This window comes from Promicromonospora sp. NPDC090134, from assembly GCF_044746965.1.
In the GTDB taxonomy this organism is placed as follows: domain Bacteria; phylum Actinomycetota; class Actinomycetes; order Actinomycetales; family Cellulomonadaceae; genus Promicromonospora.
Map to the genome: position 1 here is coordinate 56,822 of NZ_JBIVCZ010000009.1, position 110,884 is coordinate 167,705.

Below are 110,884 nucleotides of genomic sequence, written 5' to 3' on the forward strand. Positions count from 1 at the left end.
CGCATGTAGTCGATGTGCTCCGTGATCTCCTCGGGCGTCCACTGGTCCATCGGGACGTCGGTGCCCGGCACCCACTCCGGACCGCCGCGCCGGTAGTGCTTCAGCAGCAGGTACTTCGCCATGGTTCTCTCCCTGGGTCGCGGGCCCCGTGGGGCCCGTCCGAACTCGGTACGGACGCGGTCTCGCGCCCTCGACCCTAGGACGGAGCCCTCCTCGCGTTCTCGACATCAGGATCGTCGATCCGCCAGAAAAAAGTTCAGGACATTCGGACGTGCAGGTCAGCCCGCCCGGCCCCGCACGGTCCGGAGAGGTGTGACCGCCGCCGGCCCGTGCGGTCCGCGCCCGTCAGCCCCCGGCACGACGGCGGTCGCCTGGAACGCCGCGCTCATCGTCTCGCCCAGGGCGTCGAGGTCGTCCTCGAACAGCCCGGCGTAGGTGGACAGCGTCAGGACCGGCGACTCGTGCCCCAGCATCCGCTGCACCGCCTTGACCGTCGCGCCGCCCGAGATGGCCAGCGACGCCGCGGTGTGGCGCAGGTCGTGCAGGGTGAGCGTGTCGAAGTCCTCGGCGCCGGGCCCCAGCGTGGTGCGCGACAGCGCCGTCAGCAGGCGGGTGCGGCTCACCTTCTCGCCCCGCGTCATCGTCTCGCGCGCCCGGTCCGCGGCGGCCACCAGGGTCCACGTCGCGGGGTCGCAGATCCCGGTCGCCTCCCGGCCGCCGTCCGACTGGAGCCGGCGCACCGCGGTGACCACACCGTCGTCGTACAGCCCGGTGACGCGCGGCCCGGTGACGCGCAGGCCGGCGTCGTCCAGGCCCACGTCGTCCAGGCCCAAGGCCTCGCGCAGGGTGCGGACGGCGCGGCCGGCCGCCAGGACGGCGGGCCGGAACGCCGACCGGTCGAAGCTCTCGCGCCGCAGCGCCGTGCCCCGCGCCCCGGTGAACAGCAGGTCGCCGCGCGCCCGGCCCGCCGCCTGCTCGGCCACGGCCGGGACCAGGGACGCCGGCAGGGGCACCTCGCGACGCGCGTGCGTCTTGGTGTCGCCGAGCAGGAGCGTTCCGTCGTCCAGGCGGGTGTACGCCTTGGTGACGTGCACCCGGCGGCGCAGCGGGTCGACGTCGGCCACCGTCAGCGCGCTGACCTCGCCCCAGCGCAGGCCGGTCAGGGCGGTGAGCAGCACGAGGGTGCGCGTCTGGGCGGAGGTGGTCGCGTCCGCGACGCGCCGGAGCTGCTCGTGCGACAGGTAGCGGTGCGGCTTGGTCTTCGGGGCGCGGGGCAGGGCGGGCACCTTGCCCGACGGCGTCCGCGCGGGGTTGGTGCGCAGGCGGCGCGCGTCGACGGCGGCGTCGAGCAGGGCCACCAGGAGGCGGGCCGCGTCCCGGCGGCGGGCGGGCGAGGCGGTCTGCCCGGTGGTGGGGGAGGCCATGGTGGCAGCCCAGCGGGCGACGTCCTCGTGGGTGACCTGCCGCAGCGGCCGGTCGCCGAAGGTCGGGGCGACCAGCGAGCGGAAGCGTTCGCGCTCGGCCTCGATGGTGCGGGGCGCGCGGTCGACGCGGGCCTCCTGCCAGGTCGCGAACCACTCGGCGACGGTGACGCGGCCCGCGGACGGGTCGATCCACTCGGCGTGCTTGCCCGCTTCCTCCTGCCGCCGGGCCTCCGCGAGCGCCTCGCGCCGCACGGTGAAGCGGCGGGTGCTGCGCAGGCGGCCGTCGACGCGGAATCGCCCGATGTAGCCGGTGCGGCCGTCGGAGTCGGTGCGCTGCTCGGTGTACGCCACGGGGGCAGCGTAGTCGGGGCGTTCCGCCTGGTCGTGGTCGTGCTGGGTGTGTCGGGTCGGTGTGTTGGGTCGGTGTGTCGGGGAGCGGCGTGTCGAGCACGGCTCACGCCGCGGCGTGCTGCGGCTCGCTCGCGTAGTCCTCCAGGTTCCGCAGGCGCCGCACCGGGCTCGCCGCGAGGATCGCGGGGCCGGCGAGCATCACGAAGGCGGACCCGAGCAGCACCGCTCGGGTGCCGGCCGTCTCGGCGACCGCCCCGGCGATCAGGCCGCCCAGGGGGATGCAGCCCCAGGACACGAAGCGCACGGTGCCCATGACGCGGGACAGGAGCTCCGGCGGGCTCGCGACCTGCCGGTAGGTGCGCGTGACGACACTGCCGGGGACCACGCTGGCCGCGAAGGCGAGGTTGCCGACGGCGAAGCAGAGCCAGCCCCAGTGTCCGGTTCCGGCGGGGATCAGCAGCGCCGCGGCGAACCCGACGAGCCCGTCGAACAGCACGACGCGCGCCGAGCCGAACCGCCGCACGAGCCAGGGTGTCGCCCAGGCGGCGAGCAGCGCCCCGACGCCCTCGGTCGCCAGCAGCAGGCCGACCACGGCGGCCGGCGCGTGCAGCTCCCGGACCAGGTAGATCGCGAACAGGGCGAGCTGGGCGCCGCAGACCGTGTTGACCACGCACGCCCACCAGGTGCAGGGCGCCAGGACGGGGTGGCTGGTGACGAACCGCCAGCCCTCGGCGATCCGGCGGCGCAGCGGGGTCGGGTCGTCGTCGCCCGGCTGGCGGCGTTCGGGCAGGGTGCGCAGCAGCACGGCGGAGGCGACGTAGGACACCGCGTCGAGGAGCAGGGCGGGCGCGGCGCCGACGAGCTGGACGAGCAGCCCGCCCAGCGAGGGTCCGCCGAGCTCGGTCACCGCATGCGTCCCGGACATGAGCGAGTTGCGGCTGGTGAGCTGGTCGCGGGGCACCACGGAGGTGATGAACGTCGTGCTCGCGCTGAAGAAGAGCACCTCGGCGAGGTTGAGCGCGAGTGCCACGACGAAGAGCTGGGCCAGGGTCAGGTGGCCGGCCCACCAGGCAAGGGGGACCGATGCGATGGCGACGGCGCGGACGAGGTCGGTGCCGATCTGTGTGGCGCGCAGCGGCCAGCGCTGCACGATCGCGCCGGCGGGCAGCCCGATGACGATCCAGGCCAGGTAGGACGCCGCGGCGAGCAACCCGGTCTCGAACGGTCCGGCGTCGAGCACGAGGACGGCGGTCAGAGGGAGGGCGATCTTCGTGACCGCCGAGCCCATGTTGCTGGTCGTCGTGGCCGCCCAGAAGGTCCAGAAGGAGCGTGCGGCGGTCGGGGCCGTCGTCGTCATGGTGTGCCTCCGTCATGGTGGGTCGGGTGGTGGGTCGGGTGGTGGTGGGTTGGTGGGTCGGGTGGTGGTGGGTTGGTAGTGGGTTCCATTTTGGAACTCACTGCGCGTACAGTGGCAGAAGGACGACGGCCGGCGCAACGCGTGTTGGTGGCTGAGCCCGGCGACGCGGCCCGGGCGAGGACGTGCGAGAGGATGGCGCGCATGCGCAAGGAGGACCTGGCCGACGCCGACTGCGGGATCGCGCAGTCGCTCGGTGTCATAGGCGACTGGCAGAGCCTGCTGATCGTGCGCGAGGCCGCGGCCGGCGTCTCACGCTTCGACGCGCTCGCCCACGAGCTCGGGTTCAGCCGGCGCGCCCTGACCGAGCGGCTCGGCCGGCTCGTGGACGACGGCGTCCTGGAGCGGGTCCCGTACTCGGCGCACCCGCCCCGGTTCGACTACCGGCTCACCCGCCGCGGCGAGGGGCTCGTGCCCGTGCTGGTCGCCCTGCAGGAGTGGGGGACGCGCCACGTGATGGGCGACGGCACCGTCTCGGGCGCCGTCGGCGACGCCGAGGCCCGGCGCGTGCACGCCCTCGTCGGGACGCGGGTGCCGGACGTGACGCTCACGGCCCAGGACGGGAGCGCCGTCACCCTGGTGGATCCCGACCGCTGGACCGTGCTGTTCTTCTTCCCGGGCGCCTACGCCCCTGATACGGACGGGTACCCCGCCGGCTGGAGCGACATCCCCGGCACCCGCGGCTGCACGCTGGAGTGCGTCACGTACGCCGGGCGCACCGCGGCGCTCGCCGACGCCGGCGCGCGCGTGCTCGGCGTGTCCACCCAGCGGCCCGACCAGCTCGCGGCCTTCGCGGCGCACGCGGAGCTGCCCTACCCGCTGGCCTCGGACCAGGACGGCCTGGCGGCGTCCGCCCTGCGCCTTCCCGTGTTCCGCGCAGCCGGGACGGACCGCCTCAAGCGGACCACGCTCCTGGTCGCGCCCGACGGCACCGTGCACCGGGTCCAGGCACCGGTGATCGACCCGGCGGGTTCCGTGGACGACATGCTCGCCGCCGTGCGCGCTGAAGCCGTCCGAGCGGAGACCGGGCGCGCGTAGGCCGAGCAGACCGCGCGCGGGTAGGTCCGTGCGGGGCCGTCAGATCGCCCGCGCCTGTCCCGTCAACGCGTTCCAGCCGATGCGCCCGCCGAGGGTCAGCAGCACGACGCCGGTCACCCGGTCCGTCACCCGCGCGATCGCGCGCCCGGACAGCCACCGCTTCGCCAGGCCCGCGGCGTTGATCAGCAGCGCGAGCCAGGCCAGCCCGAGCACGTCGTGCTCGACCGCCAGGAGCAGGCCCATCAGGAGGTGCGGCACGCCGTCGGGCAGGAACTGCGGGATGGTGGCCAGGTAGAAGACGCCGACCTTGGGGTTCAGCAGGTTCGTCGTGGCGCCGAGGACGAAGGAGCGCCAGGGCGAACGCTCGACGCCCGGCACAGCGCCAGGCACAGCGTCGGGCAGGGCGCCGTCGGGCAGCGCGTCGTACCGCCCGGCGCGGAAGCTGGACCACAGCATCCGGCCGCCGAGCCACGCGAGGTAGGCCGCGCCCGCCAGGGTGAGCGCCCGGTAGGCCGTCTCGGAGGCGGCAAGCACCGCCGTCGCACCGACGGCGGCCGCGACGCCCCAGGCCAGGACGCCCACGTTGATGCCGAGCGCCGTGGCGTAGGCGTGCCTGCGGCCGCTGACGACGGCGGTCCGCAGCACCAGCGCGCTGTCCAGACCCGGCATGATCGTCAGCGGGATCGCGACCAGCGCGAACAGGAGCATCGCCTCAAGAACCGTCACGCGCGCGAACGTACCAGCGCCCGTCCCGCCAGCGCCCGTCCCGCCAGCGCCCGTCCCGCCAGCGCCCGTCCCGCCAGCGCCCGTCCCGCCAGTGTCTGTCCCGCCAGTGTCTGTCCTGCCCCTGCCTGTCTCACCGATGACCGGCACGCACGGACGAGCCGGTATTTTGGAGACATGCGCGTTCTCGTCTCCGGTGGAGCCGGCTACATCGGCTCACACACCGTCCTTGCCCTGGTAGCCGCCGGTCACGACGTCATCGTGGTCGACGACTTCTCGAACTCGAAGCCCTCGGTGCAGGGCCGCCTGGAGGCGCTCGCGGGTCGCGCGATCCCCTTCCACGGCTTCGACCTGACCGACGCCGACAAGACCGAGCGGCTGTTCGCGCACGAGCGGATCGACGCCGTGATCCACTTCGCGGGCTTCAAGGCGGTGGGGGAGTCGGTGACGAAGCCGCTGGAGTACTACCGCAACAACCTCGACTCGACCTTCGCCCTGGCGGCCTCGATGGCGAAGTACGGGGTGACCAAGCTGGTGTTCTCGTCGTCGGCCACGGTGTACGGCGAGAAGGCCCCCGTGCCCTACCAGGAGGACTACGAGCACCTGTCCTCCTCGTCGCCGTACGGGCAGACCAAGGTGATGATCGAGCGCGTCCTTACGGACATCGCGCAGATCTCCGAGGGCTGGAAGGTCGCGCTGCTGCGCTACTTCAACCCGGTCGGGGCGCACGCGAGCGGCGACATCGGCGAGGACCCGCAGGGTATCCCGAACAACCTGATGCCGTTCATCGCGCAGGTCGCGGTGGGCCGGCGCGAGCGGCTGACCGTCTTCGGGGACGACTACCCGACGGCGGACGGCACTGCCGAGCGCGACTACCTGCACGTCACCGACCTCGCCGCCGGGCACGTCGCGGCCCTGGAGCACCTGGACGACATGGTGGAGCCCGCGCGGGCGTTCAACCTCGGCACCGGCACCGGGACGTCGGTGCTGGAGCTGCTGAAGGCCTTCGAGCGCGCGGTCGGCCGCGAGCTGCCCTACGAGATCGGCCCGCGCCGCGCCGGCGACCTGCCTGCCTTCTGGGCCGACCCGACACGCGCCAACACCGAGCTGGGCTGGCACGCGACCAAGACCATCGACGACATGTGCGCCGACACCTGGCGCTGGCAGTCCCAGAACCCCAAGGGGTTCCCGGGCAGCTGAGCCTGCCTGTGCCGGACTGAGCAAGACTGACGCCGGCCGGCACGGGTCCGGCCCCCGGCTACCTCGCCGGGGGCCGGACCGGTCAGACCAGCGGGTTGCCGATCGGCGGCGTCTCCAGCCGGTCGAAGTCGAGCTGGGGCACGCCCTCGTCCGGGTCGGGGCCGACCGGCGGCCGGGAGTCGGTCCGGGGAGCCGGCATCAGGATCGGCCGCAGCTCCTGGCCGAGCGCGGGCCGCGAGTCTTGGCGGGAGTCGTGGCGGGAGGCGCGCTCGTTCACCGGCGGCTCCTCGCGCACCGTCCGGCGCACCGTGCGGTCCACCGGCTCGGCGTGCGCCTCCTCGAAGGCCCGCACGATCGACCAGGGCAGGCGGATGTAGCCCTCGACGTCGAACCCGTTGGCGATGGCCCAGGCGCGCATCTGCGCGGGGGTCGCCCGGCCGCGGCCGTCGGTGGGCTTCTTCGACCCCGACTCGTCCACCAGCTTGGGGAAGTCCACCGGCGTCGCCTCGACGATCGGCTCGATCACCGAGTCCCGGGCGCAGCCGATCGTGTCGGCGACCCGCCACAGCTCCTGACGGGCCTCCAGGTGGTAGCGGTCGGCCTCGATCGCCTGACGCACCAGCGCGTCGAAGAACGCCTTGCGGGCGGCGGCGGCGGCCTCGGGCGTCAGCCGGTACAGCGGCTCGGCCTCGGCCAGCCCCGCGGCGGTCTCCGCCGTCAGCCGCCCGTCCTGGAGGGTCTCCGCGAGGAGCGACAGGTAACCGTTGGTCCGCACGTCGGCGACGGCGGCGATCGCGTCGGCCAGCGGCTGGCCGCCGAGCGTCGTCAGCACGCCCGGACCGCGCCGGCCGGGCCACGGCCGCGGGGCGTCGGCGGTGCGTGTGGGCCCCTCCGGCCACGGGTAGACCCACGCGCGCAGAGTGACCTGCAGCAGCTCGGGCAGGTCCGGCAGGCCGGTCGCGCTCTGCACGAACCGGGCCAGGAGCCCGGCCACGGCCCGCGCCTCGCTGAGCGGGCTGGAGTTCGGCAGACCGCCCTCGTACGGGACCCCTGCGGCGGTGCAGCAGTCCGACAGCCGGCGGTGCACCAGGCCGGGCAGGTAGTGGTAGCTCGCGTCGATGATGGTGAGCTGGGCGAGCGTGGGCAGCTCCCAGCCCAGGTGGGACAGCTCGTTGCGCAGGACCTCGACGCCGAGCCGGCCGTTGTGCGTGACGATCGCCATCTGCGACAGGCGCTCGCGCAGGGTGGCGGCGACGTCGGCCAGCGCGATCCAGGCGCCGTCGGGGTGCAGCACCGCGGACCACTCGTCGACCACCCCGCCGCGCTCGTCGACGCGCACGACCGCTATCTCTCGCAGGCGTGCCCCAGCAAGCTGGATCCCGGTGATCCGGGTCGACACCGCTGCGTACGCGGGCTTGCCCACGCGTTCGTCCCTCGCCATGCGCGTCCTTTCTCGACAGCCGTGCCGCCGTTGGCGCTACGACGCGCCACAGGGTGCCATCTGCGCGAGAGTCCTGAAAGTGGAGATCGTACGAATATGTCGGATTCTGTGAAAATCACTACCAAAGATAGCGGACCGCCCCCCGATTATTAACACTTGCGGTGGGTGTTTGGCCACCGTCTGGGGCAGGGCAAAAGGGGAGGTCATGATGCTGGCGAAGTTATCGGTCATGGACTGGCGCGCCATCGCGGCGCTCGCGTTCGCACTTCCGTACGTCGCGCTGACACTGCTGGGTGATCGGTTCGGGTGGCTGCAGCTCTCGACTTCCGACGCTCTGACCAGCCCAGTCACCATTGTGGCACTGGGTTGCCTGCTTGCCGGAGCAGGCCTCGCGCTGACCCCGGCGATCCAGGGCGGGGCCTACCCGGTGCTGAACATCCTGGTGGGCGGAGCGATGCTGGCGGGCTTCGGCTGGGCGGTGCTGGTGCTGGCCCAGGCGCGCTACGGCTGCGACCCGATGAACGTCTTGCCCGGCTGCGGGTGATCTTTAGAAAGTTAAGAACCTAGTCGTTATCGGGAGATTTTCCCGTGCCGAGGGCTGCGCTCCGGGACACAATGCGAGCGTGTTCCAGCGTCCAGCCCACCATCGTGTCTCGAGCCGCGAGCTCGTCGCGCTCGGCACCGCGAGCCAGGTGCCCACCAGGACCCGCAACCACAACGGCTACGTGCTGTTCTGGGACGACGAGGTCATCCTGTTCGACCCGGGCGAGGGGTCCCAGCGCCAGATGCTGCACGCGGGGATCTCCGCGACGGCACTGACCCGCATCGCGATCACGCACCTGCACGGCGATCACAGCCTGGGCCTGGCCGGCGTGGTCCAGCGCATCAGCCTGGACGCGGTGCCGCAGACGGTGCCGGTGATGTTCCCGGCGTCGGGCCGCCGCTGGGTCGAGAACCTGTGCGACGCGACCGCCTACTACCACCAGGAGCGGCTCGCGCTGCAGGGGCTGAGCCGGGACGGCGTCGTGCCGCGCGTGCCGGGGGAGCTGCACGGCCCCGCGGTGCTGCGGGCGGCCCGGCTGGACCACTCGCTGGAGGCGTACGGGTACCGGCTCGACGAGCCCGACGGCCGCCGTATGGTCCCCGAACGCCTGGCGGCCGCGGGCATCTCGGGGCCCGACGTCGGACGCCTCGCCCAGGAGGGCACGCTGCGGGCCGAGCAGGGCGTGGTCCGGCTGGAGGACGTCAGCGAACCACGGCCCGGGCAGTCGTTCGCGTTCGTCATGGACACCCGGATGTGCGACGCCGTCGAAGACCTGGCCGACGGCGTGGACCTGCTCGTCATCGAGTCGACCTACCTGGACCGCGACCGGAACCTCGCGCGCGACCACGGGCACCTGACGGCGCTGGAGGCGGCGACGGTGGCCGCGCGGTGCGGGGTCCGCAGCCTGGTGCTGACCCACTTCTCGCAGCGGTACACCGATCCGGCCGAGTTCGAGAACGAGGCCCGCACGGTGTTCGACGGCGAGCTCACGGTCGCGTCCGACCTGGACCGGGTGGCGGTGCCGCGGCGGCGGTGAAGCGCAGCAGCTGGTCCAGGTCGGTTGCGGAGCCGGGCCGTCAGCGCTGGCGCCGGTCGTGTGAGCGGTCTAGCCTTGTCACGAAAGCCAGGGCAGGTCTCCTGGTTAATAGTTCGGCCGCGGCCCTTTCAGTTCTCGCTGAGGGGGCCGTCAGGCATTTCTGGGACAAGCGCGGGCTGCTGGGCGGCGACACCCGAGACCTGCTGATGGGACACCAGCCACATCTCCGCGGACGGCTCGATCTCTCGCAGGACCCGGCGGGCGGCCTTCAGCTGCAGGATGACGACGGCGACGACGAGCAGTGGTTCGAGGTGTGCGACGCGGTTGCGCAGGCGGTGCAGACGGTCGACGTCGCGGACGAGCTCCCGTACGGGCCGGCCCAGGCCGGGAAAGGCCTGGCGGATCGCCTCCTGCCACAACAGCTGCCGCCCGGGGTCGCGGCCGGGGAGCAGAAAGCGCCATGTGCCGAACGTCAGCTGGGCGAGGACGTCGTCATGCGTCACCGCGCGCTGGCTCGCGGCCGAGTCGTTGACGGCGAGCCTGGCCCGCCGTGTCGCCTTGTCGATCTCGTCGCGACGCACGATCCGCTCGATCAGGCGTGAAGGATCGAGCAACCACTCCTGGCCGTGGGCCCGACCCGATCTCGGATCGACCTGGGTCGCGTTCCACACGCGCAACCTCGCATCGATCGCGTTGCGGAGAAAGACCTCGACCAGGTGCAACATCTTGTAGACCGCCGAGGACATCTCGACGTTCCACTGGTACAGCGTGAGCGCCGCGCGCACGTTGCCGCCGCAGGCCCGCAGGTACGGGGCGAGCCGGGGCGCGCTGAGCAGCGTGGCGACCGCGCGATGGTGGGTCGCGGTCAGGGTGGGGACGGCCATCGATGACTCCTTGGAGCTGGAACTGAACGCCCCCAGGTTCGCAGAGATCGCGACGCTTGGCATGCTTTGACGCATCTTGTTGCTTATACGCAACGGCGCCTCGGCCCCCTTGACCTTCACCCTGGGGGAAGCACCAGTCTCCTGAGCACCGGCGACCCGCGCCGGGGACGAGGATGGCGACGTGGAGCACCTGAGCATCGGCGAGTTCGCCCGGACGTCCGGCCTGACGCCCAAGGCGTTGCGCCTGTACGACGAGCTCGACCTGCTGCGGCCGGCCCGGGTGGACCCGCTGACCGGGTACCGCTGGTACGCGCCGGACCAGCTCGACCGGGCCCGCCTGGTCGCTCGGCTGCGCCTGATCGGCATGCCCCTGGCCCGCATCCGCGAGGTCGCCTCCGCGCCGGTGGGCGTCGCGGCCGACCAGGTGCGGGCGTACTGGCGCCAGGTCGAGGCCGACACGGCCTCACGCCGCGACATCGTCGCCTCCGTCGTCGAACACCTGCGCACGAAGGAGACCACCATGCAGATCTCAGGCCCCACGCTCACGGCCCGCAGCGCCTGGCGGCTCGGCCAGGGCGCACGCGCCGCCCAGCAGGACGCGCTCCACGCGGGCGAGTCCTTGTTCGTCGTCGCCGACGGGTTCGGGCCGCACGGCAGCCCCGTCCCGGCCGGCCTGGCCGTCGACGCGTTCGCCACGATGGACCACCCCTGGAACGCGGCCGACGGCGACCCGGCGGCCGCGCTGGGCGCCGCGTTCGCGGAGGCTCAGCGCACGATCACCGCCGAGGCGGCCGCGCTCGCCGATCCCAGGCACTTCGGCACCACGGTCACCGCCGCGCTCCTGGTCGGCTCGACGCTGTTCAGCGCCCACGTCGGCGACTCCCGGCTGTGGCTCGTGCGGGACGGCCGGGCCGAGCAGCTCACCCGGGACCACACCGTGGTCGCAGCGCTGATCGAGGAGGGCCGGCTCACCGAGGACGAGGCGCGCTCCCACGAGGACCGCAGCCTCCTGAACCGGGCGCTCGTCCCGGCGGGGACCGGAGGGCACTCCGACGCCGGACCCGACCTGGCCACGACCGAGGTCCGGCCCGGGGACCGGCTCGTCCTGACCGGCGACGGCGGGCTCGCCAGACAACTACGCCCTCGTCGTCGTCGACCTCGGCGCCTGAGGTGGACGTCTGACCAGGTCGCGCTGTCCACGGGCAGTTCTACCCGTTGACCTGCCCGTGGACCCCCAACCACGATGCCGCACATGAGCAACCCGGTGAACCTCCAGGTCTGGGACGGTGCCGTCAACCTCCGCGATCTCGGTGGTCTCCCGCTGGAGGACGGCGGGACCACCGCCGCGGGGCGCGTCTGGCGCTCGGGTGCTCCCGAACCCATGACGCAGACGGGGTGGGCGGAGGCCGTCGACGCCGGGCTCACGACCGTCGTCGACCTGCGCAACCCCGCCGAGGTCAAGCAGGCGCACGACCTCATGCCCGACGCCGTGCGGCCCCGGGGGCTCGTCACGCTCAACACCCCGACCGAGGACCCGGGCGACCCGCACTTCCTGGAGACCTGCGGTCCCTGGCTCGACCATCCACGCTCCTACGCGCCCAACATCGCGATGTACCCGCACCTGTTCGGCGGCGTCTTCCGGGTGGTCGCGGACGCCCCCGGGCCCGTGCTGGTGCACTGCGCCGCCGGCCGCGACCGCACCGGGATGATCACCGCCCTGCTCCTGTCACTGACCGGCGTGGAGCACGAGGCGATCGCGCAGGACTACGAGCGCGCGTTCCGCGGCACCACGCACCGTGGCGGCGGCGTGGCCTACGACGTCGAACGCGGCGCCTGGGTACAGCACCGCGGCGAGACCTGGACCGCGCGCCAGCTCGACGAACGCGTCGGCGAGCGCCGTGCGGCCCTGCTGGAGTGGCTGGCGGAGCTGGACCCGGTCGCCTACCTGCGGTACGCCGGGCTGGACGAGGTGCGCATCACGAACCTGCGGGGGCTCCTGCGGTAGCCGAGCCGCCCGGGTCGGCTACCGGCAGCCCGCCGGCCTGCAGCTCCCCGGCCTGCAGCTCCCCGGCCTGCAGCTCCAGGGTCATGAACACGCTGTGCGGGTCCAGGGCGTAGCTCCCGAACGGCCCGCATCCGACGAACCCGTGCCGGGCGTAGAGGCGGCGAGCGGGCGCGAAGTAGTCCTGCGCCCCGGTCTCCAGGCTCACGCGCGCGTACCCGCGCCGCGCTGCCTCGGCCAGGACGGCGTCGAGCAGCGCCGAGGCGACGCCGCGGCCGCGCGCGTGGGCGGCGGTGCGCATCGACTTGATCTCGCCCTCCGGCCGCGCGCCGTGCCCACCGATCTCGCCGGCCCCACCGATCTCGCCGTGCCCACTGATCTCGCTGAGCGCACCGCACCCCAGCAGGACGCCGTCCTCGTCCCGGGCGGTCCAGAAGGTGATCGTCGGGGCGAGCAGCGCCGTATGGTCCAGGGCGTGCACGCTCTCCGCCGGGGAGGTGGCGAACATGTCGGTGAGGTGCTCGTCGAGCAGGCGCAGCACGTCGTCGCGGGCGGGGGAGTCCGGGGAGATCTTCACGCCACCATCCTGCGGGGCGCTCGCGGGTGCGCCGTCCGCATGCCGGGCTCGTGTGGCGCACGTCACGTCCTGGGGGTAGGAATCTCCAGGTGCGCGCACGCCCGTGCGCCTGTGCCGGCCGACGAGGGCCGGAGGACCGAGGAGAAACGACGATGTCGCTGCCGAGCCCGAGCTACACGATCACCCTGCGCGTGGAGGTGGCCGCCTCACAGCGCGCCACGAGCACGGTGGTAGCGGCGGTAGCCGACGCCGGGGCGGCGGTCATGGGCGTGGACATCGCGCACTCGACGTCGCACGGCCTGGTCGTGGACGTCACGTGCGACACGATCGACGCCGAGCACGGTGAGCGGGTCGTGGCGGCCGTGAACGCCGTCGAGGGCGCGGAGGTGCTCAAGTCGAGCGACTCGACGTTCCTGATGCACCTGGGCGGCAAGATCGAGGTCACCAACAAGGTGCCGCTCAAGACGCGCCGCGACCTGTCGCGCGCGTACACGCCGGGGGTGGCGCGGGTGTGCCTGGCGATCGCGGACAAGCCCGAGGACGCGCGCCGGCTGACGATCAAGCGCAACACGGTCGCCGTGGTCACGGACGGCACGGCGGTGCTGGGCCTGGGCGACATCGGCCCGGCCGCGGCGCTGCCCGTGATGGAGGGCAAGGCGGCGCTGTTCAAGGAGTTCGGCGGGGTGGACGCCTGGCCGGTGTGCCTGGACACCACGGACACGGACGAGATCGTGCGGATCGTCAAGGCGATCGCGCCCGTCTACGGCGGCGTGAACCTGGAGGACATCGCCGCGCCGCGCTGCTTCGAGATCGAGGCGCGGCTGCGCGAGGAGCTGGACATCCCGGTGTTCCACGACGACCAGCACGGCACGGCGATCGTGGTGCTGGCGGCGCTGGTCAACGCCCTGAAGGTGGTGGGCAAGGACTTGGCGGACGTGCGGATCGTGGTGTCCGGCGTCGGCGCGGCGGGCAACGCGATCATCCGGCTGCTCAAGGCGCAGGGGGCGCGGCACATCGTGGCGTTCGGCCGGGACGGCGCGCTGCACCCGGGCGTGGTCACGGACGACCCGCACCGGCGCTGGCTGGTGGACAACACCAACGTCGACGGCTTCTCGGGCACGCTGCAGGAGGGCCTCAAGGGCGCCGACGTGTTCGTCGGGGTCTCGGCGGGCGGGATCCTGTCGGGTGCGGACGTGGCGCAGATGGCGCAGGACGCGATCGTGTTCGCGCTGGCCAACCCGACCCCGGAGGTGGACCCGCTGGAGGCGGCCGAGTCCGCGGCGGTCGTGGCGACGGGGCGCAGCGACTACCCGAACCAGATCAACAACGTGCTGGCCTTCCCGGGCCTGTTCCGGGGGCTGCTCGACACGGGCGCCACGGACATCACCACGGAGCTGCTGCGCGTGGCCGCCGTGGCGATCGCCGAGGTGGTCGCGCCCGACGAGCTGAACAGCGCGTACATCATCCCGGGCGTGTTCGACCACCGGGTCGCGGACGCCGTGGCGGACGCGGTGCGCAAGCAGGTGTGAGCGCCCGCGCGCCTTGCGCGAAGGACCCTGCCGGGCGGCGGTGGCCGCCGTCCGGCAGGGTCCTTCGGTCTCCTTCGGGCCTTGCCGTCGGGCAGGGCCTGTCGGGAGTGTCAGCCGCCGATGCTGCCGATCGTCGAGTTCACGATGCCGCTGACGACGGCAGCGGTGCCCAGGACGAGAACGAGCAGCGCGCCGGTGGAGGCCACCAGGGGGATCCACCAGCGCACGGTCTCCGGCTGGGTGCGACCGTAGAAGTGGTCGGGCTGCGCGGAGGTGGTGCGGTCGAGGAAGGCGTCGTTGTTGCTCACACTGATAGAGACGTCCGACGGGCTCGAAACGATGCCCGCATGCCGATAACGGTTCGGGAACGGTCGTACCGTCCCGGGACGGGACGAGCACCCCGGGGGAGTTGAGGTCAGCGTGAAGAACATCGGGTTCCTGTCCTTCGGTCACTGGACACCGCATCCGCAGTCGGGCACCCGCTCGGCGTCGGACGCGCTGCTCCAGTCGATCGACCTGGCCGTGGCCGCCGAGGAGCTGGGGGCCGACGGCGCCTACTTCCGCGTGCACCACTTCGCGCGACAGCTCGCCTCACCGTTCCCGCTGCTGGCAGCGATCGGGGCGCGCACCAGCCGCATCGAGATCGGCACGGGCGTGATCGACATGCGCTACGAGAACCCGCTGTACATGGCGGAGGACGCCGGTTCGGCGGACCTGATCTCCGGCGGCCGGCTGCAGCTCGGCATCAGCCGAGGGTCACCCGAGCAGGTGATCGAGGGCTACCGGCACTTCGGGTACGAGCCGGCGCCGAAGGACGCCGGCGGCGCGGACCTGGCCCGCGAGCACACCGCCCGGTTCCTGGAGCTGCTCGACGGCGAGGGCTTCGCCGAGCCCAACCCGCGCCCCATGTTCCCCAACCCGCCGGGCCTGCTGCGGGTCGAGCCGCACTCCGACGGGCTGCGCCGGCGCATCTGGTGGGGCGCCGGCTCCCGTGCGACGGCCGAGTGGACGGCGGCCCAGGGCATGAACCTCATGTCGTCCACGCTGCTCACCGAGGACACCGGCGTACCGTTCCACCGGCTGCAGGCCGAGCAGATCCAGCGGTTCCGGGACGCGTGGGCGGAGGCGGGGCACGAGCACGAGCCGCGGGTGTCCGTCAGCCGCAGCATCTTCCCGATCACCGACCAGCGCGACCGGCAGTACTTCGGCATGGAGGTCTACAGCGAGGACCAGGTGGGCCACCTCGACACCGGGCCCGCCCGGTTCGGCAAGACGTACGCGGGCGAACCCGACGCGCTGGTCGAGGACCTGCGCGAGGACGAGGCAGTCGCGGCCGCCGACACGCTCCTGCTGACCGTGCCCAACCAGCTCGGCGTCGACTACAACGCGCACGTCATCGAGAACATCGTCAAGCACGTGGCGCCGCCGCTCGGCTGGCGCGCCGGCTGACGTCCGGCGAGGGTGCGAACGCGATGACCGCGGCCACCGGCGGGTGAGATCCGCGGGCGCCGATCTCACCCGCCGGCCGGCTGTCGGGCCGACGACGGCGGTGGGACGCTGCGAACATGACCATCATCAGGACGCCCGAGCCCGCCGAGGCCACCGGCGCCTGGGCCGAAGGGTACGCCGGAGACCTCGGCGAGCTCGGTTACGTGCCCAGCCACACCCGGGTCATGGCCGCCAACCCGCAGGCGCAGCGCGCGTTCGAGGACCTGACCGGCGCGATCGTGCCCAGCATCGGCCTGCGCCTGTACGAGCTGGTCACCCTCGCCGCCGCGGGCGCCCTGCGGTCGCAGGCCTGCCGCCTGGCCCACGGGCGCAAGTCCCGCACCGTGTTCGACGACACCCAGCTCGAACGCATCGCCCTCGACTACCACGCCGCCGGGCTCAGCGAGCTCGAGGTCACCGCCATGGAGCTCGCCGAGCGCATCAGCCGCGACTCGACCGCGCTGACCGAGCAGGACACCCGGCGGCTGCGTGACCTCGGGCTCACCGACCGGCAGATCGTCGACGTCGTGCTGGCCGCCGCCGCCCGGAACTACTTCAGCCGGGCCCTGCACGCCCTCGCCGTGCCGCCCGACGTCCCGCCCGACCTGCCGGACAGCCTCCGGGAGGCGCTGCTGACCGGGATGTGAGCGTCGGCTGGTCGGCTACGCCGCGCAGGGGTTGGCGGCCCGGCCGCCGCCGTCCAGAGCCGGCTCCGGGCGGCTCGCCGCCACCACGACCGAACGACGCCGCACCAGGTCACGCACCTGCCCGAACGCGTCGCACCGCTCCATCAGGTGCACCGCGGACCATGGGCCCCGCGGCCCGCCGGCCGCCGCCGCGAGCAGCGAACGCTGCGCCGTCCACCGCTCCCAGTGCCGCACGAACTCGTCCGGCTGCACCACACGGCCCCGGTCGAGCTGCCCGTCCAGCGCCTCCGCCAGCGACACGTCCACCGCCACCAGCACCGGGTCCCACCCGCACAGCCGCGCCAGCAGGCCCAGGAGCTCCCGACGGTGCTCGCGGGTGGCGGTGTCGTGCACCAGCAGGGGCCGGCCGGAACGGGGCCCCGCCAGCAGGTTCAGCACGGTCGCGACGGCGTGCAGGGTGTGCGCCACCCAGCGGTACGCGCCGTACGGCGCCCAGGACGGCAGGCGGGCGGCGATCCGACGCCGGTAGCGGTCGGGGTCGAGCACCACCGCGCGCGGAACGTCCGCGGCGACGTTGGCCAGCAGCGTGCTCTTGCCGGCGCCCGGGACACCGCCCACGACGATCATCAGCGGGCCGGCGGGGTGGTTGGCCGGTTGGACGGCACGGTGGTCGGCACGGTGGTCGGCGACACGGTCAGGTACGGGTTCCGGGGCGCGGCCGCGAGCGCCGTCGGAGGAGTCAGGGGAGTCGGGAACGGGACGCAGGAGTGGGGCGGGTGTTGTCACGTGGTCCTCCATACGTAGGGGGCCGGGTGAGCAGCATCGCGCGAGCCGATCCAGGATCACCGGGAGCGCCCTGAGAGGGTGCTGGACCGGGTTCGCGGACCGGGATGTCGAGCCAGGGAGATTCGGGTGCGCCGACGCACGTCAGGGGTTGGGGAGAGCCCTGGGCCACAGACATCGGACAGTTGCTCATTGCTGCTTCCATAACGTGCGACGAGGCCCGATTTGTTCCCGAGCGGGGGCTCCGACCTGCGGCGTTCCTACGGAGCTGGTGTGGTGTTCCTGCGGTGGACCCCGCCGAGTTCACCCGGTCCCACGGGTCCGCACGGGAGCGGCCCGGGCTAACCTCGGCGGGGAACAGCACCAAGAACACCACCACGAACACCACCACGAACACCGCCGAGAAGACCGCCGACAGGACGACGAAGCCCCGAGGAAGGCGAGCCCGGATGCGACGACGAATCGTGGGCGCCCTGGCAGGAGCACTGGTGCTGGCGGCGGCACCCCTGCCCGCACACGCCGCGCCCGGCGATCCCGCCCCCGGCTGGCCCACGCAGCGTAGCGGCGGCACGTGGTCGGCGGCGGTCTCCCAGTCCGGCCGGGTGCACACGGTCGCGCACCCCGTGCCGGGCGAGGGTCTCGAGACCATCAGCCTGGGCTCGACGTACAACGGGACCTGGCCCGCCCCGACCGAGATCCCCGGGTACGGCGGCAGCGTGAACGCCGGGCCCGGCGCGTACGGGATCGCCGTCTCCTCCGGGCCCGACCCGCTCCTGGTGTCCCGCGAGTTCGTCGGCGGACGGTGGACCGCGCCCGAGACGATCGGCGAGCTCGACCACGCCACCAGCTTCGTCACCAACGCCGACGGCGACGCCGTCGTCGTCTGGCGTGCTCCCGACGGCCTCATGGCGGGCCTCCACCCGCGGGGCGGGACCTGGACGACGCTTCCGGTCACCGGTGTGCCCGAGAACGGGTACTTCGCCGCGACCGTCAACGACGCGTCCAAGGTGACAGTCGTCTGGGCCGAGGCCACCAGCACCACCACCCAGGCCGTCCGGCGCACCGTGCTGCGCCCCGGCGCCACCACCTGGACCGCGCCGCAGACCCTCGGCACCGTCTCGCCCGTCGGCGGGGCGCCGCGCATCGTGACCGACGGCCAGGGCCGCGAGACGATCACCGCGGGCGACAAGCTCTGGCGGCAGCAGACGACGAGCTCCACGCCCGCCTACGCCTTCGCCGTGGGCCGGGACGCCGAGCTCGCCGCGGGCACCACCGACACCCGCGTTGTCTGGCCCTACCGGAACGGTCGCTACCTGTCCGTGCGCACCCGCCACTTCGCGCAGACCTCGACCACGCAGGGCTGGGGCCCCACCACCACCGTATGGGCCAAGACCTTCCCCACCACCGTGCCCGTGCGCTGCCGGGAGCGCATCAACCTCGGCCTCGGCATGGCGCCCGCGGGCCGCTCCTACGTCGCCCTCGGTGTCGTCGCCGACTCCGGCAGCACCGCGTGCAGCAGCAACAAGGCCCGTCTGGTGACCCTCGACCGCACCAGCACGCCCCGGAACGACGTCGCCGTCGGCGGCTACTTCAACGGCACCACGTTCGGCGTCGCGGTCAACGCCCGCGGCCCCGTCGCCGTCAGCCACCAGGCCGACGGCGCGGACAACGGCTGGGGCGACACCAACTACCTCCAGTTCTTCAGCCGCTGACGCGCTCCGCGAGATACCGGGCCGCGAGATACCGGGCCCGCCGCCGGACACGGGCAACCGCGGCCGGACCGTTGTACGCCGCGTACGGCGGCCACTGGAAGACCAGGACGGCCAGCTCCTCCAGGGCCAGCAGTCTCCGGAACTCGGTGCCGTCTCGTGCGCTTCCCGCCCGCGCCCGCTCCACCAGGTACTCCTCCACGAGGACAGCCGGGACACGAGCACCCGAGGGGGTCGCGCGGACACTGAGCAACGCGAGATCCGAGGTCGCCCGCCCGACGCCGGCCGCCTGCCAGTCGCAGAACACCAGGACGTCGTGCCCGCCGGCCGTGCGGTGCACGACGTTCGCGGTGTGACAGTCACCGTGGACGAACACCGGCGGCACCGTGCCGAGGCGGTCACCCAGCGCGGTCCGGTCGGCCAGCAGGTCGTCGAGCCGCGGAAGATGACCCGACCAGAACTCGAGGACCGGACCGAGGTCCGGGACCGCGAGCGCCGACAGCAGGTCGTCCGGGCGTGCCCAGTCGCCCGCCGGTAGAGCCATCCCGTGCAGCCGGGCCAGGTCGCGGCCGAGCGCCCGCCACCGATCCCGGGACCAGGCAGCGGCGTCGCGCTGCTCGCCGGCGTCCTCCAGCAGCAGCGCGACGCCCTCGTCGACGACCAGTGTGTCCAGCAGCGCGGGCGTGAGCACGGGGGCGGCAGGTGCCGCACCGCGGTAGAACCTCAGCTCCCGCTCCGCCTCGGCTCGGGAGCGACCGACGGCGGCCGCGGTGACCTTCAGGTACGCACGCCCACCACCCCTCAGCTCGACACGATGAATCCCCGCGGCCGAACGAGCGTCGGCGGGCGACGCGCCACCGGCCAGCCGCACGTCGAATCTCTCCAGGGCCAGGGCCAGGGCGAACACATCGTGCTGCGACCGATCTCGCGACGGTGGAGGCATCTGGTCAACGTACATTCACCCACTGACACGCCGGTCGCCTCCTGCCGGTCGGCCGCGCCGCGCGAGCAGGACGGCGCGAGCAGGACGGCGCGACATGGCAGCATCACGTGCGTGACGAACAACGCCGACGACACCGAGCACCTGCGCACCCTCGCGCTCCTGCGCCGCGTCCGCGACCGCATGGACCGCGAGTACACCCAGCCCCTGGACGTCGCGGCGCTCGCGGCCGGGGTGCACATGTCGGCCGGGCACCTGTCGCGCCAGTTCAAGGCCGCCTACGGGGAGTCGCCGTACAGCTACCTGATGACCCGGCGGATCGAGCGCGCCATGATGCTCCTGCGCCGGGGCGACCTGAGCGTGACCGAGGTCTGCTTCGCGGTGGGCTGCTCGTCGCTGGGCACGTTCAGCACGCGGTTCACCGAGCTGGTCGGGGTGCCGCCGAGCGTGTATCGCACCGACCCGGTGCTCGCGGGCGCGCAGGTCGACACCGCGGGCCTGCCGGCGTGCATCGCCAAGCAGGTGACCAGGCCCGTCAGGAATCGAGAAGCGCGACCCCCGGGTCCGGACCTAGCGTGATCGTCATGAGCACACAGACGAGCAAGAGCACGGGCCTGACGATCCACCAGACGTTCCTGCCGCACACCGACCCGGAGGCGTCCCTGGCGTTCTACCGGGACGCGCTGGGCTTCGAGGTCTTCCTCGACGTCGGGCGGGGCGACATGCGCTGGATCACGGTCGGCCCGGCCGACCAGCCGGACACGTCGATCGTGCTGACGCCGCCAGGGGCCGACCCGGGCGTCACCGAGGACGAGCGCCGCACGGTCGCCGAGATGATGGCCAAGGGCACGTACGCCGCCGTCATCCTGGGCGCGACCGACCTGGAGGCGACGTTCGAGCGGGTGCAGGCCAGCGGCGCGGAGGTCATGCAGGAGCCGGTCGACCAGCCGTACGGGTTCCGCGACTGCGCGTTCCGCGACCCGGCCGGCAACACCGTCCGCATCAAGCAGCTCTGACCGGGCCGCCGTGTGCGTCCCCGGGCTGGCGGCCTACCTCCGGGCGGCCGAACCCCGCCTTACCGACACCGAGCAAGCTGACACCGAGCTGACTGACACCGGACCGTCCGAGGAAACCCGGCGCGTGCTGGTGTCCGCCTCCGGTACCACCGACACGGAAGGCCGAGCATGAACACGGCGAGCACAGCCACCAGCACCACCGCCCGCACGGCTGCCGGCACGGACGCGCCGCCGTCCGGAACCCACCCGGCGGACAGCCACGACCTGATCCGGGTGCACGGCGCGCGGGAGAACAACCTGCGGGACGTGGACCTGGAGATCCCGAAGCGCCGGCTGACGGTGTTCACCGGGGTCTCGGGCTCGGGCAAGAGCTCGCTGGTGTTCGCGACCATCGCCGCGGAGTCGCAGCGGATGATCAACGAGACGTACAGCGCGTTCGTGCAGGGCCTCATGCCGTCGCTGTCGCGCCCGGACGTGGACCTCCTGGAGGGGCTGACGACGGCGATCGTCGTGGGCCAGGAGCGGCTGGGCGCCAACCCGCGCTCCACGCTCGGTACGGTCACCGACACCAACGCGCTGCTGCGGCTGCTGTTCAGCCGCCTGGGCACGCCGTCGGCCGGCCCTGCGGTCGCGTACTCGTTCAACATCCCGGCCCGCACGGCGAGCGGCGTGATGACGTCGTCCACGGGCGAGAAGCAGATCGTGCGCGAGGCGACGTACCACGGCGGGATGTGCCCGCGCTGCGAGGGCCGGGGCACCGTCTCGGACATCGACCTGAGCGAGCTCGTCGACGAGGACAAGTCGCTCAACGAGGGCGCGATCACGGTGCCCGGGTACAAGGCGGGCGGCTGGTCGGTGCGGTTCTTCACCGAGTCGGGGTACCTCGACGGCGACAAGCCGGTCCGCGACTACACCGAGACCGAGCGGCACGACTTCCTGTACCGCGACGCGACCAAGCGGAAGATCGGCGGCGCCAACCTGACCTACGAGGGCCTGGTGCCCCAGGTGCGGCGCTCGATGCTCGCCAAGGACCGCGACGCCCTGCAGCCGCACCTGCGTGCCTTCGTGGACCGGGCGGTCACGTTCATCACCTGCCCCGACTGCGGCGGCACCCGCCTGGCTGCGGCCGCCCTGGCGTCGAAGATCAACGGCGTCAACATCGCCGACGCGTGCGCCATGCAGATCGGCGACCTCGCCGACTGGGTGCGCGGCCTGGACGAGCCGTCCGTGGCCCCGCTGCTGGCCAACCTGCAGCACCTGCTGGACAAGTTCACCGAGATCGGCCTGGGCTACCTGTCCCTGGACCGGCCCTCGGGCACGCTGTCCGGCGGCGAGGCGCAGCGCACCAAGCTGATCAGCCACCTCGGCTCGGCGCTCACGGACATCACCTACGTGTTCGACGAGCCGACCATCGGCCTGCACCCGCACGACATCCAGCGGATGAACGACCTGCTGCTCCAGCTGCGGGACAAGGGCAACACCGTGCTGGTCGTGGAGCACAAGCCGGAGACGATCGCGATCGCCGACCACGTCGTCGACCTCGGCCCGGGCGCCGGCAGCGCGGGCGGCACCGTGTGCTTCCAGGGCACGGTCGACGAGCTGCGCTCCAGCGGCACGCTGACCGGCCGGCACCTGGCGGACCGGGCTTCCCTGAAGGAGTCCCCGCGGGCCGCCACGGGCGCCCTGGAGATCCGCGGCGCGAGCACGCACAACCTGCGCGACGTCGACGTCGACGTGCCGACGGGCGTGCTGTGCGTCGTGACCGGCGTCGCGGGATCGGGCAAGAGCTCCCTGATCCACGGCAGCCTCGCGGGCCGCGACGGCGTCGTCGTGGTGGACCAGTCCGCGATCAAGGGCTCACGCCGCTCCAACCCCGCCACCTACACCGGGCTGCTGGAGCCGGTCCGCAAGGCGTTCGCCAAGGCCAACGGCGTCAAGCCCGCGCTGTTCAGCGCCAACTCCGAGGGCGCGTGCCCCACCTGCAACGGCGCCGGCGTGGTCTACACGCAGCTCGGCTTCATGGACACCGTGGCCACCACGTGCGAGGAGTGCGAGGGCAAGCGGTTCCAGGCAGCGGTGCTGGAGTACAAGCTCGGCGGTTCCGGCGACGGCGCAGCCGAGGGCGGGAAGGACATCGCCGAGGTGCTGGCGATGTCGGTGGCCGAGGCCGAGGAGTTCTTCTCCGCCGGCGAGGCCCGCACGCCCGCCGCGCACAAGATCCTGGCGCGCCTGGCCGACGTCGGCCTCGGGTACCTCAAGATCGGCCAGCCCCTGACCACGCTGTCCGGCGGCGAGCGCCAGCGCCTCAAGCTCGCCACCTACCTGGGCGAGGACGGCGGCGTGTACGTCCTGGACGAGCCGACGGCGGGCCTGCACCTGGCCGACGTCGCCAACCTCCTGGCCCTGCTGGACCGCCTCGTGGAGTCCGGCAAGTCGGTGGTGGTGATCGAGCACCACCAGGCCGTCATGGCGCACGCCGACTGGATCATCGACCTCGGCCCCGGGGCCGGGCACGACGGCGGCCGCGTCGTCTTCGAGGGCACGCCCGCCGACCTGGTGGCCCGGGCCGTCGCGGGCGAGCCGACCCTGACCGGGGAGCACCTGGCCCGTTACGTCGGGGCGGACGGCGCTCGCTGACCCATGTCGGACATCCCGGGTCAGCGGCCGGGCCGGACCAGCCCGGACTCGTAGGCGCTGACGACCATCTGGGTGCGGTCGCGCAGGCCGAGCTTGTTCAGGATGCGTGAGACGTGCGTCTTGACGGTCTGCTCGGCCAGGTGCAGGTCGGTGGCGATCTCGGCGTTGGACCGTCCTGCGGCGACGGCCTTCATGACGTCGATCTCGCGGTCGGTGAGCCCGGCGAGGCTGACGTCGGCCGAGGCGGGCGCGGCCGGGCGCGCGGCGTAGTCGGCGATGAGAGCGCGGGTGACGCGCGGGGACAGGAGCGCGTCGCCGGCCGCGACGATCCGGACGGCGTGGGTGAGCTCCTCGGGCGGGGAGTCCTTGAGCAGGAACCCGCTGGCGCCGGCGCGCAGGGCGGAGAAGACGTACTCGTCGGCGTCGAAGGTGGTCAGCATGATCACCTTGGGCGGGGTGCCGGGCAGGCCCATGACGGTGCGGGCGGCGTCCAGGCCGTTGACCTTGGGCATGCGGATGTCCATCAGCACGACGTCGGGCTGCACGCGGCGCACGACCTCGGCGATGCCGGCGCCGTCGTCGCTGGTGCCGACCACCGTGATGCCCTCGTGCGCGTTCAGGAGGGCCTCGAACCCCGCGCGGATCATCGACTGGTCGTCGACGATCAGGACGCGGATGTCGTGGGCGACGTCGGCAGGCGCTGGCATGGGGACAACCTAACGGAGAGACGAAAGTATGACGGTGGGTCGCTCGTTCGGGGGACGCGCCCTGCTCGGGTGACGGCATAGCCTGCGCTTGATGGATCTCCCACCCCAGACGCGGCGACGTCGGCTGCGCTCCCTGACCCGGCTCGACGTCAGCGCGGTCTCGATCGCGCGCCGCGAGGTCGTGTGGCTGTGGTCGCTGGTCTCCGTCGCGGCCGTCACGCTGGTCGCCGTCGGCTGGCCGGTCACCGCCTCCGGCTACGACACCCACCCCGCCGCCGCGATGGCGTTCACGCTGGTCAACTGCGCCGCCACGATCCTGGCGATGCGCTGGCCGTGGGCGGGGCTGAGCGCCTCGATCGCGGGGTCCGCCGCCCTGACGGTCGTCACCGCGGGGGCCCCGCCCGAGTGGCCCTGGCCCTGGCCGGTCACGGTGCTGCTGGCGCACTGCCTGACGGTGTTCGTGCTGGCACTGCGCCACTCCTGGTACTGGGCGGCGTCCCTCTGGCTGGCCGGCGCGATGCTGACCGTGCTGGCGCCCGCCGCGCTGAGTGACGGAGGACACCCGGCCGCGTTCGCCAACGGCGTCGTGCTGGTCTCCCTCAGCGGCGGCTTCGCCCTGTTCGGTGTGCTGGTGCGCCTGTGGAGCCTGAGCGTGCTGCGCATGGAGCAGGCCGAGCGGCTCAGCGCCACCGAGAAGGGCCGCCGCCGTGAGCTCGAGGAGCGCAACCGGATCGCCCGTGAGCTGCACGACGTCGTCGCGCACAGCATGTCGGTCATCACCGTCCAGGCCTCCACGGCGCGCTACCGCCAGCCCGGCCTGGACGATGCGGTGCAGCGCGAGTTCGAGGAGATCGCCGCCTCCTCCCGGCGCGCCCTGGGGGAGATGCGCGGCCTGCTGGGCATCCTGCGCGGCCACGACACCGCGCCCACCGCGTCGCTGCCCACCCTGTCCGACGTGACCGGGCTCATCGAGTCCACCCGCGCGTCCGGTGTTGCGATCACCTACCGGGAGGCGCACCCGGGCGACGGCGTCGAGGGTGCCGCCGGTGCCGCCGGTGCCGCCGGTGCCGCCGGTGCCGCGAGCGCCGACCGGGACGAGAGCGAGGCCGTGCCCGAGGTGGTGGGCCTGACCGCGTTCCGCGTGGTCCAGGAGGCCCTGAGCAACGCCCTGCGGCACGCTCCCGGGTCCGCGATCACGGTGGCCGTCACGGACGACGGGCACGAGCTGCGCGTTGCCGTGACGAACACCCCGCCCGACCGCGACGACGAGCCCACCCCCGGCGCCCGCCTGGGCCTGGCCGGCATCCGTGAGCGCGTCGCGGCGCTCGGCGGCACCGTCAGCGCGGGCTCCACGCCCGACGGCGGCTTCGAGCTCACCGCGACCCTGCCCGTCGAGGACCCGGACCCGGTACCTGCGTAGGGGGTGAGGTTGGCTCCTGCGGGGGACGCGCCACCCGCAGCCGGGTTCCTAGGTTGACGCCCATGACGACCGAAGCCCCGCCCCGCCCGGCCCGCCAACGACGCACGGCCCGCAACGCGCAGACCAACGACTACTTCGAGCTCGTCGAACGCGCCAACGCCGCGGGCCTGATGGGCCGTCGCGTCGGCTGGTACGTCGGCCGCACCCTCGCCTTCACGGGGGCCCTCGCCGTCGCGTTCGTGCTGCTGCTCACCCTGGGCGACACGTGGTGGCAGCTCGCCGTGGCGGCGCTGTTCGGCGTCGTGTTCACCCAGGGTGCCTTCCTCGCCCACGACGGCGGCCACCAGCAGATCTTCAGCTCCGGGCGGCACAACGAGTGGTTCTCCCGGATCATCGGCAACCTCGGCGTGGGGCTGAGCATCGGCTGGTGGAACCGCAAGCACAACAAGCACCACGGCAACCCCAACGTGATCGGCAAGGACGGCGACATCGCCACGGGGGCGCTCGTGTTCGTACCGGGGGAGGAGGCCGGGCGCACCGGGTTCCTCGGCTGGGTCACCCGGCGGCAGGGCTGGCTGTTCTTCCCGATGCTGGCGCTGTTCGGTCCGGTGCTCCACGCGAACTCGGTCCAGACGCTCGCCACGACCCCGGCGATCAAGCACCGCGCGGCCGAGAGCGTGCTCCTGGGCATCCGGCTCATCGGGTTCCCCACCCTTGTGCTGCTCACCCTCGGCCCGGTGCTCGGCACGGCGTTCATGCTGGTGCAGCTCGCCACCTTCGGCGTGTACATGGGCGCCACGTTCGCCCCCAACCACAAGGGCATGCCGCTGCTGCCCAAGGACCTCGAGATCGACTTCCTGCGCCGCCAGGTCCTCACTTCGCGCAACATCCGCGGCGGACGGTTCGTCGCGTGGGCCATGGGCGGCCTGAACTACCAGGTCGAGCACCACGTCTTCCCGCGGATGCCCAGCGTCAACCTCCGCCAGGTCCGCCCCATCGTGCAGGAGTTCTGCGCCGAGCGCGGCATCCCCTACACCGAGACCGGGCTGTTCGAGTCGTACGGGATCATCGTCGAGTACCTCAACCGCGTCGGACTGGGCCACGCCGACCCGATGGACTGCCCGATCGTCGCGCAGTACCGCTAGCCGGCTCAGGCGGTCGCGCGGACGACGACGTCCAGCGACGCCGGGGCCCGGCCCGTCAGCCGCAGCACCTCCTGCGACGCCTCGCTCCAGCGGTCCTCACGGATCGAGGCGAACATGCTGCAGTACGCGTACGTCCACCACGGGTCCTCGCCGGCCCTGGCCAGCTCCTCGGCCAGGGCCGGCGGTGGCACGTCGGTGTACCGCACCGGCCGCCCCGCGATCCCGCTCAGCACCTGGGCCACGGTCTCGAGGGTCGACGACGCCGGCCCGGTCAGGTCGTGGTGCCGACCGCTCGGCGGCAGCAGCGCCAGCGCCGCCAGGCACCGTCCGACGTCCGACCGCGAGACCAGCGACACCCGGCCCTCCCCGGCGGGGACCCGCAGCTCACCCGAGACCAGCGCCGGACGCAGGAACGCCGCGAAGAACTCCGTGAACAGCGACGCGCGAGCGAACGAGAACGGCAGCCCGCTGCCCTCCAGCAGCCGCTCCGTCCACCCGTTGGTGAACGCGTAGCAGAACGGCGACGCCACATCCGCGTCCACCCCGCTCAGGTACACCACGTGCCCCACCCCGGCGTCGACCGCGGCCCGCACCACGTTCTGGTGCTGCACCAGCATCCGCGCCGCCTCACCGTCACCCGAGACGAACACCAGCACGTCGACTCCGCCCAGCGCCGCCACCAGCGACCCCGGCTCGTCGTAGTCCGCACGTACCGCAGTCACCACGCCCGACCGCCGCACCCGCTCGGTCAACCTCGCCGGCACAGCCTCCGGACGACGCGCCAGCGCCACGACATCGTGCCCGGCGCTCGCGGCCAGGAGATGGACGACCTGACTGCCGAGCGTGCCGGTCGAGCCGGTGACCGCGATCCTCACGGCGGTCAGGTTACCCGCCTCCAGGTACCGGACTAGGCGATCCCGTCCAGCACCGCCAGCTCCTCCTCGGTGAGCCGCAGGGCGCTCGCGGCGACGTTCTCCTCCAGGTGCGCCACGCTGCCCGTGCCGGGGATCGCCAGGACGTGCGGCCCGCGGTGCAGGGTCCAGGCCAGCCGCACCTGCGCCGGTGTGGCGTCGTGCGCCGCGGCGATCGCGGCGACCTCCGCCTGCCCGGTGTCGTCGGCGCCGCCGGCGGGGGACGCACCGGGCACGGCCGCACCCACGGCGAAGAACGGCACGAACGCGATGCCGCGCTCGCCGCACAGGGTGACCAGGTCGTCGTCCTCCCGGTACGTGAGGCCGTACTGGTTCTGCACGCACACCACGGGCGCGATGGTCAGCGCCTCGGCGAGCTGCTCGGCCAGGACGTTGGAGACGCCGAGGTGCCGCACCAGGCCGGCGTCCCGCAGCTCGGCGAGGGCACCGAAGTGCTCGGCGACCGACTCGGCCGCACGTCCCTCGCCCGCCATGCGGGTGCCCCAGCGCAGGTTGACGACGTCGAGGTGGTCCCGGCCCAGCTGGCGCAGGTTCTCCTCGACCTGGGCGCGGAACTGGTCGGGACGCGCCATCGGCTCCATCTGCCCGTCCCGCGACCGGGCCGGGCCCACCTTCGTGGTGATCACCAGGTCGTCGGCGTAGGGCTGCAGGGCGGTGCTGATCAGCTCGTTGGCCGAGCGGGTGGGGGTGAAGTAGAACGCGGCGGTGTCGATGTGGTTCACGCCGAGCTCGACGGCCCGGCGCAGCACGGCGAGCGCCGAACCGCGCTCACGGGGCTTCTCGTCCCATGGCATGCCCATCAGCCGCATGGCGCCGAGCCCGATGCGGTTGACCGTGCGGTCGCCGAGCTGCCAGGTGGTGGGCGTGATCATTTCTGTCGTCATGAAGCCAGCCTCGCGCCGCGCCCGCCCGATCCGGCGGTGATGGCAGGTTGTTGCCGCCTCCGGGGCCGCGCCTGGTGCCGCCCCTCGCCGCAGGGCATGATCGATGGCATGCAGACGGGCGAGATGGTCACCATCGTGCACGGGGAGCGCGAGCTGATGGAGCGCACCGCGCACCTGATGACCTCCGCCACCGACGTCGCCTGCGCCGCCAACGACCTCGCCACCTGGGCCAGCGCGCAGGCGTCCGGCGAGCTCGTCGAGGCGATCCGGACCCGCCGCCCTGGCGACGTCCGCATCCGCAAGGTCTACCGCTCCGCCCTGCTGCTGGACCCCGTCGCCGCCCAGGGCCTGGCCCGGGACCGCGACCGGCACGGCGCACAGATCCGCATCACGAGCGACGAGATCAACGAGACGATCATCCTCGACCGCCGCCTGGTCATCCTCGCCGGCGACGTCCGCGCCGGGCAGCGCAGCTACAGCGTCATCACCCAGCGCGAGACCGTCCAGGGCGTCACATCCCTGTTCGAGGCCGCCTGGCGATCCGCCACCGACCTGGACGTCTACGACAACCGGATCGCCGAGATCCGCCAGCTCGCACCGCAGGTCCTCGACCTGCTCAGCCAGGGGACCAAGGACGAGACCGCCGCCCGCACCCTCGGCCTGGGCGTACGCACCTACCGCCGCCGCGTCGCCGAGCTCATGGCCGCCCTGGGCGCCGAGTCACGGTTCCAGGCCGGCGTACGGGCACGGGAGCTCGGGCTCGTCTGACAGGGGAGCGGGGGAGCGGCCCCCGGCCGCCCCCGGTCAGCCGGGCCGTGTCAGTGGCGGGTGCAAGACTCACGCACGTGACCGAACGCGCACCCGTCCCCGTCGACGTCGTCCAGCGGCTCGCCGCGATCCTCGAACGCCTGCCCGAGTGCCGCGAGCACGACGCCTGGACGGGCGTCGCCTGGAAGACCCGGGACGCCACCGTCGCCCACGTGTTCGGCGGCGAGGACGGCCTGGTCCGGATCACCTTCCGCGCCGACCCCGACGAGGTCGCGGCCTTCCAGCACCTCGGCACGCAGTACTTCAAGGCCGACTGGGGGACCAACGTCGTCGGCCTGATCCTGGACCAGCACACCGACTGGGACGAGCTCACCGAGCTGCTCACCGACTCCTACTGCATCCAGGCCCCGCAGCACCTCGCCGACCAGATCGACCGACCCCAACCCACCACCCCGGACGCACCCCAGGCCTCGACGGCACCCGCTGAGTAACCTCGGAAGATGACCCAGCGCACCACCGTCGAGACCTGGATCCGCGACTACGAACGCCTCTGGCGCACGGCCGGCACCGACGGCCTCACCGAGCTCTTCACCCCGGACGCCACCTACCAGCCCTCACCCTGGGCACCACCTGTCGTCGGGCTCCCGGCGCTCGCGGAGTTCTGGGAGAGCCACCGCGACGGGCCGGACGAGCAGTTCACGCTGACGGCGCAGGTGCTCGCCGTCGACGGGCCGACCGCCGTGGTCCGGGTGAACGTGGAGTACCTGGAGCCGGGGGACCGGTGGCGGGACCTGTGGATCCTGGAGCTCGACGACGACGGCCGGTGCAGCGCGTTCGAGGAATGGCCGTTCGCGCCCGGCCAGGACGGCCAGGACGGTCAGGACGGTCAGTAGCCGCGTTCCCGGGCGACGGCCGACGCCGGACGAGCCCCCGCCCGGATCGCCGTCAGCGCCGCGTCGAGGCCGGCCACGACGTCGGACGGCAGGGTGAGCCCGGAGACGTGCGGCGTGATCGTGACGTCGGGCCGCCGCCACAGGGGCGACGACGGCTCCAGCGGCTCCCGCTCGACGACGTCCAGCGTGGCGTGCCGCAGCCGGCCTGTGTCGAGAGCGTCCAGCAGCGTGGCGGTCCGGACCGCCGACCCGCGGCCGATGTTGACCAGGTGCACCCGCTCGAAGGCCCGCAGCAGCGCGGGCGTGACCAGCCCGTCGGTCCGCGGGGTGTGGGGGAGTGCGAGCACGAGGACGTCGGCACGTGCGGCATCGAACACCTGTGCGGTAGCGCCTGGAGCGCCAGGTACCGGAGCCCCAGGTGCCGCGTGTTCCGCCGTCGCGGCTCGTGCTGTCGCGGCTCGTGCTGTCGCGCCGAACGCGTCGGCGAGGGGGAGTACGGCGTCGAAGGCGTCGTCGGGGCGGCCGGTCCGGCTCAGGCCGACGACGCGGTACCCGAGAGTCGCCAGGGTTCGGGCGATCGCCGTGCCGATGGCACCGGTGCCCACGACGGCGGCCTCGCGACGGTCGGGGGACGCGGGCGGGTTCGACGCGTCCCAGGTCGCCGTCGTCGACTGCGCGAGGTACCGGGCCACGTGCCAGCGCTCCGCGAGCACCCAGGTCAGCACGTACTCGGCGATCCGCCCGGGCATCGTGCCGGTGGTGCGGGTCAGGACGACGCCGTCCGGCAGGGCCGGTGCCAGGTGCTCGACGCCGGCGAAGGGGGAGTGGACCCAGGCGGCGCGCACCGCCTGCGTCGGATCCGTCGTGATCGCGACCGTCGCGTCCCCGTCGGTGACCTCCAGCCCGTTCGAGCGCGCCCATCCCGCGAGCGCGTCATGCCAGCCCGGGTCGACGTCGGCACCGAGGCGCACGGTGGGACGACGGCGGAGCGTGTCGGCCAGGTCAGGGACGGCGGGTTCCGGAACGGCCGGTCGGGCGGCGGGGCGAGAGGTCACGCGGTGATTCTGCCGGTACGGACGTGCCGAGGTCCGGCACAGGGGCGTCTTGCGGACGAGGGCTTCGTTATGTCAGAAGGTCACGCGTGCGAGCTCCCTCGGCGTCGCCGGGTTCCGGGGCGTGCACCCAGCCGATCCTGAGCAGCTCCGGGAGCACCGGAGCGAAGGCCTCGTGGTCGTCGACGACGGCGAGCATGTCGACGATGGGCTTGGCCGGGAGCCCGGGCACCGACGAGGACCCGATGTGCTCGACGGGTGCGGCCAGACGGCCGACCAACACACGCTCCGGCTGAGACCAGAGCCTTTCGCACTAGATCCGATAATGCACATTATGTCATTACGGCGGGAAGACGGCCCTGAGGACGGGTCCCCCGTACGCGGTGCATCGAGGGGTGACCAGCCGAACGCGGCCACCAGACGTGGACCAGGCCCTGAGCCGACCGCCGGGCAGCCCGCGGGCAGCCACCCCCTTTTGAGGCCCGACTTTCTCCGCTTTGAGGCCTGTCAAAGCGGAGAAAGTCGGGCCTCAAAGGTGATCGGACGACGGGATCACCTGAGGTCGCTGATCCTCGGGTCGACGATCAGCAGGTCGCCGATCATCGAGTTGCGGATCGTCGGGTCGACGATCCGCAGGTCGCTTGTCGTCGAGCCCCCTTGAGCGCCGCGGCGGTGGATCTGCGCACTGCCTGCGGCTCGGCCGCCTGTGCCGCCCCGTTCCTCGGCCCACTCAAGCTGCCCCACCCCCACCGGCACTCGCCACGCGCCACCCAAGGAACTTAAAGCAGTGTGTATAGCGCAACACAACTGTCTTCCGACATCAAACAAGATCATCACGGTAGCAGGACCGATTTTCTGCGGCGCCGCCCCGCACCGGGGGCATACGCTCCGAGACGATGAACCTCGCCGGGATACTCGCCGCCTCCACGAGCACCGCCGTCCTCGTGGAGGGCGAGAGCGACCGCGTCGCCGTCGAGGCCCTCGCCGCACGGCTGGGCCTCCCTCTCCCCGCACTCGGTGTGCAGGTCGTCGCCATGGGCGGGATCACCAACATCGGCCACCACCTCGTCGCCCTGTCCGGTGAGCGCCCAGCTCGCAAACAGTCGTCCGGCCCGTCGTCCGGCCAGGCAGCCGGCTGGCCGAGCATCAGCCCACCCGACGCAGGCCGCGCCTTCCGCGTGGGCGGCCTGTACGACGCCGCCGAGGAACGCTTCGTGATCAAGGGACTGGACCGCGTCGGGCTCCGCCCGGAGGCCGCCACCACTCCCCTGTCCGAGCACGGCTTCTTCCGGTGCGACCGGGACCTCGAGGACGAGCTCATGCGGGCCGTCGGCACCGACGGGTTCCTGGCCCTGATCGAGGCGGAGGGCGAGCGGCGCAGCTTCGAGCGGCTGCGAGGCCAGCCCGCGCAGCGCGAGCGCACCACCACCCAGCAGCTGCACCGGTTCATCGGCTCCAAGGGGGGCCGCAAGGAACGTTACGGGCGGCGCCTCGCCGAGACGCTCCCCCTGGACCGGGTACCGGCCCCGCTCGACGCGCTGCTGCGCTGGGCCACCTGAGCTGGAGCCCCGCAGCCGGACGAGCCGCGAACGCCCCCGTCACGCCCGCCGGGGGTCGAGCACCACCATCCCGGCGCGGGGCGCGGAGTCCATCGTCGGCACGAGCGCAGCCGCCTCGGCCAGGCCAACCACGCGGTCGAGCAGGTCCTGGGGCCGTAGTGCGCCGGAGGCGACGAGGTCGAGCATCTCCGGGTAGTCGACGGCGGCCATGCCGTGGCTGCCGAGCACGTCGAGCTCCCAGCCGATCACGCGGCCCATCGGTACGCGTGGGCCGCCGTCGACGGGCGGGAAGAGCCCGATCTGGACGTGTCGGCCGCGTCGGCGCAGGCTCAGGACCGCGTCGGCGCACGTCTGCTCGCTCCCGACGGCGTCGACGGCTACGTGGGCGCCGCCGTCGGTCATCTGGTGGACGACGGTGGGGACGTCGCGGCCGTCGGCCAGCACGGTGTGTTCGGCGCCGGCACGGCGGGCGGCGTCGAGGGCCCCTGGGGAGCGGTCGACGGCGACGACGTGCGCCCCGCGGGCCACGGCGATCATGACGGCGCTGAGCCCGACGCCGCCCGCGCCGACGACCACCACCCACTCCCCTGCCTGGACCTGCGCGCGGCCGGCCACGGCCCGGTAGGCGGTGGCGAACCGGCAGCCGAGGCTCGCGGCCGCCTCGAAGGTGACGTCCTCGGGGATGGCGACGAGGTTGGCGTCGGCCGCGTTGAGCGCGACGAGCTCGGCGTACGAACCCCAGTGCGTGAAGCCGGGCTGGGTCTGGTCGGGGCAGACCTGGGCCTGGCCGGTGCGGCACCACTCGCAGGTGCCGCAGCCGCTGACGAACGGCACGGTGACGTGGTCGCCCTCGCGCCACCGGGTGACGCCGGCGCCCACCTGGGCGACGGTGCCCGCGAGCTCGTGCCCGGGCACGTGCGGCAGGGCGGGGATGTCGGGGTCGTGCCCGGCCCAGGCGTGCCAGTCGCTCAGGCACAGCCCGGTGGCGTGCACGCGGACGACGACCCCGCCGTCGGGGGCCGTCACGTCGGGGACCTCCCGGACGGAGGTGGGGCCCTGGAACTCGTCGAAGAGGATCGCTCGCACGAGCGGATTCAACCACGCGCCACCGACACCCGATCCGCGCCGCTCACGCTCCCGCCGGCCCTCACGCCCCCGACAGGATCCGCAGCACCGGGGTGAACGCGTCCACGAGCTCCTCCGAGACCACCAGGTACGAGATCCCGAGGCGCTCGCGGCGGTCCCGGAGCTGGTCGGCCATGTCCTGGGGCGAGCCGCTGACCACGGAGAGAGCTCCCGAGGCCGCGAGCGCCGTGGGGTCGATGCGGTCGGTGAGGTAGCGGGGTACGGCGTCGCCGACGGCCATGAGGTTGACGTTGAGCTCTACGGGGGCGGGCGCGGGTCGGGTGCGTTCGGCGTCGTGCACGCGGTCGATGAGCTTGCCTGCCGTGTCCGCGTCGGCGTCGAGCGGGATGCCGAGGGCGACGGTGTCGGCGTGCCCGCCGGCGAGGGCGAGCATGCGGGTTCCGCCGGCGCCGATCAGGAGGGGGACCTGGGGCGGCTGCGTGCCGTACGGGGTCACGTGGGCGTCGGTGGTGGTGACGGTCTCGCCGTCGAGCAGGCGGCGGATGATGGCGACGGACTCGGCGAGGCGGGTCACGCGTACCCCGGGCGGGTCGAACGTGCGTCCGAGCATGGCGTTGTCGGGTCCGGTGCCGGGGTGTCCGGCGCCGATGCCGAGCTCGAAGCGGCCGTCCGACAGGACGGCGAGGGTCATGGCGTCCTTGGCGACGAGCACGGGGTGGCGGAAGTCGTTGGCCAGGACGTAGGTGCCCAGGTGCAGGTGGGTGGTCGCGGTGGCTCGTACGCAAACCTGCGTAGGCGGGTGTCGCTCCCTGACGGACGCCGGGCACCCGGTGGCGGGGCGACGGTGGGGTCATGGACACGAGAGGCACGGCCACGACACACAGGGCCACGACGCGCACGACAGGGACGGCGCCCCCGGGCGACCTCGTGCTGCGCACCGACGCGCTGACCAAGCGGTACGGCGACCGGACCGCCGTCGACGGGGTCAGCATGACGGTGCGGCAGGGCGAGGTGTACGGCTTCCTGGGGCACAACGGCGCGGGCAAGACGACAACGCTGCGGATGGTGCTCGGGCTGGTGCGCCCCACCGCGGGGCGGGTCACTGTGCTCGGCCGGCCGGCGGGGCGGCCCGCGGTGACGGCGAGGGTGGGCGCCCTGGTCGAGGGTCCGGGCATCTACCCGTACCTGTCGGGCCGGGACAACCTGCGCGTCCTGGCCCGCTACCAGCACCTGCCGCGCACCGAGGTGGAGCGCGTCCTGGACCTGGTCGACCTGACCGGCCGCGGCGACGACGCCTACAAGGGCTACTCCCTGGGCATGAAGCAGCGCCTCGGCGTGGCCGCGGCCCTGCTCGGCGACCCGGAGCTCGTCATCCTGGACGAGCCCACCAACGGCCTGGACCCCGCGGGGATGGCGGACATGCGCGCCCTGGTCGTGTCCCTCGCCCGGGGAGGCCGCACCGTCCTCCTGTCCAGCCACCTGCTGGCCGAGGTGCAGGAGATCTGCGACCGCGTCGGGATCATCGACCACGGCCGGCTCCTGCGGGAAGCCCGCGTCGCCGACCTGCGCGGCAGCGTCACCGTACGGGTGCGCGCCACGCCGCCCGGCACGGCGCTCGCCGTCGCCACCCGCCTGGCCGGCCCGGACGCCGTCCGCCCGCTGCCCGACGGCGCCCTCGGTGTGGACCTGCCCGCGAGCGCCGCCCCCGACCTGACGCGGGCGCTGGTCGCCGCCGGGGCCGACGTGCACGAGGTGGCGCCCACCGAACGCACCCTGGAGGAGGTCTTCCTCGAGATGACGACGCCGGACCCCACCACGACCGGCCCCATCACGACCCGCCCCACCACGACCGGGAAGGAGTCCGTCTCATGACCACCGTGCTGCACGCCACCCGTGCCGAGCTGCTCCGGCTGAGCCGCTGGCCCGCCGTCTGGATCACCGTCGGCGCCTGGGCGGCCCTGGCCCTGACGTTCGGCTACGTCTTCGACTACGTCACCTGGGCCACGGGCACCGAGACCTTCGCCACCGAGGGCGCGGCGGCCGCCCGCGACGCGCTCCTGGCCGGGCTCCTCCCCCAGGCCGTGCCCGATGTGCTGGTCCAGGGCATGCCGATGTTCGGCGGGGCGCTCGCGATGGTGCTCGGCGCCCTGGTCGCGGGCAACGGCTTCGGCTGGGGCACCTGGAAGACCGCGTTCACCCAGGGACCTTCCCGCACCGCCGTCGTCGGCGGCTCCCTGACCGCCCTGACCGCCTTCGTGCTCCTCATGGTCACGGCCACCCTGGCCCTGTTCACCGCCGTGTCCACCGGGATCGCCCTCGCCGAGGGCCAGGCGATCGTCTGGCCCACCGCGAGCGCCACCGCCCAGGCCGTCGGCAGCGGGCTGCTGGTGCTGGAGATGTGGGCGCTGCTCGGGTACGCCGTCGGCGTCCTGGCGCGCGGGCCGGCGCTCGCGGTGGGGCTGGGGCTGGTGTGGGCGCTGGTCGTGGAGAACCTGCTGCGCGGTGTCGGGTCCCTGCTGGACGCCGTCGGGCAGGTCACGCACTTCCTGCCCGGGACGGCCGCCGGGTCCCTGGTCGGTTCGCTCACGGGGACGGGGACGGGCACCCCCGGCGTGCTGGACGTCGTCCCGGGCGGGCAGGCGGTGGTCACGGTCGTGGCCTACGTCGTGGGGCTGTGCGCCGTGGTGCTGGTGGTGGTGCGCCGCCGCGACCTGGCGTGAGGGTCGTGGTCCCGTCGCAGGTCAGCGGCATATTCCGACATATCGGGAGTGTCAGTGGTCCCGCTTAGGGTGGCGGACATGGTCGCTCCTCCGCGCCTCGAGCGCATCACCGTCGACGAAGCCGCCCGCCGTTACCTGGCAGCGGTCGAGGTCGAGACGATCCGCGGTGTCCTGTCCCCCGCCACGGCGCGCAGCTACACGCGCGACGTGACGGAGTTCGGGCGCCTGACGGGCCGCGAGCGCATCCTGGACGACGTGACGGGTGCAGACGTCGACACCGTGCTGGTGCGGTACCAGTCCGCGCCCGATGCCCGGTACACCGATCCGGACCGCAAGGCCGGGCCGGGTCGCAGCACGGCGACGGTCAACCGGTTCCGGCAGTCGGTCACCCGGTTCTTCGCCTATGCCGCGCGGGAGTGCTGGGTGCAGGCCGACCCGATGCAGTGGGCGGCGCCGCCCGCGAAGGTGCGCGGCACCCTGCGCACCGCCCGCACGGCCCTGTCCGCGAGCGCGGCACGCAGCCTGCTGACCACCCCGCCGTCGGACACCCCCGCGCGCACCGACCAGGACCTCGCGCTGCGCGACCGGCTCGTGGTCGCGCTCCTGCTGGTCCTGGGGCCGCGGGTCTCGGAGCTGGCCCGCACCGACGTGGACGACGTCGCCCGCGAGCCAGAGCGCACCACGTGGCGCATCCGTGGCAAGGGCGGCAACACCCGCACCGTGACCCTGTCCCCACCTCTGGCTCGCGCCCTGGAGGACTACCTGACGAACCTGCGGCCCACCCTGGCCGCCAAGCGCCCGCAGGACGCCGACGCGCAACGTGCGCTCCTGCTGTCGTGGCGCGGACGGCGCATCGACACCCAGGCCATCCGTGCGCTGCTGGCCCGTGCCGTGCGGCGCATGCCCGCGCCATACCAGCGCGAGGCGACGCCGCACGCCCTGCGACACACCACGGCCACCCTGCTCGTGGCGGACGGGTGGGACGTGAAGGTGGTCGCCGAGCTGCTCGGGCACGCGTCGATCGCCACCACGGGCGTCTACCTCGACCGCATCGAGGGTGAGCTGGCCGCGGCCATCCGGTCGCACCCGCTGGCGGCCGCCATCGAGTGAGGCCCGAGAACGGCGGGCGGCTGACCCGCCTGGCACGTGCACGGCACCCGCGCGGGGCCACCCCGTTCGATATCCCAGGTCGGAGGACGTGAGACCGGGTACCGTGAGCGGGTGGCCTCACGTAAGATCCCCGGCAACCTTCCGAAGCTCACGCTGGACATCCCGTCCGACTTCATGCAGCGTGCCCGCTCGCTCGCGACCCGCGCGGCGATCATCGCCGCCGCGGTCCCGGTGACCGCGGCCGTCGCCCTGACGGTGACCGACATGGTCCGGCGGCGCATCCACCCGCTCACGGCGAAGTTCCCCACGGAGAAGCCGCTCACCGAGAACATCGACGAGACGGCCACCACGGTCTACACCTACGGGGCCGACCTGTACGAGGCGATGCTCGACGCGATCCGCGGAGCCCGCAAGTCCGTGATGCTGGAGTCGTACATCTGGAAGAACGACGAGGTGGGGCAGCAGTTCAAGCAGGAGCTGATCGACGCCGCCGCCCGCGGCGTCGACGTCTACGTCATCGTCGACGGCTTCGCCAACCTGGTCGTGCCCTACTCGTTCTTCCGCTTCCCGCCCAGCGTGCACATGCTGCGCTTCCCCGCGCTACGCCCCGGCATGGCCTACCTCAACGTCCGCAAGTCCGGGCGTGACCACCGCAAGATCCTCGTGGTCGACGACGAGATCGGGTTCGTCGGCGGGTACAACATCGGCTCCCTGTACGCCACGCAGTGGCGCGACACCCACGTACGCCTGCAGGGCCCGTCGGTGTGGGAGCTGCGCAACGCGTTCGTCGACTTCTGGAACCGGCACCGCAAGCCGCGCCACCCCATCCTGGCCGACGTCGGCTCCGGGACCTGGCTGCCGCACCTCAAGGCCGCACGCAACGCACCGTCCGAGCTCGTGTTCCCGATCCGCGGCATCTACCTCGACGCGATCGACCGCGCCACGCACCACGTCTACATCACCCAGGCCTACTTCATCCCGGACCACGACATCCACGCCGCGCTGCTCGCGGCAGCCGCCCGCGGCGTCGACGTCCGGGTCCTGGTGCCGCACCGCTCCAACCACGTGGTGGCCGACTGGCTCGCCCGCGGCCAGTACGCTTCCCTGCTGCGCGGCGGCGTGCGGATCTTCCTGTACCAGGGCGCCATGGTCCACGCCAAGACCGCCACCATCGACGCCCGCTGGACCACCATCGGCACCGCCAACATCGACCGCCTCAGCCTGACCGGCAACTACGAGGTCAACCTCGAGATCGTCGACCCGGGCCTGGCCGCCCGCATGGAGGACGTCTTCGCGATGGACCTGTCCAACGCGCAGGAGCTGACCCTCGCCCAGTGGGAGGAACGCGGCGCGGTGGCCAAGATCGGCGAGTACCTGCTGATCCCGCTACGGCCCCTGCTGTAGCGAACGCCCGTCACACCGTCAGCGACTCCCCCACCGCCAGCCGCGTGTACGTGTAGTCACCACCGAGCCGCGCCGTGTCCAGCCAACGACTCACGCCGCCGTGCCCGATCTCGGACAGGAACACGTCGTGGATCGGGACCACGACACGTGTCGGTACCGACCGGGCGAAGTCGATGAACTCCCCCGTCTTCAGCCACGGCGCCGACACCGGCACCAGCAGCACGTCCAGACCACCGTCGGGCAGCGCCGCCGGCACGTCGAACGAGTCACCCGGGTGGTACACGCTCCCGCCGTCGACCTCCACCAGGTAGGTCACGTTCACCGCACGCGGGATCTCGGCGTGGATCAGGGCGTGGTCACCACCACCCACCGTGACCCGCGCACCCGCGACGTCGAACACCAGCCCGGGCGTGACCTCGTGCACCCGCTCGGCCGGGGCCCCCGCCTCGCGCAAGGCGCTCGCGGCGGGGCCCGTGGCCCATACCTGGGCGTCGGGGGCGGCGGTCAGGTGGTCGACGACGGCGGGCGCGTCGACGTGGTCGAAGTGGTCGTGGGTGATCAGCACCGCCCGGGCGCCGGTGAGCGCGGTGACGCTGTCGCTGAAGGAACCGGGGTCGATGACGAGCGTTCCCGCGCCGTCGGGCCGACCGTCGGGCCGACCGTCGGGCAGGTTGAGGGAGACGCACGCGTGTCCGTGGAAGGTGAGCTGCATGCTCGCAGGCTACGCCCGCCCGCGAGCGTGAGCAGGCCACGGACAACAGCGAGCCGTCTGGTCGGGGTGCGGTGGCTACCCCGTGCCAGACGGCAGGGTCAGGAGCGGGCGGTTCGGTCGGGTGTCAGACGGCGGACCGGGCGGCCCTGCGCTGGGCGAGCTCATCACCCTCGACCTCGGGGACCTCGCCGGTCTCGCCCGGGTCGAGGGTCTCGGTGGGCATCTCGGCCAGGGTGCCCTCGATCTCGCGCCAGACGCGCCCGACGGCGATGCCGAAGACGCCTTGGCCGCCGGCGACCAGGTCGACGACCTCGTCCGGTGAGGTGCACTCGTAGACGCTGGCGCCGTCGGACATCAGGGTGATCTGGGCCAGGTCCTCGACGCCGCGTTCCCGCAGGGCCGTGACGGCGGTGCGGATCTGCTGGAGGGAGACGCCGGTGTCGAGGAGGCGCTTGACCACCTTGAGCACGAGAATGTCGCGGAAGCTGTACAGCCGGTGCGTGCCGGACCCGGTGGCGGGCTTGATGCTCGGCTCCACGAGTCCGGTGCGCGCCCAGTAGTCGAGCTGCCGGTAGGTGATCCCGGCGATGTGGCACGCCGTGGTGCCTCGGTAGCCGGTCGTGGCGTCCTGTTCCGTCAGGTCCTCACCGAAGAGGAGACCCTGCGCGCCGTGCGGGACCGTAGCGCGTGTGGCTCTCTCACCGCTGGTGTTCACTGTGCCTCCTGGGGTGTCGTGACCACGCTATGGCGCGTCGAAGGTGATTTCAAAGATGCGCGCCGTGAAACGTCTCGGCGTGTCGCGGTTCAGCCGCGTCTCAGCCGGTCCGCCCACCCCCTTGGGACCCTCCGCCGGGTGGGCCGGAGAAGTCCTCGGGGGTGACGTGGTCGAGGAAGTCGCGGAACCGTTCGACCTCGGCCTGCTGGTCGACGTCGACGATCTCGACGCCGGCCAGTGCGACGATCTCCGCCGAGCACAGGACGGGGCTGCCGGTGCGCACGGCCAGCGCGATCGCGTCGGAGGCGCGCGAGTCGAGGTGCACGCCGTTGCTCAGGACGAGCTCGGCGAAGTAGATGCCGCCCTCCAGGGCGACGATCTCGACCCGGTCGAGCGCCACGCCGACGGCGCCCAGGACGTCGCGCAGCAGGTCATGGGTCATGGGCCGGGGTGTGGCGAGGCCCGCCTGCGCCATGGCGATGGCGCTGGCCTCGCGTGCCCCGATGACGATCGGGATGGCCAGGTCGGCGGCAGCGTCGAGCAGCAGCACGACGATCTCCTGATCGCGTTGCTGCTGTCGAACGCCGAGGATCTCCACGGGGACCATCGGCACGTCGTCCGGCCTCACGCTTTCACCGTACGGCGTCCTGCCACCACTCGTCGCGCGCGCGGGTCAAATTCCTGGTCACGGGCGGGTGCGCCGACGGTAAAACTTACGGTCGCACCGTCGGGCAGTGGCTCAGCCCTGCGTGTTTGTCGGCTGAGCCTGCGGTTCCGCTTCGGGCTCAGCCGAGGTCTTCGATGCCCTGCCGGACCCACGCGGTGTGCAGGCGGGTGAACAGCTCGCCCATCTCGCCGGCCATGCTCGCGGCGCGGCCGCGCCCGGCGCTGGCCTGCTGGCTGCGCAGCGGGGCGACGACCTGGTCCACGAGGGCGACCTGCCGGTCGGCGGCGGTGCGGAAGGTGCGCAGGTGCCGGGGCTCGACGCCGAACTCGGCGAGCGCTCCCGCGATGCGGGCGACCTCGACGGCGCCGGGCCCGAACGTGCTGCCCGACGCGGGCAGCAGCCCGGCCTGGGCCAGGCTCTGCACGAACTCCTCGGTGACGCCCGCTGCCTCGGCCACCGCGGGCGCGGTCCAGCGGCGGCGCGCCGGTGACCCGGTCGCGGCGAGCCGTGGTGCGGGGTGCTCGGCCGAGTCGGGGTCGGCGTCCATCGCCGCCAGGCGTTCCTTGATGACCTTCAGCGGCATGTAGCTGTCACGCTGCTCGGTCAGGACGAACCGAAGGCGTTCGACGTCGGCCTGGCTGTACTGGCGGTAGCCGGACGGCGTCCGCACGGGCTCGATCAGGCCCTGCTCCTCCAGGAAGCGGAGCTTGGAGTGCGAGACGGAGGGGAACTCCTGGCCCAGGACACGCAGGACGTCGCTGATCCGCATCGTGGCCTGCCGGGAGATACCCCGGGGCCAGGGCGCGTCGAGGTCCGCGTCATGACCGTGCGCACGGTCACGGTCACGGTCGCGTGCGGCGCCGGCGGTCACGGGGCGGGCGTTCCCGGGCCCCACTGAGCCGGCGACTGCGGGCTGGCGTGGAAGGTCAGGCGGAACTTGCCGATCTGCACCTCGTCGCCCGTCACGAGCGTCGCGGCGTCGATCCGGCCCCGGTTGACGTAGGTCCCGTTGAGGGAGCCGATGTCGCGCACCACGAACGAGTCGCCCTCACGGACGAACTCGGCGTGCTTGCGCGACACGGTGACGTCGTCGAGGAAGATGTCCGCCTGCTCGCTGCGGCCGGCGACCGAACGGCCGGTGTCCAGCAGGAACCGGGCACCGAACCCGGGGCCGCGCTGCACGATGAGCAGTGCGGAGTGCCGGGGCAGAGCGGCGACCGCAGCCGCCTCCTCCGGGCTCAGAGCAGTGCGGGGTGCCTGCTCGTCGGAGGTCGGGAACGCGATGCGACCCAGGTTGGCCGTGGTATCGGGCCCGACCGGATGGGCGCTGGGGTCCGTCATCAGGTCTCCTCGGGTGCGATGTTGATGGAACTGGGTGACTACGTTGGGACAACGGCCGGGGCATCGTCCGGGTTCCACTCAACCTACCCCGATCGGGGTAGCGGCGAAAACCAATGTCGGGAACCAACCCGGATAAAACTACCTACCCCGGGGCGGTTCCGCATGCCGGTTCAGCAGGTTGGTCCGCAACCGGTGTCCGAGCAGGTCAGGAACGTGGCGGGGGTCACTTTTCGTCGCCCGGCGCGACGGGTTCGGCGTGCTCGGGCTGACCCGGGATGCGGACCGCGTCGACCAGGACCTCGTCCGAGGTGGTGGTGGTCGCCTCGCCGCCCTCCTCGCGGATCCGGGGCAGCGCGCCCCCGGGGATCTCCAGGGCGCGGTCGATCGTGTCGGGGTCACCGATCGCCGTCCACTCGTACGGGGAGGCGATCGCGGCGCCGTCGAGCACGATGCCACCGCCGGAGTCCACGAAGTAGCTGGTGGTGACCAACCGGACGCCGTTGACCTGGATCGCCTCGGCCCCGGCGTTGCGCAGCTCCTCGAGCAGGTTGAACAGCGCCTGCGCCTCCAGCGGCTTGGCGCCGTCGGCCACGTGGATCTGCACGCCCGGTCCCTGCGCCGGGAGACGACCCGACAGGATGCCCTCCTGCTCGGCACGCTGCTGCGCGAGATCCCGCGCCGCCTGGTCGCGCCCGTCCTCCGACTGCAGGTCGTCCCGGATCTCCTCCAGGTCCGAGACCTCGGCGTCGAGCTGGTCCGCGCGCTGCGTGACCTCGTCCAGGAGCCGCACCAGCTCGTCCTGCCGCAGGCTGCTGAGCTGGTCCCCCGTCGACTGCCCCACCTGCACCGCCAGCGCGAACCCGAGCGCCAGGCACAGCAGGCCCGTCAGCAGCTCCGAGCGCGTACCGCGCGGGCGCAGCAGCTGCGCCACCCGCTTCCAGCCGGACGCCGGCTCCGGTGCCTGCTCCGGCTCCGGTGCCCGCTCCGACCCCGGGGTCGGAGCCGCGTCCGGGGTCATGTCCGGAGTCACGTCCGGAGTCATGTCGGGTGCATCCTCCGCGGGGACGTCGAGGGCGTCGTCGACCGGCTCGTCCGCCACGGGCTTCGGCTCGACCGGCTGCGACCCGGAAACCTTCGGCCCGGAAACCTCCGGCCCAGGAGCCTGCGACCCGGAAACCTTCGGCCCGGGCTTGTTCGACCCGCTCTTGTCGGGCTTCGCGCCCGCCCCGTTCTTGTCCCGGCCCATGCTCACGCCTTGAAGATGTGCCGGCGGATCGAGGCGGCGTTCGAGAAGATCCGGATCCCGAGCACCACCACGACCGCCGTGGACAGCTGGCTGCCCACGCCGAGCTGGTCGCCGAGGAACACGATGAACGCGGCCACCACCACGTTCGACAGGAACGACACCAGGAACACCTTGTCGTCGAACAGCCCGTCGAGCATCGCGCGCAGCCCGCCGAACAGGGCGTCCAGCGCGGCCACCACCGCGATCGGCAGGTAAGGCTGCAGGAACAGCGGAACGGTCGGCTGCAGCACCAGCCCCGCAACCACCCCGATCACCAGCCCGACGAGCGCGATCATCCGTTGTCCTCCTCGGATCGGTCCTGTTCCGTACCTGCTGAGCTACCTGCTGAACCACCTGTTGTGGTGCTGGGCGTCGCACCCGGTCCCGTACCCGAACCCTGCGGCACCCGCGCGAACCGCAGCGTCGGGGTGCCCGCACCCGGCAGGTACATCCCCTCGCTCGTGCTCACGTCGTTCTTGATGTCGTACTCCGCGCTCAACAGCTGCAGGAACCCCAGCCCCGCCGACCGCGCGAACTCCACCTGCATGTCCTGCGGGTCACCGATCGCCTCGATCGTGTACGTGGGACCGTTCAACGGCTGCAGGTCCACCAGGATCGCGTCCCCCGCGTTCCGGATCGCCGACAACGACGTCAGCCGCTCGTCGTTGACCGCCACCGCCTCCGCACCCGCCGCCCACAGCTCGTTGACCACGAACTGCACGTCCGCGTCCCGCACCCGCGACTCCGCCGGCGCGTCACCCGGCTCCACCAGCCCACCACCGGAGCCATCGGTCAGCGACACCACCATCCCCGGCCCCTGAACCGGCACCGCACCACTGACCAACCGGTCCAGCTCGTTGACCTCCTGCAGCGCCGACGGCAGCAACCCACCGCTCTGCAACCCGTCCACCTGCGCGTCCAGCACCGTCGCCCGCGCCGACAGCGCCTCCACCTGCGCACTACGGTCCTGGATCTGCTCGATCAGCACCGACCGCCCCCTCGTGACCGTCGGCTGCGGCGCTCGCAGGTCACGCACCGCCACCGCCGTCACCGCACCCAGCACGATCGCCACCAGCAGCATCGTCACCACGCTCGACACACCGCGCCCCGCCAGCGGACCGGACGTCTGGCCCGCCTCCGCGCGCCGCCGCGCCATCTCCGCGTACCCCGGGTCCAGCGGCCGCTCGGTGACCTCCCGCAGGAGCGTCATCGACTCGTCCGGACGACGCGGGGCCGTGCGGTCGGCCGCGTCGCCCGCCACGGGGGCCGTCATCCCTGCGCCACCAGCCGGCGCACCTGCGCCACGTACTGCAGGCCCGCCAGCCAGTACAGGCCCACACCCCACCAGGTGAACGCCCAGCCCACCACGTGCGCACCGGCACCCACCCAGCCTGGCACCTCCGCGAGCAGCAGCAACGGGAACGCGTACAGCAGCGCGAACGTCGCGACCTTGCCGACCGTCGTCACGTTCAGCGTCCCGTACCCGAGGCGGGCCAGGACCGGCACCGTCAGCGCCAGCAGCACGTCACGCGCCACGATCACCAGCACCAGCCACAGCGGCACCACCTCACGCCAGGCCAGGCCGATCAGGGTCACGAAGATGAAGAGCCGGTCCGCGAAGGGGTCCAGCATCTGCCCCAGCCGCGTGACCTGGTTCAGGCGACGGGCCAGCACACCGTCGAGCCAGTCCGACGCCCCCGAGACGGCGAGCACCACCAGCGCCCAACCGTCCTCGCCCACGACGATCAGCACGGCGAAGACCGGCACGAGGGCCAGCCGCACCAGACTGATCACGTTGGGCACGGTCAGCACCCGGGAGCTCATCTCCGCCCCAGTGGACACGCACACCGCCCTTGCTCACGCCGGTTCGTCTCGGCCGCCATCCTACGGCGCGACCGTTGCGTATACGCACGGGCACGCCGTCCGGACGGCCAGGACCACCCGCACACCACCCTGCCGACCCACCCCGCACCACCCGCGGACACGCCCGGCACCACACCCCACCAGCCACTCCCCCGACCCCGCCCGCAACGCCCTCACCACGGACGACATCACCCGGGTGCTGCACGTCACGCCCCCAGCCTCTGTGCTCAGGGCGCCCACAACCGATACAGTGGTGCCACATCCCCTTGGAGTTCGTCGTCTTCCCGTGTGTGCACGCAACGTGCGAGACAGGCCCGCAGCCTCGGCTGCGGGGAAGGTGTGTCGGGAGCGAGCGACGCGAGGGCCCTCACCTCGGCCCTGACTCCCACCCGACGACGAACGGTGCAGCACTGCATGTCTATCGACACCCCTGACCTGATCGCGCCTGCCGAGCAGGAGACCGACCAGGTCACCGCCGACTCCGGCGACCGGACGGCCCCCGCGGCCGCCACCACCCCCGAGGCACAGCCGACCGAGGCAGCCCCGACCCAGGCCGAGCCCACCCCGGCCGAGCCCACGGAGCCCACCGGCCCCACCTTCGCGAGCCTCGACCTGCCCGCGCCGCTGATGGCCGCCATCGCCGAGCTCGGCTTCGTGACGCCCTCGGCCATCCAGGCCCGCGCCATCCCCGAGCTCCTGGCCGGCCGCGACATCACCGGCGTCGCCCAGACCGGAACCGGCAAGACCGCCGCGTTCGGCCTGCCGCTGCTCGCCGCCGTCGACCCCGCCCTGCGCAAGGTCCAGGCCCTCGTCCTGACCCCGACGCGCGAGCTCGCCATGCAGGTCGCCGACGCCATCGAGTCGTTCGCCAGCAAGATGGACGACGTCCGCGTCCTGCCCGTCTACGGCGGATCCCCCTACGTGCCCCAGCAGCGCGCCCTGCGCGACGGCGTCCACGTCGTCGTCGGCACCCCCGGCCGCATCAAGGACCACCTCGAGCGCGGCGCCCTCCGGCTCGAGGACATCCGCTTCCTCGTCCTCGACGAGGCCGACGAGATGCTCCGCATGGGCTTCGCCGAGGACGTCGAGGAGATCTTCGGCCAGGCACCCGCCGAGCGCCAGGTCGCCCTCTTCTCCGCGACCATGCCGCCGGCCATCCGCAAGGTCGCCGACCACCACATGACCGACCCCGTGCAGATCGCCGTCACCCGGCAGGCCTCCACCGTCACCGCGGTGCGCCAGACCTACGCCGTCGTGCCCTTCCGCCACAAGGTCGGCTCCCTCGCACGCGTCCTGTCGACGTCCGACGCCGACGCCGCCATCGTCTTCACCCGCACCCGCGGCGCCGCCGAGGACGTGGGCTCCGCCCTCATCGAGAAGGGCATCTCCGCCGCCACCATCTCCGGTGACGTCGCCCAGAAGGAGCGCGAGAAGATCGTCGAGCGCCTCCGCTCCGGCGCCCTCGACGTCCTCGTCGCCACCGACGTCGCCGCCCGCGGCCTCGACGTCGACCGCATCGGACTCGTCGTCAACTTCGACGTCCCCGGCGAGCCCGAGGCCTACGTCCACCGCATCGGCCGCACCGGCCGCGCCGGACGCACCGGCGAAGCCCTCACCTTCGTCACCCCGCACGAGCGCGGCAAGCTCCGCTCCATCGAGCGCACCATCCGCGCCCAGCTCGAAGAGGTCGAGATCCCCTCCCCCCGGGACGTCTCCGCCCACCAGGTCAAGCGCACCCTCGGCAAGGTCGCCGCCCGCCGCGAGGCAGGCCGCCTCGAGCTCTACACCGAGCTCATCCGCGCCTACGCCGACGAGACCGGCACCGACCCCATCGACATCGCAGCCGCCATGGCGGCGCTCGCGGTGGGCGACGACGGCCCGCGCGCCCGCGCGGAGCAGGAGGAGTACGAGCGCGAGCGGGCCGAGGCCAAGGCTGCCGCCGCCCGGCGCACCACCCGCGAGGGCGACCGGCACGACCGGTCGGGTGACCGGTCCGCGCGCGGCCGCTCCGAGGGCGACCGCGGCATCCGCCGTCCGGCCCGGGGCACCCGCTACCGCATCGCCGTCGGCCACACGCACGGCGTGCAGCCGGGCGGGATCGTCGGCGCCCTGACGGGCGAGGGCGGCATCACCGGGGCCGACGTCGGCAAGATCGACATCTTCGGCAACTTCTCGCTGGTGGACATCATCGCGCCGCTGGACAACGAGGCGCTCGACCGCCTGGCCCGCGCCCGCGTCGCCGGCAAGCCGCTGCGCATCACCCTGGACCGTGGCGCACCGCGCGGCGGCGAGCGTGGCCCCCGCAGCGGTGGCGACCACCGCCGTCCGGACGGCGAGCGCGGCCCCCGCGGCCGCGGCCCGGCCCACTGGGAGGCGCGCAGCAGCCGCTGACACTCCCGACCGACAAGCAGAGCGCCTGCCCCACTGGGGGCAGGCGCTCTGCTGTGTTCTCTCCCGCCTCTTCCGCCGGGGTCGGGCCATACCGCTGGTCGGGCTACCGCTGGACGGGCTACCGCTGGACGGGCTACCGCTGGACGGGCTACCGCTGGTCGGGTTCCGCGGCCTCGCCCAGCTCCGCGATCAGGGCCACGAGACGGCGCGCCTCGGCCATGCCGTGCTCGCCGTCGGCCCGCTGGATGCCCATGACGGCGAGCACGTCGCCGTCGGCCAGGTCGAGATGCACCCACGGGTCGTTGGGCCCGAACCGGACCGTCACGATCTCGGGCCAGGCGAGCCGACGGCGGGTCGCGTAGTTGACCACGGTGAGCCCGGACCGGTCGGGGACGGCGCGCACCGCGCCGAACCGCCAGGCGACCAGGGCGCCCAGCAGCCCGAACACGATGATCGCTATGCGATTGGCGGCGTCCGCCCCGGGGCCGCTCGCCGCCAGCGCGACGAACGTGCACCCGCCGGCGAACAGGATCGCCAGCCCGTAGGCGGTCGGCGTGCCGAAGCGGCCGCGAAAGGTGCGGAAGTGGTCGTCGCGCCGGCCGCGGCCGATCGCGCTGCTCCCCGACCCGGCACCCATCGGTCCTACAGCCGCGAGGCGTGGATCGAGGTCACGATGATGGCGCGCGCCCCGACGTCGTACAGCGCGTCCATGATCCGGTTGGTCTCGCTGCGCGGCACCATCACGCGCACCGCGCGGGCGTCGCTGTGGTGCTGCGCCGAGACCGTCGGGGACTCCTTGCCGGGCGTGATCGCCACGGCCTGCTCCAGCCGGGACTCGGGGACCACGTAGTCCATCAGCACGTACTCGCGGGCGGTGATCACGCCCTCGAGGCGGCGGGTCAGGACGTCGAGGCCGGCCGGCGGCCCGGCGTCGGACTGCCGGATCAGCACGGCCTCCGAGCGCAGGATCGGCTCGCCGAACACCTCCAGGCCCGCGGCCCGCAGGGTCGTGCCGGTCTCCACGACGTCCGCGATGACGTCCGCGACGCCGAGCCGCACGCTCGACTCCACGGCGCCGTCCAGGTGCACGATCGCGGCGGGCTCGACACCCTGCTTCGCCAGGTGCTGGGCCACGAGCGTGGTGTACGACGACGCCACGCGGCGCCCGGCGATGTCCGCGATCTCGGTCACAGGGTCGCCCTCGCCGGCCCCGGCGGGCGCCGCGTAGCGGAAGGTCGACCGGGCGAACCCGAGGCCCAGGTGCTCGACGGCGTCCGCGCCCGAGTCGAGCATGAGGTCGCGGCCGGTGATGCCGACGTCGACCGTTCCGGTCCCCACGTACACCGCGACGTCGCGCGGGCGCAGGAAGAAGAACTCGACGTCGTTCTCGGGGTCGGCGAGCACGAGCTCGCGGGTGTCCCGGCGCTGGCGGTAGCCCGCCTCGCGCAGCATCTCGGAGGCGGGGCCGGACAGGGCACCCTTGTTGGGGACGGCGATGCGCAGCATGTGGTTGGTTCCTCTCTGGGGTGTACGACGGATCGGTGGACCCGGTTCTCCCGGGAGGGCTCGACCGTCGTGGTCGAGCCCTCCCGGGGCCGGGTCACAGATGCGTGTACACGTCCTCGAGGGTCAGTCCCTTGGCGACCATCAGGACCTGCAGGTGGTACAGGAGCTGCGAGATCTCTTCCGCGGTCTCGCTGTCCGACTGGTACTCGGCCGCCATCCAGACCTCTGCGGCCTCCTCCACGACCTTCTTGCCGATCGCATGGACTCCCGCATCCAGCTGGGCCACGGTGCCCGAACCCGCGGGACGGGTCTCGGCCTTCTCGGTCAGCTCGGCGAACAGGGTCTCGAAGGTCTTCACCTGCTCAGCCTAGTCGGGCGAGGGGGGCACTACCGCTTGCCGTCCCACGTTGTGGCCAGACTCTCCTTCGGTGCACCGCGCCGAAGGAAGCCGAAGGAACAGGTGCCGGACCGCTCACGGGGTCGAGGGCCACTCCGCCGGCAACGATCCGTCGGCCTCCGGGAACACGATGCCCTGGTACGGCGTGATCAGGTGGAAGCCCACGGGCTCGTCCGTGGAACCGTCGTCCGTCGAGCCGGACAGCAGCACGATCACGCTGCCGGTGCTGCCGCCGGTGCCGCTCTCCGTGCCGGCACCCGTGGCAGGGTCGAGCGGGTCGCCACCGGGGTACGGGTTGTCCGCTCCCCCGCACGTCTCCGGCGTCGAGACGATCGAGATCTGCTCCCCCGGCGAGACCTCGAGCTCGGGCGGCGGCTCCGCGGCCGGGTTCACGCGCGAGCTCCCGGGGTCGGGACGCTCCAGCACCTCGTCCACCTCGAACAGCCAGCGGTGCGCCTCGACGCCGAACATCCGCGCCGTGCCGTCCCGCTCCACCACGGCGCCCAGCAGCACGGCGCCGGCGTCCGCCGCGGCCTCCTCCGGGGTGACGAAGCGCACCCAGTCGACGCAGGCCACGCCGCCCCCGGGCAACCCGTCGAGCAGGTCGCCGAAAGCCTCCTCGGCAGCACCCTCGGGCGCTTCCTCCGACACTCCCCCGGCCGTTCCCTCAGCCGGGACCGGCGAGCCGCCGGCCGGCCCGGCGTCGGCACAGCCCACCAGGCCGACCGCCATCGCTCCCGTCAGACCCGTCGTCACCAGTACCGCCGCTGCGCGCCGGGCGCGTGAAGTCCTCATGCCCGGTGAATGTCCCGACCGGGTCGTCTCTTGCGCGGCCGGCTGATTTCCAGGCCCTTTTCTGGGGCTGAGGGGTGCGGCGTCCTACCAGGTTGTGGGTGGTTCTCAAGCCGCTTGGCACACTATTAAATTCTCGTGAGAACGACTCCGGAACAAGATGCGGGCGCCGTCCGAACCTGCCGGACGGCGCCCGTGCGCGTCAGCCTGCTGTGTCTGCCTGCGTCAGACGGTGGTGGTGCCCGCGAGGCTCCGCAGCGTCACCGCCGTCGCGATCGCCGCCTCCACGGCCTCCGCGCCCTTGTCCTCGCTCGACCCCTCCAGCCCGGCCCGGTCCAGCGCCTGCTGCTCGGTGTCGCACGTCAGCACACCGAAGCCGACAGGCACTCCGGTGCGCACACTCACGTCCGTCAGGCCCGACGTCGCCGCCGAGCACACGTACTCGAAGTGCGGCGTGCCCCCGCGGATCACGACGCCCAGCGCGACGACGGCGTCCGCCGCCGGTCCCCCGCCGACGCCGGCAGCCCGCGCCGCGGCCACCGGCAGCTCGAACGAGCCGGGGACCCGCAGCTCCGTCCACTGCGCACCCGACGCCGCCAGGGCCCGCCGCGCGCCGGCCAGCAGGCCGTCCATCACCTGCTCGTGCCAGCTCGCCGCGACGACCACCACCCGCAGACCCGTTCCGTCGACCGTCACCTTCGGTGCTCCTGCCCCGCTCATGCGCATGCTCCTTCGTGCTCGTGCTCGTGCTCGTTCTGGCTCTGGCTCTGGTTCTGGCTCGCGTTGTCGTTCGTGTAGTGCCCCATCACCAGCCGCTTGGTCTCCAGGTAGCGGTGGTTGTGCACCCCGTGCCCCACCACCAGCCCGCGCCGCCCGACGACGTCCGTGCCCGCCGCACGCAGGCCCGTCACCTTCTCCGGGTTGTTCGTCAGGAGGGTCACGCCGTCCAGGCCGAGGTCCGCCAGGATCGCCGACGCCGCACCGTACTCGCGCGCGTCCACCGGCAGCCCCAGCTCGACGTTGGCCTCCACGGTGTCCAGCCCGGCGTCCTGCAGCGCGTACGCCTGGATCTTGGCCGCGAGGCCGATCCCGCGGCCCTCGTGCCCGCGCAGGTACACGACGGCGCCGCCCTCGGCGGCCACCGCCCGCAGCGAGGCCTCGAGCTGTGGGCCGCAGTCGCAGCGCAGCGAGCCCAGGCCGTCGCCCGTGAGGCACTCGGAGTGCACCCGCACCAACGGTGCCTGCCGGCCCTGGCGCGCATACTGTGCGGCAGACGCCGGGGCCGGGTCCACCGGCGTCAGGGCCAGGTGCTCCGCGCCCGAACGCAGGTCGCGGTACGCCACCACCCGGAAGTCGCCGTACTGCGTCGGCAGCGCGGCCTCCGCGACCCGCTCCACCCAGGGATCCGTGCGCGGAACTCCCGCAGTGCCTACCTCCGCAGTGCCTACCTCCGCAGTGCCTACCTCCGCAGTGCCTACCTCCGCAGTGAGTTCCTCTGCGGTGAGTTCCTCGGCGGCGGCCGGAGCCTCGTCGTGCTCCCGCCGCCACGCGACCAGGTCGGCAACCGTCAGCACCACGAGCCCGTACTCCTGCGCCAGGGCCCGTGCCTCCGGCAGGCGCATCATGGCGCCGTCGTCCCGGACCAGCTCGGCGATGGCACCCACCTCGCCGGAGCCGCCGGCCAGCCGCACCAGGTCCACCGCGGCCTCCGTGTGCCCCGCCCGCTCCAGCACGCCGCCGGGGCGGGCCCGGAGCGGCAGCACGTGCCCGGGTCGGATCAGGTCGCGCGCGCCCGAGCCCGGGTCAGAGAGGACCCGCAGGGTCAGCGCCCGGTCGGCGGCCGAGATGCCCGTCGACACGCCCACGGCGTCCACCGACACCGTGTACGCCGTGCCGCGCGGGTCCTCGCTGTGCTCGACCATCAGCGGGAGCTCCAGGGCGTCGGCCCGGTGCGTCGGCATCGGCGCGCACAGGTAGCCGGACGAGTGCCGCACGGTCCACGCCACCCACTCCGTCGTCGCGACGCCGGCGGCCAGCACGGCGTCCACCTCGTTCTCCCGGCCGGCGTCGTCGGCCACCAGTACGGGACGCCCGGCGGCGAGCTCGACGAGGGCGCGCTCCACGAGGCCCGTGCCCGTGACGTCAGTGCCCGCGGGATCCGCCACCTGCACGCCGCTCATCGCGCGACCCCGCTCGCCATGAGCCGTTCGATGTACTTCGCGAGCACGTCGACCTCCACGTTGACCGCGTCCCCCGGGGCCAGCCCGCCCAGCGTCGTGGCGGCGAGCGTCGTCGGGATGAGCGAGACACCGAACCCGTCGTCCGACACCCACGTCACCGTGAGCGAGACCCCCGACAGCGCCACGGAGCCCTTCTCCGCGACGTACCGGGTCAGCGCGGCGGAGGCGGAGAACTCGAGGTCGTCCCAGCGCGGGCCGGGCGTGCGCCGGACGAGCGTGGCCACGCCGTCGACGTGCCCCTGGACCACGTGCCCGCCCAGGCGGCCGTTCGCCGGCAGCGCCCGCTCCAGGTTGACCCGGGCGCCGGGGACCAGCCCGCCGAGCGATGTGCGCCGCAGGGTCTCGGGCATCACCTCGGCCACGAACGCGCCGTCGGCCACGGAGGTGACGGTCAGGCACACGCCGTCGACGGCGATCGAGTCGCCGGGACGCGCGTCGGACGTGGCGAGCGGCCCCGCGACGGTCAGGACGGCGTCGGGCGCGACGGCGTCCGTGTCGGGCGTGGCGGCGGTGTCGGCGACAGTCGGGCCGTCGGGCCGGACGAGCGCGACGACGGAGCCGAGCTCCTCGACGATTCCGGTGAACATCAGATCTCCTCCTGGGTGCGCCGGCCGGGTCGGCCGTCCTGAGTGGAAAGGGCGGCTGACCGGTCTGCGACTGACCGGTCTGCGGCTGACCGGTCTGCGGCTGGCTGGTCTGCGGCAGTCCGGTCGTCAGAGAACCGGTCCTCAGCGGGCTTGAGCCGGCGCGCGACCAGCAGCACGTCGTCGCCCAGCCGGGTCACGTCCCCGGTGGCGAAACGCGGGGCCTCGCCGATCGTGGTCACGCCGAGGTCGCCGACGGCGGTCGCGCCCGCTCCGAGCAGCACCGGGGCGACGTAGGCGTGCAGCTCGTCGACGAGATCCGCGGCCAGCAGCGCCGTGGCCAGCGTGGGGCCGCCCTCGACGAGCAGGTGGCGCACCTCCCGGCCGCCGAGCTCGCGCAGCCCGGCGTCGAGGTCGTGGGTGGGCAGATGCAGCAGCGGTCCGCCGGGCCCGCGCAGGCGGGCGTCGTCGGGCACCTCTCGACGGCCGAGGACCACGCGGAGCGGCTGGTGCTCGAACAGGCCGCCGTCGACCCGGCGGGCGGTCAGCGACGGGTCGTCGACGAGGGCGGTCCCCGAGCCGACGGCGATCGCGTCGACCTGCGCGCGGACGGTGTGGGCGTGGGCGCGGGCCTGGGGGCCGGTGATCCAGCGGCTGGTCCCGTCCACGGCGGCGACCCGGCCGTCGAGGCTGGTCGCGAGCTTGAGGGTCACGTACGGGCGGCCGGTGCGGACGGCGTGCAGCCAGGGGCGCAGCAGCTCCTCGCCCTCGTCGGCGAGCAGGCCGACGGACACCGGGATGCCCGCGTCGCGGAGCTTGGTCGCGCCGCCCGTCGCGACGGGGTTCGGGTCGCCGACCGCGACGTGCACCGTGGCGACGCCCGCCTCGATCAGGGCGTCCGCGCAGGGGCCGGTGCGCCCGTGGTGCGCGCAGGGTTCCAGGGTCACGACGGCCGTCGTGCCGCGCGGGTCGACGCCGCGGGAGCGCGCGTCCGCCAGGGCCGCAGCCTCGGCGTGCGGGGTGCCGGCGCCGCGGTGGTAACCCTCCGCGACGGTGCCGCCGTCGGGGTCCAGGAGCACGCAGCCGACGCGCGGGTTGGGCCCGTACGCCGGGCCCAACCGCGCCAGCGCGAGGGCGCGGCGCATCGCGGCCTGGAGACCGTCCGGTCCGATCGGTGCCTGATTCATGCCGTCCTCCCCGAGCGTCGGCGCTCCGGGGGTGGACGACGGGTACGCGGACGGAGAGCCGTGAAGGCCCCGCCCGCGCGCACGACGTCACGACGTCACGCGTCCCAGGGGACGGCGCCGCCGCACGTGCTTCCTCCCATCCGGACTTTCACCGTCGGTCCTGGAGTTCCACCAGGTCAACCGGCCCGTCCTTGCGGACGGACGCGGGTCGCGGACTATGACCGCCGGCTCGGAATTACACCGACCCCGGAGCACGTGTGTGCGTACTGCTGCTCGCCAGCATGCCACAGGTCGCGTCGCGTGCGGCCATGGTCTGCGTCACACGCGGTCTCGTCACGCACGCTCCCGTCATCTGGGCTCCGGTCACCTGGGCTCCCGGCGCCGGCGCCGGTGGATCACCCACTCGGCAACGGCGATGTTGATCACCCAGCCCGCGGTCAGCCCGATCGAGTTGGTCACGGGGTCCAGGCTCCCGGTGACCAGCACGAGGGGCCCGAGGAGCAGCCCCTGGGTCCCGGCGCCCATGGCCAGCGCGTACGCGCGCGTCATCCACGCGGAGTGGGTGGCGTAGTCCCGGCGCAGGGCCGCCCGGACCCCCAGCACGATCGCCACCAGCATGGTGGTGCCCACCAGGTAGCGCATGCCGTTGACCACCGCGGTGTCCTTGACCGGCAGGTCGTAGAACGCCGTCATCCAGAGCCCGGTCAGGGCGACGCCGACGCCCGCCGGGGCGAGCACCCGCCCGGCCCACCGGTGCCAGCGGCGGCGGCGCAGGCCCGGCACGAACTGGAAGGCGCCCAGCATGCTGTAGACCGTCACGCACACGATGTGCAGCACGACGGGCACCGGCTGGCTGACGAACCGGGCGTTCTCCTCGGTGAGCATCGGGTCGGAGGCGAGCTCGGCCAGCCGTGCGGAGCCGCCGAGCGCCGGGATCACCGACAGCAGGAGCAGGCCCGCGGGAACGAGCCAGGTGTGGCGGGCGGGTCGGCGCGCCGGGACGGGTGCGGTCCCGGGTGTCGCCCGCGACAGCGATCCGGATACCGCGTCGGGTGTCGTGCTGGGTGTCGCGCTGGGTGCCGCGTCAGATGTGGTCATGTACCGAGCGTCGCGGCCCGGCCGGTGCCGGGTCATGGGTCCGCGGAACAGTCTTCGTACCGGCCGAAAGTACGAGTGCCGTGCTGATCAGGCCGGTGGGTCAGGGCTGGCCCGGCCGCACCCGCCCCGTGTCGTAGGCCCAGAGCGCCACCTCGACCCGGTTGCGCGCGCCCACCTTCGTCATCAGGTTGGCGACGTGCGACTTCACCGTGCTGAGCGTGACGAACAGCTCGCGCGCGATCTCGGTGTTGGTCCGGCCACGGGCCACGGCCAGGAGCACCTCCTCCTCGCGGGCGGTCAGCGGATCGAGCGGCTGCGGGACGCCGTCCGCGCCGGACCTGCTCGCGCCCGCACCTCCACGCGTACTCGCCCCACCCTGCGGCGCGGCGTCCGCGAAGGCCCGGAGCAGCCGCGTGGTGACGCTCGGCGCGATGAGCGCGTCGCCCGCCGCGGCGGCCCGGACGGCCTGGGCCAGCAGCGCGGCGCCGGCGTCCTTGAGCAGGAACCCGCGCGCCCCGGCGCGCAGGGCGGCGTAGACGTACTCGTCGAGGTCGAAGGTCGTGATGACGACGACCGCGAGGGGGTCGGCCACCTCGCGTCCTGCGAGCAGCGCCGTGGCCTCGATCCCGTCCAGGCCCGGCATCCGGATGTCGAGCAGGCTGACGTCTGGCCGCAGCCGGCGCGCGAGCTCGACCGCCGTCCGACCGTCGACCGCCTGGGCGACCACCTCGATGTCGTGCTCCGCGTCCAGGATCATCGCCAGGCCGGTGCGCACGATCTCCTGGTCGTCGGCGACGAGCACGGTGATCGGCCTGACGGGCCCGCCGACGGCGATCATGCGGGTCGACCCGGCTTGCCGGTCAGCGGCAGCACCGCCTCGACGGCCCACCCGCCGGCGTCGTCCGGCCCGGCCGACAGCGTGCCGCCGAGCAGCGCCGCACGCTCGCGCATCCCGGCCAGCCCGTACCCGTCGCGGGCGGGTCGCGCCGGCGTGGCCCCGTCGTCGGACACGTGGAGCCGGACGTCCTGGTCGCGGACGGTGACCAGCACGGCGATCCCCGAGGCTCCGCGGGCGTGCCGGCGCGCGTTGGTGACCGACTCCTGGGCGATGCGGTGCACGGCGGACCCGACCGCCGCCGACACCGGGCCGGGGTCGCCCTCCACGACCACGCGGACGGGCGGGGCCGCGGTGTCGGCGAGGCGCTCGACATCGGCAAGCGTGGGGCCGGGCCCGCGTTCGACGGGCGCGCCCGTTGTGGCGCCTGCTGCCGGCGCCTCGTCCGAGCGCAGCGCCCGGACCAGCGTGCGCATCTCGGCGAGGGCGCGGGTGGCCTCGCCCTCGATGACCCGCAGGGCCTCCACCGCCGCGGTGGGGTCGGTGCGGGACACCGCGAGCCCGGCCTGCGCCCGGACGGCGACGGCAGAGACGTGGTGCCCCACGACGTCGTGCAGGTCGCGCGCGAGGCGTTCGCGCTCCAGCAGGGCGACCTGCTCGCGCTCCCGGCGTCGGGCACCGGCGCGGTAGCGGAACGCGAGGCCGAGCGCGAAGGCCGCGGAGAGGATCACCAGACCGGCCGCGACGTCGGTCCAGCTCAGGAAGCCGAGGGCGGCGTTCACGCCCACCTTGGCCAGGATCAGCGCGCCGCCGAGCACCATCGCCCGCCCGCTCCCCCAGCGGAACAGCGCGTACGCCAGGACCAGCATGAAGACGGCTCCCCCGAGGTCCAGCTCCCGGCCCAGCAGCACGGCCGGCACCCCGGACACGACGAACGCGACCGCGACCATGAGCAGCGGGTACGTGCGGCGCCACAGCAGGGTCGGCGCGAGCAGCACGACGGTGGCGACCTGCAGCCAGCGGCCCGGCACGTCGGGGCGCGCGATCCCCTCGATCACCGCCGCGGCGACGAACACGCCGACCAGCGCCCAGTCCCACCACGCCCGCGCGGGAACGTCGGCGGGCCGCGGCTCGTCCCAGACCGAACGGATGGCGGACACGGCCTCATGCTACGAGCGCCGGCCGCCCCGCGGGATCAGCCAGAAGTACGAGCCGGGCTCCCCCGCCGGGGCCGCTCGGCGAGGTGTGCGCACACCGTGGCGGGTGGTTGAACGCGCTTGGCACACTATTTCTGACGGGAACTTCGGCGCCGAGTGGACGGCCGGGGCCGGTCAGTGGGTGTGCTTGGCCGCCAGCTCGCGGAGCGTCGCGATCTCCGCCGGGATGTCCTCGGCCCCGTACACGGCCGAGCCCGCCACGAAGACGTTCGCGCCGGCGTCAGCCGCGCGCTCGATCGTGTCCCGCGACACTCCCCCGTCGACCTGGATCCACACGTCCAGCCCGGACTCGCTCACGGCCTGCCGCGCGCGCCGGATCTTGGGCAGCGTGCCCTCGATGAACGACTGCCCGCCGAACCCGGGCTCGACCGTCATCACCAGGATCATGTCGATCTCGGCCAGCAGGTCGAGGAAGGGCTCCACCGGCGTGGCCGGGCGCAGCGCCACGCCGGCGCGCGCGCCGAGCCGGTGCAGCTCCCGGGCCAGGCGGACGGGCGCCTGCGCGGCCTCCGCGTGGAAGGTGACCGACGCCGCCCCCGCCTCCGCGAACGCCGGCGCCCACCGGTCCGGGTTCTCGATCATGAGGTGGGCGTCGAGCGGGATCGGCGACACTTTGGCGAGCCGCTCGAAGATCGGCAGCCCCAGCGTCAGGTTCGGCACGAAGTGGTTGTCCATGACGTCGACGTGCGCGTAGTCCGCGGAGGCGATCCGGCCGAGGTCGCGCTCGAGGTTGGCGAAGTCGGCGGACAGGATGCTGGGGGCGATGAGTGCTGCCATGATGCCAGCGTAGGGCCCGATTCCCACCGCCTCGACCGACCGGGAGCGCCGATGATCCCCGATGTGAACTACTGGGCCGTGATCGTGGCGACGCTGTCCACGCTCGTGGTGGGCTCGGTCTGGTACACGCCCAAGGTGTTCGGCACGCGCTGGATGCGGCTGGCCAAGGTGGACCCCCGGGCCGCCGAGGCGGCGGGCGTCTGGCCCATCGTCGTGACGGTGGTCGTCAGCTTCCTGACGGCGTGGGTACTGGCCGGTGCCGTCTACATCTCGTGGGTGTTCTACGAGGGCAGCTTCTTCACGGCGTCGGTCGTGACGGCGGTGCTGCTCTGGATCGGCTTCACCGCGGCCCGCTTCATCACCCACGACGCCTTCGAGGGCCGCCCGCCACAGCTCACCACGCTGAACCTGGCGCACGAGCTGGTGACGATCCTGGTCATGGCCGTGATCATCGGGGTGTGGCCGCCGGCGGGTGTCTGACCCCGCGCGGTGCCCTCGCGAAGCTCATCCCGGCGGCGCCCCGATCGACGTGGCGCCGATCGACGTGGGTCAGACCGGAGTGGCTCAGACCGGAGTGGCGCCGCTAACCTCCGAGCGTGACCGAGCCAGAGACAGCCGCAGCGGTCGGCAGGTCGGGACCTTTCCGGAGCGCCAGCACCGGCGGCCTCGTACTCATGATCTTCCTGATCTTCCTTGGTGCGGCGTATCCGGCCTACGCCACGTTGGAGCATGTCCGGGACCGAATGATCCTCGCGGACCGTGGGGTGCAGGTCGACGTCTGGGTGGTCGACCGGAACTGGGTGCGCAAAGGCCCGGACACGATGGTCGTCCGGCCGGACGACCCGCCGTACTTCGAGACGACTCTCCACCGCTGGCGCGGCGACCTCGCCTTCAACGACCGGCTCGACGTCGTGTACGACCCCCACGATCCCGGACGGGTGGTCACCGTCGACGAACCGCTGGTGGACGGGCAGGTGCTGCTCTTCGCGAGCCTCGACCTGCTCGCGCTCGCGTTCTTGCTCACCGCCGTCGGTGAACTCCTCCGGCGCGCGCCGGCGCGGCGTCGGGACGAGGTCGCACCCGACAGCGCTGGACGACCTCCCGTGAGGCCTCGCCCCCGCCGGCCCCTCGCCGGCTGGGAGGCGCCGCAGATCGTCCTGCTGCTGATCATCGGGCCTGTACTGGGCGCCGCGATATTCGGTCTGCTCACCGCGAGCTCCCTCAGCGATGCGGCGGCCCTGAGAACTACCGGCGTCACTGCACGCGCGGTAGTCGTGAAGAGCGTCTGGGACGGCGCCGGCGACCTCGACGTCCGGTTCCCCATCCAGGACGGCACGAGGCGCACGGCCCACGTCGTCGTGAGGGACGGCGTGTATTACGAGGGTGACCCCGTGGACGTCGTCTACGAGCCGGCCGACCCGCGCAACGCCCGGTTGGCCGGACAGAGCGATGGGAATTCTCCCCTGTGGATCTACACCGCCGCTCTCGCCGCAGTGGCCGCGACGGCGGCCGTGTCCGTCACGACAGCCATCAGCACGCTGGTTTACCGCAGTCGGGGCGCCGGACCCACACCCGGCCAGGGTCTCGGTCCGGCCTTCGGAAGGTAGATGTGGCGCAGTGTGTGTTGCCGACGGTAGGCCTTAGCCCACCTTGCGCAGCAGCGTCAGGTGCATCGCGTCCGTCCCGTGCACGTGCGGCCAGAGCTGCACGTCGTCGCGGTCGGCCAGCGGGATGTCAGCGCCCGGGCGCACCACGGACCGCATCGCGGCCTGCGCATCCAGCCGCTCGACGTCGGAGCGCTTCTTCAGCACGTCGGACACCACGAGCTGCGTCTCGGCCAGGTGCGGCGAGCACGTCACGTACGCCACCACTCCCCCGGGCCGGACGGCGTCCAGTGCGGATGCGAGCAGCTCGCGCTGCAGCCCGGTGAGCGCTGCGAGGTCCGACGGCGTCCGCCGCCACCGGCTCTCGGGCCGACGGCGCAGCGCGCCCAGCCCCGTGCACGGCGCGTCGACGAGCACCCGGTCGTAAGCCCCGGGCTCCTCCGTGCCGACCTCGCGCCCGTCGCCGGTGCGCACCTCCTCGACCACGCCGTCGGGCAGCGCCGCCAGGGCGTTGGCGACCAGGCGAGCGCGGTGCGGCGCCACCTCGTTGGCGACCAGCGTCGCGCCGCGCTCGGCGGCCAGGGCGCCGAGCAGTGCGGCCTTGCCGCCCGGGCCCGCGCACAGGTCCAGCCAGCGGCTGTCGGCGCCGTCCAGCGGTACGCCGGCGAGGGCGAGCGTGACGAGCTGCGATCCCTCGTCCTGGACGCCCGCGAGGCCCTCCCGGATCGCGGGGATGCCGGACGGGTCCGAACCCTCCAGGCGCAGCGCCGTGGGTGCCCAGCGCCCGGCGACCAGGTCGACGTCGCCCCAGGCATTCTCGTCGGAGGCCTCCACCAGGCCCGGCCGCGCCACGAGGGTGACGCGCGGGGCGGCGTTGTCCGCGGCCAGGAGGTCGCCGAGCTCGTCGACGCCGCGACCGTTGCCCGCCAGCGCCTCCCGCAGCGCACGGGCGATCCACAGCGGGTGCGACTCGGTGGTCGCGAGGCCGCTCAGGGCTTCCGGCGCCTCCTTCTCCAGCACCGACAGCCACTCCTCGAGCGGGCGCTCGGACACCCGGCGCAGCACGGCGTTCACCATCTGCGCGGGCCCGGCGCCCACCCGGTTGCGCGCGAGCCCGACCGTCTCCGAGACCGCGGCGTGCCCGGGCACCCGCATGCCGAGGAGCTGGTGCGCGCCGAGGCGCAGGACGTCGAGCAGCGCCCCGTCCAGACCCGACAGCGGCCGGTCCACGCACGTCGCCAGGATCGCGTCGTACCGGCCGCGCATCCGCAGCGTGCCGTAGGTCAGCTCGGTGGCGAAGCCGGCGTCGCGCCCGCGGATCCGCCGCTCGCGCAGCAGCGGGGGCAGCACCAGGTTCGCGTACGCGTCGGACTCGTCGACCTCACGCAGCACGTCGAAGGCAGCCATGCGCGCCGGGTCGGTGCCCTTGCGGCGCTCCGCGGGCGCCTGCGAGGTGCGGGACCGGTCGCCGCGGGACCGCGACGCGGAGCGCTGCCGCCCCGCGGAGCTGCGGCGCTCGTCGCCGAAGCCCCGGCCGCCGCGCTCGCTGCGTCCTCCGCGATCGCCGTCGTGGCCGCTCATGCGGAGGCCCCCGTCGTGCTCGTGGCGGACGGCGTGCCAGTCGCCGAGGCAGTGTCAGTCGCCGTCGTCCCGCCCAGCACCAGCCCCGCCTCGACGAGCGCGCGACCGCCGCCCCGTGCCCAGTCGGGCGCGGGCATGGCCTTCTTGCCGACCGGCCGCACCTCTCCCAGTGCGACGGCGTGCGTCGCCGTGCCGACCAGCACCTCGTGCTTGAGCGCGCGCACCTCGCCCGCCCGCAGGTCGGTGACATCGGGGCGTGGCGAGACGGGTCCGAGGCCCAGGCGGGATCCGTCGGGCAGCACGGTCCACGCGCCTGGCGCGGGCGTGCAGCCGCGCACCAGGCGGTCGACCGCGAGCGCCGGGTCCGTCCAGGCGACGCGGGCGTCGTCGGTGGTGAGCTTGGCGGCGACGGAGACGCCGTCGGCGGGCTGGGGCTGGGGCTGGAGGGTGCCGTCCTCCAGGGCGTCGAGGGTGGCGACGAGCAGCTCGGCGCCGGAGACGGCGAGGCGGCCGAGGAGGTCGCCGGAGGTGTCGGTGGGGCGGATGGTCTCGGTGGCCGTGCCGAGCACGGGGCCGGTGTCCATGCCCTCGTCGAGCAGGAAGGTGGTGGCGCCGGTGACCTCGTCGCCGGCGATGAGGGCGCGCTGCACGGGGGCGGCGCCGCGCCAGGCGGGCAGCACGGAGAAGTGCAGGTTGATCCAGCCGAGGCGGGGTACGGCGAGCACGGCGGGGCGCAGGATGTGGCCGTAGGCGACGACGGGGGCGGCGTCGACCTGGAGCTCTTCGAGCAGGGCGACGAACTCGTCCCCGCGCGGGACGTCGGTGATGACGCGGATCCCGGCCTCCTCGGCCCGGGCGCGCACCGGGCTGGGCGTGAGCTTGCGGCCGCGGCCCGACGGCGCGTCGGCGCGGGTCAGGACGGCGACGACCTCGTGGCGCGAGGCGAGCAGGGCCTCCAGGGAGGCGACGGCTGGTTCGGGGGTTCCGGCGAAGAGAAGACGCACCGGGTCAGTCTAGGTGTGCCGCCTCGTTGACCGCGGCCCGACGCCGGGCGACGAGCACCACGCGCCCCGCGCCGACCAGGGTCAGGATCACGATCGTGGCCGCGGCGGCGACGGTCAGCGCGTCCGGGCCCGTGAGCGGCTGCCCGCGCAGGGCCTGCCAGGCCAGCAGCAGGACGACCGCGAGCGCCGCCCCGCCGGCGAGGAGCACGAGCCGGGCGCGGTCGCGGACCGTGAGCCAGGTGGCGGGCACGGCGGCGAGCAGCCAGGCCACGAGCGGCAGGGCCTGCATGGCGTGGATGCCGACGAAGTGCGCGGCCCGCAGGTCGCCGGCGACGGTGGACCAGCCGAGCACGGGCAGGCCGGGCCCGCCGTCCGCCGGGCCCACGGTATGGGCGCCGATCAGCACGCGGTCCCCGCCGGCGCGCAGGGCGTCGAGCTGGGTGGGCGTGGGGTCGGTCATGAGGAAGGCGACGGCCATGCCGACGACGGCGACGACGAGGCCGCCGCGCAGGCCCCAGGCGAGCACGGGGTCGTCCAGCCGCTGGGCGAGCAGCACGACGGCGAGGACCACGTTGGTGGCCCACAGCGTGGCGATGGCGCCCGCCATGGTGAAGTACACCGTCTGGTCGAGCGGGGTGCTCACGTTGAAGTGGCTGCGCAGCCCGCGCGCCGACTGGAGCACGATCAGCGCCTGCTCGATCAGCAGCGCGGCCGCGACGATCCAGGAGACGGTCACCACGAGGCGCCGTCGGCCACGGACGTAGGTGAGGAGCCAGACCAGCGTGAGGCTGTACACGCAGATCGAGACGGCGAACTTCGCGGGCTTGAGCCAGGTGGGCTCGCCGAGCACCTGGCGCGGGTCGGCCGCCAGGCCCACGAGGCACACCAGCAGCACCACTGCCGTCAGCAGGGTGGTGACGGCCAGCGGCGGGTTGGTGCGGACGGCGCGCGTCAGCAGGGCGGCCGGGGTCTTCGCGGCAGGCGGCGCCGGCGATGCGGGCGAGGTCATGGCGCGAGCCTGGCACCGCCCGGCGGCGGCGGGGAGGTGATTCGCCCGTCGCCGAAGGGCCGTGCACCCGGTGGTCGTGTTGCTGCTGCGCTGGCGGCCTTCCGGCGCGTCAGGTCGTGACCGGGAGCCCCAGGGCGCGCAGGTCGTGGCGCAGGGCGTCGGTGTCGGTGAACACGACGCCGTGGAAGCCCACGCCGCGTGCGGCGTCCACGTTCACCTGCTTGTCGTCGACGAAGACGGCACGCGACGGGTCCACCCCGAACCGCTCGACCACCAGCTCGAAGATGCGCCGGTCCGGCTTGGCCATGCCCTCGCGCCCGGACACGATGACGTCCTCCATCAGCCCGATCGCGGGCGCGGCGGGTTCGGCGCTGTGGAAGGTCTCGGCCTGCCAGTTGGTCAGGCCGTACAGCCGCAGACCGAGCCCCTTCAGCTCGGCCACCAGTTCCGCCGACCCCTCGATGGGTCCCGTCAGCGACAGCTCGTAGTGCTCCACGTACCGGCGCAGGTCCTCGACCTGCTCGGGGTGGGTCCGGCCCACCCGCTCCAGCAGCACGGCGTAGGACGTCCCGGCGTCCGCGGCGTGGTTGATCGAACCGAAGTCGACGGCCTCGAAGAACGCCTCGATCTCCGCCCGCGGGCGCCCCTCGTACGGCCCGAAGGGGTCCCACCCGATCAGCACGTTGCCGAAGTCGTAGACGACGGTGTCGATCGCGGGCACCTCGGTCGCGGGGTCGGCTGGGGTCACAGCATCTCCTTCGGGTCGAGCTGTACACGGACGGTCCCACCCTCACGGCGCGCGGAGCGGACGGCGAGGCTGGCCCTGAGCCTACGGGCGAGCTCGTCACCCTGGGCGAGCGGGACCCGCAGCACGGTGCGCACGGGCAGGTCGAGGACCTGGAACCCGGCGTCTCGGCGGCCCGACGGCGCTCCCGTGCCCCGGCCGCCCGGGCCGCGCCCGGGGGTCTCCGGGTCGATCTCGACGGGTCCCAGCACGCCCGAGCCCGCGCCCAGGTCCTCGCGCAGCCCGACCCGGCCGACGACGGCGTCCACCGCGGTCCGGTCGCCGGTCACGGCGGCGACCCGGACGGCGGGCGGCAGGTGCAGCTCGGCGCGCTCGTCGAGCTCCCGCCCCGCGAAGCCGGCCGGGTCCCAGCGCACCAGGGCCTGGGTGGGTCCGGGGGCGCCGTCACCCACGAGCAGCACCTGTCCCCCGGGCCCGGGGCGGACCAGCGAGGATGCCGCGAGCCAGCGGTGCAGGGCCTCCGTGCCCGCGGCGAGGCCGGTGCCGCCGGTCATCACGGCGGCGTCGAGCAGGAGCGCGATGGCGTAGCCGCCGTCGGCGACGGGCTCGGCGCCGGGGGTCGCCACGACGAGCGCGGGAGCGGCCGGGACGACGTCGAGCACCCCGCCCGGGGCGGACGCCGCCGACAGGCGCACCGGCACCCCCGTGAACGCGCGGCCGAGCTCCTCGGCGGTGCGCGCCGAGCCGACGCGGACCGACCGCAGGCCCGTCCACCCGCACTCCTCGCACCGCCAGCCCCCGGCCAGGCGGCCGCACCAGGTGCACTGCGGGGCGCCGTCGGCGTGCGGCAGACCCAGGGGCCCGTGGCAGTGCGCGCAGCGGGCCGCGACGCGGCAGCGGGAGCACGCCACGACCGGCAGGTAGCCGGAGCGGGGCACCTGCACCAGCACCGGGCCCCGGTCCAGGGCCTCGCGCGCGGCACGCCACGCGGTGGACGGGAGCCGGGCCGCGGCGGCGGCGCCGTCCCGCGCCAGCTCGACGGACGTCAGCGCGCGCACCCGCGGCGCGTGGGCCCGCACCACGTCCCGGGGCGCGGCGAGCTCACGCGCCCAGCCGGACGCGAGCAACGCCTGCGCCTGCACGGTGCGCCCCGGCGAGCCCAGCAGGAACGCCGCTCCCTCACGCTCGGCACGCAGCGCCAGCACGTCGCGCGCGTGCGGGTACGGCGCGTGCGGCTCGGCCAGCGTCTCCTCGCCGTCCCCCCACAGGACCACCAGGCCGAGGTCGGCGACCGGCGCGAACATCGCGGCCCTGGTCCCCACCACCACTCGCGCGTCGCCCCGCAGCGCCCGCAGGAACGCCCGGTACCGGGGCGCGGGGCCGTCGTCGGCCAGCAGGCGCACCACGTCGTCGTCGGCCATCCCGGCGCCCTCCAGGGCGGCGGTCACACGCGCCACGTCCCGCGCGTCCGGCACGACGACGAGCACCCCGCGCCCACCCGCGCTGCACGCCCGCACGGCTTGCGCGACGGCGGCGGCCCAGTGCGGGGTGCCCGTACCCGTGGCCGCGTCGACGCCCACACCCGGCAGCGCCGACCACACGGCCCGGGGCGCCTCGCCCGCCAGGATCCGGCGCAGGTACGCCTCACCCCCACGGTACGGGGCCCAGGCGGACGACGGCGGCGCGAGGGCCGGTTCCGCTGCGGACGCACCGTCCCGCATCGCAGTGTCGTCCCGTGCCGCAGTGTCGTCCCGTGCCGCAGTGTCGTCCTGGCCCGGCATGTCGTCCTGGGCCGGCATGTCGTCCTGGGCCGGCATGACCTCGGTCTCCGGCACCGGCTCCTTCTCCACACGCGCGTGCCGTGGCGGCAGGGCCAGGCGCAGGACGTCGGCCAGCGTGCCGGCGTACCGGTCGGCCACGGCGCGGCACAGCTCGAGCACCTGCGGCGTCAGCACCCGCTCGCCGGACACCACCCGACGCAGCGGCACGAGCCGGCCGTCGTGGTCCGACGTCTCCTGGCGCGCGACGACGTAGCCGGCGACGTCCTGCCGCCCGAACCGCGCCTTGATCCGCACGCCGGGCTGGGCGTCGTCGGCCATCGTCGCGGGGACGAGGTAGTCGTACGGCTGGTCGAGGTGCGCGGGCTGCAGGTCCAGCACGACGCGTGCGACCGGCAGGGTCTGAGCGATCGGGATGCCGCTGGTCTCGGCATTGTCGAGCGGGTCCCGGGAGCTCTTCTCCCCCCGGCCGGCAGCGGGAGCACCGCCCACCTCGTCCAGCCCGAGCAGCGCCCCGTCGTCCACCGCCATGTCCCCGTTCACGTACCTATCCCACCACGGGCCACCCACACTCCGCGGCGCACGCCGACCCCGTCCGGCTGCCCCGCGAGGTCATCGCCAGGCAGTGAGGTCAGCACTGGGGTCAGCGGGCTGGCGGCCTCAGGAGCGCCCGATACAGGAGCGCCCAGAACACCAGCCCTCAGAACAGGCTGCGCAGGTCCTCGACCCGGTCCGTGCGCTCCCACGTGAAGTCGGGCAGGTCGCGGCCGAAATGCCCGTACGTGGAGGTGGCCCGGTAGATCGGCCGCAGCAGGTCGAGGTCGCGCACGATCGCGGCGGGGCGCAGGTCGAACACCTCGTGGATGGCCGCGGTGATCTTCGAGACGGGCACGGTCTCGGTACCGAAGGTCTCGACGTAGAGACCCACGGGGTGCGCCTTGCCGATCGCGTAGGCGACCTGGACCTCGCAGCGCCGCGCGAGCCCGGCGGCCACGATGTTCTTGGCCACCCAGCGCATGGCGTACGCGCCCGACCGGTCCACCTTGGAGGGGTCCTTGCCGGAGAACGCGCCGCCGCCGTGCCGCGCCATGCCGCCGTAGGTGTCGACGATGATCTTGCGGCCCGTCAGGCCGGCGTCGCCCTGCGGCCCGCCGATGACGAACTTGCCGGTCGGGTTCACGAACTGCCGGGCGCCGGTCCAGTCGAGGCCCGCGGACTCCAGCACGGGGGCGATGACGATCTCCGCCACCTCGACGTGCAGCTTCTCCTGCACCACGTCGGCGTCGTGCTGGGTGGAGAGCACCACCGTGTCGACGGCGACGGGCCGGTCGCCGTCGTACCCGATGGTCACCTGGGTCTTGCCGTCGGGGCGCAGGCCCAGCAGCTCGCCGGACTTGCGGACGGCGGCCAGGCGCTCCGAGAGCCGGTGCGCCAGCCAACCGGCCACGGGCATGTAGGCGGGCGTCTCGTCGGACGCGTAGCCGAACATCAGGCCCTGGTCGCCGGCGCCCTGGGCGTCCAGCGGGTCGAGGTCGCTGGTGTCGTCACGCATCTCGAGGGCCTTGTCGACACCCTGCGCGATGTCGGGCGACTGCTGCCCGATGGAGACGGACACACCGCACGAGTCGCCGTCGAACCCGATGGCCGACGACGTGTAGCCGATGCCGCGCACCACGTCCCGCACGATCTGCGGGATCTCGACGTACGCCTCGGTGGTCACCTCGCCCGCGACGTGCACCAGCCCGGTGGTGACCATGGTCTCCACCGCGACGCGCGACGTCGGGTCCTGCTCCAGCAGGGCGTCGAGGATGGCGTCGCTGATCTGATCACAGACCTTGTCCGGATGACCCTCGGTCACGGACTCGGACGTGAAAAGGCGCAGCTCGCTCATGGCCACCAGCCTACGTCTCGCACAGTGGGAAGTCGATCCTGGTAGGTGAGACGGGTGTCACGGCAGCAGCTTGGCGACGGCGTCCCACAGGGCGTCCGCCACCTCGCGCTTCGACCCGGAGGCCAGTCCGACGACGTCGCCGGTCCCGTCCAGGATCGTGACCTCGTTGCTCTCGGTGCCGAACCCGCGCCCCGCACCGACCGCGTTCACCGCGATCAGGTCGGCGCCCTTGCGCCGGGCCTTTGCCCTGCCGTGCTCCAGCACGCTGCCCGACGCGTCACCCGTCTCGGCGGCGAAGCCCACCACGACCTGGCCGGGACGCAGCCGGTCGTGCGCGATCTCCGCGAGGATGTCGGGGTTCTCGACGAGCTCGATGGGCGCGGGACCCTGCCCCGGCACCTTCTTGATCTTGGCGTCGGGCGTGACGGCGGGGCGGAAGTCCGCCACGGCGGCGGCCATCACCACGACGTCGGCGTCCACGCCCACGGCCCGGACCGCGTCACGCAGCTCCACCGTGGACTCCACCTGCACGACGGAGCAGGCCCGCGGACCCGCCAGGACCTGGTCGGTGACGTCCTGCGCGAGGTTCGCCGCCACCAGCGTCACGTCGGCGCCGCGCGCGGCGGCGGCCTGCGCCAGCGCCACGCCCTGCCGGCCGCTGGACCGGTTCCCGATGAACCGCACCGGGTCGATGGCCTCACGGGTGCCGCCCGCGGAGACGACGACGCGCCGACCCGCGAGGTCGAGGTTCTCGGCCGGCGGGTCGGCGACGAGCGAGAGCGCCTCGCGCGCGATGTCCTCGGGGTCGGGCAGCCGCCCGGGGCCGGTGTCGGCGCCGGTCAGGCGGCCCGAGGCAGGCTCGATCACGTGCACGCCCCGCTCGCGCAGGGTCGCCACGTTCGCCCGGGTGGCCGCGTGGTCCCACATCTCGGTGTGCATCGCCGGGGCGAGCACCACCGGGCAGCGGGCCGCCAGCAGCGTGGTGGTCAACAGGTCGTCCGCGAGCCCCGCGGCGGCACGCGCCATGAGGTCCGCGGTGGCCGGCGCGACGATCACGAGGTCGGCGTGCTGCCCCAGCGACACGTGCTGCACGCCGGGGACGTCGTCGAACACCTCGGTGCTGACGGGCTCGCCCGACAGCGCCTCGAACGTCGGGGCGCCCACGAACTCCAGCGCCGCGCGAGTCGGGATCACGCGCACGGCGTGCCCCTGCTCGCGCAGCAGCCGCAGCAGGAGCACCGCCTTGTACGCGGCGATCCCACCGGAGACGCCGAGGAGGATCCTCATCGGTGGTCGCCCTCCAGGACCAGCGGCCTGCCGGTCACGTCCGGTCAGGCCGGGAAATCGGGCAGCGACTGCTCGGCCTTCGCGGCGGCAGCGGCGTCAGCCTGCGCCTGCACCTCGGCCGGGTCGACCTCCTCGATGGTGAGGAGGCCCTGGGTGATCTCGCGCATCGCGATGGAGAGGGGCTTCTCCTGGTTGCGGGTCTCGACGAGCGGGCCCACGTTCTCCAGGAGGCCCTCGTTGAGCTGCGAGTAGTACGCGTTGATCTGACGGGCGCGCATGGACGCGTACAGCACGAGGCCGTACTTCGAGTCGATACGCTCGAGCAGCTCGTCGATCGGCGGGTCGGTGATGCCCTCAGGGGCGGCGACGGTTCCGGCCATGGTGAAGCTCCAGAAGTCTTGGGTGACGGGGGAAAGTCCGAGGACCGAGTCTACCTGCTCTGTCACCCGGAGGTGGCAGGCAGCGCGCCGGGCTAGCCGACAGGTGTGGTGGAACCCACACCCATCACGGCGACGAGCGCGTCCGTGGCACGGTGCACGTCGTCGTTCACGATGGTGACGTCGAACTCCTCCTCGGCGGCGAGCTCGACGCGCGCCGTGGCGAGCCGCCGCTCCCGCTCCTCCGAGTCCTCGGTGCCACGACCGACGAGCCGCCGGACGAGCTCGTCGAAGCTCGGCGGGGCGAGGAAGACGAACCGGGCCTCGAGGCCCGAGGCCGTCACCGCGTCGCGCACCTGGCGCGCGCCCTGGAGGTCGATCTCCAGGAGCACGGGGACCCCGGCGGCGAGCTTCTGCTCGACCGGCCGCCGTGGCGTCCCGTACCGGTTACGACCGTGCACCACCGCCCACTCGAGCATCTCGTCGGAGGCGACCATGCGGTCGAACTCCTCCGGAGACACGAACAGGTAGTGCACTCCGTCCACCTCGCCCGGGCGCGGCGACCGGGTGGTCGCCGACACGGAGAGCCAGACCTGCGGATAACGGTCCCGCACGTCGGCGGAGACCGTGCCCTTGCCCACCGCGGTGGGACCTGCGAGCACGGTCAGCCGTGCGGGTTGTGTCGTACTGATCTCAGCCAAACCTCTCGATGAGCGCCGCCGACTGGTGCGGTCCAAGGCCTCGGACGCGGCGGGTCTCGGCGATCCCGATCTCTTCCATGATCGCCCTGGCCTTAACCTTACCGACCCCGGGCAGCGACTCGAGCAACGAGACGACCTTGAGCTTGCCGACGACGTCGTCCTTCTGGCCCTGCTCGATGACCTCCCTCAGGGAACCTTGCGAGTACTTGAGCTTGTTCTTGATCTCTGCCCGCGCGCGTCGCGCCTCGGCTGCCTTCTCGAGTGCTGCCGCACGCTGCTCGGGTGTGAGGGGTGGTAGTGCCACGCAAGTCACCTACTCGTCTCTCGACCGGTCTTCTGACTCGGGACGTCCGGTCCTCGCTCGGGCCCGATGCCCAAGTCCGTGACCTGGCCCGCAACCGGTCTGGTGTGAACTGCTGCATCGAAAGTAGCCATCGCCTCAGTGGTCGGCAATCGCAGAACGCCACTTCGTGAAAACTCATGCACATGCGCTTTTAAGCATTTAGTACATTCCACAACAAAGCACCCCCGATCCGTAGGGATCGAGGGCGCTTTGTCCAACCCGGGGGTGAAGCCCGAAAATCAGCCTCGCAAGGCTTCCGTCGCCTCCCGCGCGGCGTCGCGCGCGGCGCTCACCAGCGCCTCCGGGGTCGGTCCAGCCGCGAGCACCGCCCGGGACGACGACGCCAGGACGTTCCGCCGGGCGTCGCCGAACGTCGTGGCGAGCTCCCGCTCCCCCGCACCCTGCGCACCGACGCCGGGGGCCAGCAGCGGTCCGTTGACGGCCACCAGGTCCGTCCCAGTCGCGGCCACCGCGTCGCCGATCGTGGCGCCCACCACGAGGCCCACCGAGCCCATGGGCTCGGCACCCGCGTTGAGCACCGCGGCGTGCGCCGCGGTGAGGGCGGCGACCGAGACACCATCGGTCTGCGCGTGCTGGACCTCGAAGCCCTCCTTGTTGGAGGTGAGGCACAGCACGAACAGGCCACGGCCCGTCGCCGTCGCGAGCTCGACGGCGGGGTCCAGCGAGCCGAACCCGAGGTACGGCGACACCGTCAGGGCGTCCCCGGCCAGGGGCGAGCCGTCGGCCAGGAACGCCTCGGCGTAGGCCCCCATGGTCGAGCCGATGTCGCCGCGCTTGGCGTCGACGATCGTCAGCGTGCCCGAGCCGCTGCCGGAACCGCTGCCGGAGCCGGTCGCCCGAGCAGCCGCCAGCACCTCCTCCAGCACAGCGAGCCCCCGCGAGCCGTGCCGCTCGAAGAACGCGGACTGCGGCTTGAACGCCGCCACCCGGCCCCCGAGCGCGTCCACGACCCGCAGGGAGAACTCCCGCAGGCCCGCGACGTCGTCGGACAGGCCCCAGGCGTGCAGGAGCGACGCGTGCGGGTCGATGCCCACGCAGAGCGGCCCGTGCTCGTCCATGGCGGCGGCCAGGCGGGCGCCGAACGGCGGGATACCGGCACCAGCACCCGCGGTCACGCGTGCACCCCCGCCGCCGGCGCCACGACGCCCACCTGCGCGGCCGCACGGCGCGCCGCGGTGGCCGCCGTGTGCTCCTGCAGGCTCGCCACCTCGAACGGGCCCGCCAGCACCGCCTCGATGCCCTGCACCGCGGCCGCGAGCTGGTCCACCGTGGTCGCGATCGGCTTGTCGGCCGCCGTCGTCGCCGCGCGGATCTCGTACCCGTCGGCGCGGGCGCCCTGGCCGGACGGCGAGTTCACCACGAGGTCGATCTGCCCCTCGGTGATGAGCCCGACGACGGTGAGCTCGCCGTCCGGCCCGCGGCCCTCGGTGTGCTTGCGCACCTCGGTGGCCTCGATGCCGTTGCGGCGCAGCACGTTCGCGGTGCCGGCCGTGGCGAGCACCTTGAAGCCGAGCTCCACCAGGCGCTTGACCGGGAAGACGACGTGCCGCTTGTCGCTGTCGGCCACGGAGACGAACACCGTGCCCGACGTCGGCAGCCCGCCGAACGCCGCCGCCTGCGACTTCGCGAACGCGTGCGGGAAGTCCTTGTCGAAGCCCATGACCTCGCCCGTGGAGCGCATCTCCGGGCCGAGCACGGAGTCGACGACCAGGCCCTCGCGGGTGCGGAACCGCTTGAACGGCAGCACGGCCTCCTTGACGGCCAGCGGCGCGCCCAGGTCGAGCGTGGCGCCGTCGTGCTCCGGGAGCACGCCCGCCGCACGCAGGTCGGCGATGGACTCGCCGACCATCACGCGGGCCGCGGCCTTGGCCAGCGGCGTGCCGGTGGCCTTGGAGACGAACGGCACGGTGCGCGACGCGCGGGGGTTGGCCTCCAGGACGTACAGGACGTCGCTCACGAGCGCGTACTGGACGTTGAGCAGGCCGCGCACGCCCACGCCCTTGGCGATGGCCTCGGTGGAGCGCCGGATGCGCGCGATCTCGGCCTCGCTGAGCGACACCGGGGGCAGCACGCACGCCGAGTCGCCGGAGTGGATGCCGGCCTCCTCGATGTGCTCCATGACGCCGCCCAGGAACAGCTCCTCGCCGTCGTACAGCGCGTCGACGTCGATCTCCATCGCGTCGTCCAGGAAGCGGTCGATCAGGAGCGGCGCGGCCAGGGTGCCGGGCGCCCCGTTCAGCGCGGCGGCGGCCGCGCTCTCGGTCAGCGCGCGCTCGACGTAGCCGGTGAGCTGGTCCTCGCTGTAGACGATCTCCATGCCGCGGCCGCCGAGCACGTAGGACGGGCGCACGAGCACCGGGTAGCCGATGCCCTCGGCGACGTCCCTGGCCTGGGCCAGCGAGCGGGCCGTACCGAATGCGGGGGCCGGCAGTCCGGCGTCGAGCAGGACCTGACCGAAGATGCCACGGTCCTCCGCGGCGTCGATCGCCTCGGGGCTGGTGCCGAGGATCGGCAGCCCGGCCTCGGCGAGGCGCCGCGCGAGGCTCAGCGGCGTCTGCCCGCCGAGCTGGACGATGATGCCCTTGACCGGACCGGCGGCGAGCTCGGCCTGGTAGACCTCGAGGACGTCCTCGAAGGTCAGCGGCTCGAAGTACAGGCGGTCGGACGTGTCGTAGTCCGTGGACACCGTCTCGGGGTTGCAGTTGACCATGACGGTCTCGTACTTCTCCGCCAGCGCCAGGGTGGCGTGCACGCACGAGTAGTCGAACTCGATGCCCTGGCCGATGCGGTTGGGGCCGGAGCCGAGGATGATCACGGCCTCCCGCTCGCGGGGCGCCACCTCGGTCTCGGCGTCGTAGCTCGAGTAGTGGTACGGGGTCTTTGCCGCGAACTCGGCCGCGCAGGTGTCCACCGTCTTGTAGACCGGGCGGACACCCAGGGCGTGCCGGATCTCGCGCACCGTGGACTCACCGGACGCGCCCATGCCGCGCAGGCGCGCGACCTGGGCGTCGGACAGGCCGTGCCGCTTGGCGTGGCGCAGCAGGTCCTCGGTGACCGTGGGCGACGCCGCGACGTCGGCGGCCACCTCGTTGACCAGCTGGATCTGGTCGAGGAACCAGGGGTCGATCTTGGTCGCGTCGAAGACCTGCTCGAGCGTGACGTCACCGGTGGCGACGGCGCGCAGGGCCTGCTGGACCTGCACGAGGCGCTGCTCGGTCGGCCGCTCGATCTCCTTGAGCAGGGTGGCGAGCTCGTCGCCCGCCGGGGCGTCGCCGTCCCAGTGGAACTGCACGCCGCCCTTGTCGATGGAGCGCAGGGCCTTGCCGAGCGCCTCCGTGAAGTTGCGGCCCAGCGCCATGGCCTCGCCCACCGACTTCATGGTGGTGGTCAGGGTGTCGTCGGCGGCGGGGAACTTCTCGAACGCGAACCGCGGGACCTTGACCACGACGTAGTCGAGCGTGGGCTCGAAGCTCGCGGGGGTCACCTTGGTGATGTCGTTCGGGATCTCGTCGAGCGTGTAGCCGACGGCGAGCTTGGCCGCGATCTTCGCGATCGGGAAGCCGGTCGCCTTGGAGGCCAGCGCCGAGGAGCGGGAGACGCGGGGGTTCATCTCGATGACGATGATGCGCCCGTCGGCCGGGTCGATGGCGAACTGGATGTTGCAGCCACCGGTGTCGACGCCGACCTCGCGGATCACGGCGATGCCGATGTCGCGCAGCCTCTGGTACTCGCGGTCGGTGAGCGTCAGCGCGGGCGCGACGGTCACCGAGTCGCCGGTGTGCACGCCCACGGGGTCCACGTTCTCGATGGAGCAGACGACCACGACGTTGTCGTCCTTGTCGCGCATGAGCTCCAGCTCGTACTCCTTCCACCCCAGGATGGACTCCTCCAGGAGCACCTCCGTGGTGGGCGAGTAGTGCAGGCCCTGCCCGACGATGCGGTGCAGGTCCGCCTCGTCGTAGGCCAGGCCGGAGCCCAGGCCGCCCATCGTGAACGACGGGCGCACGACCATCGGGTAGCCCAGGATCTCGGCTGCCTTCAGGGCCTCGTCGATCGTGTGCACGATCTCCGAGCGCGCGGACTCGCCGCCGCACTTCTCGACGACGTCCTTGAACTGCTGGCGGTCCTCGCCCTTCTGGATGGCGGGGATGTTGGCGCCGATCAGCTCGACGCCGTACTTCTCCAGCACGCCCGCCTCGTCCAGCGCGATGGCGGCGTTGAGCGCCGTCTGCCCGCCCAGGGTGGGCAGCAGGGCGTCGGGGCGCTCCTTGGCGATGATGGTGGTCAGCACCTCGGTGGTGATGGGCTCCACGTAGGTCGCGTCGGCGAACTCGGGGTCCGTCATGATCGTGGCCGGGTTCGAGTTGACCAGGATGACCCGCAGGCCCTCCTCCTTCAGGACCCGGCAGGCCTGGGTGCCGGAGTAGTCGAACTCGCAGGCCTGGCCGATGACGATCGGGCCGGACCCGATGACCAGGACCGAGGAGAGGTCGGTACGGCGAGGCATCAGTGGTTCTCCTCGGTGTCGTTCTGGATCTTGTTCTGGGTCTTGAGGGCCGGCGGCCACGCCGCCGGGTTCGTCAGCAGGCCGACGAACCGGTCGAACAGGTACGCGGCGTCGTGCGGGCCGGCGGCCGCCTCGGGGTGGTACTGCACCGAGAAGGCGGGCAGGTCGAGGCAGGTCAGCCCCTCCACGACCTGGTCGTTGAGGCCCACGTGGGAGACGACGACGCGGCCGTAGCGGCCGCCGTCGTGCGGCGCCTGCGAGACGGCGGGGGCGCCGGCGTCGTCCACCACCGGCGCGTCGACCGCGAAGCCGTGGTTGTGCGCGGTGACCTCGACCTTGCCGGTCGTCCGGTCGAGCACGGGCTGGTTGATGCCCCGGTGGCCGTAGCCGAGCTTGTACGTGCCGTAGCCGAGGGCCCGGCCGAGGAGCTGGTTGCCGAAGCAGATGCCGAAGAACGGGATGCGGCGGTCCAGGACCGCGCGCAGCAGCTCGACCTCGTGGCCGGCGGCGCCCGGGTCGCCGGGGCCGTTGGAGAAGAACACGCCGCGAGGTGCGTCGTCGGGCAGGTCCGCGAACGCGCCCAGGACGTCGTCGATGGTCGAGGACTGGGGCACGACGACGACGCGCACGCCGCGCTCGGCCAGCCGCGCCGGCGTCATGGACTTGATGCCCAGGTCGACGGCGACGACGGTCGCGACCGGGGTGCGCCCGGCGTGCTCGCCGGCCGGCTCCACCGTGTAGGCCTCCTTCGTGGAGACCTCGGGGGCGAGGTTCGCGCCCGCCATCTGCGGCGAGGCCTGCACCTCGGCCACGAGCTCCTCGACGGGGCGCGGGTAGCCGCCGCGCACCAGGTCGTCGCCGGAGAAGATCCCGGCGCGCATCACACCTTCCTCGCGCAGGCGGCGCGTCAGGGCGCGGGTGTCGATGTCGGAGATGCCGACGACGCCCTGCCCGGCGAGCTCCTCACCGAGCGAGCGCTGCGCGCGCCAGTTCGAGACCCGGCGCGCGGGGTCGCGCACCACGTAGCCGGAGACCCAGATGCGGCCCGACTCGGGGTCCTCGTCGTTGACGCCGGTGTTGCCCACGTGCGGCGCCGTCATGACGACGATCTGCCGGTGGTAGGACGGGTCGGTCAGCGTCTCCTGGTAGCCGGTCATGCCGGTGGAGAAGACGATCTCGCCGAACGTCGTGCCGGTGGCGCCGTAGGCGCGGCCGCGGTAGGTGGTGCCGTCCTCGAGGACCAGCGCTGCGGTAGTTACGGACGGCTGTGCTGCCGCCTCTGCGGACATCTCTGCGGACGTCGTCGGGATGGTCACCGGGCCTCCTGCTGGTGCGGGTACTGCTGGTGCGGGTACTGCTGTTCGGGGTGCTGCTGGCTGTGCTGGTTGTACGGGCTCTGCTGGGACGCGAGCAGGTGGCGGACGGCGTCCACCAGGCCGCCGCGGTCCTCCGCGCGCCGCGGGCGCAGCCCGGTGTCGACCAGGGCCGCCGGGACGCCGTCTGCCTCCGGGACGGCCCAGGTGAGGACCACGAGCCCGTCCGCGCCGACGTACTTGCCCGCCATGCCCGGGGCGAGGCCCGCGCTGCGGATGGTGCTCACGGGGAGCCACAGGTCGTCGGTGCCGTCCCGCTCGATGAGAACGCCTGTCTGATGCACCGTGACGACCGCGTGCGAGCGGTCGCCCAGGCCGTGCGCGCCGACGCGGGCGAGCCAGTCGCCGTGCAGGGTGGTCGAGACGTAGATCGCCTCCACGGGACCGGAGCGCACCTCGCCGAGGGTCTCGCCCGCCGTGGTGCCGCCAGCCCTGGTGTCGCCAGCCCTGGCGTCGCCAGCCCTGGTACCGGTGGGCGGCGACGGCGGCACCGGCACGACCGTGGTGGTGCGCTGCGCGAGCCGGCGGCGGCCGATGAGCGTCACGTACAGCACGAGGAAGACCGCCAGGGCGGCCAGCAGGACCACGGCCAGGGTCGTCATCGGGTGGCTCCTTCCAGAGCGCCGCCGAGCGGAGCGCCGTCGACGGGCGCGCCGTCCAGGACGGTCGCCCGGCCCCGGAGGAACGTGGCGACCACGCGGCCGGGGAGCTCCATGCCCTGGAACGGGGTGTTGTCGCTCGCGGTGGCCTGGCTGCGGCCGTCGACCGCGCGGGTCGCCGCCGGGTCGACCAGGACCAGGTTGGCGGGCTCGCCGACGGCGATCGGCCGGCCCTGCGTCGCGCCGATCCGGCCGATGCGCGCGGGGTTCTCCGAGAGCACGCGGGCGACGTCGGCCCAGGTCAGGCGGCCGGTGTCGACCATGGTCTGCTGGACCACCGAGAGCGCGGTCTCCAGGCCGGTCATGCCGAACGCGGCCGACGCCCACTCGCAGTCCTTGTCCTCGACCGGGTGCGGGGCGTGGTCGGTGGCGACGATATCGATGGTGCCGTCGGCCAGGCCCTCGCGGACCGCCTCGACGTCCTTGGCCGTGCGCAGCGGCGGGTTCACCTTGAACACCGGGTCGTAGTCGCGGGCCAGCTCGTCCGTGAGCACCAGGTGGTGCGGCGTCACCTCGGCGGTGACATTGATGCCGCGGCCCTTGGCCCAGCGGATGATCTCCACCGAGCCGGCCGTGGACAGGTGACACACGTGCAGGCGCGAGCCCACGTGCTCCGCCAGCAGCACGTCGCGGGCGATGATCGACTCCTCGGCCACGGCGGGCCAGCCCGTCAGGCCGATCTGCGCCGAGACGACGCCCTCGTTCATCTGCGCGCCCTCGGTCAGGCGCGGCTCCTGCGCGTGCTGGGCCACGACGCCGTCGAACGCCTTGACGTACTCCAGCGCGCGGCGCATCAGGACCGGGTCGTGCACGCACTTGCCGTCGTCGGAGAAGACGCGCACGCAGGCGGCGGAGTCGGCCATCGCGCCCAGCTCGGCGAGCTTCTCGCCGCCCAGGCCCACGGTGACCGCGCCCACGGGGTGCACGTCCACCCAGCCCGCCTCCTGGCCCAGCCGGTAGACCTGCTCGACGACGCCCGCGGTGTCCTGCGTCGGCGTCGTGTTGGCCATGGCGTGCACTGCCGTGAAGCCGCCCGCCGCGGCGGCGCGGGTGCCGGAGAACACCGTCTCGGCGTCCTCCCGGCCCGGCTCGCGCAGGTGGGTGTGCAGGTCGACGAGGCCGGGCAGGAGCACGTGCTCTGCGCCGTCGCCGCTGCCGCTCCCCCCGCCATGGATCTCGTGCGCGCCGTCGGGCACCTCGACCGTGCCGGGCGCCCCGAGGGCAGCGATCACGCCGTCCGCCAGCACGACGTCGACCGGGTCCGTGCCGTAGGGACGGACCCCTCGCAGGACATAGGTCTGCGGTCTCGCGGTGCTCACAGGACGTTCCTCTCGTCGGTGCTGGAAACTGAGTCGCTGCTGTCGGTGCCGGACAGCAGCAGGTACAGGGCGGCCATCCGGACGGCGACGCCGTTGGCCACCTGCTCCACGATCACGGAGCGGGGGTGGTCGGCGGCGGCCGCCGAGATCTCCAGGCCGCGGTTCATCGGCCCGGGGTGCATCACGATCGCGTGGTCCGGCAGGACCGCCAGGCGGCGGGCGTCGAACCCGAACTTGCGGCTGTACTCCATGGGGCTCGGGAAGAACGCCCCCGAACCGCCCGACATCCGCTCACGCTGCACCCGAAGCATCATGACCGCATCCGGCTGCCACTGCTCGAGCGTCTCGTCCAGGTGGTACGACACCCGGCACGGCCAGGTCTCCACGCCCACCGGCACGAGCGTGGGCGGCGCGATCAGCGTCACCTCGGCGCCCAGGGTGTGCAGCAGGTAGACGTTGCTGCGCGCGACCCGCGAGTGCAGCACGTCGCCGACGATCGCGATGCGCAGGCCGGCCAGGTCGGCGCCGACGGAGGTGTCGGTGCCGCGACCGTCGTCGCCCACGTGGCCCACCAGGTGGCGGCGGATCGTGAACGCGTCCAGCAGCGCCTGCGTGGGGTGCTGGTGCATGCCGTCACCCGCGTTGAGCACGCCCGCGTCGAGCCAGCCGGCGTGCGCGAGCTGGTGCGCCGCGCCAGAGGCCGAGTGCCGCACGACCACGGCGTCCGCCCCCATGGCGTGCAGGGTCAGCGCGGTGTCCTTGAGCGACTCGCCCTTGGACACGCTCGACCCCTTGGCCGAGAAGTTGATGACGTCGGCCGACAGGCGCTTGGCCGCCGTCTCGAACGAGATCCGGGTGCGCGTGGAGTCCTCGTAGAACAGGTTCACCACGGTGCGGCCGCGCAGCGTGGGCAGCTTCTTGTTCTCGCGCGACTGGGTCGCGGCCATCTGCGCGGAAGTGTCCAGGAGCAGGATCGCGTCGTCCTTGGACATGTCCTGGGTGGTCAGGAGGTGCTTCATCGGGCGCCCCTCTCAGTGCTTGCAGGGGCGGGGCTCGCGGGGCTGGTACCGGTTGTCGGGGTCGACGTCGCCTCGCTGATCACCACGGCGTCGGCTCCGCCGTCGACGTCGGCCAGGCGGACGCGGACGCGCTCGCTGCGCGAGGTGGGCAGGTTCTTGCCCACGTAGTCCGCGCGGATCGGGAGCTCGCGGTGCCCGCGGTCCACGAGGGCGGCAAGCTGCACCACGCGGGGGCGGCCGAGGTCGTTCAGGGCGTCGAGCGCGGCGCGGATGGTGCGGCCGGAGAAGAGGACGTCGTCCACGAGGACGACCACCTTGTCGTCGATCGTGCCGTCGAGGCTGCCCGGCAGCACCGTCTGCCCGACGGCGCGCGTGGGCTGACGACGCAGGTCGTCGCGGTACATGGTCACGTCCAGCGTGCCGTGCTCGCCGCTGAAGGTGGGCTCGATCTGCGCGAGGCGCTCGGCCAGCCGGCGGGCGAGCTGCACGCCGCGCGTCGGGATGCCGAGCAGCAGCAGGTCGGCGGCGCCCTTGTTGCGCTCCACGATCTCGTGGGCGATGCGGGTCAGCGCCCGGGCGATGTCGGCCTCGCCGAGCACCGTCCGCTCGGCGGCGGTGCCGGGGGCTGCGCTCGTCCCCGGGCTCGTCCCCGGCTCAGGGGCGGCGCCGGAAGCGCTGCTCGGGGTCTCGCTGGATTCGGGCATGCGGGTGCCAGGGTTCATCTGGCGACCTCCTTCTCCGCCTCACTGGACGGGATTAAAGGGAGTCTGACAGCCACCACCATAACGCGCCGTCCCTGCGCCGGATGCCGACGCCGGCGCCCGCCGGGAGGGGCGTTGCTCACATCCCGGGCGCGTGCGGCGAGGGCGCCAGGGGGTCAGCCGCGCTCCAGACGCTCCGCGATACCGGCGATGCGACCCAGCCGCGCCTCCCACGCGTCCCCGATGCGCTCGAGCCGACGCCCCAGCGCCGTCAGCTCAGCGCCGAGCGCGCGATACCGGCGCTCGCGACCGACGACCCAGGACTCGACCAGCCCCGCGGCCTCCAGCACCGCGAGGTGCTTGGCGATCGCCTGCCGCGACACGGGGAGCCGCGCGGCGAGGGCGGAGGCGGTCAGGCCGGAAGCGGGGTCGACGGTGTCTTCGCCGGCGTCGTGCTCCGTGTGCTCCCCGCCCGACAGCGCCTGGAGCACGGCCCAGCGGGTCTCGTCGCCGAGCGCCGCGAACGCGGCGACCGGCGACGGCGGGACCGCCGCCCCCGACGTCACCACGACCGCGACTCGACGTACTCGACGAGCTCGTCCAGCTCGCCGTCCCAGCCCTCGCGGTTGCCGTCCAGCGCGGCGCGTACCGCGTCGTCGGTGTCGCCGGTGAAGCCGGTCTCGTAGACGGTGAGGTAGGTGCCGGCGCCGTCGGGCTCCAGGGTGAACGTGGCCTCGGTCATGCGCTCGGGCTCGTCCGCCGACTGGCCCCAGCGGTAGGCGAGCACGCGGCCGGCCTCGGACCGGGTGACCTCGAAGGCGAACCAGCCGTAGCCCTCGAAGTGCAGCCGGCCGCGGGTGCCGGCGGCGAGCGGGCCGCCGTGGTCGGTCTCGCAGCCGTCGCCGAACCAGCCGGCGACGTGCTCGGGCTCGGAGATCGCACGCCAGACCGCGTCGGGTCCGGCGGCGACCCGGACGGTGCGGGTGACGGAACGTGCGGCGAGGTCGATGCTGGCGCGGGGCTGGGTGGTGGTCATGGTGTCCTCCGGAGCGGCTCGATCGATGAGAATAGCGCAACCGTTTGATTGCACTTCTACGATGCACCCCCGTTCGCCAATGCGCAACCCTTTGGTTGCATTGCGCAGGGACGAGGCCTGTCCCCCGGCCCCGTTCGGCCCCCGCCTAGTCCCGCAGCACCGCCGCCGCCAGACCCGCCGCGACCGCGACCAGCGCGAGCACCATCCCGACCGTCCCGGGCCAGCCCGCCAACGCGAACCCGATCCCGCCGAGCCAGCCGAACAGGCTGGATCCCGCGTAGTAGGCCAGGTTGTAGACGGCGGCGGCCTGGGTCCGGGCCTGAGGTGCCGCGACCGGCGTCCACCCGCTGGCCACGGCGTGCGCGCCGAAGAACCCCGCGGTCAGCACGACCAGCCCGGCCAGCACCAACGGCAGCCGGCCCGACAGCGTGGCCACCACCCCGAGGGCCATCACCCCGGTCGACACGATCAGCACCCGGCGCCGCCCGTGCCGCAGCACGAGCCGGCCCGTCCGCGCTGACGACCAGGTCCCGGCCAGGTAGGCGAGGAACACGAGGCTCACCACGCCGGGCGAGAGGCTGAAGGGCGCGGCGGCAAGGCGGAAGCCCAGGTAGTTGTAGACGGCGACGAAGCCGCCCATGAGCAGCAGCCCCTGCGCGTCCAGCACGAGGAGGCGCGGGTTCAGCAGAGCGCGGAACCGCCCGAGCCGGCCGCGCGGAGCACCGCGCCCGGGGAAGGCCGGGTCTGGGGCAGGGGCGTCGGGCAGCCCCGCCGCTGCCTGCGGCCCCCGGTCGCGGGGGGCGAGCCAGATGAACGCGCCCGTGGCGACCAGGCACGCCACCGCGACGGCGCCGACGCCCGCACGCCAGCCGAACAGCTCGGTCACGCCGCCGGACACGATCCGGCCCAGCAGCCCGCCCACCGACGTGCCCGCTACGTACGTCCCGGCGGCGCGCGGGACCGCGGCCGCGGCGCCCGACTCGATCAGCATCTCCGTCAGGTAGGCCATCGCGACGGCGGGCACGCCCGCGACGAACAGCCCCTGCACGGCACGCCCGGCCACGAGCAGCTCGAACGACGGCGCGAACGGGACCACGAGCCCGATGGCGGTGGCGCCGAGCATCGCGACGGTCATCGCCCGCACCCGCCCGACACGGTCGGCCACCCACGCCCAGGGCAGCACGCCCACGGCCAGGCCGAGGGTGGCGGCGGAGACGAGGAGCGACGTCGCGGACGCCGACGTCGCGAGCTCGCGGGCGGCGTCCGGCAGGACGGACTGCGGGGCGTAGAGCTGGGCGAACGCAGCGGTCCCGGCGCCGAACAGGGCGACGAGCAGACGTCGCTCGTCGAACCGTCCAGCGCCGGGACCGGTGCTCACAGTGCTAGCCGGCTTGCGTGCCGGCTTGCGTGCCAGGTCACGCCAGCAGCGTCGGCTTCAGGTCCTTGACCCGGCCGAGCAGGCCGTTCACGAAGGCCGGAGAGTCGTCCGTGGACAGGTCGCCGGCGAGGTCGACCGCCTCGTCCAGCGCGACGGCGTCGGGCACATCGTCGTTGAAGAGGACCTCCCACGAGCCGATCCGCAGCAGCGCGCGGTCGACGGCGGGCATCCGGTCGAGGGTCCAGCCCTGCGAGTAGGTCTCCAGCACCTCGTCGATGCGGTCGCGGTGCGCGACCACGCCCTCCACGATGTCAACGGCGTACTGCGGCACGGCCGCCTCGGAGTGCGGCACGGCCACACGGTCGGCGAGGAGCGTCAGCGGGTCGATACCCCGCTGCTCCGCCTCGAAGAGGATGTCGGCGGCGCGCTTGCGCGCCTTGGTGCGTGCGCCCATGGTCTCTCTCTGTCGCGGAAAACTCAGCTGGGGAACTCGTGTCACGCGGCTCGGCGACGAGCCGCGTGACACGAACCGCGGCGGACCCGGTACGAGCCCGCCGCCAGTGGGTCACTCGGTGACGCGACCGAGGTAGTCGCCCGTGCGGGTGTCGACCTTGACCTTGACGCCCTGCTCGAGGAACAGCGGGACCTGGATCTCCGCGCCCGTCTCGAGCGTCGCCGGCTTGGTGCCACCGGTGGAGCGGTCGCCCTGCAGGCCCGGCTCCGTGTAGGTGATCTCGAGGACGACGGACGCCGGCAGCTCGATGTACAGCGGGGTGCCGTCGTTCGAGGCGAGCATGACGCTCATGCCCTCGAGCATGTAGTCCTTCGCGTCGCCGACGGTCGCGGCCGACACGTTGATCTGGTCGTACGTGTCGTTGTCCATGAAGACGAAGTCCTCGCCGTCCATGTACAGGTACTGGAAGTCGCGGCGGTCCACGTTGGCCGTCTCGACCTTGATGCCCGCGTTGAACGTCTTGTCGACGACCTTGCCGGACAGCACGTTCTTCATCTTGGTGCGGACGAACGCTCCACCCTTGCCCGGCTTGACATGCTGGAACTCGATGACGGACCAGAGGTTGCCGTCGATGCGGAGCACGGTGCCGTTCTTGATGTCGTTGGAGGTAGCCACGTTCGTCTTCCTGTGTCGGGTGAAGGGTGTACCCCGGGGCACGCCGACGAGAGGCCGGCGGCTGGGGTGATCAAGCGAGGTGTCAAGCAGCAGCGGTCAAGTCTACCGGACCGGTCAGAGGACGAGCGCATTCAGCACGACGAGTCCCAGGAGTCCGGTGGCGACCGACCAGATCAACGAGGCGAGCGTACCCACGACGAACCGCTCCGACGCGACGGGCTGGTCGCGCAGCTCCGCGTACCGCCCCAGGCCCTTGATGGCAACGACGATCGCGATGCCGTACGGGTAGCCGGCCAGGAGGGAGCCCGTGATCGCCAGCCGCTCCAGCACGCCGAGCCACGCACCGCCCCGGAGGATCGCGACGGCGTCCGGGTGCATCGTGCCGGTGGGCGACTCCTCACCGGTGTGCCCGCCCTTCGCCGACCCGGACCCGCCGTCGGCTCCGGAGCCGGAGCCCTTCTCGGCCTTCTCGCCCTCGCCCGCTGTGCCCGCTGTGCCCGCTGTGCCCGCTGCGCCTTCTCCCGGAGCGCCCGCTCCGGATGCGCCTTCCCCGGATGCGCGTTCCCCGGGCGCGCCCTCTCCGGCTGCGCCCGCGGCACCCTCGCCCTCGCCCGGCTCCAGGGCCTGCGGGTACACGGGCGGCTTGTAGCGCGCCCAGGGCAGGTCGCCGCGGCCCGCGCGGCGCAGCACCCAGGGCACCACCCACGAGCCCACGATGACGCTCAGCGCCAACGTGATCAGCCAGGTCGCGATAGCGGCGACCCACTGCAGTCCGTCGAGGTAGTCCAGCATCTCCCAGGTCACGGCGTGACGTTCCCCTCAGCTCGTGGCGCCTCAGCTCTCGCGTCGGCTCTTGCGTCAGCTCTGCTCTTGCGTCAGCTCTGCTCTTGCGTCAGCTCTTGGCGCGCTTCTTCGTGGTGCTCCGACCGGCGGGTTCCGCGGAGCCGGCGGGACCGTCGGCGGCCCTGCCGGCAGGTTCGGGCCCGGGGACCAGGTCCGGCCCCACCGTGCCGCTGAGCTCGGCGAGCAACCGCACCACCACCGGCCGCACCGCTTCCTCCTCCTGCCAGAGCGCCGCTCGGACCCGCTGGCTCACCGCCTGTTCGCTGACATGCAAGGACTGGGCGACGATCCTCTGTCGTCCCGGTTTGTCCGCCAGCGAGGCGAGCGTATCGGCGACCTCCCACCCTTGGGGAGTACGGCGCGCGCGAATCGCCGCGAGGAGACGCAGCAGGGCCTCGACCTCGGCGGCAAGGTCAGGCTGCGCGACGTCAGGCTGTGCGGTGTCAGGCTGTGCGGTGTCAGGCTGCGCGGCGTCAGGGTCCGGGGCCGTCCGGCCTGCGTCCGTCGCGCTGCCGCCGTCCGGGGCGCCCGTGTCCGGGGCAGGCGCGCCGGGGGCAGCCGCCCCGGAGATGGCGGTCCTCAGGTCGGGCGCACCCGGCGGCGGACCCTCCACCGCGACCGACGTGCCCCTGCCGCGCGTCTTGGCCCGTTCGACGGCGTCGCGGGCGCGGTAGAACGCGAACCCACGCGCCTCCCGGGACACCGTGGGCAGCGGCCCCTCGACCTGGCCGACGCCGATACCGACGCTCCAGCCCTGGTCCCGCAGCAGGTGCAGGGACAGGTCGACAGCGAGCTCGGCGCCCGCCCGGCCCGACGCCAGGACGCCCTGCACCTCGTCACCCACCGTGCGCTCGAACCCCACGACGACGCCCTCGCGGAAGCGCGTCAGCCGCGCGAGCTCCGCGAGGACCTCGGGGACGCGGTCGGCCGCGTAAGTCGAGCCCCGCTGGTCGACAGTCAGGACGATCATGGATCAAGCCTAGAGCCTTAACACACTATGCTCAAGGTTTAAGACTTGATAGAGCCGGGTCAAGCCCTAAGCCTTGTGGTGAACATATCGGACGAGCTACTCCCCGAGCTACTCCCCCAGCCGAGCCGCGATCGCCGAGAGCGCGAGCCGGTAGGAGTCGAACCCGAACCCGGCCACGGTCCCCGTCGCGATGCCGGCGACCACCGAGTAGTGCCGGAACGACTCGCGCGTCGCAGGGTTCGACAGGTGCACCTCGACCAGCAGCAGCCCCGCTGTGGTGACCTGCGCGGCGGCGTCGCGCAGCGCGTACGAGTAGTGCGTGAACGCGGCGGGGTTGAGCACTACGTGGGCACCGGCGTCCACTGCCTCGTGCAGCCAGCCGACGATCTCGGACTCGTCGTCGGTCTGCCGCACCTCGATCGCCAGGCCCAGGTCCTCGCCCCACTTCGCGGCGGCCACCTTGAGGTCCGCCATCGAGGCGTGCCCGTAGATCTCGGGCTCGCGGACGCCGAGCCGGCCGAGGTTGGGACCGTTGAGCACCAGGACGCTGGGCAGTTCGGAAGACCGTGCGGAAGCCATGGCCGCGAGCCTAGTGGTCAGCGGGTCGGGACGCCGTCGTATCTCAGACCTTGCCGCTGCCGTGCGCGATCCGGTGGCCGCCCGTCGCCTCGGCGATCCAGTCGGCGACCTCGGGGCGCAGCTCGTCCCAGCTCCAGAAGGTGAAGCCCAGACAGGCCAGTGCCGCGTCGTTGGCCGACCACTGTGTGACGGGGGACGCGGCGCCGCACTCTCGGCACACCAGATCGACTGTCTCGTCGCCGTCACCGTCGCCGTCGCCGTCGCCGTCGCCGTCGCCGTCACCGCCGTCCCGCCAGGCGGCAGCCGCGTCGTGGAACCAGCGCAGCCCCTCCTCGTCCGAGCACGTGGGGCCGAACTCCTCGGGCGGCCCGAAGAACGACCTGCGGACCGAACACCGGGGACAGGTCACCGTGTCGACGTCGCCCTGCCCGCCGTCGTACACCTCGCGGCCCACCCCGACCGCCATGCCCCACGGGGCCTCCCCGGAGACAGTGCCTGCTCCCGACCGGGCGAGGGTGTCCGCCCACGCCGGGCCTGGTGGGTGCCCGGCACCGCCCAGGGCGGCCTCCCAGGACACCTCCGGCAACAGCACCCCGCGCGCGACGAGCGCGTCCACGACCCGCTGTCCCAGTTCGCGGGCCTCGGCCTCGGTCGCGTCCAGGTCGGCGACCCACTCGTAGTACGTACCCACGTCTCCCCCTCGGCTGGCTGCTGATGTCCGGCGTCGCGCACGCTACCCCGCGCCACTGACATCCCTGCCCGGTACGCCCGAGCCGGTAACACGCCCGAGCCAGGGATACGCCCCGACCAGCAGCCCCGCCCTCCCTCACGCCCCGTCGGGCTCCAGGCCGTCCACCAGCAGCGTCCGCGGACCGGGTCCGGCCTCGGCGAGGGCATCGTGGGGGTTGGTCAGCGCGCAGCGGCGCAGCGAGAGGCAGCCGCAGCCGATGCAGTCCGTGAGGTGGTCGCGCAGCCGGGAGAGCTGCTCGATCCGCGCGTCGAGGTCGTCGTGCCAGGCCTGCGAGATACGGCGCCAGTCCTTCGCGGTCGGCGTCCGGTCCCCCGGCAGGGTGTCGAGTGCCGCGCCGATGTCGGCGAGCGGGATCCCGACCCGCTGGGACACCCGGATGAACGCGACCCGGCGCAGCGTCTCGCGTCGGTAGCGCCGCTGGTTGCCCGACGTCCGCCGGCTCGTGATCAGGCCCTTGCGCTCGTAGAAGTGCAGCGCGGACACCGCGACACCGCTGCGAGCGGCGAGATCGCCGACGGTAAGCTCGTCACGATCCCAGGGGACGGCGGGGTTGGGTGCTTCCATGCGTGGCCTCCAACGACTCACGAGAACTCGGGAAATCCGGTCAGAGAGGCTCGGCCTGCCGGCCTCGCCTGCCGACCTCAGACCCGTGTTGACCTCAACTTTGGTTCAGGTTAAAGGATGAGCGCATGGACGCGATCAGACACCACTCCTTCGGACCGCCCGAGGTCCTCGTGCTCGAGCAGGTCCCGGACCCCGTTCCCGGCCCCGGCGACGTGCTCGTGGACGCCGTCGCGCACGGAGTGCACCTCCTGGACACCAGCCTCCGGCGCGGCGAGGCCGGCCCGCCGCTCCCGCTGCCCAGCCTGCCGACGGTGCCGGGCCGCGAGATCGCGGGCACCGTGGCCGCCGTCGGGCCGGGCGTCGACCCCTCGTGGATCGGTCGGCCCGTCGCGGCACATCTCGGGCCGGTGCCTGACGGCGGTGGGTACGCCCGGCGCGTCGTCGTCGGCGCGGAGAAGCTGCACGCCGTACCCGACGGCGTGGACGGCGCCCCGCTCGACCCGGCGGACGCGATCACCATGATCGGCACCGGGCGGATGGCCGTCTACACCCTCGACCTCGCTGCGGTGACGGCGGACGACGTCGTCGTCGTGACGGGCGCGGCAGGCGGGCTCGGCACGCTCTTCGTCCAGGAGGCGCTGCGCGCCGGGGCGCGCGTCGTCGCGCTCGCGGGCGGCGCCGCGAAGCTGCAGGTGCTGCGCGACCTGCTGCCGGACACGGACCGCCTCGTCCTGGTCGACTACTCCGTCCCGGGCTGGCTCGATGCTGCCCGCGCGGCGCTCGGCGGCTCCCCCGCGACCCTCGTGCTCGACGGCGTCGGCGGCGAGCTCGGCACGGCAGCCACGGGTCTGCTGGGCGTTGCGGGGAGCGGTGCGGGCGGCGGCGCGGGTGGCGGTGCGGGCCAAAGCGCCGCGCCGGGCCGGCTCGTCGCGTACGGCTGGGCGTCGGGGACGGCCAACCGCTACACCTCGTGGGCCGAGGCCGAGCGGATCGAGTCGCCGATCGAGGTGCGCTACGCCGTCGGGCCCCAGGCTCCGGCGATGGGCGACCAGCGGCCGTACCAGGAGCGCGCACTGGCGAACGCGGCGTCGGGGCGCTGGCGGGTGGCGACGCACCGCGTGCCGTTCGCGGAGGCCGCCCGCGCCCACCGCGAGCTCGAGGAACGCCGCACGACCGGCAAGGTGGTGCTGGTGTGAGCGCCGCGGTCTCCACCGAACGGACGGTCGCGGCGCCGGGCACCCTGAGCCCCGGTGCGGAGCGCCTCGTCCTGATCGGGATGGTCGCGCTCTGCTCGCTCGGGGCGTTCGAAGCGCTCGCCGTGGCGACGGCGATGCCCACCATCGCCGTCGACCTGGACGGGCTGCGGCACTACACGTTCGCCTTCGCGGTGGTCTTCGCCACCAGCGTGGTGGGCATGCTCACGGCGGGACGCTGGTGCGACCGCACCGGTCCGGCGCCGGCGATGTGGACCGGCGTGGCGCTCTTCGTGATCGGTCTGGTGGTCGCGGGGACCGCCACCGGGATGGGCGCACTGATCGCCGGACGCGCGGTTCAGGGCGTCGGCAGCGGGCTCTTCGGCGTGGCGCTGTACGTCCTGGTGGCACGCGTCTTCGTGGCGGAACGGCGTCCGGCCGTCTTCTCGGCGTTCGCCGCCGCGTGGGTGGTACCCGCGATCGTGGGGCCGGGGCTGGCCGGGCTCGTCGTCGACCACCTCGGCTGGCGCTGGGTCTTCCTCGGTGCGGCCGCGCTCACCGTCCCGGCCGCGATCCTGATGCGCCCAGGACTGACGGCGGCGCAGGGCGCGGGGCGGGTGCCGGCCGACGGGCGGGTATCGGCGGACGAGCTGGACGAGCTGGACGAGGACGGCACCGCAGCGCGGGGCAGCGCGCCGGACGACGGCGGCATCGACCTCGGCCTGCGGGACGGCGTCGAGACCTCCACCGGCGCGGGCCCGTCCTCCGACGTCGGACAAGCCGATCGACCGCTGCGGCACGCGCTGCGCCTGGCCCTGTCCGTGCTGCGTGCGGGACGCGGGCTGCCCGCCGTCGTGTCGGTGCGGGCACTGGTGTCGGCGGCGTTCACGGGTGCCGAGGTGCTGCTGCCGCTGCTCCTGGTGCACGAGCGGCACCTGAGCCCCGGAGGCGCCGGGCTGATCCTGACGGTCGGGGCCCTGGGCTGGTCCGCGGCGTCATGGGTGCGAGGGCGCAACCTGCTGCACCTGAGCCACGCCGGGTACGTGCGGCTCGGCGGCGGCCTGCTCGCCCTCGGGATGGTCGGCGCGGCGGTGCTCGTGCTGCCGGACGTACCAGCCGGGGTCGGGATGGCGTTCTGGGTGCTCTCGGGCAGCGGCATGGGCCTGGTGTACCCGACACTGTCCGTCCTCACGCTGGAGCTGGCGCCACCGCACGAGCAGGGCTCGGCGTCGTCCGCCCTCCAGGTGGCTGATGCCGTCGCGGCCGCCATCGCGTCGTCCGCGACCGGCGCCCTGCTCTGGACCCTGTACGACGTCGCCGGACTGCCCGCCTACGCCGTCGTGCTGGGGCTCACGGGGCTGCTGGCGGCGGCCGCGCTCGCGCTCGCGGGGAGGACCCGCGTCGCAGTCCCGCAGGTTGTGCCGTGAGCGCGGGACAGCAAGCGCAGAGCCGCGTAGGGCGGCGCCGCGCAGGGCGGAGCCGGTCGTAGGCAACCGAGGGACTTCGTGGGCGAGGGGACCCAGGCCCTGGGCGTCACGCGGCGGTGGCTGGTGGTGCGGCGGGTGGGTCGATGGGTTCGGGCAGTCGGATGCGGTGACCACGGGCGTCGGTGAAGACCCACCCTGTCTCCACCAGCACGCCCCTGGTGGTGGCGGAGGTCGGCTTGCCCTCCCAGGACATGGCGATTCCTCGGGCATCAACAATCTGGTGATGGAACCAGCACAACAACGCGCTGTTGCTCACCGACGTGGCACCACCCTCGGCCCAGTGCGTCACCGCGTGATGCACCTCGCACCGCGACGGCGGCTGATCACACCCCGGGAACACACAGTGCCCGTCCCGCGCGATCACCGCGCGCCGCATCTGCCCCGTGACCGTCCGCTGCGCCCGCCCCACATCCAGCACCGCACCCTCCGCACCGAACACGACCCGAGTCACCGCACTGTCACACGCCAACCGGCGCAACAACCCCACCGGCACCCGAGAGCCCGACTCCGTGAACACCGCACCACCCATACCCAGCAACCCAGAAGCCGGCACACCAGGCGCACCCGCGTTCGGCGCACCTGCGTTCCGTGCACCCCCGTTCGGCGCGCCCGACCGGCCCGGGACCGTCTGTCCGCAGGTCAGGCACGACCCCTCACGCGTGCGGGTGACCTGGGTGACCAGCTCCGACCAGGAGACCGTCACGTTCAGGTGCGGCCGGATCGACGCACCCGGCGAAGCCTGGTTCATGTCCAGCACCAGACGCGCCACATCCGCCAGACCCTGCGCACGGCGCTGACCCGGCGTCCTGGAGTCCTCCGCCGCCGGTGCGCCGGCCACGGCGGTCAACGCCGTAGTCAGCAGCAGGCCGTGCTCGTCGGTCAAGAACCCCGCCACATGGAACCCGCCCAGCGTCCTGGACACGTCCAGGAACTCACCCCGGACGGCCCTGTCATCGTCCACGTCGTCCGTGTCGGGGTCCGTGATCGTGGCGAACCGGCGCGCGACCACGCGGAACTGATCGGCATTCAGCACCCCCGCCTCGCGCAGGACCAGACCCTCACCCGTCGCCAGCACCCCCTCACCGATCGCGGTCTCCAGCACCTTCGTGATCCGGTCCCTGGTCTCCGATCCGTCCAGGTCATCCCGAGGGTCGGGGAAGTCGACGCTGACGGTCTGCACGAACGCCTCCGGTGTCGTCGGCTCACCGGTGCGGGTGTCGATCAACCACGCCAACGCGTCCTGACGCGTCTGGCTGGTGGGCGCGACCTCCGCCATCACCCGGGCGTGATCCACCCCCACACGCCCGGCCACCAGCCCCGCCCGGGTGGCCGGCAACGCCTGCGCCAGCCGCCGCGCCGTCGCCACGTCCTTACGGGCCGTGCCCGCCGCGACACCCTCCCGCAGCCGCAACCACGACGCGAACGTGCGCGACATGCCACCGCTACGCCAGGACCCGTCGTCCTCGATCCGCGGCAGCACCGTGAACCGCACCCCGTCCAACCGTCCCGTCACCCTGCGGATCCGGGAGTGCGCATCCATCAACCGCGCCACCGTCGGGGCACCCCAACCGTCCAGCACCCCCGGGGCGACCAGGTCGGCCAGCTCGCTGACCGCCGTCTCGATCCGGGCCAGCACCACCTCCAACGAACCCGGGGACACACCACCGGACGCCATCCCATTCGAGTCCACCCGTGCCACCCCCCTCGTTCACCTGACACCATTGTCTCGAACATTCATACGCACCGCGAGGCGCACTTCAAATCTGTGGACAACTCTTCGCACGCCTGGACAGGCGACGGCGACAGACGGCGGCGACGGCACGCCGTCGCCGTCCGACACCCCTGCCCTCGCGGAACCCGCCGGACCTCGCGAGGCTGTGCTCATGGGCGAGTTCACCGAGTACATCGCCGGCCTGGACGGGCCGGCCAAGGACGCCGTCGAGCACGTGCGGGCGCGGGCACTGCAGCTCGTGCCGGACGCCGAGGAGGGCATGAGCTACGGCATGGCCGCCCTGCGCTACCGGGGCAGCCCGCTGGTCTCGGCGCGCGCCACCGCGAAGCACATCGGGCTGTATCCGTTCAGCCCGCCCGCGATCGACGCGCTCGCACCCGACCTGGCCGATCTCTCGACGTCGAAGGGCACGGTGCGGTTCACACCGGACCAGCCGCTGCCGGACGACGTCCTGGACCGCCTCGTGCTGTTCCGGCGCGACGAGATCGACGCCATGCGGTCCCGCTGAACGGTCACGTCGAACGGTCACGTCGAACGGTCACGTCGAACGGTCACGTCGAACGGTCACGTCGAACGGTCACGTCGAACGGTCACGTCGAACGGTCACGTCGTGCCGCCGGTCCGGTGCGCGGGAAGCACTCGCGCCCGGCCCACGGCTCAGGCCCCCCGGCGCGGCCCGGAGTCGCGTTCGGGCTCCAGCACGCTGGGCCGGTTTCGGGTCAACCACAGCACCAGCCGGTCCACCGCCCAGACAGCCGCGAGCGCCACGCCGGGGGCGGCGGCTCCCACGCGCCAGCACAGGTATCCGACGCCGCCGAAGAGGGCCGCCTCCATGGCGACCTGCGCCCAGGCCGGGACCGCCACGGGTGCCTTCGGCGAGAGGAACGTCGCCCAGAGGGCGATCACGACGGCCGGCGCGAGGAGGACGGCGGCGAGGCGCCATCCGCCGTCGGCGAGGTTCCAGGCGGCGTAGCCCGCGCCCGCGGCGAGTGCGAGCTCGAGCAGGAAGCGCACGACAAGGGCAGTTGTTCTCACGCGCGCCAGCGTACGCACCGTGTGAGCTGGGCTCACGTGCCGTCCGCATGTCCCCTGGGTCACGGGGAGCCGATCCGGCGCAGGTCGCGCGAGGGTGTCACATCTGCCGCCCCCGTCCCGTCAGAGGGGTATGACGCGAGAGCATGTCCGCATGACCAAGCCCTCGACCTCGCCGTCCGCTGCGACAGCCGGCGCGACGGCCGGCGCGACAGCCGGCGCGACGCCGTCCGGCACTGTGCCCCGTACCGGCGCCTTCCTGGACGACGCCGCGCTCGGCCGGCTGCGTCCGCTCTCGTTCGCGGTCGCCTACCGGATGCTGGGCAGCGTGGCCGAGGCGGAGGATGTGGTGCAGGAGGCGCTGACACGCGTCTCGCAGGCGCCCGACGTGCGCAATCCCGACGCGTTCGTCACCACGGTGACGACGCGCATCGCCATCGACGTGCTGCGTTCGGCGCGGGTCCGGCGGGAGCAGTACGTGGGCGAGTGGCTCCCGGAGCCGCTGGTCGGTCCCGTCCCGTCGCTGCCGGTCGCGATGGCGACGCCGGCGCCCGACGTCGCGCGCCATGCCGAGCTCGCCGACGACCTCTCCACCGCGTTCCTGGTGCTGCTGGAGACCCTCACCCCGACCGAGCGTGCGGCGTTCCTGCTGCACGACGTGCTCGGGTTTCCGCACAGCGAGGCCGCCGACGTGATCGGCACCAGCGAGGTCGCCGCGCGGCAGCTCGCTTCACGCGCCCGACGGCGGATCGCGCGGCACGTTGCGTCGCCGCCCGTTGCGTCGCCGCCCGGTGCCCCGCTGCCCGCAGCGTCGCGGCCCGCAGCGCCCCGCCACCCGGAGCAGGACGACCTCGCGCACCACGTCCCGCCCACGCGGCCGCGCACCGCGAGCGACCGGGCCCGCGCCGAGGAGCTCGTGACCCGGTTCCTCGCCGCGTGCGAGGAGGGTGCGGTGGACTCGTTCCTGGAGCTGCTGGCCGAGGACGTGGTGCTCACGGGCGACGGCGGCGGCAACGTGCCCCAGGGCATGTCGATCGCCCGGCCTGTCGCGGGCCGCGTCACGGTCGCCCGGATGCTGGCGGCCTTCATCGGCCGCGGCGCGCCGCTCCACTTCGAGCGGGCGCTCGTGGGCGGCGAGCCCGGTCTGCTCATCGTGGCGGACGACGCCGTGGGCGGCGGCCTCATCGGTACCTGGTCGTTCGAGGTCGTGGGCGGTCAGCTCGCGGGTATCCGCGGCGTGATCAACCCGGACAAGCTCGGGCACCTGGGGCAGCTCGCGGATCTTGACCGGCTCCAGGCCACGCTCAGGAGCGCGCTGGAGTCGCGGACCGCGGCCCGGCGCGCAGCAGCGCAGCGGACCGCGGACCAGCCGACCTCCGAGAGCTAGGCCATCGAACGGTCGCTCGTCGGTTCCCCCGTCGGCCCGGCCGTGGTGCCGGCGTCGGCCAGGGGTGCTTCCCGCACGAACCACATCATCACGAGGCCGATGAGCACCACCGCGATGATCCCGAGCGTGCCCCAGATGGTTGCGCCCGTCGCCGCGATGGTGATCGTCCACAGGGCGCTCGACATCCAGGACGTGGCGCGGCCGGTCGTCGCGTAGAGGCCGAAGATCTCCGACTCCTTGCCCGCCGGAGCCACCCGGGCGAGGTAGGACCGGGACGCGGCCTGTGCGGGGCCGACGCAGGCCGAGAGGATCAGGCCGCCCACCCAGTAGACGACGGGGCCGAGGTCGTGCAGGAACACGACGCCGAGCCCGGCCACGACGATGACGCTGAGCGTGCTGAGGATGACGGAGCGCGGGCCGAAGCGGTCGTCGGCGAAGCCCACGAGGACCGTGCTCGCCCCGGCCACGAGGTTGGCGGCGATACCGAAGATGATGACCTCGTCGGCGGAGAACCCGAAGCTGACGCCGCCGATGATCGCGCCGAACGCGAAGACGCCGCTCAGGCCGTCACGGAACACGGCGCTGGCGAGCAGGAACCAGAAGGTGCGGCGCGAGGTACGCCACAGGTCCTTGATGTCGTGGAACAGCACGATGTAGCTGGCGAAGAACCCGACCGTGGCGCGGCCCTTGGTGGGCGGCAGCTCCGGCACGAAGGCGAGGATCGGCCAGGCGAACGCCAGCGCCCAGAGCGCACAGCCCACGGCGATCACCCGGAAGGCGAGCCCGTTGTCGGTGGGCATGCCCCACCACTCCGCCCCGTTGGCGATCACCACGAACAGGAGCGCCAGGATGCCGCCGACGTAGCCGAGGCCCCAGCCGAGCCCCGACACCTTGCCGACCGTCTTCGGCGTGGCGACCGACACCATCATGGCGTTGTAGTTCACGCCGGCGATCTCGTTGAGCACGCTGCCCAGGCCGATCAGCGCGGCGCCGAGCACGAAGTAGGCCGGGTCGGCCTCGACGAACCACAGCGCGAGCATGCACAGCACCATGCCTGCCGTCCCGCCGGCGAGCCACGCCTTGCGTCGCCCGGTGGCGTCGGCGCGCTGCCCGAGCACGGGCGCGAGGAAGAGGATCAGCAGACCCGCGAGGGTGTTCCAGAGACCCACACCGCTGCTGAGCTCGGCGAGGCCGTGCTGGTAGGCCGGGTCGTCCTCGCCCAGCGCCGCGACGGCCGGGTCCAGGAACGACTCCGTGGTCAGGTACAGCGCGGTGAACACGAAGGTGAGGATCACCGTGTTGAACGGCTGGGTGCCCCAGTCCCACAGCGCCCAGGAGATCACCTGGCGGCGCGGGATCCGCACGCCGTCCTGCAGCTCCAGGCCCATCCTCGGGGGCGTCGGTGTCTCGCTCGCCGAGGATGGCTGCGCGTCGGGTCCGGGTACGGCGTCGGTCATGGCCGCAGTCTGCCCGGGTCGCATGAATCCTGGGTGCTGGAGCGGTCACGATCTCATACCGACCGCAGGTCAGGCCCGCAGGTCAGGCCCGCTGGTCAGAGCGCCAGGTTGTGCCGGCCGATCTGGTCCGTCCCGGAGACACCCGCGAGCGCCATCGTGAGGTCGAGCTCGGCCAGCACGTGCTCGGCGACGGCGCGGACGCCGTCGGCCCCGGCGAGCGCGAGGCCGTAGACCCAGGGGCGGCCCAGGAGGACGGCGTCCGCGCCCAGGGCGAGGGCGGTGAAGGCGTCGGCCCCGGTACGGACGCCGGAGTCGAAGAGCACGGGGACAGGGCCGGGCACGACGGCGTCCGCACGAGCGCCCGTTCCAGAACCGGACGCCCCGGACCACTTGCGGACGGCGTCCACCACGGGCCCGAGGGCGTCGATCGAGGCGATCGCGTTGTCGATCTGCCGGCCGCCGTGGTTGGACACGACGATGCCGTCGGCGCCGTGGTCGAGGGCGGCGCGGGCGTCGTCGGGGTGCTGGATGCCCTTGACGAGGATCGGGAGGGTGGTGCGCTCGCGCAGCCAGGCGAGGTCGGCCCAGGTGAGGGTCGAGCGGGAGAAGACCTCCAGGAAGGTCTCCACGGCGGCGCGGGCGTGGGGCTGGGTGAGGTTGCGCAGGGTGGGGCCCGGGTGGTGGCGTGCCATGGACAGCAGCGAGCGGACGGCGGCGGCGGTGGGGCGGTCGGACGACGTCGCGTCGTCCGCGTCCGCCCCGGGACCGGCAGCGCCGGACGGCGCAGCACCGGACGCCGACGCAGCCCCCTCGACCCGCGCCTCGACGAGACCGCGGAACACGGGGTCGCTCAGGTACTGGGCGATGCCCTCGGCGCGAGCGAACGGGAGGTAGCCCAGGTCGAGGTCCGCGGTGCGCCAGCCGAGCACGTGGGTGTCGAGGGTGACGACGATCGCCTCGCAGCCGCCGGCCTCGGCGCGGGAGACGAAGGACTCGACCAGGGCGTCGTCGGACGACCAGTAGAGCTGGAACCAGCGCGGGCTGTCGCCGAGGGCGGCGGCCGTGTCCTCCATGGGGGTGGACGCCTGGGACGAGATGACGACGGGCAGGCCGAGGTCGCGCGCCGCGCGGGCCAGGGCGGGCTCGGCGTTGCGCGGTGCGGCGGCCCGGCTGCCGCGCTGGTGCTGCACGGCGAGCTCCAGCGCCCCGACCGGCGCGAACAGCACGGGGGCGGGCAGCTCGCGGCCGAGCAGGGTCGTGGACAGCGACCGCTCGCCGACGTCGACCATCTGGCGCGGCACGATGCGGTACCTGCCGAACGCCTCCCGGTTGGCCGCCACGGTGCGCTGCGCGCCGGCGCCGCCGGCCACGTAGGACCAGCCGGTGCGGGTCATGCGGCGGCGGGCGGCGGCGGCGAGCGCGTCGGGATCGGTGGGCACCGTGGGCCGGCGGCCGTAGACCCCGTTGCGGTAGATCGCCGACTGCACCGTCCGGCCGATATTGATCCCGCCATGAGTAGGCATGTCGGACATCTTGCCATCTCGTTATCGGCGAGGTACGGGCTGGACGGCGATCTGCGAGGTGAGGGTCGCCGGGGTCGCGATCCGGCCGGGCCGAGTCAGCGGGACGTCGTCCGACCCGCGGGAATCCGCAGCGCCGTCCCCGCGAGCTCCTCGACCTGCTCCCACACGCGCGCCGCGAGGTCACCCTCGGGCGACGCCGTCCGGGCGGTCGGGTCCACGCGCACCGGGAGCCCCTTCAGCCGGCCGACGGGCGCGTAGTAGTCACCGTTGCGCGCCAGCGGGTCGGTCAGGGCACGCACCGCCGACCAGGCGGCGGTGTCCTTGCCCTGGGCCCAGGGCGTGTAGGGGTTGCGCTGATACGGCGTGGTCGAGTCGCGGATGCCGGCACGGTGCGGCGTCCGGGCGTCGACCCCGACCCCCGGCCGGGTGACCAGCGAGACGATCGGCGTCCCCGCGGCCTCCAGCCGGCGCGCCAGCTCGAATGCGAGCACCTCGGTCACCGTCTTCGCCTTCGTGTAGGCGGTGAGGGCGACGCGCGGTACCCGGCGGACGTCGTCGACCGCCGTCGGGAACTGCGTGACGAACCCCGTGGAGGTGTGCACCACCCGTGGCGACGTGCCGGTGCGCTCGCCCGTGGCCGCGAGCGCCGGGAGCACGCCCGCCAGGAGCGCGACCCCCGCGACCACGTGTGTGCCGAGCATCAGGGGCAGCCCGTCGGTGGTCGTCGCGTCACGCCTCAGGGCCGCGGACCCGCCGTTGAGCAGCAGCCCGTCCACGCGCGGCAGGGCGGAGATCCGCCCGGCGGCGTCGGACACGGAGGCCAGGGACGCGAGGTCCACGACCACCGTGTCGAGGCGCGCGCCGGGCACCTCCCGCTCGATCGAGGCGACGGCGGTGGCGAGCTTGCCCGCGGAGCGGGAGGCGAGCACGACGTGCGCGCCGGCCGCGGCGAGCTGCTCGGCCGCGAAGTAGCCGATGCCGGCGGTGGCGCCCGTCACGACGTGCGTGCGGCCGGTCTGGTCGGGGAGGTGGGCGGGATCCCAGGTCGGGTCGCCGGTCGGGTTGTTGGTCGGGTTGTTGACGGTCATGACGGTCCTCGTCTCTCTCAGGACGGCCACCCCGAGGAGGCGCATCCGGATGATGTATCCGCTTGAGCGTAGCACCAAAAACGGATCTTCCATCCGCTTCTGCGGTAGGCTCACCCCATGCCCGCTCTCCGGTCCGACGCCGCCCGCAGCCGCGCACGCATCCTCGAGGTCGCCCGCCGCCACGATCCCGGCGCGCTCCGGCTCAACGACCTGGCGCGCGAGGCCGGCGTGGGGGTCGGTACCGTCTACCGGCACTTCCCCACCACGCACGCGCTCGTGGAGGCCATGACCCTCGACACGCTGGAACGGCTGCGCGTGCTCGTCCGCGAGGCCGTCGCGGAGCCCGACCCCACCACGGCGATCAGGACCCTCCTGCACGCCGCGCTGGACCTCCAGCTCGAGGAGGGCGGCCTGCAGCCCGTGCTCCTGTCCGCCGAGGACGAGGACGACGAGGTGCACGCCGCCAAGCAGGAGATCGGCACGGGGTTCGAGCAGATCCTGGTCCGGGCCCGAGCCGCCGGCGCCGTCCGGCCGGACCTGTCCACGCAGCAGGTGGAGCACCTGGTGTGCGGGATGGAGCACGCGGTGCGGCTGGGCGCGACGTCGGACCGTGGGCCGTACCTGGAGATCCTGCTGGCGGGGCTGCGACCTGCCTGAGGGCAGGGCGACCTGCGGCAGGGGCCGTCCTCGACATACGATCCCCAGGTGCCTGGTTCCCCGGAAGACGCGCTCGACTGGCGCACCGACCACCTGCTCGGCGAGCCGTTCCAGGAGGCCCCGCTCGGCCCGGCGACCCTGGTGCGCTACCCGTACCCGGCCGACCGGGCGGCGCCCCGGGCCGCCGTGATCCACGTGCACGGCTACAACGACTACTTCTTCCAGGAGCACCTGGCCCGTACCTTCACCGCGGCCGGCTACGCGTTCTACGCCGTCGACCTCCGGGCCGCCGGACGCTCCCTGCAACCCGACCAGATCCCGCACTTCGTGCTCGACCTGCGCGAGCAGGCGAGCGACATCGCGGCGGCCGCCCGGGCGGTGCGCGGCCTGGAGCCGGGGCTGCCGCTCGTGGTGCACGCCCACTCGACCGGTGGGCTCACGGCCTCCCTGTGGGCGCACGCGCACCGCAACGCCGCGGGGGCCGACGCCGGACCCGACGTGCTGGTCCTGAACTCACCGTTCCTCGACCTGCGCGCGCCGCACTGGCAGCGCACCGTCGGCACCCGCGTGCTCGACACGGTGGGGCGGCTCGCGAGCACCGCGATCATCAGCGACGGCCCCTCCCGGTACGCCGAGCACCTCCTCGCCGCCAACGGCGGACGCTGGGAGTTCGACACGACTCTCAAGCGTCCCGAGGGCGTACCCGGGCGCGTGGGATGGTTCGTCGCGATCCGGCGCGGGCAGGCGCGCGTCGCCGCCGGGCTGGAGATCGCCTGCCCCGTGCTGCTCGCCCGGTCCGACTCGTCCGGCCCGGACTCGCTCGACAACCCGCTGCTCGACGCCCAGGACACCGTGCTCGACGTCCGGCAGATGGCCGCGCTCGCGCCCGGCCTGGGGCTGGACGTCACCGAGCTGGTCGTGCCGGGCGGCGTGCACGACCTGTCGCTGTCGGCCCGCGAACCGCGCGAGGCCTACCTCGACGGCATGTTGAAATGGACCGACAGCAGCATCGATGCTTGAGGATCGGTGCCTGAGATCCAGTTCGTGAGATTCGATTCGTGAGGTTCGATTCGTGAGGGACAGCCAGTGACCTACTTCGAGGGGCCCTTCCAGGCCCTCGCCCACCGCGGGTTCGCGCACGCGTCAGCCGGCACCGAGGGGCTGGAGAACTCCCTGGCGGCGTTCGGCGCCGCCGTCGACCTCGGCTACCGGTACGTGGAGACGGACGCGCACGGGACGGTGGACGGCGTCGCCGTCGCGCTGCACGACGAGTCGCTCGACCGCACCACGGACGGCACAGGTCTGGTCGCCGAGCTGCCGTGGTCCGAGGTGAGCGAGGCCCGCATCGGCGGCGTGGAGCCCGTACCGCTGCTGGAGGACCTGCTGGGCGGGTGGCCCGACCTGCGCGTGAACATCGACGTCAAGCACTCCTCCAGCGTCGGGCCGGTCGCCCGGGCGATCGAGCGGACCTCCGCGTGGGACCGCGTGTGCGTCACCTCCTTCGAGGTGGCCCGACGGCGGGCGACGCTCACCAAGCTGTCCCGCCCGGTCGCGACGTCGGCCGGACGCAGGGAGATCGCGAGCTTCCTGACCGGGGTCCGCGTCCACGTGCCGGCCCTGTCCCGGCGGGCCCTGCGCGACGTCGACGCGCTGCAGGTCCCGGTGCACGAGGGCTCGATCACGGTCGTGGACCCGACGTCGATCGCCGCCGCGCACAGCCTGGGCAAGAAGGTGCACGTCTGGACCATCGACGACCCGGACGAGATGCGGCAGCTCATCGACGACGGCGTGGACGGCCTGATCACCGACCGCGCCGACCTGCTCAAGGACGTGCTGATCGAGCGGGGGCTCTGGGACTAGCGCGGGCCGGGAGCAGCGCGGGCCGTCCGGCCCAGCCGTCAGGAACCGCCGCCCGAGTCGCCGCCACCGCCTCCGGAGTCGCCCCCGGACCAGCCGCCCGAGTCGCCGCCGCCGAACCAGCCGCCGCCGTCACCGCCGCCCCCGGTGTGGCTGGCGCCGCCGCCGTCCGAGCCCGTCCAGGTCGCGTCGCCACCCCAGGAGCTGCCGCCCGTCCAGCCGTCGCCGCCCGACCACGTGGAGTCCGCCGTCGCGGAAGCCGACGGCTCAGGGACGCCGGGTCCGTCGCCAGCCCCGTCGTCGCCCCGGTCCCGGTCCTCGTGCGACCCGGTCCCACCGACGAGTGCCGGGACCATCAGGCCCGCGCCTCCGTCCGACGTGTCGGACGAGGTCGCGGCCGACCGGTTGGTGCCTGCCCGGGGCCCAGGCTTCGGGCGCGCCCCGAGACGGCTGGTGAAGGCCCACAGCGTCCGGCCGTCGGCCAGCAGCAGGCGCGCCGGGCCCACGGCGTCGTCACCGGCGAAGAACTCGACCGTCACCCGACCCGGACCCATGATGTCGACCGGTGCGTCCTGGGGGAACAGCAGGTGCAGGTACTGCTGGTGCCCGCGGTGCTCAACCACCACCGTCCGCATCGGCCGGCCGGACACCTCACGCTGTTCGGCCACCGCCTCGCCGCGCAGGGTCAGGGACATCGCGCCGCGCGCGGCCCGGGACCAGGCGCCGCGGTTACGTGCCCAGCGCTGGACCCCCTTGGCGAAGATCGACAGCACGATCAGGGCCGCGATCCCGGCGACCACGAGAAACGGCGTCGACGTGCCGAAGCCGTCGCCGGACGAGAACGGGCTGGCGAAGAGGACCAGGAAGACCAGGAACACCAGCGGGAAGACCATCCGGAACGTGCCGTGCGCTCCGGCTTTGCGGGCGGCCCGGAAACCAGGATCGAAACTCATGGTCTGAGGCTAATGTCCGATTCGCACCACAAGCTGGATATCGAAGCACTTTCGAGGCCCGGGTTTCTCCGCTTTCAGTCCCGTCAAAGCGGAGAAACCCAGGTCTCGAAGAAGAGTGCGGACCCCGGGCACCGGCCCGTGCCGGCTGCCGTCGGCGTCAGCCCAGCGTCAGCGTGACCGGGGTGCCCGGGCCCTTCGTCGGCGGCTCCTTGGCCACCTCGGCGTAGGCGGCGGCCAGCAGCGTCGGGTCGGGGCCCTCCAGCCGCACGGGCTTGGCGACGTCGTCCAGCACCACGAACCGCAGCAGGTCGCCGCGCGCCTTCTTGTCGCGGCGCATCGCGGCGAGCAGCTGGTCCCAGCGGTCGCCCCGGTAGTGCACCGGCAGCCCCAGGGAGTCCAGGAGCGAGCGGTGCCGGTCGGCGACGTCGTCGGGCAGCTTGCCGGCCATCCGGGCGAGCTCTGCGGCGAAGATCATGCCCACGCTCACTGCGGCGCCGTGACGCCACTGGTAGCGCTCGACGAGCTCGATCGCGTGACCCAGCGTGTGCCCGTAGTTGAGGATCTCGCGCAGGCCGGCCTCCTTGAGGTCCTCGCCCACCACCTCGGCCTTGACCCGCACGGAACGCTCCACGAGCTCGGCGATCACGGCCCAGGTCTCGTCCGTGGCGTCGGCGCCGGCCCAGTTCCGCAGCTCGTCGACGTGCGCCTCGACCAGGTCGAGGATCACCGGGTCCGCGATGAAGCCGGTCTTGACCACCTCGGCCATGCCCGCGACGAGGTCCCACTTGTCCAGCGAGCCGAGCGCCGCGAGGTCGCACAGCACGCCGGCCGGCGGGTGGAACGCGCCCACGAGGTTCTTGCCCTCGGCCGTGTTGATGCCCGTCTTGCCGCCCACGGCGGCGTCGACCATCGCGAGCAGCGTGGTCGGCACGTGCACCACGCGGATGCCGCGCAGCCAGGTCGCGGCCACGAAGCCGGCGAGGTCGGTGGTCGCTCCCCCGCCGACGCCGACGATCGCGTCCGAGCGCGTGAAGTCGAGCTGCCCGAGCAGACCCCAAAGGAACGCGGCCACCTGCGGCGTCTTGGCCGACTCGGCGTCCGGCACCTCCGCCACGAACGCCTCGTAGCCCGCCGCCTTGAGGTCCTCTGCGATCGCGTCCGCCGTCGCCGACAGTGCGGCCGGGTGGATCACCATCACCTTGGCGGCCTTGCCCACCAGCCCCGGCAGCTCACCCAGGAGGTGGCGGCCGATGACGACGTCGTAGGGAGCGTCTCCCCGGACCGTGATCCGGGTGGGGGCGCTGTCGGTGCTCACGTGACGTTCTCCTCGCTCTTGTTCTCCTCGGCCCGCTTCGGGTCCATCAGCTCCGGCACACGCAGCTCCAGGCCGAGGGCCTCGACGATCTCCGCCGCGACCTGTTCGCCGGGCCGGTCGCTCGACACGATCGTCAGCGTCGCCAGGCGCTCGTACGTGGGACGCCGCTCGGTCATCAGCTTCTGCCACTGCGCCCGCGGGTTGCCCAGCAGCAGCGGCCGGGCCTGGTTCATGCCGACCCGCTGGGCCGCGATCGCCAGGGGCACGTCGAGGAAGACGACGTGCCCGCCGTCGGCCGCGTACCGGGTCAGGGCCGCCTGCGTGGCCAGGCTCATGACGGCGCCGCCGCCGAGCGACAGCACGCCGTCGTGCTCCGCGAGCGCGGCGAGCACCGCCGCGGACTCCAGCTCGCGGAAGTGGGGCTCGCCGTCGTCCACGAAGATCTCGCTGACGGGCTTGCCGGCGCTCTCCTCGATATCCGCGTCGGTGTCGCGGATCGTGACGCCCAGGCCGGCGGCGAGCGTGCGGCCCACCTTCGACTTGCCGGAGCCGGGCGGTCCGATCATGACGGCGACCGGGCGGGTCGCGTCGGCGGAGCGCGTCACTGCAGCAGCTCCGGGATGGCGGCCACGTACGACTCGAGGTTGCGCCGTACCTCGGCCACGGAGTCGCCGCCGAACTTCTCGACGGCCGCCTCGGCCAGGGTGAGGGCCACCATCGCCTCGGCGACGACGGCGGCGGGCGGCACCGCGCAGACGTCGGACCGCTGGTGGTGGGCCGTGACGGGCTCGCCCGTGGCGGTGTCCACGGTCGGCAGCGCCCGCGGGACGGTCGAGATGGGCTTCATCGCGGCGCGCACGCGCACGATCTCGCCGTTCGACATGCCGCCCTCGATGCCGCCGGCACGGTTGGTGGTGCGCTCGATGCCGGGGCGGCCGTCGGGAGCGGTGCCGCGGACGATCTCGTCGTGCGCGGCGCTGCCGCGACGGCGCGCGGTGCGGAAGCCGTCGCCGACCTCGACGCCCTTGATCGCCTGGATGCCCATGAGGGCCGCGGCCAGCCGCGCGTCGAGCCGGCGGTCGCCCTGCACGTAGGTGCCCAGGCCCGAGGGCACGCCGTAGGCGAGCACCTCGACCACGCCGCCCAGCGTGTCGCCGTCCTTCTTGGCGAGGTCGATCTCCTCGACCATGAGCTTCGAGGAGGCCGCGTCGAAGCAACGGACCGGGTCGGCGTCGAGCGCCGCGACGTCGCCGGGGGTCGGCAGCGCCGCGTCGTCGGGCGCCTCGGCCTCGCCGATGGCGACCACGTGGGAGACGAGGCGGATGCCGAGCGCCTGCTCGAGGAACTTGGCGGCGGCCACGCCGAGCGCCACCCGCGCCGCGGTCTCGCGCGCGGAGGCGCGCTCCAGCACGGGCCGCGCGTCCTCGAAGCCGTACTTGCGCATGCCGATGAGGTCGGCGTGCCCGGGACGCGGGCGGGTCAGCGGCCGGTTGCGGGCCACCTCGCGCTCGTCGCCGGTGCCGGCGTCGACCAGGAGCGCCTCGGCGGGCACCGGGTCGGCCGACATGACGTCGGTCCACTTGGGCCACTCCGTGTTGGCGATCTCGATCGCGAGCGGCCCGCCCTGCGTGAGGCCGTGGCGCAGCCCGCCGAGCACCCGCACCTGGTCCTGCTCGAACTTCATCCGGGCGCCGCGGCCGTAGCCGAGGCGGCGGCGCGCCAGGGCGCCCTGGATGTCCGACGTCGTCAGCTCCACCCCGGCGGGCAGACCCTCCATCATGCCCACGAGTGCGGGACCGTGCGATTCACCCGATGTCAACCAACGCAGCATGGTCGGATTGTTTCACGCGCGTGACGCGGTCGGCGCACCGGTCCGGTGGGCGACACACCGACAGTCACGACGATTCGGCCTCGGCGTGTCGCGCGGGGTGAACATGCGAGGTCAGGCCGGGACGGCCAGGGCCGCGCGGAGGGCCTCGTCCATCGCCGCGAGCGGCGCCACCTGACCCGTCATCAGGCGCACCTGCTCGGCGGCCTGGTGCAGCAGCATGCGCTCGCCGCCCACGGCGCGGGCGCCGAGCGCCGTCCACGCGGACTGCAGGGCGGTGGGCCGGGGGTCGTAGACGACGTCGAGCAGGACGCCGCGGGGCGCGTCGGCACCGGCGACCGCAGCCCCGAGCGCGCCGTCGGTCAGCAGCTTCGCCCAGGTGTCGGCGGCGTACTTCGGCGTCGTGGAGACGACGGCGTCCGCGGCCACCAGGGCCGACGTCGTCGCCTTGTCGTCGAACACCTCGAACGAGGGGCTCACGCCCATCCGGGCCACGGCCGCACGCAGCGGGCCGATGCGGTCCAGGGAGCGCACGAAGACCCGCGCCGACGCGCAGCCCAGCTCGGCGAGGGCTGCCAGGGCCGACGCCGCGGTCGCTCCCCCGCCCAGGACCACCGCCTCGGCGACGGGACGCGGACCCACGCCAAGCCCCTCGCGCAGCGCCGCGACGATGCCGTGCACGTCGGTGTTGGTACCGGTGGTGGTGACCGCACCGCCGACCGCCGTGAACAGCACCGTGTTCACGGCGCCGACCGCCGCGGCGAGCGGCTCGACGTGGTCGAGCAGCGGGAAGACCGCCTGCTTGAGCGGCATGGTCAGGCTGAGCCCGGCCCAGGCCCCCGCCGGGTCCCGGGCGACGTCCTCCAGGAAACCCGCGAGGGTGTCCTCGGTGACGTCGTGCACGCCGTAGGCCCAGCCGGCCAGGCCCAGGGCCCGGTAGGCGGCGGTGTGCAGCACCGGGGACAGGGAGTGCGCGACGGGATGTCCCAGGACCGCGGCACGGCGCGTCCCGACGGCTCCGGGAACAGGATCAGCGGCGGCGGAGGTGATCATCAGTAGCCATTCTCCGCTGCCCAGGCCTGGTACTCCTCCCGGAAGACCAGGAACTCGTCGTAGCTGTCAGTGAACTTGGTCTCCTGTGTGTCCAAGTTGACCGTCACGTACCACCGCCAGGCGCCGGCCGGCGGGTTCATGACCGCCTCCAGCGAGGCGTTGCTGGGGGCGCCGATCGCCGTCGGCGGCAGCCCTGCGACCACGCGCGAGGCGTACGGGAACGACTTGTCCTGGAACTCCTCGGACGTGATCAGGTGCGACGGCTTCTTGCGCCCGTAGGAGTCGATGGCGTCCAGGCCGAGCGGCTCGTTCGCCGCGAGCCGGTTCTCGATCACCCGGGCCACCTGGCCGCGGTACTCGTCCGGCGCCTCGCGCTCGACCAGCGACGCCTTGATGATCAGGTCGTTGCGCTGGTCCGCAGGCACCTTGAGCGCCTCGAGCTGCTGGACGGTCAGGGCGACCATCTGCTTCAGCACGTCCGCCGCGCTCACCGTGTCGGGCTTCGCGTCGTAGGTGCTGGCCGCGAGCCAGCCCTCCAGCTCACCCCCGGCCTCCGTGGGCAGGCCGAGCGCAGCCGGGTCCGCGAGGGCCGCGTCCACGTCCGCCTCGGGCCAGCCCTGCTCGACCATCGTGTCCTTGATCTGCGCCACGGTGTGGCCCTCGACGACGGTCAGCCCGCCGCGGTCGACCTTGTTCTCCGCGAGCAGCGCCACCGCCGAATCCGCGCTCATCTGCAGCTTCATCTGGTGCGTGCCCGGCTGGATGCCCCCGGCGTCCGGGTTGGCGTTGAACGCCCGGACGAACGCCTCGGCGCTCGCGACGACGTCCTTCGCCTCGAGCTCCGCGCCGATCGTGTAGCCGTTGGCGGCCTCGGGGATGTCGACGGCGACCGGCTCGCCGCCGGTGCCCTCGTAGTCGGCGGCGGCGAACGGCGTCTCGATCCCGAAAAGGTAGCCGTCGTTCTTCACCGTCCACGCGCCCAGGCCGCCCACGACGACCAGCGCGGCGACGACGGCGATCAGCACCGGGCGCAGCGGGCCACGCCCGCCGCTGCCCCGCCTCCCGCTCCGGTGCGTGCCGTCGCGGTCCCCCCGGCGACCGCGCGAGCCGCTGGCGTGCCTTGGTGGCCCCTGATAATTCACTCCCGGAAGGGCCTGGGTCACGCGCTCGCTCCATCCTCTACGGTGCGCGGATCACTGGACGAACCACGCTGGTCACCAACCGGGAACACGACACTGCAACCGCACGTCACGATCGCATCACGGGTCGGGTGCCGCGAACGCTACCCCGATCCGTACATTCCCGGCCAACTCCGGGGATTCATCACCCTCAGCCGTTGGCCGCCTGCCAGTCGCGGAGCTCCTGCTGGTAGGCGAGGTGCTGCTCGTAGGTCTCCGAGAACTTGGTCTCGCCCGTGTCGAGGTTGACCGTGATCCAGTACTTCCAGTCGCCCGGCGTGGGGTGGAGCACGGCGTCGATCGCCGTCTCCCCCGGGCTCGCGATCGGCCCCGGCGGCAGCCCCGTGTGCTCGTACGTGTTGTACGGGTTCTTCCCGTTGCCCAGGTCCTCCTTGGTCAGCTCGGTGCCGGGCTTGCCCGCCCCGTAGGCGACCGCGGCGTCGATCTGGAGGATCATGCCGTCCTCGAGCCGGTTCTCGATCGCACGGGCGATCTTCGGCTTGTCCTCCGCGTGCAGGCCCTCGCGCTCCACCAGCGAGGCCTTGGTCAGGACGTCCTCCCAGTCGCCGCCCGGGATGTCCTTCTTCCGCAGGGCCTGCTCGGTGCGGTCGACCATCTGCGTCAGCAGCCCGACGGCGGTGTCCTTGTCGGGCTTGAGCGCGTAGGTACCGGCGTAGAGCCAGCCCTCGGTGTCGCCGCCGGCCTGCTTGGGCAGGCCGAACGTGGCGGGCTTCTTGAGCGCGGCCTCGAAGTCCTCGGCGGGCAGGCCGGTGACCTGGACCGCGCGCTCGACGATCTGGTCCACCGTGTAGCCCTCGGGGATGGTGAGCTGCAGGTCCACCATCTCGTTCTTCACGAGCAGGGCGACGGCGTCCCGCGCGGGCATCTCCTCGAGCATGGCGTGCGTGCCGGGGCGGATCGACACCGAGTCCGGGTTCGCCTCGAAGGCCGTGGTGAACGCCGACACGCTGGCGACCACACCGGCCTTGTACAGCTCCTGGCCCATGACCGTGCCGGTCGCGCCCTCGGGGATCTCGACGTCGACCTGATCGCCGCCGGGACCCGGGAAGTCCTTGGACTCCAGCGGGTTCGTCAGGCCCATCAGGGAGTCGAGGTTGCTCCAGATCGCGTAGCCCGACCCGCCGACCAGCACGAGGGCGACGAGCAGCACGATCAGCGCACGGCCACGCTTGTTGCGCCGACGCCGTCGCTGCGCCCTCCGGCCTGATCTCGGCGCGGGGAACGAGGGATCTGCCTGGGAGCGCGGGGGCGCCGTGAAGAGGTCCGTCACCGGAGACTCACTGTCCTTCGTCGGGGGGTGTCCTTGGGGGGGGTGGCGCTGAGCTCATTCGTGCGTGTCGTGCACGGTCCGCACCTCGACGAGCTCGCCGGCGCGCTCCCCCTTCGCCCGCTCCGCGTCAAGTGCAGATTGCAGAATGATAACGGCTGCGGCCTGATCGATCACGGACCTGTGCTTCTTGGATTTTCTGCCGGCCGCGTGGAGCGCCTGGTGCGCCGACACGGTCGTCATCCGCTCGTCCACGAGACGCACCTCGGCGCGCTCGCCGACCGCGGCCAGAGCGACGGTCAACCGGGCCGCGAACCGGCGGGCGTCGGCGGTGGCCGCGCCCTCCTTGCCGGACAGGTGCCGCGGCAGCCCCACGTAGACGACGGCGGCGAACCGCTCGACCGCCTCGTCCACGATCCGCGTGACGTCGGCCGTGGTGCCGTCGGCGCTCGGCGCCCCCTGCTTCGGTGAACCCTGCTTCGGTGAACCCTGCTTCGCGCCCGCCAGCACCCGCGGCACGGTCTCCACGGGGGTGGCGACCAGTCCGTCGGGGTCGCTCGCCGCCAGCCCGATCCGGGCCATGCCGACGTCGACCCCGAGCCGGGCCCCCCGCGGGAGGCCCGGCTCGGTCCCGGTGTCCGTCACGACGTCAGGCACCTACTGCGGCCAGGCGCACGCCCTCGGCGATGCCCGCCAGGGCCTCGCCCAGCTTGGCCGGGTCGGTGCCGCCGCCCTGGGCCATGTCCGGCTTGCCGCCACCGCCACCACCGAGGGTCTGGGCGGCGGTGCGCACGAGGTCGCCGGCCTTGTAGCCGGCGGCACGGGCGGCGGCGTTGGTCACGACCACCACGACGGGGCGGCCGCCCGACACGCCGCCGGCGGCGGCAACGACCGGCTCGGCCTCGCCGAGGCGGCCGCGCACGTCAAGCACGAGGGCCCGCAGGTCGTCGGCCTGGGCCTCGCCGGCGTCGTGGGTGACGACGCGGACGTCGCCGACGCGCGGGGCCTCGGCGGCGAGCTTGCCGGCGACGGCCAGGAGCTGGCCCTGCCGCAGCGTGGCGAGCTCCTTCTCGGCCTCCTTGAGGCGCGTCACGAGGGAGCCGACGCGCTCGTGGAGGTCCTCGGGGCGCGTGTTGAGCAGCCCGGTGAGCTGGCCCACCAGGGCGTGCTCCTTGGCCTGGAAGCCGTACGCGCCGTCGCCCACCAGGGCGTCCACGCGGCGCACGCCGGAGCCGATCGACGACTCGCCCAGCAGAGTCACCCGGCCGAGCTGACCGGTCTGCTTGACGTGCGTGCCGGCGCACAGCTCGCGCGACCAGTCGTCGCCGATCGAGACCACGCGCACGACGTCGCCGTACTTCTCGCCGAACAGCGCCATGGCACCGGCCTCGCGGGCCTTTGCGATCGGCATGAGCTCGTCGGTCACGTCGAGGTTGTCCGCGAGGCGCACGTTGACGCGCTCCTCGATCTCCGTCAGGGCGGACGCCGAGACGGCGGACGGCGAGCGGAAGTCGAACCGGATGCGGCTCGGGGCGTTCTCCGAGCCGGCCTGGGTGCGGTCCGGGCCGACGAGCTCGTGCAGCGCCTTGTGGATCATGTGCGTGGCCGAGTGGGCCCGGCTGATGGCCTTGCGGCGGGCCGTGTCGATCTGGGCGGTCCCCGGGTCGCCGAGCGCCACCGTGCCCTCGATCAGGCGGCCACGGTGCACGTTCAGGCCCTTGATGGGGCGCTGCACGTCGTCCACCTCGATGGTGGCGCCGCCGTCGAGCACGATCGTGCCGTGGTCGGCGAGCTGGCCTCCGGCCTCGGCGTAGAACGGGGTGCGGTCCAGCACGACCTCGATCTCGGCCGGAGCCGTGACGGCCGGGGCGGGGACACCGCCGGTGAGCAGGCCGGCGACACGGACCGAGGCGTCCGTCTGGGTGTAGCCCAGGAACTCGACGGGGGCCGTCAGCTCCTTCTCCAGCGCCTCGTAGGCGGCGACGTCGGCCCCGCCGGTGCGCTTGGCCAGCGCGTC

At 73.2% G+C, this 110,884-nt stretch carries 111 protein-coding genes, 2 pseudogenes and 1 riboswitch (2 of these 114 cut by a window edge); of the genes and pseudogenes, 33 read left to right on the forward strand and 80 right to left on the reverse strand.

Annotated features, from left to right (window positions below; all coding sequences use genetic code 11):
- From ACIPN7_RS22220 to ACIPN7_RS22230, 3 genes are all read right to left on the reverse strand, one after another.
- Window positions 1-122 carry the 5' portion of a YciI family protein gene (locus ACIPN7_RS22220; protein WP_400547385.1) on the reverse strand. It extends 295 nt beyond the left edge of the window, so only the first 122 of its 417 coding nucleotides appear in the window; the start codon lies at window positions 120-122; its stop codon lies beyond the left edge, outside the window.
- A gap of 156 nt (window positions 123-278) precedes the next feature.
- Window positions 279-1,775 (reverse strand): tyrosine-type recombinase/integrase, encoded by a 1,497-nt coding sequence (locus ACIPN7_RS22225; protein ID WP_400547388.1) that lies wholly within the window; start codon window positions 1,773-1,775, stop codon window positions 279-281.
- A gap of 103 nt (window positions 1,776-1,878) precedes the next feature.
- Window positions 1,879-3,132, reverse strand: coding sequence for an MFS transporter (locus ACIPN7_RS22230; protein ID WP_400547391.1), 1,254 nt, complete (start codon window positions 3,130-3,132; stop codon window positions 1,879-1,881).
- A 201-nt stretch (window positions 3,133-3,333) separates the two neighbouring features.
- Between ACIPN7_RS22230 and ACIPN7_RS22235 the strand changes: the two genes are divergently transcribed.
- Window positions 3,334-4,227, forward strand: coding sequence for a winged helix-turn-helix transcriptional regulator (locus ACIPN7_RS22235; protein WP_400547394.1), 894 nt, complete (start codon window positions 3,334-3,336; stop codon window positions 4,225-4,227).
- Between the two features lie 39 nt (window positions 4,228-4,266).
- On the opposite strand, the gene ACIPN7_RS22240 is transcribed toward ACIPN7_RS22235, so the two are convergent.
- Entirely contained in the window at window positions 4,267-4,953 is a 687-nt protein-coding gene (locus tag ACIPN7_RS22240) for a LysE family translocator (RefSeq protein ID WP_400547397.1), read from the reverse strand.
- Window positions 4,954-5,127: 174 nt separating this feature from the next.
- On the opposite strand from ACIPN7_RS22240, the gene galE reads away from it, so the two are divergent.
- On the forward strand, window positions 5,128-6,150 hold the full coding sequence (gene galE, locus ACIPN7_RS22245; RefSeq protein ID WP_400547400.1) for a UDP-glucose 4-epimerase GalE: 1,023 nt from the start codon (window positions 5,128-5,130) through the stop codon (window positions 6,148-6,150).
- An 82-nt stretch (window positions 6,151-6,232) separates the two neighbouring features.
- Here the strand turns inward: galE and ACIPN7_RS22250 are convergent, their stop codons facing one another.
- Complete coding sequence (locus tag ACIPN7_RS22250) at window positions 6,233-7,591, reverse strand: hypothetical protein (protein ID WP_400547403.1); 1,359 nt, start codon at window positions 7,589-7,591, stop codon at window positions 6,233-6,235.
- A gap of 205 nt (window positions 7,592-7,796) precedes the next feature.
- Between ACIPN7_RS22250 and ACIPN7_RS22255 the strand changes: the two genes are divergently transcribed.
- Entirely contained in the window at window positions 7,797-8,135 is a 339-nt protein-coding gene (locus ACIPN7_RS22255) for a hypothetical protein (RefSeq protein ID WP_400547406.1), read from the forward strand.
- Window positions 8,136-8,214: 79 nt separating this feature from the next.
- Complete coding sequence (locus ACIPN7_RS22260) at window positions 8,215-9,171, forward strand: ribonuclease Z (RefSeq protein ID WP_400547409.1); 957 nt, start codon at window positions 8,215-8,217, stop codon at window positions 9,169-9,171.
- Between the two features lie 128 nt (window positions 9,172-9,299).
- Here ACIPN7_RS22260 and ACIPN7_RS22265 read toward each other — a convergent pair whose 3' ends face one another.
- On the reverse strand, window positions 9,300-10,055 hold the full coding sequence (locus ACIPN7_RS22265; RefSeq protein WP_400547412.1) for a hypothetical protein: 756 nt from the start codon (window positions 10,053-10,055) through the stop codon (window positions 9,300-9,302).
- A 181-nt stretch (window positions 10,056-10,236) separates the two neighbouring features.
- Here ACIPN7_RS22265 and ACIPN7_RS22270 point away from each other — a divergent pair, with 181 nt between their 5' ends.
- Both ACIPN7_RS22270 and ACIPN7_RS22275 read left to right on the forward strand, forming a co-directional pair.
- Window positions 10,237-11,274: a MerR family transcriptional regulator gene (locus ACIPN7_RS22270; protein ID WP_400547415.1), complete on the forward strand. Its 1,038-nt coding sequence runs from the start codon at window positions 10,237-10,239 to the stop codon at window positions 11,272-11,274.
- Window positions 11,275-11,307: 33 nt separating this feature from the next.
- Complete coding sequence (locus tag ACIPN7_RS22275; protein ID WP_400547418.1) at window positions 11,308-12,060, forward strand: tyrosine-protein phosphatase; 753 nt, start codon at window positions 11,308-11,310, stop codon at window positions 12,058-12,060.
- Window positions 12,061-12,130: 70 nt separating this feature from the next.
- Here ACIPN7_RS22275 and ACIPN7_RS22280 read toward each other — a convergent pair.
- Window positions 12,131-12,634: pseudogene (locus ACIPN7_RS22280) on the reverse strand (GNAT family N-acetyltransferase); the annotation flags it as partial.
- Window positions 12,635-12,786: 152 nt separating this feature from the next.
- Here ACIPN7_RS22280 and ACIPN7_RS22285 point away from each other — a divergent pair.
- Complete coding sequence (locus tag ACIPN7_RS22285; RefSeq protein WP_400547421.1) at window positions 12,787-14,163, forward strand: NAD-dependent malic enzyme; 1,377 nt, start codon at window positions 12,787-12,789, stop codon at window positions 14,161-14,163.
- Window positions 14,164-14,273: 110 nt separating this feature from the next.
- On the opposite strand, the gene ACIPN7_RS22290 is transcribed toward ACIPN7_RS22285, so the two are convergent.
- Entirely contained in the window at window positions 14,274-14,471 is a 198-nt protein-coding gene (locus ACIPN7_RS22290) for a hypothetical protein (RefSeq protein ID WP_400547424.1), read from the reverse strand.
- 112 nt (window positions 14,472-14,583) lie between these two features.
- On the opposite strand from ACIPN7_RS22290, the gene ACIPN7_RS22295 reads away from it, so the two are divergent.
- Together ACIPN7_RS22295 and ACIPN7_RS22300 are read left to right on the forward strand one after the other, a co-directional pair.
- Window positions 14,584-15,612, forward strand: a complete 1,029-nt coding sequence (locus tag ACIPN7_RS22295; protein ID WP_400547427.1) for an LLM class flavin-dependent oxidoreductase — start codon at window positions 14,584-14,586, stop codon at window positions 15,610-15,612.
- A gap of 116 nt (window positions 15,613-15,728) precedes the next feature.
- The gene (locus tag ACIPN7_RS22300) at window positions 15,729-16,298 is read left to right on the forward strand and encodes a carboxymuconolactone decarboxylase family protein (protein ID WP_400547430.1); all 570 of its coding nucleotides are present in this window, start codon (window positions 15,729-15,731) and stop codon (window positions 16,296-16,298) included.
- Window positions 16,299-16,313: 15 nt separating this feature from the next.
- On the opposite strand, the gene ACIPN7_RS22305 is transcribed toward ACIPN7_RS22300, so the two are convergent.
- Window positions 16,314-17,084, reverse strand: a complete 771-nt coding sequence (locus ACIPN7_RS22305) for an AAA family ATPase (protein WP_400547433.1) — start codon at window positions 17,082-17,084, stop codon at window positions 16,314-16,316.
- Window positions 17,085-17,530: 446 nt separating this feature from the next.
- Between ACIPN7_RS22305 and ACIPN7_RS22310 the strand changes: the two genes are divergently transcribed.
- A complete protein-coding gene (locus ACIPN7_RS22310) occupies window positions 17,531-18,793 on the forward strand; it encodes a hypothetical protein (protein WP_400547436.1) in 1,263 nt (420 codons plus the stop codon).
- Here ACIPN7_RS22310 and ACIPN7_RS22315 read toward each other — a convergent pair.
- Window positions 18,783-19,733, reverse strand: a complete 951-nt coding sequence (locus tag ACIPN7_RS22315) for an aminoglycoside phosphotransferase family protein (RefSeq protein ID WP_400547439.1) — start codon at window positions 19,731-19,733, stop codon at window positions 18,783-18,785. The two genes, ACIPN7_RS22310 and ACIPN7_RS22315, sit on opposite strands and share 11 nt — an antisense overlap.
- Window positions 19,734-19,844: 111 nt before the next feature.
- Between ACIPN7_RS22315 and ACIPN7_RS22320 the strand changes: the two genes are divergently transcribed.
- From ACIPN7_RS22320 to ACIPN7_RS22330, 3 genes are all read left to right on the forward strand, one after another.
- Window positions 19,845-20,309 (forward strand): helix-turn-helix transcriptional regulator, encoded by a 465-nt coding sequence (locus ACIPN7_RS22320; RefSeq protein WP_400547442.1) that lies wholly within the window; start codon window positions 19,845-19,847, stop codon window positions 20,307-20,309.
- Window positions 20,310-20,314: 5 nt separating this feature from the next.
- On the forward strand, window positions 20,315-20,746 hold the full coding sequence (locus tag ACIPN7_RS22325) for a VOC family protein (RefSeq protein ID WP_400547445.1): 432 nt from the start codon (window positions 20,315-20,317) through the stop codon (window positions 20,744-20,746).
- A gap of 168 nt (window positions 20,747-20,914) precedes the next feature.
- The gene (locus ACIPN7_RS22330) at window positions 20,915-23,383 is read left to right on the forward strand and encodes an ATP-binding cassette domain-containing protein (RefSeq protein WP_400547448.1); all 2,469 of its coding nucleotides are present in this window, start codon (window positions 20,915-20,917) and stop codon (window positions 23,381-23,383) included.
- Between the two features lie 20 nt (window positions 23,384-23,403).
- On the opposite strand, the gene ACIPN7_RS22335 is transcribed toward ACIPN7_RS22330, so the two are convergent.
- On the reverse strand, window positions 23,404-24,090 hold the full coding sequence (locus tag ACIPN7_RS22335; protein WP_400547451.1) for a response regulator: 687 nt from the start codon (window positions 24,088-24,090) through the stop codon (window positions 23,404-23,406).
- A 91-nt stretch (window positions 24,091-24,181) separates the two neighbouring features.
- Here ACIPN7_RS22335 and ACIPN7_RS22340 point away from each other — a divergent pair, with 91 nt between their 5' ends.
- Entirely contained in the window at window positions 24,182-25,510 is a 1,329-nt protein-coding gene (locus ACIPN7_RS22340) for a sensor histidine kinase (protein ID WP_400547454.1), read from the forward strand.
- A 62-nt stretch (window positions 25,511-25,572) separates the two neighbouring features.
- The gene (locus tag ACIPN7_RS22345; protein ID WP_400547457.1) at window positions 25,573-26,655 is read left to right on the forward strand and encodes a fatty acid desaturase family protein; all 1,083 of its coding nucleotides are present in this window, start codon (window positions 25,573-25,575) and stop codon (window positions 26,653-26,655) included.
- Window positions 26,656-26,660: 5 nt separating this feature from the next.
- On the opposite strand, the gene ACIPN7_RS22350 is transcribed toward ACIPN7_RS22345, so the two are convergent.
- Complete coding sequence (locus tag ACIPN7_RS22350; protein ID WP_400547460.1) at window positions 26,661-27,530, reverse strand: NmrA family NAD(P)-binding protein; 870 nt, start codon at window positions 27,528-27,530, stop codon at window positions 26,661-26,663.
- 32 nt (window positions 27,531-27,562) lie between these two features.
- Window positions 27,563-28,471 carry an oxidoreductase gene (locus ACIPN7_RS22355; protein ID WP_400547463.1) on the reverse strand — a complete coding sequence of 303 codons (909 nt, stop codon included), beginning with the start codon at window positions 28,469-28,471 and terminating at the stop codon, window positions 27,563-27,565.
- A 108-nt stretch (window positions 28,472-28,579) separates the two neighbouring features.
- Here ACIPN7_RS22355 and ACIPN7_RS22360 point away from each other — a divergent pair, with 108 nt between their 5' ends.
- The 3 genes from ACIPN7_RS22360 to ACIPN7_RS22370 all read left to right on the forward strand — a co-directional run bounded on the left by ACIPN7_RS22360 (window position 28,580) and on the right by ACIPN7_RS22370 (window position 30,132).
- Complete coding sequence (locus tag ACIPN7_RS22360; protein WP_400547466.1) at window positions 28,580-29,239, forward strand: DNA-binding response regulator; 660 nt, start codon at window positions 28,580-28,582, stop codon at window positions 29,237-29,239.
- Between the two features lie 77 nt (window positions 29,240-29,316).
- Window positions 29,317-29,730, forward strand: a complete 414-nt coding sequence (locus ACIPN7_RS22365) for an MmcQ/YjbR family DNA-binding protein (RefSeq protein WP_400547469.1) — start codon at window positions 29,317-29,319, stop codon at window positions 29,728-29,730.
- 9 nt (window positions 29,731-29,739) lie between these two features.
- Window positions 29,740-30,132 (forward strand): YybH family protein, encoded by a 393-nt coding sequence (locus ACIPN7_RS22370; protein ID WP_400547472.1) that lies wholly within the window; start codon window positions 29,740-29,742, stop codon window positions 30,130-30,132.
- Here ACIPN7_RS22370 and ACIPN7_RS22375 read toward each other — a convergent pair.
- The 3 genes from ACIPN7_RS22375 to ACIPN7_RS22385 all read right to left on the reverse strand — a co-directional run bounded on the left by ACIPN7_RS22375 (window position 30,126) and on the right by ACIPN7_RS22385 (window position 31,928).
- The gene (locus tag ACIPN7_RS22375; protein WP_400547474.1) at window positions 30,126-31,187 is read right to left on the reverse strand and encodes an NAD(P)-dependent oxidoreductase; all 1,062 of its coding nucleotides are present in this window, start codon (window positions 31,185-31,187) and stop codon (window positions 30,126-30,128) included. The genes ACIPN7_RS22370 and ACIPN7_RS22375 overlap by 7 nt on opposite strands.
- Window positions 31,188-31,254: 67 nt before the next feature.
- Entirely contained in the window at window positions 31,255-31,464 is a 210-nt protein-coding gene (locus tag ACIPN7_RS22380; RefSeq protein ID WP_400547477.1) for a GrpB family protein, read from the reverse strand.
- Between the two features lie 272 nt (window positions 31,465-31,736).
- A complete protein-coding gene (locus ACIPN7_RS22385; RefSeq protein WP_400547480.1) occupies window positions 31,737-31,928 on the reverse strand; it encodes a hypothetical protein in 192 nt (63 codons plus the stop codon).
- 152 nt (window positions 31,929-32,080) lie between these two features.
- Here ACIPN7_RS22385 and ACIPN7_RS22390 point away from each other — a divergent pair, with 152 nt between their 5' ends.
- The gene (locus ACIPN7_RS22390; protein ID WP_400547483.1) at window positions 32,081-32,743 is read left to right on the forward strand and encodes a TOPRIM nucleotidyl transferase/hydrolase domain-containing protein; all 663 of its coding nucleotides are present in this window, start codon (window positions 32,081-32,083) and stop codon (window positions 32,741-32,743) included.
- A 39-nt stretch (window positions 32,744-32,782) separates the two neighbouring features.
- Here the strand turns inward: ACIPN7_RS22390 and ACIPN7_RS22395 are convergent, their stop codons facing one another.
- A complete protein-coding gene (locus ACIPN7_RS22395) occupies window positions 32,783-33,829 on the reverse strand; it encodes an alcohol dehydrogenase catalytic domain-containing protein (protein ID WP_400547486.1) in 1,047 nt (348 codons plus the stop codon).
- Between the two features lie 61 nt (window positions 33,830-33,890).
- Window positions 33,891-34,637, reverse strand: a pseudogene (locus ACIPN7_RS22400) (LLM class flavin-dependent oxidoreductase); the annotation flags it as partial.
- 44 nt (window positions 34,638-34,681) lie between these two features.
- Here ACIPN7_RS22400 and ACIPN7_RS22405 point away from each other — a divergent pair.
- The 4 genes from ACIPN7_RS22405 (at window position 34,682) to ACIPN7_RS22420 (ending at window position 39,063) form a co-directional block, all read left to right on the forward strand.
- Window positions 34,682-35,701 carry an ABC transporter ATP-binding protein gene (locus ACIPN7_RS22405; RefSeq protein WP_400547489.1) on the forward strand — a complete coding sequence of 340 codons (1,020 nt, stop codon included), beginning with the start codon at window positions 34,682-34,684 and terminating at the stop codon, window positions 35,699-35,701.
- Window positions 35,698-36,549 carry an ABC transporter permease gene (locus ACIPN7_RS22410; RefSeq protein WP_400547492.1) on the forward strand — a complete coding sequence of 284 codons (852 nt, stop codon included), beginning with the start codon at window positions 35,698-35,700 and terminating at the stop codon, window positions 36,547-36,549. The genes ACIPN7_RS22405 and ACIPN7_RS22410 overlap by 4 nt, the downstream gene beginning before the upstream one ends.
- A gap of 78 nt (window positions 36,550-36,627) precedes the next feature.
- The gene (locus ACIPN7_RS22415) at window positions 36,628-37,659 is read left to right on the forward strand and encodes a tyrosine-type recombinase/integrase (RefSeq protein WP_400547495.1); all 1,032 of its coding nucleotides are present in this window, start codon (window positions 36,628-36,630) and stop codon (window positions 37,657-37,659) included.
- A gap of 174 nt (window positions 37,660-37,833) precedes the next feature.
- Entirely contained in the window at window positions 37,834-39,063 is a 1,230-nt protein-coding gene (locus ACIPN7_RS22420) for a phosphatidylserine/phosphatidylglycerophosphate/cardiolipin synthase family protein (RefSeq protein WP_400548060.1), read from the forward strand.
- A gap of 10 nt (window positions 39,064-39,073) precedes the next feature.
- Here ACIPN7_RS22420 and ACIPN7_RS22425 read toward each other — a convergent pair whose 3' ends face one another.
- From ACIPN7_RS22425 to ACIPN7_RS22465, 9 genes are all read right to left on the reverse strand, one after another.
- On the reverse strand, window positions 39,074-39,775 hold the full coding sequence (locus ACIPN7_RS22425; RefSeq protein ID WP_400547498.1) for an MBL fold metallo-hydrolase: 702 nt from the start codon (window positions 39,773-39,775) through the stop codon (window positions 39,074-39,076).
- A 124-nt stretch (window positions 39,776-39,899) separates the two neighbouring features.
- Window positions 39,900-40,490, reverse strand: a complete 591-nt coding sequence (locus tag ACIPN7_RS22430) for a MerR family transcriptional regulator (protein ID WP_377229417.1) — start codon at window positions 40,488-40,490, stop codon at window positions 39,900-39,902.
- A 100-nt stretch (window positions 40,491-40,590) separates the two neighbouring features.
- Window positions 40,591-41,097 (reverse strand): bifunctional nuclease family protein, encoded by a 507-nt coding sequence (locus ACIPN7_RS22435; protein WP_400548063.1) that lies wholly within the window; start codon window positions 41,095-41,097, stop codon window positions 40,591-40,593.
- A 178-nt stretch (window positions 41,098-41,275) separates the two neighbouring features.
- A complete protein-coding gene (locus ACIPN7_RS22440) occupies window positions 41,276-42,028 on the reverse strand; it encodes a MerR family transcriptional regulator (RefSeq protein WP_400547501.1) in 753 nt (250 codons plus the stop codon).
- Entirely contained in the window at window positions 42,025-42,498 is a 474-nt protein-coding gene (locus ACIPN7_RS22445) for an FHA domain-containing protein (protein WP_020015374.1), read from the reverse strand. The genes ACIPN7_RS22440 and ACIPN7_RS22445 overlap by 4 nt, the downstream gene beginning before the upstream one ends.
- A gap of 223 nt (window positions 42,499-42,721) precedes the next feature.
- On the reverse strand, window positions 42,722-43,744 hold the full coding sequence (locus ACIPN7_RS22450) for a DUF881 domain-containing protein (protein WP_400548066.1): 1,023 nt from the start codon (window positions 43,742-43,744) through the stop codon (window positions 42,722-42,724).
- A 2-nt stretch (window positions 43,745-43,746) separates the two neighbouring features.
- A complete protein-coding gene (locus tag ACIPN7_RS22455) occupies window positions 43,747-44,079 on the reverse strand; it encodes a small basic family protein (RefSeq protein ID WP_400547504.1) in 333 nt (110 codons plus the stop codon).
- Window positions 44,076-45,056: a DUF881 domain-containing protein gene (locus tag ACIPN7_RS22460; RefSeq protein ID WP_400547507.1), complete on the reverse strand. Its 981-nt coding sequence runs from the start codon at window positions 45,054-45,056 to the stop codon at window positions 44,076-44,078. Before ACIPN7_RS22460 ends, ACIPN7_RS22455 begins: the two co-directional genes overlap by 4 nt.
- Complete coding sequence (locus ACIPN7_RS22465) at window positions 45,053-45,625, reverse strand: CDP-alcohol phosphatidyltransferase family protein (RefSeq protein ID WP_400547510.1); 573 nt, start codon at window positions 45,623-45,625, stop codon at window positions 45,053-45,055. Before ACIPN7_RS22465 ends, ACIPN7_RS22460 begins: the two co-directional genes overlap by 4 nt.
- Window positions 45,626-46,060: 435 nt before the next feature.
- Between ACIPN7_RS22465 and ACIPN7_RS22470 the strand changes: the two genes are divergently transcribed.
- Window positions 46,061-48,037 carry a DEAD/DEAH box helicase gene (locus ACIPN7_RS22470; RefSeq protein WP_400547513.1) on the forward strand — a complete coding sequence of 659 codons (1,977 nt, stop codon included), beginning with the start codon at window positions 46,061-46,063 and terminating at the stop codon, window positions 48,035-48,037.
- A gap of 148 nt (window positions 48,038-48,185) precedes the next feature.
- On the opposite strand, the gene ACIPN7_RS22475 is transcribed toward ACIPN7_RS22470, so the two are convergent.
- From ACIPN7_RS22475 to rpe, 12 genes are all read right to left on the reverse strand, one after another.
- Window positions 48,186-48,674 carry a PH domain-containing protein gene (locus tag ACIPN7_RS22475; protein ID WP_400547516.1) on the reverse strand — a complete coding sequence of 163 codons (489 nt, stop codon included), beginning with the start codon at window positions 48,672-48,674 and terminating at the stop codon, window positions 48,186-48,188.
- Window positions 48,675-48,679: 5 nt separating this feature from the next.
- Entirely contained in the window at window positions 48,680-49,543 is an 864-nt protein-coding gene (gene hisG / locus ACIPN7_RS22480; protein WP_400547519.1) for an ATP phosphoribosyltransferase, read from the reverse strand.
- A 94-nt stretch (window positions 49,544-49,637) separates the two neighbouring features.
- Complete coding sequence (locus ACIPN7_RS22485; protein ID WP_108494143.1) at window positions 49,638-49,901, reverse strand: phosphoribosyl-ATP diphosphatase; 264 nt, start codon at window positions 49,899-49,901, stop codon at window positions 49,638-49,640.
- A 114-nt stretch (window positions 49,902-50,015) separates the two neighbouring features.
- Window positions 50,016-50,735, reverse strand: a complete 720-nt coding sequence (locus ACIPN7_RS22490) for a hypothetical protein (protein ID WP_400547522.1) — start codon at window positions 50,733-50,735, stop codon at window positions 50,016-50,018.
- Window positions 50,736-50,957: 222 nt separating this feature from the next.
- Window positions 50,958-51,452, reverse strand: coding sequence for a 6,7-dimethyl-8-ribityllumazine synthase (gene ribH, locus ACIPN7_RS22495; RefSeq protein WP_400547525.1), 495 nt, complete (start codon window positions 51,450-51,452; stop codon window positions 50,958-50,960).
- Window positions 51,449-52,912 carry a GTP cyclohydrolase II gene (gene ribA / locus ACIPN7_RS22500; RefSeq protein WP_400547528.1) on the reverse strand — a complete coding sequence of 488 codons (1,464 nt, stop codon included), beginning with the start codon at window positions 52,910-52,912 and terminating at the stop codon, window positions 51,449-51,451. The genes ribH and ribA overlap by 4 nt, the downstream gene beginning before the upstream one ends.
- Window positions 52,909-53,559, reverse strand: coding sequence for a riboflavin synthase (locus ACIPN7_RS22505; protein WP_400547531.1), 651 nt, complete (start codon window positions 53,557-53,559; stop codon window positions 52,909-52,911). Before ACIPN7_RS22505 ends, ribA begins: the two co-directional genes overlap by 4 nt.
- Complete coding sequence (gene ribD / locus ACIPN7_RS22510; protein WP_400547533.1) at window positions 53,559-54,743, reverse strand: bifunctional diaminohydroxyphosphoribosylaminopyrimidine deaminase/5-amino-6-(5-phosphoribosylamino)uracil reductase RibD; 1,185 nt, start codon at window positions 54,741-54,743, stop codon at window positions 53,559-53,561. The genes ACIPN7_RS22505 and ribD overlap by 1 nt, the downstream gene beginning before the upstream one ends.
- Before the next feature lie 122 nt (window positions 54,744-54,865).
- Window positions 54,866-55,002: riboswitch (FMN riboswitch) on the reverse strand.
- Between the two features lie 104 nt (window positions 55,003-55,106).
- The gene (locus ACIPN7_RS22515) at window positions 55,107-55,841 is read right to left on the reverse strand and encodes a DUF2306 domain-containing protein (protein ID WP_400547536.1); all 735 of its coding nucleotides are present in this window, start codon (window positions 55,839-55,841) and stop codon (window positions 55,107-55,109) included.
- A 100-nt stretch (window positions 55,842-55,941) separates the two neighbouring features.
- Window positions 55,942-56,679 (reverse strand): response regulator, encoded by a 738-nt coding sequence (locus ACIPN7_RS22520; RefSeq protein ID WP_400547539.1) that lies wholly within the window; start codon window positions 56,677-56,679, stop codon window positions 55,942-55,944.
- Window positions 56,676-57,836, reverse strand: a complete 1,161-nt coding sequence (locus ACIPN7_RS22525) for a sensor histidine kinase (protein ID WP_400547542.1) — start codon at window positions 57,834-57,836, stop codon at window positions 56,676-56,678. The genes ACIPN7_RS22520 and ACIPN7_RS22525 overlap by 4 nt, the downstream gene beginning before the upstream one ends.
- 171 nt (window positions 57,837-58,007) lie before the next feature.
- On the reverse strand, window positions 58,008-58,670 hold the full coding sequence (gene rpe / locus ACIPN7_RS22530) for a ribulose-phosphate 3-epimerase (protein WP_285104703.1): 663 nt from the start codon (window positions 58,668-58,670) through the stop codon (window positions 58,008-58,010).
- Window positions 58,671-58,721: 51 nt separating this feature from the next.
- On the opposite strand from rpe, the gene ACIPN7_RS22535 reads away from it, so the two are divergent.
- Together ACIPN7_RS22535 and ACIPN7_RS22540 are read left to right on the forward strand one after the other, a co-directional pair.
- A complete protein-coding gene (locus ACIPN7_RS22535; RefSeq protein WP_400547545.1) occupies window positions 58,722-59,150 on the forward strand; it encodes a DUF1761 domain-containing protein in 429 nt (142 codons plus the stop codon).
- A gap of 116 nt (window positions 59,151-59,266) precedes the next feature.
- Window positions 59,267-60,277: a DUF3592 domain-containing protein gene (locus tag ACIPN7_RS22540; RefSeq protein WP_400547548.1), complete on the forward strand. Its 1,011-nt coding sequence runs from the start codon at window positions 59,267-59,269 to the stop codon at window positions 60,275-60,277.
- Between the two features lie 33 nt (window positions 60,278-60,310).
- Here the strand turns inward: ACIPN7_RS22540 and ACIPN7_RS22545 are convergent, their stop codons facing one another.
- From ACIPN7_RS22545 to soxR, 27 genes are all read right to left on the reverse strand, one after another.
- Complete coding sequence (locus tag ACIPN7_RS22545) at window positions 60,311-61,855, reverse strand: RsmB/NOP family class I SAM-dependent RNA methyltransferase (RefSeq protein ID WP_400547551.1); 1,545 nt, start codon at window positions 61,853-61,855, stop codon at window positions 60,311-60,313.
- The gene (gene fmt, locus ACIPN7_RS22550; protein ID WP_400547554.1) at window positions 61,852-62,859 is read right to left on the reverse strand and encodes a methionyl-tRNA formyltransferase; all 1,008 of its coding nucleotides are present in this window, start codon (window positions 62,857-62,859) and stop codon (window positions 61,852-61,854) included. Before fmt ends, ACIPN7_RS22545 begins: the two co-directional genes overlap by 4 nt.
- A gap of 4 nt (window positions 62,860-62,863) precedes the next feature.
- A complete protein-coding gene (locus tag ACIPN7_RS22555; RefSeq protein ID WP_400547557.1) occupies window positions 62,864-63,868 on the reverse strand; it encodes a hypothetical protein in 1,005 nt (334 codons plus the stop codon).
- Between the two features lie 109 nt (window positions 63,869-63,977).
- Entirely contained in the window at window positions 63,978-64,616 is a 639-nt protein-coding gene (locus ACIPN7_RS22560; protein ID WP_400547560.1) for an HAD family hydrolase, read from the reverse strand.
- Window positions 64,613-66,922: a primosomal protein N' gene (locus tag ACIPN7_RS22565; protein WP_400548068.1), complete on the reverse strand. Its 2,310-nt coding sequence runs from the start codon at window positions 66,920-66,922 to the stop codon at window positions 64,613-64,615. The genes ACIPN7_RS22560 and ACIPN7_RS22565 overlap by 4 nt, the downstream gene beginning before the upstream one ends.
- Window positions 66,923-67,091: 169 nt before the next feature.
- On the reverse strand, window positions 67,092-68,282 hold the full coding sequence (gene metK / locus ACIPN7_RS22570; RefSeq protein WP_400547563.1) for a methionine adenosyltransferase: 1,191 nt from the start codon (window positions 68,280-68,282) through the stop codon (window positions 67,092-67,094).
- Between the two features lie 57 nt (window positions 68,283-68,339).
- On the reverse strand, window positions 68,340-69,569 hold the full coding sequence (coaBC, locus tag ACIPN7_RS22575) for a bifunctional phosphopantothenoylcysteine decarboxylase/phosphopantothenate--cysteine ligase CoaBC (RefSeq protein WP_400547566.1): 1,230 nt from the start codon (window positions 69,567-69,569) through the stop codon (window positions 68,340-68,342).
- 44 nt (window positions 69,570-69,613) lie between these two features.
- On the reverse strand, window positions 69,614-69,949 hold the full coding sequence (rpoZ, locus tag ACIPN7_RS22580) for a DNA-directed RNA polymerase subunit omega (protein ID WP_377206213.1): 336 nt from the start codon (window positions 69,947-69,949) through the stop codon (window positions 69,614-69,616).
- A 92-nt stretch (window positions 69,950-70,041) separates the two neighbouring features.
- Window positions 70,042-70,608, reverse strand: coding sequence for a guanylate kinase (gene gmk, locus ACIPN7_RS22585; protein WP_285104685.1), 567 nt, complete (start codon window positions 70,606-70,608; stop codon window positions 70,042-70,044).
- A 31-nt stretch (window positions 70,609-70,639) separates the two neighbouring features.
- Entirely contained in the window at window positions 70,640-70,951 is a 312-nt protein-coding gene (gene mihF, locus ACIPN7_RS22590) for an integration host factor, actinobacterial type (protein ID WP_020015403.1), read from the reverse strand.
- Window positions 70,952-71,229: 278 nt separating this feature from the next.
- Complete coding sequence (gene pyrF / locus ACIPN7_RS22595; RefSeq protein ID WP_400547571.1) at window positions 71,230-72,126, reverse strand: orotidine-5'-phosphate decarboxylase; 897 nt, start codon at window positions 72,124-72,126, stop codon at window positions 71,230-71,232.
- Window positions 72,123-75,518 (reverse strand): carbamoyl-phosphate synthase large subunit, encoded by a 3,396-nt coding sequence (gene carB, locus ACIPN7_RS22600; protein WP_400547574.1) that lies wholly within the window; start codon window positions 75,516-75,518, stop codon window positions 72,123-72,125. Before carB ends, pyrF begins: the two co-directional genes overlap by 4 nt.
- Complete coding sequence (gene carA, locus ACIPN7_RS22605; RefSeq protein ID WP_400548071.1) at window positions 75,518-76,807, reverse strand: glutamine-hydrolyzing carbamoyl-phosphate synthase small subunit; 1,290 nt, start codon at window positions 76,805-76,807, stop codon at window positions 75,518-75,520. The genes carB and carA overlap by 1 nt, the downstream gene beginning before the upstream one ends.
- 23 nt (window positions 76,808-76,830) lie before the next feature.
- Window positions 76,831-77,493, reverse strand: a complete 663-nt coding sequence (locus ACIPN7_RS22610; RefSeq protein WP_400547577.1) for a hypothetical protein — start codon at window positions 77,491-77,493, stop codon at window positions 76,831-76,833.
- Window positions 77,490-78,869 carry a dihydroorotase gene (locus ACIPN7_RS22615; protein ID WP_400547579.1) on the reverse strand — a complete coding sequence of 460 codons (1,380 nt, stop codon included), beginning with the start codon at window positions 78,867-78,869 and terminating at the stop codon, window positions 77,490-77,492. The genes ACIPN7_RS22610 and ACIPN7_RS22615 overlap by 4 nt, the downstream gene beginning before the upstream one ends.
- The gene (locus ACIPN7_RS22620) at window positions 78,866-79,888 is read right to left on the reverse strand and encodes an aspartate carbamoyltransferase catalytic subunit (RefSeq protein ID WP_400547583.1); all 1,023 of its coding nucleotides are present in this window, start codon (window positions 79,886-79,888) and stop codon (window positions 78,866-78,868) included. The genes ACIPN7_RS22615 and ACIPN7_RS22620 overlap by 4 nt, the downstream gene beginning before the upstream one ends.
- A complete protein-coding gene (gene pyrR / locus ACIPN7_RS22625; RefSeq protein ID WP_400548074.1) occupies window positions 79,885-80,592 on the reverse strand; it encodes a bifunctional pyr operon transcriptional regulator/uracil phosphoribosyltransferase PyrR in 708 nt (235 codons plus the stop codon). Before pyrR ends, ACIPN7_RS22620 begins: the two co-directional genes overlap by 4 nt.
- A gap of 173 nt (window positions 80,593-80,765) precedes the next feature.
- On the reverse strand, window positions 80,766-81,158 hold the full coding sequence (locus ACIPN7_RS22630) for an ArsR/SmtB family transcription factor (protein WP_400547585.1): 393 nt from the start codon (window positions 81,156-81,158) through the stop codon (window positions 80,766-80,768).
- Complete coding sequence (locus ACIPN7_RS22635; protein WP_400547588.1) at window positions 81,152-81,625, reverse strand: SRPBCC domain-containing protein; 474 nt, start codon at window positions 81,623-81,625, stop codon at window positions 81,152-81,154. Before ACIPN7_RS22635 ends, ACIPN7_RS22630 begins: the two co-directional genes overlap by 7 nt.
- Window positions 81,626-81,770: 145 nt before the next feature.
- On the reverse strand, window positions 81,771-83,003 hold the full coding sequence (locus ACIPN7_RS22640; protein WP_400547591.1) for an MFS transporter: 1,233 nt from the start codon (window positions 83,001-83,003) through the stop codon (window positions 81,771-81,773).
- Between the two features lie 37 nt (window positions 83,004-83,040).
- Window positions 83,041-83,457 carry a transcription antitermination factor NusB gene (gene nusB / locus ACIPN7_RS22645; RefSeq protein ID WP_400547594.1) on the reverse strand — a complete coding sequence of 139 codons (417 nt, stop codon included), beginning with the start codon at window positions 83,455-83,457 and terminating at the stop codon, window positions 83,041-83,043.
- A 111-nt stretch (window positions 83,458-83,568) separates the two neighbouring features.
- On the reverse strand, window positions 83,569-84,132 hold the full coding sequence (gene efp, locus ACIPN7_RS22650; RefSeq protein ID WP_285104671.1) for an elongation factor P: 564 nt from the start codon (window positions 84,130-84,132) through the stop codon (window positions 83,569-83,571).
- 114 nt (window positions 84,133-84,246) lie between these two features.
- Complete coding sequence (locus ACIPN7_RS22655; RefSeq protein ID WP_400547599.1) at window positions 84,247-84,936, reverse strand: hypothetical protein; 690 nt, start codon at window positions 84,934-84,936, stop codon at window positions 84,247-84,249.
- Between the two features lie 88 nt (window positions 84,937-85,024).
- Window positions 85,025-85,945: a hypothetical protein gene (locus ACIPN7_RS22660; RefSeq protein WP_400547602.1), complete on the reverse strand. Its 921-nt coding sequence runs from the start codon at window positions 85,943-85,945 to the stop codon at window positions 85,025-85,027.
- Window positions 85,946-86,053: 108 nt separating this feature from the next.
- Window positions 86,054-86,524, reverse strand: coding sequence for a type II 3-dehydroquinate dehydratase (locus ACIPN7_RS22665; protein ID WP_400547605.1), 471 nt, complete (start codon window positions 86,522-86,524; stop codon window positions 86,054-86,056).
- Window positions 86,525-86,567: 43 nt separating this feature from the next.
- Entirely contained in the window at window positions 86,568-87,215 is a 648-nt protein-coding gene (locus ACIPN7_RS22670; RefSeq protein ID WP_400547608.1) for a hypothetical protein, read from the reverse strand.
- Between the two features lie 135 nt (window positions 87,216-87,350).
- Entirely contained in the window at window positions 87,351-87,839 is a 489-nt protein-coding gene (gene soxR, locus ACIPN7_RS22675) for a redox-sensitive transcriptional activator SoxR (RefSeq protein WP_377237179.1), read from the reverse strand.
- A 125-nt stretch (window positions 87,840-87,964) separates the two neighbouring features.
- On the opposite strand from soxR, the gene ACIPN7_RS22680 reads away from it, so the two are divergent.
- Window positions 87,965-89,035, forward strand: a complete 1,071-nt coding sequence (locus ACIPN7_RS22680) for an alcohol dehydrogenase catalytic domain-containing protein (RefSeq protein ID WP_400547611.1) — start codon at window positions 87,965-87,967, stop codon at window positions 89,033-89,035.
- Window positions 89,032-90,459, forward strand: coding sequence for an MFS transporter (locus ACIPN7_RS22685; protein ID WP_400547614.1), 1,428 nt, complete (start codon window positions 89,032-89,034; stop codon window positions 90,457-90,459). The genes ACIPN7_RS22680 and ACIPN7_RS22685 overlap by 4 nt, the downstream gene beginning before the upstream one ends.
- A 106-nt stretch (window positions 90,460-90,565) precedes the next feature.
- On the opposite strand, the gene ACIPN7_RS22690 is transcribed toward ACIPN7_RS22685, so the two are convergent.
- Window positions 90,566-92,194 (reverse strand): DUF222 domain-containing protein, encoded by a 1,629-nt coding sequence (locus tag ACIPN7_RS22690; RefSeq protein ID WP_400548077.1) that lies wholly within the window; start codon window positions 92,192-92,194, stop codon window positions 90,566-90,568.
- 208 nt (window positions 92,195-92,402) lie between these two features.
- Between ACIPN7_RS22690 and ACIPN7_RS22695 the strand changes: the two genes are divergently transcribed.
- Window positions 92,403-92,759, forward strand: a complete 357-nt coding sequence (locus ACIPN7_RS22695) for an iron chaperone (RefSeq protein WP_400547617.1) — start codon at window positions 92,403-92,405, stop codon at window positions 92,757-92,759.
- Window positions 92,760-92,908: 149 nt separating this feature from the next.
- Here ACIPN7_RS22695 and ACIPN7_RS22700 read toward each other — a convergent pair whose 3' ends face one another.
- Window positions 92,909-93,286 (reverse strand): DUF2568 domain-containing protein, encoded by a 378-nt coding sequence (locus tag ACIPN7_RS22700; RefSeq protein ID WP_400547620.1) that lies wholly within the window; start codon window positions 93,284-93,286, stop codon window positions 92,909-92,911.
- A 151-nt stretch (window positions 93,287-93,437) separates the two neighbouring features.
- On the opposite strand from ACIPN7_RS22700, the gene ACIPN7_RS22705 reads away from it, so the two are divergent.
- Complete coding sequence (locus ACIPN7_RS22705) at window positions 93,438-94,670, forward strand: sigma-70 family RNA polymerase sigma factor (protein ID WP_400547623.1); 1,233 nt, start codon at window positions 93,438-93,440, stop codon at window positions 94,668-94,670.
- Here ACIPN7_RS22705 and ACIPN7_RS22710 read toward each other — a convergent pair.
- From ACIPN7_RS22710 to ACIPN7_RS22720, 3 genes are all read right to left on the reverse strand, one after another.
- Window positions 94,667-96,127, reverse strand: a complete 1,461-nt coding sequence (locus ACIPN7_RS22710) for an MFS transporter (protein ID WP_400547626.1) — start codon at window positions 96,125-96,127, stop codon at window positions 94,667-94,669. The genes ACIPN7_RS22705 and ACIPN7_RS22710 overlap by 4 nt on opposite strands.
- 95 nt (window positions 96,128-96,222) lie before the next feature.
- The gene (locus ACIPN7_RS22715; RefSeq protein WP_400547629.1) at window positions 96,223-97,650 is read right to left on the reverse strand and encodes an alpha-hydroxy-acid oxidizing protein; all 1,428 of its coding nucleotides are present in this window, start codon (window positions 97,648-97,650) and stop codon (window positions 96,223-96,225) included.
- A gap of 95 nt (window positions 97,651-97,745) precedes the next feature.
- Window positions 97,746-98,738, reverse strand: coding sequence for an SDR family NAD(P)-dependent oxidoreductase (locus tag ACIPN7_RS22720; RefSeq protein ID WP_400547632.1), 993 nt, complete (start codon window positions 98,736-98,738; stop codon window positions 97,746-97,748).
- A 117-nt stretch (window positions 98,739-98,855) separates the two neighbouring features.
- Here ACIPN7_RS22720 and ACIPN7_RS22725 point away from each other — a divergent pair, with 117 nt between their 5' ends.
- The 3 genes from ACIPN7_RS22725 (at window position 98,856) to ACIPN7_RS22735 (ending at window position 101,255) form a co-directional block, all read left to right on the forward strand.
- Window positions 98,856-99,395, forward strand: a complete 540-nt coding sequence (locus ACIPN7_RS22725) for a TetR/AcrR family transcriptional regulator (RefSeq protein ID WP_400547635.1) — start codon at window positions 98,856-98,858, stop codon at window positions 99,393-99,395.
- A 48-nt stretch (window positions 99,396-99,443) separates the two neighbouring features.
- Window positions 99,444-100,415 (forward strand): alpha/beta hydrolase, encoded by a 972-nt coding sequence (locus ACIPN7_RS22730; RefSeq protein WP_400547638.1) that lies wholly within the window; start codon window positions 99,444-99,446, stop codon window positions 100,413-100,415.
- Window positions 100,416-100,481: 66 nt separating this feature from the next.
- Window positions 100,482-101,255, forward strand: a complete 774-nt coding sequence (locus tag ACIPN7_RS22735) for a glycerophosphodiester phosphodiesterase (protein WP_400547641.1) — start codon at window positions 100,482-100,484, stop codon at window positions 101,253-101,255.
- A 38-nt stretch (window positions 101,256-101,293) separates the two neighbouring features.
- Here ACIPN7_RS22735 and ACIPN7_RS22740 read toward each other — a convergent pair whose 3' ends face one another.
- The 9 genes from ACIPN7_RS22740 to alaS all read right to left on the reverse strand — a co-directional run.
- Complete coding sequence (locus tag ACIPN7_RS22740; protein ID WP_400547643.1) at window positions 101,294-102,205, reverse strand: hypothetical protein; 912 nt, start codon at window positions 102,203-102,205, stop codon at window positions 101,294-101,296.
- Window positions 102,206-102,362: 157 nt separating this feature from the next.
- Entirely contained in the window at window positions 102,363-103,520 is a 1,158-nt protein-coding gene (gene aroB, locus ACIPN7_RS22745; protein WP_285104640.1) for a 3-dehydroquinate synthase, read from the reverse strand.
- Window positions 103,517-104,086, reverse strand: a complete 570-nt coding sequence (locus tag ACIPN7_RS22750) for a shikimate kinase (protein ID WP_400548080.1) — start codon at window positions 104,084-104,086, stop codon at window positions 103,517-103,519. Before ACIPN7_RS22750 ends, aroB begins: the two co-directional genes overlap by 4 nt.
- 35 nt (window positions 104,087-104,121) lie before the next feature.
- The gene (gene aroC, locus ACIPN7_RS22755) at window positions 104,122-105,351 is read right to left on the reverse strand and encodes a chorismate synthase (protein ID WP_400547647.1); all 1,230 of its coding nucleotides are present in this window, start codon (window positions 105,349-105,351) and stop codon (window positions 104,122-104,124) included.
- Between the two features lie 111 nt (window positions 105,352-105,462).
- Complete coding sequence (locus ACIPN7_RS22760) at window positions 105,463-106,401, reverse strand: shikimate dehydrogenase (RefSeq protein ID WP_400547650.1); 939 nt, start codon at window positions 106,399-106,401, stop codon at window positions 105,463-105,465.
- On the reverse strand, window positions 106,401-107,426 hold the full coding sequence (mltG, locus tag ACIPN7_RS22765) for an endolytic transglycosylase MltG (RefSeq protein WP_400547653.1): 1,026 nt from the start codon (window positions 107,424-107,426) through the stop codon (window positions 106,401-106,403). Before mltG (ACIPN7_RS22765) ends, ACIPN7_RS22760 begins: the two co-directional genes overlap by 1 nt.
- A gap of 304 nt (window positions 107,427-107,730) precedes the next feature.
- Window positions 107,731-108,870, reverse strand: a complete 1,140-nt coding sequence (mltG, locus tag ACIPN7_RS22770) for an endolytic transglycosylase MltG (RefSeq protein ID WP_400547656.1) — start codon at window positions 108,868-108,870, stop codon at window positions 107,731-107,733.
- Window positions 108,871-108,924: 54 nt separating this feature from the next.
- Window positions 108,925-109,512, reverse strand: a complete 588-nt coding sequence (gene ruvX, locus ACIPN7_RS22775) for a Holliday junction resolvase RuvX (RefSeq protein WP_400547659.1) — start codon at window positions 109,510-109,512, stop codon at window positions 108,925-108,927.
- 4 nt (window positions 109,513-109,516) lie between these two features.
- Window positions 109,517-110,884, reverse strand: partial view of an alanine--tRNA ligase gene (alaS, locus tag ACIPN7_RS22780; protein WP_400547662.1) — the 3' portion only. Its footprint extends 1,326 nt past the window's final position; only the last 1,368 of its 2,694 coding nucleotides appear in the window; its start codon lies beyond the right edge, outside the window; the stop codon is at window positions 109,517-109,519.

What these genes read in the sequence shown, in the direction of transcription:
- ACIPN7_RS22680 (WP_400547611.1), top strand. Translation starts at nt 87,965, where the DNA reads ATGGACGCGATCAGACACCACTCCTTCGGACCGCCCGAGGTCCTCGTG.
- ACIPN7_RS22555 (WP_400547557.1), bottom strand. Translation starts at nt 63,868, where the DNA reads ATGACCTCGCCCGCATCGCCGGCGCCGCCTGCCGCGAAGACCCCGGCC.
- ACIPN7_RS22410 (WP_400547492.1), top strand. Translation starts at nt 35,698, where the DNA reads ATGACCACCGTGCTGCACGCCACCCGTGCCGAGCTGCTCCGGCTGAGC.
- ACIPN7_RS22435 (WP_400548063.1), bottom strand. Translation starts at nt 41,097, where the DNA reads ATGGTCCCCGTGGAGATCCTCGGCGTTCGACAGCAGCAACGCGATCAG.
- coaBC (WP_400547566.1), bottom strand. Translation starts at nt 69,569, where the DNA reads ATGAGGATCCTCCTCGGCGTCTCCGGTGGGATCGCCGCGTACAAGGCG.
- ACIPN7_RS22520 (WP_400547539.1), bottom strand. Translation starts at nt 56,679, where the DNA reads ATGATCGCCGTCGGCGGGCCCGTCAGGCCGATCACCGTGCTCGTCGCC.
- ACIPN7_RS22450 (WP_400548066.1), bottom strand. Translation starts at nt 43,744, where the DNA reads ATGGGCCGGGACAAGAACGGGGCGGGCGCGAAGCCCGACAAGAGCGGG.
- carB (WP_400547574.1), bottom strand. Translation starts at nt 75,518, where the DNA reads ATGCCTCGCCGTACCGACCTCTCCTCGGTCCTGGTCATCGGGTCCGGC.
- ACIPN7_RS22335 (WP_400547451.1), bottom strand. Translation starts at nt 24,090, where the DNA reads ATGCCAGCGCCTGCCGACGTCGCCCACGACATCCGCGTCCTGATCGTC.
- ACIPN7_RS22695 (WP_400547617.1), top strand. Translation starts at nt 92,403, where the DNA reads ATGGGCGAGTTCACCGAGTACATCGCCGGCCTGGACGGGCCGGCCAAG.
- pyrR (WP_400548074.1), bottom strand. Translation starts at nt 80,592, where the DNA reads ATGCCCGAATCCAGCGAGACCCCGAGCAGCGCTTCCGGCGCCGCCCCT.
- ACIPN7_RS22415 (WP_400547495.1), top strand. Translation starts at nt 36,628, where the DNA reads ATGGTCGCTCCTCCGCGCCTCGAGCGCATCACCGTCGACGAAGCCGCC.
- ACIPN7_RS22420 (WP_400548060.1), top strand. Translation starts at nt 37,834, where the DNA reads ATGCAGCGTGCCCGCTCGCTCGCGACCCGCGCGGCGATCATCGCCGCC.
- ACIPN7_RS22425 (WP_400547498.1), bottom strand. Translation starts at nt 39,775, where the DNA reads ATGCAGCTCACCTTCCACGGACACGCGTGCGTCTCCCTCAACCTGCCC.
- ACIPN7_RS22390 (WP_400547483.1), top strand. Translation starts at nt 32,081, where the DNA reads ATGAACCTCGCCGGGATACTCGCCGCCTCCACGAGCACCGCCGTCCTC.
- aroC (WP_400547647.1), bottom strand. Translation starts at nt 105,351, where the DNA reads ATGCTGCGTTGGTTGACATCGGGTGAATCGCACGGTCCCGCACTCGTG.
- carA (WP_400548071.1), bottom strand. Translation starts at nt 76,807, where the DNA reads ATGTCCGCAGAGGCGGCAGCACAGCCGTCCGTAACTACCGCAGCGCTG.
- metK (WP_400547563.1), bottom strand. Translation starts at nt 68,282, where the DNA reads ATGAGCGAGCTGCGCCTTTTCACGTCCGAGTCCGTGACCGAGGGTCAT.
- ACIPN7_RS22275 (WP_400547418.1), top strand. Translation starts at nt 11,308, where the DNA reads ATGAGCAACCCGGTGAACCTCCAGGTCTGGGACGGTGCCGTCAACCTC.
- rpe (WP_285104703.1), bottom strand. Translation starts at nt 58,670, where the DNA reads ATGGCAGCACTCATCGCCCCCAGCATCCTGTCCGCCGACTTCGCCAAC.
- ribD (WP_400547533.1), bottom strand. Translation starts at nt 54,743, where the DNA reads ATGAATCAGGCACCGATCGGACCGGACGGTCTCCAGGCCGCGATGCGC.
- ACIPN7_RS22310 (WP_400547436.1), top strand. Translation starts at nt 17,531, where the DNA reads ATGCGACGACGAATCGTGGGCGCCCTGGCAGGAGCACTGGTGCTGGCG.
- ACIPN7_RS22515 (WP_400547536.1), bottom strand. Translation starts at nt 55,841, where the DNA reads ATGACCACATCTGACGCGGCACCCAGCGCGACACCCAGCACGACACCC.
- ACIPN7_RS22470 (WP_400547513.1), top strand. Translation starts at nt 46,061, where the DNA reads ATGTCTATCGACACCCCTGACCTGATCGCGCCTGCCGAGCAGGAGACC.
- ACIPN7_RS22300 (WP_400547430.1), top strand. Translation starts at nt 15,729, where the DNA reads ATGACCATCATCAGGACGCCCGAGCCCGCCGAGGCCACCGGCGCCTGG.
- ACIPN7_RS22230 (WP_400547391.1), bottom strand. Translation starts at nt 3,132, where the DNA reads ATGACGACGACGGCCCCGACCGCCGCACGCTCCTTCTGGACCTTCTGG.
- ACIPN7_RS22345 (WP_400547457.1), top strand. Translation starts at nt 25,573, where the DNA reads ATGACGACCGAAGCCCCGCCCCGCCCGGCCCGCCAACGACGCACGGCC.
- ACIPN7_RS22340 (WP_400547454.1), top strand. Translation starts at nt 24,182, where the DNA reads ATGGATCTCCCACCCCAGACGCGGCGACGTCGGCTGCGCTCCCTGACC.
- ACIPN7_RS22710 (WP_400547626.1), bottom strand. Translation starts at nt 96,127, where the DNA reads ATGACCGACGCCGTACCCGGACCCGACGCGCAGCCATCCTCGGCGAGC.
- nusB (WP_400547594.1), bottom strand. Translation starts at nt 83,457, where the DNA reads ATGGGCGCACGCACCAAGGCGCGCAAGCGCGCCGCCGACATCCTCTTC.
- ACIPN7_RS22255 (WP_400547406.1), top strand. Translation starts at nt 7,797, where the DNA reads ATGATGCTGGCGAAGTTATCGGTCATGGACTGGCGCGCCATCGCGGCG.
- ACIPN7_RS22285 (WP_400547421.1), top strand. Translation starts at nt 12,787, where the DNA reads ATGTCGCTGCCGAGCCCGAGCTACACGATCACCCTGCGCGTGGAGGTG.
- soxR (WP_377237179.1), bottom strand. Translation starts at nt 87,839, where the DNA reads ATGGAAGCACCCAACCCCGCCGTCCCCTGGGATCGTGACGAGCTTACC.
- ACIPN7_RS22545 (WP_400547551.1), bottom strand. Translation starts at nt 61,855, where the DNA reads ATGAGCGGCCACGACGGCGATCGCGGAGGACGCAGCGAGCGCGGCGGC.
- ribA (WP_400547528.1), bottom strand. Translation starts at nt 52,912, where the DNA reads ATGAGCGGCGTGCAGGTGGCGGATCCCGCGGGCACTGACGTCACGGGC.
- ACIPN7_RS22505 (WP_400547531.1), bottom strand. Translation starts at nt 53,559, where the DNA reads ATGTTCACCGGAATCGTCGAGGAGCTCGGCTCCGTCGTCGCGCTCGTC.
- ACIPN7_RS22635 (WP_400547588.1), bottom strand. Translation starts at nt 81,625, where the DNA reads ATGACCACCACCCAGCCCCGCGCCAGCATCGACCTCGCCGCACGTTCC.
- ACIPN7_RS22330 (WP_400547448.1), top strand. Translation starts at nt 20,915, where the DNA reads ATGAACACGGCGAGCACAGCCACCAGCACCACCGCCCGCACGGCTGCC.
- ACIPN7_RS22405 (WP_400547489.1), top strand. Translation starts at nt 34,682, where the DNA reads ATGGACACGAGAGGCACGGCCACGACACACAGGGCCACGACGCGCACG.
- ACIPN7_RS22325 (WP_400547445.1), top strand. Translation starts at nt 20,315, where the DNA reads ATGAGCACACAGACGAGCAAGAGCACGGGCCTGACGATCCACCAGACG.
- ACIPN7_RS22660 (WP_400547602.1), bottom strand. Translation starts at nt 85,945, where the DNA reads ATGATCGTCCTGACTGTCGACCAGCGGGGCTCGACTTACGCGGCCGAC.
- ACIPN7_RS22750 (WP_400548080.1), bottom strand. Translation starts at nt 104,086, where the DNA reads ATGATCGGACCGCCCGGCTCCGGCAAGTCGAAGGTGGGCCGCACGCTC.
- ACIPN7_RS22565 (WP_400548068.1), bottom strand. Translation starts at nt 66,922, where the DNA reads ATGGCGGTGGACGACGGGGCGCTGCTCGGGCTGGACGAGGTGGGCGGT.
- ACIPN7_RS22490 (WP_400547522.1), bottom strand. Translation starts at nt 50,735, where the DNA reads ATGAGGACTTCACGCGCCCGGCGCGCAGCGGCGGTACTGGTGACGACG.
- ACIPN7_RS22610 (WP_400547577.1), bottom strand. Translation starts at nt 77,493, where the DNA reads ATGACGACCCTGGCCGTGGTCCTGCTGGCCGCCCTGGCGGTCTTCCTC.
- ACIPN7_RS22315 (WP_400547439.1), bottom strand. Translation starts at nt 19,733, where the DNA reads ATGCCTCCACCGTCGCGAGATCGGTCGCAGCACGATGTGTTCGCCCTG.
- ACIPN7_RS22705 (WP_400547623.1), top strand. Translation starts at nt 93,438, where the DNA reads ATGACCAAGCCCTCGACCTCGCCGTCCGCTGCGACAGCCGGCGCGACG.
- ACIPN7_RS22355 (WP_400547463.1), bottom strand. Translation starts at nt 28,471, where the DNA reads ATGACGACAGAAATGATCACGCCCACCACCTGGCAGCTCGGCGACCGC.
- ACIPN7_RS22235 (WP_400547394.1), top strand. Translation starts at nt 3,334, where the DNA reads ATGCGCAAGGAGGACCTGGCCGACGCCGACTGCGGGATCGCGCAGTCG.
- hisG (WP_400547519.1), bottom strand. Translation starts at nt 49,543, where the DNA reads ATGCTGCGCATCGCCGTCCCCAACAAGGGTGCCCTGTCCGGCCCCGCC.
- ACIPN7_RS22475 (WP_400547516.1), bottom strand. Translation starts at nt 48,674, where the DNA reads ATGGGTGCCGGGTCGGGGAGCAGCGCGATCGGCCGCGGCCGGCGCGAC.
- ACIPN7_RS22250 (WP_400547403.1), bottom strand. Translation starts at nt 7,591, where the DNA reads ATGGCGAGGGACGAACGCGTGGGCAAGCCCGCGTACGCAGCGGTGTCG.
- rpoZ (WP_377206213.1), bottom strand. Translation starts at nt 69,949, where the DNA reads ATGGCCGGAACCGTCGCCGCCCCTGAGGGCATCACCGACCCGCCGATC.
- ACIPN7_RS22690 (WP_400548077.1), bottom strand. Translation starts at nt 92,194, where the DNA reads ATGGCGTCCGGTGGTGTGTCCCCGGGTTCGTTGGAGGTGGTGCTGGCC.
- ACIPN7_RS22370 (WP_400547472.1), top strand. Translation starts at nt 29,740, where the DNA reads ATGACCCAGCGCACCACCGTCGAGACCTGGATCCGCGACTACGAACGC.
- ACIPN7_RS22360 (WP_400547466.1), top strand. Translation starts at nt 28,580, where the DNA reads ATGCAGACGGGCGAGATGGTCACCATCGTGCACGGGGAGCGCGAGCTG.
- ACIPN7_RS22760 (WP_400547650.1), bottom strand. Translation starts at nt 106,401, where the DNA reads ATGATCACCTCCGCCGCCGCTGATCCTGTTCCCGGAGCCGTCGGGACG.
- ACIPN7_RS22740 (WP_400547643.1), bottom strand. Translation starts at nt 102,205, where the DNA reads ATGAGTTTCGATCCTGGTTTCCGGGCCGCCCGCAAAGCCGGAGCGCAC.
- ACIPN7_RS22720 (WP_400547632.1), bottom strand. Translation starts at nt 98,738, where the DNA reads ATGACCGTCAACAACCCGACCAACAACCCGACCGGCGACCCGACCTGG.
- ACIPN7_RS22460 (WP_400547507.1), bottom strand. Translation starts at nt 45,056, where the DNA reads ATGACGGCCCCCGTGGCGGGCGACGCGGCCGACCGCACGGCCCCGCGT.
- ACIPN7_RS22265 (WP_400547412.1), bottom strand. Translation starts at nt 10,055, where the DNA reads ATGGCCGTCCCCACCCTGACCGCGACCCACCATCGCGCGGTCGCCACG.
- ACIPN7_RS22725 (WP_400547635.1), top strand. Translation starts at nt 98,856, where the DNA reads ATGCCCGCTCTCCGGTCCGACGCCGCCCGCAGCCGCGCACGCATCCTC.
- ACIPN7_RS22535 (WP_400547545.1), top strand. Translation starts at nt 58,722, where the DNA reads ATGATCCCCGATGTGAACTACTGGGCCGTGATCGTGGCGACGCTGTCC.
- ribH (WP_400547525.1), bottom strand. Translation starts at nt 51,452, where the DNA reads ATGAGCGGGGCAGGAGCACCGAAGGTGACGGTCGACGGAACGGGTCTG.
- galE (WP_400547400.1), top strand. Translation starts at nt 5,128, where the DNA reads ATGCGCGTTCTCGTCTCCGGTGGAGCCGGCTACATCGGCTCACACACC.
- ACIPN7_RS22455 (WP_400547504.1), bottom strand. Translation starts at nt 44,079, where the DNA reads ATGATCGCGCTCGTCGGGCTGGTGATCGGGGTGGTTGCGGGGCTGGTG.
- ACIPN7_RS22445 (WP_020015374.1), bottom strand. Translation starts at nt 42,498, where the DNA reads ATGACGGACCCCAGCGCCCATCCGGTCGGGCCCGATACCACGGCCAAC.
- ACIPN7_RS22665 (WP_400547605.1), bottom strand. Translation starts at nt 86,524, where the DNA reads ATGGCTTCCGCACGGTCTTCCGAACTGCCCAGCGTCCTGGTGCTCAAC.
- ACIPN7_RS22620 (WP_400547583.1), bottom strand. Translation starts at nt 79,888, where the DNA reads ATGAAGCACCTCCTGACCACCCAGGACATGTCCAAGGACGACGCGATC.
- ACIPN7_RS22715 (WP_400547629.1), bottom strand. Translation starts at nt 97,650, where the DNA reads ATGCCTACTCATGGCGGGATCAATATCGGCCGGACGGTGCAGTCGGCG.